Below are 115,343 nucleotides of genomic sequence, written 5' to 3' on the forward strand. Positions count from 1 at the left end.
GATTGCCCGTTTATTCTTGCTCTAAATGTTCGGCTAGGTCATCAAGTGCTTCGAGATAACGTTTCGTTGCGTCTTGAAGCAGATAACCCTTGTTAATGCTTAACTCCCGCTCGTCTATAGGCCCTCGAATAATCTTCTTCAATTCAATAACAAAGCCCGCGTCAATGTCTTCAACACGATAAGGAAAGGCATCATGCTGGTAATTTATATGCCGAAATAGCTCGCTCACCTGATGGGTCAATTGCGTACCGGAAAGACCAAAACGTATGTCTTCACGTACCCGCTGTAACAGCCAATTAAACTCGTCACTGCTTAAAGGTTTTATCCCATTAACAGCAGGCACAGTGCTGATGCGAAAGCGAATATCGCTAGGGTCTTCGGGTTTATGGCCAACAAGATGCTGCTTATCAGCCTGTACATAAATAAGGTATTCGCTCGGGTCAGATTGAGGATCGAACGCCATTTCATAGATATCGCGCTCACTTAGGTTAGGCATCTGTGAGGCCATCATTTTCAACTGCGGTGCATAATGCTCTGTCATAACCTGGTAGTTGGTTACAAAAACATGTTTAAGGTTGTGATCTATGACATAACGACCCGCCCACTTCTCGGTCATGTAAGAGCGGTTTTCACCCTCAAGCTGATAGTCTGTACGCAGCACTTTATCGCTGACTTTCAGTACTGCCTTACCTAGCTTTTCATTTTCATCCAGTGAATAAATATCATAATTAAGTATTAAATCAGCGCTAGCATTAAAAGATAAAAACAACATTGAAGTTAGGGATATGACTAGTTTATTCATACGTGTTAGCATTAAAATTAATATTAATATTAATAAAAATTATTCTATGGAAAAACAAAAACAAAATCTAGATTACTTTATTTTTGTATTTATGAGGGAACATAAATGAATATTAATGAAATAATAACAACAGTATATATTTTACTTTTTAGTCACACTACCCTGGCCGAAAGCGGCTCAAAATGTGATGGAAACATTAAGGGAATATTAGATATTGATACATCGAGTTCGGCATACGACTATGCGCAACAATACACGCCCATCGATATTAATTATGCGTTAAAAGAAAATAAGCGCCTAGCCGGTTATGCCAGGGTAGCGGGCGTAGAATTCGGCAGCGATATAACAAGAACCCGTGAGCTAAAGTCCGACGTTGCCCAAAAATTAGCATCTATGGGGTATGAACGCCTGTTTAGCTGTCGCGATACGGCCTGTGGCAACGCCAATAGCCTGCAGCGCAAATTGGGGATCAAGAACACTGTGGTCGACAAGGGTGAACAGTACCAAGAGCTCTGGGTAAAAGATAAGGAATACTACTCTCTTTACCTTGGCAAAATGACCTTCTTTGCCGACAACTACTTTGTTGCCCTACAGCACTTTGATTTAGTAGATATACCTTTAGAAACCTATGTACGCTTTGCTTTGGACAGCGCAACGCTCACTGAGCACACGACAACCGCTCTTGATCGATTTGTTGAGGTCATCAACGAGCACCCTAAGCTTAGCTTTAAAATTACTGGCGGCACAGATAACAGTGGCTCAGCGCCATATAATCATAAACTGGGGCTGGAACGTGCACGCTCGGTGTATGAGTATTTACTGGCACAAGGCGTTATGCCGCATGTATTAAGCTATGAATCGGTGGGAGAGCTGAGCCCAAGGTTTGCAAACGAGTCTGAGGCGGGAAAAGAGAAGAATCGCCGCGTCGACATTTCCCCCTTAATATCTAATTGAGCGAGTGGCTACGATGGCAAGCCCACCGTAGCCACGCCCTTTTACCTAAACAGCACTTTTTCTTGATTAAACCAACGCACACAAAAGGCTAACAGTCCTACCGCGAGCAGAATGCTCGAGCCGACGATCACCGCCAGTATGCCAATCTCGCTGGTACCCTTTAACAACTCCTTGATTGCTAGGGCCACATTGGTTACCGGAATAAACGCCGTTTTATAGGTCAGTTCCATATTCGGCATCACCGAGATCATCACCGGAATAAAGACCAGCATAGACAGCGGACCCATATAGTTTTGTGCTTCCTTAAAAGTGCGTGCATAGATAGAAATAGACAACACGATACTTGAGAACATCGCCGCCAAGGGGATCAGCAAGGACAGCATGGCGAGCAGCTCAACAAAGGTGATGTGCGATAGCGCGACGGTGAACTCACTGACATTAACAAAGGTGCGGGCCACAAACAGCCAGAGCCCCATGCTGAGTATACTCAAACTGGCCGTTGCCAGGGAGGCGGACAGCACGGTTAAGAACTTACCCAAAACTATGTTGGTTCTGGATATTGGGGTAAGTAGCAGGGTTTCCAGCGTACCACGCTCCTTTTCACCGGCACCCAGATCGATGGCTGGATAGACGGCCCCGGTCAGTACAATGGGGATCAACAAATAAGGCAGCAGCACGCCAATTTTTTCACCCCAGCTTTCACGCGCATCCGCCGTATCCACCTTCTCCAGTTTGATGGGGGATATCAAAAACTCCATCTCGCTCTCTTTAGTGACACCCAGCGCATTAAATGAGAGGGTCTGCACCTTGCTTTGGTATTGCTCTTTTAACTCTTCGATATACCTAAACAGGTAATTGATACGCGCAGAGTCATTGTAAATGACCTGCCAGGTGGTTTGCTCCCGACTTTCGGGTTGTGCCTTGGCTTGGATCACTATCCCCACATCCAGCTCTTCATTCTGGATTGCCTGGATAATGTCATTCTTATTTGCATAGTCGGCGCTGACCAGTTCAAAGTTCTTATGGTATTTGACGGCCTCGGTAAACTCAGGCGCCGCCTCGGCACCTATGATATACACCTTATGAACTTCCTGCTCCGCCTCTAGGTTAGCCATTGCCATCATGTAGCCGACCACGGCAAAAATAACCGGGAAGATCAAAAGCGGCAGAGCAACAATAAACATCAGGGTTTTTCTGTCACGTAACAGCTCTTTTATTTCCTTTAAAAATACTTCAAACATGACGATGTCCCTCAAGAATGTTCATAAACGCCTGGTTTAGCTCCTCGCTGCGCCCTTGTTCTTTAAAGGCCGCCAAGGTGCCATCAAAACAAGTGAGTCCCTGGTCAATCACGGATACGCGGTCGCACAACAATGCCACTTCGTCGAGATGGTGGGTTGAGAACACCACAGGCGTGCCCTGCTCCTTAAGGCCTTTAATAAAGTTGATCACCGTTTGTGTGGTCATGATGTCCAATCCCGTGGTCGGCTCATCAAGAATGACCACCTTAGGTCTGTGCACTACGGCGCGGGCAATATTGGTTTTTTGCTTCATCCCCGTGGAGAGATTGTCGGCGCGCTTATCCAAAAAGCTATGCATATCCAGCAAGGTGAACAGCTCATCGCAGCGCTGCTTGAGCTCGGCCCCCTTCATGCCATGTAATTTGGCAAAATATTCGACATTTTCTTTAGCGGTCAAACGACCATAGAGCCCGGTTGAACCAGATAAAAAGCCGATGGCCTTACGCCCGGCCAAAGGCTTTTTCACTAAATCAACGCCGCCGACCTCGATACTGCCTTCATCCGGTTTCAGCGCCGTAGAGAGCATGCGTAAGGTGGTGGTTTTACCGGCGCCGTTAGGCCCAAGCAGGCCCAAGACTTCACCCTGTTCACAGTGAAAATGCACATCACGGACGGAGTGGAAGTAGTCTTTTTCTTCACGCGGGTCTTGCTGCGCCTCGGAGACCCCCTTTTTATGATCCTTGGTGAGCTTGAACTTCTTCTTAAGCCCGTTCACGCTTATCATTTGTTATTCTTCCTTCGTTTTGGCCTAAAGTAGTCGGTATTGGCATAAAAAGCGGCGTTATTATTGTCTTCATACCAATGCGGCACCCCCAGTAATGGCAGTGGCGACATGGCCGAGTTATCCGCCAACACCCTATCTTTGCCTATCATCTCATAGAGGCGCTCATCTAGGTAGCTGTATTGGCTGGCTAAATCTTTACAAAATATATCAGCGCTTACCGGCACAAACAGCGCCTTACCGGTTAGGCCAATAAAGGGCTGAGTCAGCATTTCATAGTTCGCATGGCCAAAGGTATAGGCGCGGATTTCGCTTTGCCACCCTTCGCGGCGCGATACAAACACCTCATGCCATTGATGTTCACGAAATGCCTCTGTCCAACTTGAGTCAGTCACCGCCAAGATCACCGCACATTCGTCAAACAGGGTCAGGGCATTGCGCATTTTACTGCGCTGATTTCCTTGTTGCACAGCCATTTCGTCTATATGCAAACGGTTTAATAAGGCCTTGGTTTTGGGAAACAGATGCCACATATAGGCGCCAAAAAGGTCGTGCCAGTTATGCTGGCGCGTAGGTACCTTGCCGGTTTCAAATATAAACGACTCATAATAACGTCCGTCACGCTCAAACTCGGCGTTATCGATAAACTGCAGCGGTTGGTTATTAGCATTGACGATAGTGTGGCGGTTAAGCTCGGCCAGCGTTGGCCAATCCGAGTATTGGTTCAGTGCAAAAAGGGCATTTAAATGGGCAAAGGCGCCGCTTTGCAAGCAGCCTGTTTGCCAATGTTCAAAAGGGGTAAAACGTTTCATTACTGCGATTGCTAAGCGTAAATTTTGCGTAGTTTAGCGCAAAAACTGGTTTAATTTTACCGCTATCCTTATACTGGCTCGGTCTTATAGCAATGAAACTAATAATATTATGAAGCGCTATTTTCCTTTGACGCTAGTCAGCGCGGCGATTCTTGCCGGCTGTGCCAGCACACAGATCAGCAATCAAGACATGATGGCTGGTTGGAACAGTATCAATGCCGAGCAACTGGCAACGCATGTAAAAACCTTGGCCTCAGACGAATTTGGTGGCCGTGCCCCTTCTTCAAAAGGCGAAGAACTGACTTTGGCTTATTTAACCGAGCAGTTTAAAGCCCTGGGTTACCAACCCGGTAACGGCGATAGCTTTTTACAAAAGGTGCCTTTGGTGTCTATCGAGGCCGACGCCAACATGACCCTGAGCATTGGTGGTAAAGACTACCAATATAAAAAAGACATGGTGATGGGTACCAGCCGTATCAGTGCCAAAGAAAGCATTAAAGATTCCGAGCTAGTGTTTGTCGGTTATGGCGTAAATGCCCCTGAGTACAACTGGAACGACTACGAAGGCCTGGATGTGAAAGGCAAAACCGTGGTGATACTGGTGAACGATCCAGGCTTTGCCACCAAGAACCCTGAGCTCTTTACCGGCGATGCCATGACCTACTACGGCCGCTGGACCTACAAATATGAAGAAGCCAGCCGTCAAGGTGCCGCCGGCGCTATCATAGTGCATGAAACCGCACCGGCCTCCTACCCCTGGTCCGTGGTTGAAAACTCTTGGAGCGGCCCGCAGTTTGGCTTCCAAAAAGACAACAACAATATGGATCGCGTTGCCGTTGAAGGCTGGGTAACCTTGGATGTGGCTAAAGAGCTCTTCACCAAGGCTGGACTGAATTTTGATGAGGCCAAGCAACGTGCCGCCAAAGGTGCCTACCACGTGGATATGGGCGACCTGACTGCCAGCGTTGAGGTAAACAGCGAAATCAAAAAATCGGTATCGTACAACTTTATCGCCACCCTACCGGGCAGCAAAAAGCCAGATGAGCACATTATCTACTCGGCGCACTGGGATCACCTGGGTACGGATAAAAACCGTAAAGGCGACCAGATTTATAATGGTGCCCACGACAATGCCACCGGCACCGGCGGCATGATTGAAGTGGCTGAAGCCTTTACCACCTTGCCGCGTCATCCCGACCGCTCTATTACATTCTTGGCCGTGACCGCCGAAGAGCAAGGCCTGTTGGGTTCTAAATACTATGCCGCTAACCCTGTGATTGCTACAGATAAAACCGTGGCCAATATCAATATGGATAGCCTCAACCTGCTGGGCAAGGTTAAAGATGTGAGCGTAGTCGGCATGGGTAAGTCTGAGCTCGACGATATGCTAGGTGAAGCGGCGAAAATGCAGGAGCGCACCATCTCTGGCGATCCTAAGCCAAGTTCGGGTGGTTACTATCGCTCGGATCACTTCGCCTTTGCCAACATGGGTGTCCCGGCCATGTATGCAGGCGGCGGCAGTAAAGCTCGTGACGAAGAAACCGCACAATACCGTAAGCGCATGAGCTTGGTACTGCGCGGTTGTTATCACCAGCCTTGCGACCGTTACCGCGATGAATGGGATCTGTCCGGCGCGGTGCAAGACCTGCAATTGTTCTATAAGGTGGGCTTTGATATCTCGCAACAGGAACAATGGCCAAAATGGTATGCCAATTCAGAGTTCCAGCGCGCCAAATAGGTTAGCTGAAATACCAAAGACATAAAAAAGCCGGTTATTAAACCGGCTTTTTTACTGAGCTAAAACTGCTGCATTAAGCAACAGCGCCTTCTAGATCAGCTTCTTTTGGGTTAGGACCGTGGTCGTTGTCACCGTCTTGGCTGTCTTGAGCAAAGAAGATGATAAGCACGATAAAACCGATAAGCGGTAGGAAGTAAAGTAACTGCCACCAACCTGAACGGCCAGTATCGTGAAGACGACGAGCGCCCGCGGCTAAGCTTGGGATCAGTAGCACTAGCGAGTAAATTGTACCGATAAACGCGGTACCAAGAACCATGTCGATAACCGTGGCTACGATGCTAAAGATTAGGTTGAATAAAAAGAACATCCAGTATGCTTTGCGGCGGATACGGCCGTTGAAATCAGCAAAACGCTGGAGTGCTTCAATATAATAGTTCATCACTATTTCCTGTTCGTTATTGTAAATTCCATTGATCTGAACGAGTTACGCCAGAGCAAACCACCTTCGCTGGACGCAAAAGCTGGACAAATCATAATCCAAAAGACGCATAAAAAAAACCAGCAAGCGCTGGTTTTTTCAGTTTTTATTCAGGTTGTTAGCTAATTTTAGCTCATCGCCATCAACATTTTTGTGGGCTGCTCTAAGTAGTCTTTCCACAGGTTGTTGAAACGGGCAATGGTGCCGCCGTCGATGACGCGGTGATCGCCAGACCAGCTTACCTGCATAATGGCACGAGCCTCAACTTCACCCTTGGCATTAAAGCGCGGCAAATGCTGCAGCTTACCCAGGGCCACAATGGCCACCTCAGGTTTGTTGATAATAGGCGTCGCCGTGGTACCGCCGATAGCGCCGATATTCGAAATCGAAATGGTGCCAGACTTAAGGTCCGCCGGCGCTACACGACCTTCACGGGCGCTGTCCGTAAGACGCGTTACTTCGTTAGCCACATCTACAATAGACTTGTTCTGTACCTGCTTCACGTTTGGTACCAATAGACCCAGTTTAGAGTCAACGGCCATGCCGATGTTGTGATCGTCAAAATACGTCAACTCGGTGCAGTCATCATTCACCTGGGCATTGAGGATCGGGAATTCCTTCATCGCCAGTGACAGCGCCTTGATGAAGAATGGCATCATGGTGAGTTTCACACCTTGTTGCTTATACTCTTCTTTCATGCCACCGCGCAGGGCGATAAGGTCGGTCAAATCGATTTCATCGCTGTAGGTGAAATGCGGAATAGTCGACACCGAGCGCACCATCTGTTTGGCCATCGCCGCCTTCATGCCCTTAATAGGCTCGACGCGTGTACCACCGCTTACTGGAGCTGCTGGCGCCGCGCTTGTGCTGGTTGCTTGCTCCGCATGCTTAGCAGATGCACCACCGGCAATAAAGCGTTCGATATCTTCTTTAAACACACGACCATTCTTGCCTGAGCCAGGAACCGTGCTGATATCCACATCCAATTCACGAGCACGACGACGTACCGCAGGTGAAGCCAGGGCTTTACCTTGGGCCACAGGTTCGCTTGATGGCTTATCGGCATTGGCTGTTTGTGCTGGTGCAGCTTGAACAGCGGCAGCTGCATCAGTGTTTGCGGCATTAGCTGATGAACCGGCGATTTCCATCTGGAATAATGGACTGTGAACCTTGGCAATATCGCCCTTTTGGTAATACAGCTTCATCACCTTGCCATCGTACTTGGCGGGGATCTGTACCAGGGCCTTATCGGTCATTACGTCACAAACGGGCTGATCTTCTTTGATCTCATCGCCTTCGCTGATGAGCCACTCAACCACTTCACACTCAACAATCCCTTCACCGATATCCGGCAGGATAAAGTCTTCAAGGGCGCCACCTTGGGAACCACCTTGAGCCGCAGGTGCAGGCGCTGCTTGAGTCGCTTGTTCGGCAACCGGCGTTGCAGCTGCGCTGCTTTCCTCACCGGCCACATCCATGGCAAACAAAGGAGCATGCACCTTAGCGATATCGCCCTTGGCGTAGTACAGCTCGGTGATCACGCCATCGTGTACCGCAGGGATCTGAACCAGCGCCTTGTCCGTCATTACGTCACAAATCGGCTGGTCTTCTTTAACCTCATCGCCCACGGCAACTAGCCATTCAACCACTTCACACTCGACGATACCTTCGCCGATATCTGGTAGGATAAAATCTTTAGCCATGCCTGTCCCCTTAAAACTCAACCGCGTTTTTAATCGCCTCGAATACCTTTAAGGCATCTGGGATATATTCTTTTTCTAATGCCAACGGATATGGAGTATCAAGACCACATACACGAGCAATCGGCGACTCCAGGTGCAAGAAACACTCTTGCTGGATGGTGGCAACAATCTCGGCACCAAAACCATTGGTAATAGGCGCTTCGTGGCTAACCACCAAACGGCCGGTCTTCTTCACCGAGTTGGCAACGGTTTCTACGTCCCAAGGCAAGATGCTGCGAAGGTCAATCAGTTCAACGCTAATGCCCTGCTCTTTGGCTTTCTCGGCGGCGGCACTGATGATTTCCATCTGCGCACCCCAGGCCAATACGGTCACGTCTTTACCTTCTTGCACTACTTCGGCCTTGCCAAGCTCGATGCTGTAATCCTCTTCAGGTACTTCACCCACCGAGGCGCGGTATAGGCGCTTAGGCTCAAAGAAGATCACTGGGTTATCGTCTTTAATGGCCGCACGCAGTAGACCTTTAGCCTGATACGGGTCGCGTGGCACCACGATTTTCAGACCCGGGGTATGTGCAAAATACGCCTCCGGTGATTGCGAGTGATAAAGACCACCGGCGATACCACCACCGTACGGAGTACGAATGGTCAGGTTACCCACGTTAAATTCATTACCGCTGCGGTAGCGGAACTTAGCTGATTCGTTGACGATTTGGTCAAAGGCCGGGAAGATGTAATCGGCAAATTGAATTTCGGCAATGGCCGGCGCACCGAAGGCGGCCAAACCATTAGCAAAACCGGCAATACCTTGCTCGGTTAGCGGCGTGTTGAAAACACGGTGCTTACCGTATTTTTCCTGTAGGCCAGAAGTGGCGCGGAACACACCACCGAAATAACCCACGTCTTCACCAAAAATACAGGCATGGTCATTCTCGGCCATGGTGATATCCAGGGCTGAGTTAATGGCATGGAGCATATTCATTGTTTTCATTATTTGATTCTCCCTGCTGTAATTGGGTAAGCGTCCGGGTACTTCTTAATATGAGATTTTAATTGCTCATATTGCGCCTGTAGGCTTGGAATTGGCGTGTCATACACATCGCTGATCAAATCTTCAAGCGGCGGCTTGGCCACTTTCTCTGCCACTTTCAGGGCGTCAAGGATTTGCTCACGCACCTGCTCTTTGACCTGCTCGTCTTCTTGCTCGTCTAACCAACCTTGAGCCACAAGCCAGGTACGGAAACGCGCAACTGGGCAATTATCGCGGTAGTTTGCTTCTTCATCTTTCGAGCGGTAACCACTTGGGTCATCCGACGTTGAGTGAGCACCCAGGCGATACGCCAGAGATTCGATAAGCACAGGCTCACCGGTTTTGGTCGCATGGTCGCGCGCCGCTTTAGTCGCCGCGTATACGGCAAGGGCATCACCACCGTCAACACGAATGGTTTGAATACCATAACCCACACCGCGTGAGGCAATACCGTCACCGGCAAACTGCTCTTCCGCCGGGGTAGAAATCGCATAACCATTGTTACGAGCGAAGAAGATCACCGGCGCTTTGTGTACCGCTGCCATGTTCAAACCGGCGTGGAAGTCGCCCTCTGAGGCCGCACCTTCACCGAAGTAACAAATGGTGATGTTGTCGATTTCGCTATCAAGTTCGCCGCTTTGCTTGTTGATATGCTTAATTTTCTGGCCGTAAGCATAACCGCTCGCTTGCGGAATTTGTGTGCCCAGCGGCGAAGAGATGGTCATATAGTTCAGTTCATTTGAACCATAGTGGATCGGCATCTGACGGCCCTTACCCAGGTCCAGCTCGTTAGAGAACATCTGATTCATAAACTGTTCAAGGGTAAAACCACGGTAGCGCAGCGCCGCTTGCTCGCGGTATTGCGCCATAATCATGTCGTTATCATCCAATGCTGCAGCACTGGCTGTTACCGCCGCTTCTTCGCCTAGACATTGCATATAGAAGCTAACACGACCTTGTCGTTGTGCCGCTTGCATACGCTCATCCAAGGCACGGATAAAGCGCATGGTGTCATAAATTTTAAGTGCCGTGGCTTGATCGATTTCAGGCACGGTGGCGCCTTCGCTTACGGCACCTTGTTCATTAAGGACGCGGTAAGTGGGTATATTCAGCGCGTGGCTGTCAATGAACGCAAGTTCGTGACTGATATTCAACGAAACGTTATTGGGGTTAGTCATAACCTTCCCTTCTCTTGTTGTCATGTCACTAGGCACAGGTTTGTTATTGTGGCTTCTGCGTTAACGTTAAATCTGAAATAAACAATTCAACCGCAGTGGGTATGTAGAATAATATTTCTACACTTGGTGCCTAGTTTAAATTATGCTTCCGCCACTTTACGTCAACGTAAAGGCTTATTCAACTAATCATAGCCGAATAATTGCATCATTCATAACCTCGGGTTGGCAAGTTCGGTGTACGCCTCATAACACACTGAAATAACAAGATATTATGAGGCGCAGTGGTCTGATCAGATGAAGTCATCAGACAATTCGGTAGGTACAACGGTCAGCAATGCACGCTGGCCCAGGGCCACCTTGGCATTGGGGAAAATGATGGCTTCGCCGTCAACCTCGGCGCGTATTTCTTCGCCCCCGTCCTGACCTAGCAACTCGCCTTTGGCAAAGCCGGTGAAGTTAGGCACATCATCGGCAAAGGTGAAAGAGAAGTCTTCATGGTGACGATTAATGGTGCGATACACAGAGAACAGCTCAACGTCTTCTGCGCGCAGTGGCGGATAGCTCACCTCATTTTGGCTGATCAAGCTCGCTAAGGTCACCTTGGTCTTTTCAAAGCGGGCCATATCGTTCTCACCGAAGGGGCGCACCTTACCCAATTCAATGGTAAAGGCATCGGCACCAAAGTGGCGCGATGAGAAATAGCTAAAGGTAGATGCTGGCTCGGCCATGAGTAACACGGTTTGTACGCCACAGCTTAGCAAGAACTGCAGCTGTTCGCGCTTGTGCGGTTTGCCATGTAAGAAGGGGTAAACGGCAAACTTTTCATTTTTTGAATCGCGAATAGCAGTATGCAGGTCATAATGGGCGCGATAACGGCCCTCACCCGGCGCGGTAAAAAACGCTTCCACGTATTCTTCCAGCTTTTTCGCACGCTCACGCTCTGGGTTCGTTACCTCGCCGACGCTGTGTTTACCGCAAAACAAGCGATTAAGGTTTTCATCGACAAAGCGCTCGCCAATATTGATGGACTTGGGGTTGCCGAAAATAAACATCACGCGATGAGTCAACTCAAGGGTGCCTGCGATTATGGCTCGGATCAGCTGGTCGCAAATTTCAATGGGGGCAGTTTCATTGCCGTGTACGGCACTGGAGAAGATAAAATCCTTGCTGCCATAGTTCTTCGGCTCGAATTGGATCACCCCAGTGTCAAGGACCTTTACATGAGTGCCATTATCAAGTGTGAACTGCTCTGGCGCCAAGTTGAATTCATTTTCACGGGTAATACCGAGGAAGTCGCCACTTTGCTGAAGACGTTGTAAATACATAGTACACCTTTGTTCTACGTGTGCTGCCACCTTGGGTGGCAAAGTTTAGATAGCAAAAAGCCAGTCAAATGACTGGCTTTATAAAATAATTAGGCTTAAGCAATGCTGGCGTTAACCAGCTCAATGGCCGCTTGTTCTAATTGTGCCAAGTGTTGCTCGCCCTTAAAGGACTCAAAGTAAATCTTATAGATATCTTCGGTGCCCGAGGGGCGCGCCGCAAACCAACCGTTTTCGGTAACCACCTTAAGACCCCCGATAGCGGCTTGATTGCCCGGTGCCTCGGTGAGCTTGGCAACTATGCGTTCACCGGCTAGCTCGGTGGCACTGATATCATCACCACTAAGTTCTTTAAGTTTTTGTTTTTGCTCAGAATTTGCAGGTGCATCGATACGCTTGTAAAGCGGTTCACCAAATTTGGCGACCAGCTCGCGATAGTATTGCGACGGTGTTTTACCGGTCACCGCAAGGATCTCGGCGGCCAATAGGCCCATAATAAAACCGTCTTTATCTGTACACCACACCGAGCCGTCGATGCGTAAAAACGCCGCGCCGGCACTTTCTTCACCACCAAAGCACAGGGCACTGCTGTGCAGACCCTCAACAAACCATTTCATGCCTACCGGCACTTCGACCAGTTCTTTACCATGGCTGGCCACCACCTTGTCGATGATAGCGCTTGATACAAGAGTCTTACCTACCTTGACGTCCTCTGGCCACTCGCGATGGGTCAACAGGTAGTCGATGGCCACTGCCAGGAAGTGGTTAGGGTTCATCAAACCATCCTTGGTAACAATGCCATGACGGTCAAAGTCGGGATCATTACCTATGCCGATATCGAATCTGTCTTTAAGACCAATCAGGTTGGTCATGGCGTAAGGCGACGAGCAGTCCATACGGATTTTGCCGTCTTTGTCTTGCGGCATAAAGGCAAAACGTGGGTCGATGACATCGTTCACCACGGTCAGGTTTAAACCGTATTGCTTAGCGATAAGCGGCCAATAGTTGATGCCCGAACCACCAAGTGGGTCAATGCCCAGGCTGATACCGGATTTGGCAATGGCATGCATATCCACTACGTTGACAAGGTCTTCGACATACGGGGTTTTCAGGTCCACATACTTGATAAAACCGGAGCGCACCGCCTGCACATAAGGAAACAGCTCGACTTCAACCAGATCTTCCGCCAGCAGCTGGTTCGCTCTGTCCTCAATCCATTTGGTGATCTCTGTGTCCGCCGGGCCACCATTCGGTGGGTTGTATTTAAAACCCCCATCCTGTGGCGGATTATGTGACGGCGTCACCACGATGCCATCGGCCAGCTCGCCCGGGTGGGCTTGGTTATGACTCACCACCGCATGACTGATCACCGGCGTTGGTGTGTAGTCATCCCCTTCTTGGGTGATGATCTGCACCTCATTGGCAACCAAGACCTCAATGGCAGAATTAAACGCTGCCTCAGACAAGGCATGGGTGTCTTTACCCAGGAACAAGGGGCCAAAGATATTGTTTTGTTTGCGGTAATCGCAAATAGCCTGAGTAATGGCCAAAATATGCGATTCGTTAAACTGGGTATTCAAGGAGCAGCCACGATGGCCCGAGGTGCCAAATGCCACACGCTGTTCGGGGTTTTGCTCAACGTCAGGTTCATGCAAATAATACGCACTCATCAGCTTGGGCACATTAATCAGCTCTGACTGAGGGGCGGTTTTTCCAGCGTTAGGATGAACGGCCATACTTGGCTCCTTATAAATAGTCGCGAATGGTTTCAGCTTGTTCTTTGCTATAACCTAACTCCAGAGCCACCTCATGCAGCATCATTTTCTTGCGCGTGGTGTTGGAGTTAGTCATCACCCAATACGGGCTGTCGTCTATGTTCTTTGGATTTAGGCTGCTGCCGCTGGCCTGAAGCTCTTCTTTGCTGGTGGCAAAGTAGCGACGGTCACGACCTTTAATATTCAAGACACGTTCAAAGGTGGTTTTGTGGCTGCGGTGAAATGCCGCAAGAATAAATAAGAAGCGACCCACCACCCCTTTTTGCATCGCCAATTCTTCTTTATTAAGAATATCGAATACCGACCCTTGATTGCTGGCCTGTGCTTTAGCAGGTGCACTGGTTGCCACTGTAGCAGTCTCTGATTGTTCTAAGCCGGTTGCGTCAGCCGATGTTGCGGGTGCAGTTGTCACTGCAGGGGCAGGCGCGGCCGCAGGCACCGAATCGGCGCCCGTATTGTGCAGATTCAATAAACGACGCAGAATAGTGGAGGCACTCTCGCCAATACTTTGGGTGTTGCTGGCGATATATTGATATAGCTCGTCGTCTATTTCTATTTTTTTCATGATATTCCTGTCATTACTGCCATGTCTTTCACGCATGCCAGAATTATACCCAAGTTACCTGAATAAGCTAGGGTATACAGAGCATCATCTCGGTATAAATACGCCAGTTGATTTACCTTCAAGGTTGCAAATAGGCCCTTAGCTCGGGCACAATCCCTGCGTTTTCCTAACCCCAAATTGGCATATCTATGTTACTTAATTATGAACAAAGCGGATTAAGCATCGAACAGGCGCCGAGCGTTATCGTTATCCATGGCCTGTTTGGCTCACTCGACAACTTAAAAGTCGTCGCCCGTGCGTTGGCCGAGCACTTTCATGTGGTTAATGTGGATGTGCGTAACCATGGTCGTTCATTTCACAGCGAGCAGATGGATTATCCGGCGATGGCCGCTGACATCATCACCCTGCTCGCCCATTTAGGTATAGAAAAAGCACATTTGGTTGGCCATTCCATGGGCGGCAAAATCGCCATGCAGGTAGCGCTCAGTAAACCCGAATGCGTCGATAAGCTGGTGGTACTGGATATCGCCCCGGTCGCTTATCACTCGCGCCACGACGCCATCTTTAAAGCCTTGCACAAGGTGGCCAACAACGCCGTACAGTCACGCAGTGAAGCCGATGCGCTAATGAGTGAACATATCGACGCGCAGGGCGTACGCCAGTTTTTAGCTAAAAGCCTGAGTAAAACCGACTCGGGAGCGCTTGGCTGGCAATTTAACCTCCCGGTGCTGACCGCCCAGTATGAGCAAATTCTTTCTGCCCCAGTTGCAAATGATTCTTGTTTGTGTGATACACTATTTATCAAGGGTGCCGACTCGGATTACATCGACAGCCCTCACCGCGATGAGATTATGCGCTTGTTTCCCAAGGCCAAGGCCAAGGTGATTCAAGGGGCCGGGCACTGGCTGCACGCGGAAAAACCCGTGGCGGTCAATAAGTCCATTGTTGATTTTTTAACTCGTTAATCCATATCAATAAATTTATGCGCTAAGCGCACTATAATGATGTGGGTCGAAACGCGCATTATGGCCTAAATTATTCGTTTTTTATGTGCTACAATGCGCGCCGTTTTACTAATAGGTAGCAGTAAATGGTCGACCAATTAATAAATGGACTGGATACCCTTGGGTTGTATTTTGGCCTTGCTGGCATCTTTTTTTTCATCGGCATGGCAATTCAAGACGTGTTGAAAAAAGGCGATGTGCCTAAATTTGGCCGTTATGTTGTATGGCTTGTATTATTTTTAGGCTGTTCCGGCTTTATCGCTAAGGGCCTTATTCAGGTGTTTTGGCAAGGAGCAGGTGTGGGTTAACCATGGCCAAGTCAGAGCTAGATAGAACGACGCTCGATTTATTCGAGTACGAGCGACGCCCGGGTCGTCCAAAAACAAACCCGCTCCCACGGGAGTTACAATTAAAAGTTAATAAGCGAAACCAGCTTAAGCGCGATAAGGCGCGAGGCTTGAAACGCGTCGAATTTAAAGTTTCATCGGAGCTGTATCAGGCATTAAATGATATGGCGGATGCGCAAAATATTAGCCGCAGTGCGTTGATTGAAACCATTTTGCAAGAACGATTGGCTATAGATACATAAAAGGTTATTTATTCATGGCAAGTGTAGGTATATTTTTTGGTAGCGACACGGGTAACACTGAACACGTAGCAAAAATGATCCAAAAAGAGCTCGGCAAGAAACTCGTGGCCGTGCACGATATCGCAAAAAGTAGTAAAGAAGAGATCGCAGAGTTTGACTTGCTGCTATTTGGTATCCCTACTTGGTACTATGGTGAAGCTCAGTGTGACTGGGACGACTTTTTCCCTGAATTAGAAGAAATCGACTTCGAAGGTAAACTTTGCGCCATCTTCGGTTGTGGTGACCAGGAAGACTACGCCGAGTACTTCCTAGATGCCATGGGCATGGTTAACGACATCATCACCGAGCGTGGTGCCATCGTTGTGGGTCACTGGTCAACAGACGGTTACGACTTTGAAGCATCAAAAGGCATGGCCGATGACAACCACTTTGTTGGTCTTGGCATCGACGAAGACCGTCAGCCTGAGCTAACCGAGCAACGTGTGAAGCAGTGGTGTGCACAAATTCATGAAGAAATGTGTCTAGCCGAATTAGCCGACTAACGCATTGACGGGCAAGTTTAACTTGGCTTTACACTTGCCCCTTAAGCACGTTATTGTTAATTTTTAAAATGCGTCGCGCGCGCCAGGGCAAAATCTGCTTTAGGTGCACAAAAAGAATCATAATTGAGAACACGTTGAATGACTGATCATAACCTAGAGCTCAAAAAAGCAGGCCTCAAGGTCACGCTCCCGCGGATCAAAATCTTAGAGATCCTCCAATGCCCTGATAACCAACATATCAGCGCCGAGGATGTCTATAAAATCCTGCTCGATAACAGTGAAGAAATCGGTCTGGCAACTGTGTATCGCGTACTAAACCAATTCGATGATGCCGGCATCGTCACCCGCCACCATTTCGAAGGCGGTAAGTCGGTATTTGAACTTGCGGGCTCAACCCACCACGACCATCTGGTGTGCTTAAAGTGTGGCCGAGTGATCGAATTTGAAGACGAGATGATCGAACAGCGTCAGGTTGAAATTGCCACCAGCAATGGCATTAAACTGACTAACCATTCCCTGTACCTGTACGGTGAATGTGTGGACACGGAGGCGTGTAAGCAATACGCCTTAGAAAACGGCTAAACAGCCATTTTCGCTGACATTAAGCCTGCCCTAGCGCAGGCTTTTTTGTGCCTGTTTGTAAGGGTCCTCTCTAAGAAGCGGCATTAAGGTGGGTTGCCCTTATTTCCAACCTTGAAGCCATTTCTCTTGGCTTTTCAATTCAGTCCAGTCTATGAAGTACTCGTTCTTAGACAAAACCGCTTCCAATTTACAGGAAATGACAGAACCCTCCTCGTCGAACTCAATTTCTGATACTAAGAAATGCTTTTCTCGATTCATCGGCTTCACTGCTGTCCACTTACTATGGTGTAATTTAGCCGGGTTAATACGGTTCATGCCCACTCCAAAACGTTCTGACTGTATTTGCAAACAATGAGTTTTACGAAGCTTCTAAGACTCAAGTTCAGTAATTTTGAATGTTAACAGATAGCACCTAACGTTAAAGTTAAAAGCAAGACGTTTTTCAGGTCCTTTTTGAACGCCTCGTAAGCGCCAGAGGCAACACAAACAGCATCCGTTATCACCGTTCCAAACGGGTATGAAGAACTGCCATTGGTGACACACTCAAGGAGGTTTTGTACGTGCAGGCAAGCACCTCAAAAGAGCAAGCCCAGCCACTGCAGAGAAAACGGAGGCGAGGAAAATTCCCAGCTTAGCACTGTCAATCAGGGTCTTGTCGAAAGCTATGTTCGCAATGAACAACGCCATGGTGAAGCCGATTCCGGCGAGCAGGCTCCCCCCGGCCAATACCCTCCAGCTGAGTTCTGGTGGGCGAATGGCGATGTGCAAACGTATAACCAGCCAACAGAACAACAGGATACCAATAGGCTTACCAAGCACGAAACCTAAGAAAATCGCTACGGTGAGCAGGCTCTCCACTTCGCTGAACGTGAGTGGCAATCCAGAGTTCGCAAATGCAAACAGGGGCATGATGACAAAACCCACCCAGGGATGTAGCGCCATCTCCAGACGCTCCACTGGGGATAGCGTTTCACGCGCGGCAATTTCGGCCATTTTTAATGTTTGTCGGTCCTTGGTATCGCCGCTGCCTTCACTGCTTGCTGGGTGCGCAATAACCTGACCCAATATCGCGTATAGCCGCTCATCGCTGACCCATCGACGCGCCGGCGTCATCAGGCCGAGCATCACGCCTGTGATGGTAGCGTGGATCCCGGACGCATCCACTGCAAGCCAGATGACCACGCCCACCAGAAAGTACAGAGGAAAACCACGAAATCCGAGCCTTGCGATTGCGCGGATACTCACCAGGCCAAGCGCAGCCATCACCAAGGGCCACCAGGCAATATCATTGCTGTAGCCGATTGCGACGACCAGTATGGCGCCGATATCGTCAACAATCGCTAACGACAGCATAAACACCCTTAAGCTTTGAGGAACGCGTGAGCCAAGCAGGGCGAGGCAACCAATAACAAACGCTGTGTCAGTTGCCATGACAGTGCCCCATCCATGCTGGCCGGGTTGTCCTGATTGCAGTGCCAGATAGATCACAGCGGGAACGACCATACCGCCCAGGGCTGCCGCTATGGATAGCGCGGCCATGCGAGGCTTGCTTAACTCGCCGAGAACCAACTCCCGCTTAAGTTCCAATGCGACAAGAAAGAAAAACAGCGTCATCAGGCCATCATTGATCCATTCCCGCAGAGAACGGACAAACTCGAATGAACCAACCTGAAGACCTATTTGTGTCTCCCATGCGTGTTCGAACGAGTCAGCCCACGGTGAGTTGGATAGAATGAGCGCGGCAACAGTGAAAAATAGAAGAATGGCCCCACCCGCTGACTCAATGTGCAAGAAGCGCACAAAGGGGTTGGTCAGCCGATCAGCAAATTCCTTGGGTAATCGGGCGACTCCTGAATTGTCTTGCTTACCTGTACCCATAAGAAGTCGCTCCGACTGTCAAGCGCCAACGCCGTGGTTCAGGCGCGTTTGAGGCGATATGCCCTTGTGGAAGCAAGGGTGCGCAGCGGGTTAAACGCCGCCTGCAAGCACTTACTATGTTTCATTTTCTGCGATGCGCTCAAAGCGAAAATACGCAAATTTTTGCACCCTCTTGGCCGGAGTGAGGTGCTCCTCTATTCGTTCCTCGCGCAGCTTGAAGCCCGACCCAAGCTCGGCTATCAGCTTTGCAGCATCATATTGAACTATAGGCAATCCACTGCATTTTTCAGGGCCACCGATTGCAAAAGCAGCAATAATTAGATGACCGCCCAGGCGCAGCGCCTTTTTCAACGCCCCAACGTAACGCTGACGGTCTGCAGCGTCCGTTAAGAAGTGGAACACCGCCCGATCGTGCCAAAGTGCAACCTGACTATCTGGCGAGAAAGCGGTAACGTCAGACTCAAGCCAATTGACCGCGCCGGCTTTTTCTCCCAGTCGCTTTGCCGATTTAGCCAATGCCGCACCGGATATATCTAGGACGGTAAGATTTGTGTACCCCTGATCAAGCAGTTGGTCGACCAGCACCGACGCTCCCCCACCTACGTCTATGATCGGAGACACGGGTTGGAGATGACTGTTGGCTATGAGCTCAAGGGAGAGGACCGGCTTTGCTTGAAACCAGCTGACTTCAGTCACTTCTTTGTGCTCATAGACGTTTTGCCAATGAGCCTTTCTATCAAACTCTTGCACTTACCCCTCCAGAATGAAATTGGTCTTCCCCATCAAAAGTAGCACAGGCTCGCTGTTTGGCGTCCTTTGGTTTCGGCGCTTGTTATGTGCACTGTTAATATGACTTTGGTTCATATGAGTTAGGCTCGGGAAGCAAAGGGGGGGTTGAATCAACATAAGTTAAAAATGACTGCCACAAAACAGCCGTTCTTTGATGAGTTAATTCTAATTTGCAACCCAGTCCCATAGCCGTCCTTATGGTGCCATCACGCCAAGTGTCATAAACTGCTCCACAATGTGCTTCGCGATAACTCAACCAGGCGTCCTGGCCTTTTTGAATTGCAGTTGCTAAGACACTGTCTTGTGCATATCTCTCTAGGCTCTTCGCCAAGTACTTATCCATTACCTTCTCAGCCGCTACTAAATCTCTATGCATACACTGATTAATCGCGAGTGTCGTCCACGCTTTTTCACAGTCTACTGCTTCCTCAGCGAAAGCGAACAAAGGGATAAAAAGTAACAGGGGCACTAATTGTTTCATTGCTTCTCCATGTGCATATAACGCCTTGCTAAGAGGCAAATAATTGTTGGCTAAAATAGGCGACGAAGGAGCAAAAGCCAACTGTTATTTGTCCTTTTAAGCAACTTGTTAGCCGTCTTCTAGGTCACTCATATGGAAGATCACTTGACTAGACTCTTTACTTGTTTGAAAACTAAAACTGACCTTATCTGTATCGTAGTTCAAGCCATCTACATCAAAATCCTGACAGCTTAAATTGCCCCACATGTCTTCATAACAAACAGCAAAGACTTTAGGCTGATGTACGCCAGAATTTAATAAATATTGACCAAAGTTTCCTAAAGACAAGGAGTTAGAAATCCCTGAAAGTAATGATAGCTCCACTTCATTACTTTCAATTTCAATACCTATCCATTTATGGACTCTGAAGGTTACTTCATTATATTTAACACCGTTCACTGTTAATTCTTTATCGTCTACATTTGCTTTATGGTTATTGATCTGAATTACACCTTGAATAAGTTGAGCAAATTGTGAACGACTCATTTGAGATAATGCTTGATCATTTGTTAACGTATCTCTCATAGCCTCGACTACACCATCAAAATCAAGACCAGATGCTTCTTGGAAAAGCTTCATGAATTCAGAGTTACTTAAGTAGTCTTTAAGAAGGTGTTCTCTGACAGATTTAAAGTAATAACTTTTATTGGATGTGCAAATAACGCTAATAGCTGGATTTACGAAAAAGTTACTATCGTTGTTTTTTAACCTTTCAAGCTCACTTCCTTTAAGATCTGTAGAAAATGAAAACAATACTGTGGGTGAATATCCACCAATAGATTTGAATCTTTCAAATTTATTTATTGTTGTTTTTAGCTCAGTTGCATTTAAAGTACTCTTTACTTCAAAGTTATATTTTACAGCCTCTACAGGAACAAATGTTAGATCATTTCGCATGTACAGAGGAAGGATTTCATCATCATATATAAGAATGTCAGTCTCATTGGATTGCTCACCATCAGAGTTTTCAATAATCCCACTGGATATTTGATATTTTTTCGGTACAACCTCTTTGATTAGAGTGGATAATTCATTTTCATTAATCCCGCCTTTGACTCCTTGATGGACAATACCCTTATTAACTTCATACTCATTTTTTAGCGAAGTTATTTTGGCGTTAAATTTTTCTGAAATGACACTCATCTTTATTAATTTTCACTCCGTGGGAATATTTGGCATTGACGGCTAACAGCTTATTAGTGCGAATTCCCGGTTAAGGAAGTTATCCACAACCTCACCATTGCTCACCAATAAACTTTTTTATTCAATAATAGCAATAAGTTATCAGGTGTTTTGTTCACACGCAATCGCGAAACGAGCCAGAAAAAACGAGCCTTCACTTATTCGAGCCTTGCGTGGCTCGCTATGTAATCTATTTTTGCCACTTAATATCGGTAACCTATCTTTTATTACCACATAATCGCGCCGTTTTTGTGTATTGCATAGCGAGCCAAAACGACGTAATTGACGCGTTTTTACTTATCCATGTTTTTGATAATGTGGGGAGAAAGTCTTGTTCTGACACCGAGCCGAGCATATGTTCGCCCCGGTGTCAGAATCGGGAATAAAGGGTATGGCTGTGCAATACTAAAGCAAATTAATCTTCATAGAGCTCGCTTAAATAGGCCTTGGCGGCCTCATGCCAGCTAAAGCGACATTCTCTGGCATTTGCGCATAGCTCTTGCCAGCGCTGGGGCTGGTCTTTATGCATGTCCAGAGCGCGAGTAAGGCACGCCAGTAACTGCTCGCTCTGCTGTGCTGGGCTGTCGCCATTAAACACAAAGCCGTTGTCACCTTCTTTGACCGTATCCTTTAAGCCACCAACACCGTGCACCAGGCAAGGTGTGCCGCTGCGCAGGGCCAGCATCTGGCTGATACCACAGGGCTCAAACGAGCTGGGCATAAAGAAGAGTTCACACAACTCATAGATGGCATCACTAAGCGCCAGGGAAAAGCCGTTGATAAAGAGAAAGTTATCATGTCTGGCCATGGCTTGAGTCAAGAGCTGCTCATAATAAGAGTCGCCGGAGCCAAGCATAATAAAATGCTTTTGTTCTTTGGCCAGTTCATCGAGCACCGCATCGATAACCAGGGTTCCAGCCGACGGCGTTGCCGTGTGCTGTGCCAGTAGTGCCACCTTTTGCGACGTCACCCGCCCCACCGAACCCAGCCAAGGTTTGATTAGCAACTGCTGCCATTGTTGCATCCGCACATGGGCAATATAGTGGCCGCTGCTCAGCTGTGGCTGCTTGGCCATGGCCGAAAACAGCGCCTGCTGCGTCAATGGCCAAAGCGCCTTATGCGGATAACAAGCGGCCTCTTGTTCATAGTCACAACCGTTTAATATGCCAACCAAACGACCTTGCTGATGGGCCTTTTGTAATTCGCCCTCCAGACCTTCGCCGCCAATAAAGCCCCGCTCTGGGTCGCTCGGTTGCAATACTTCCTCGACATACGTTGGCGACACCAGATGAACCTTATCGCACAGGGCAATGGCCGTGCGCATCGGGTTATAGCAATGCTGATAGTGCGGATCGCAGATTTGCTGGCCATCGTAACCCAGCCAGGGGAACCAGGCCTGCAGCGATGAATCGTCGCCGCTAAATGGCCTTGTGCCCTGCAGCGCCAGGTTATGCACGGTATAAACCGTGCGCAATTCCTGTAGGCACTGATACTGAGGCGCAAACGCCCGCAGCACCGCCAAGGTGGCGCTGTGCCAGTCATGCAGATGCAGCACCTCAAGCTCCTCGCCAAAGGCGCCCTGTTTTATCGCCTCGGCCACACCTAAACAAAATAACGCGAACTTGCTGGCATCGGCTGCAAAGGGGCGGTTATCCGTGTCGTTGTGATATACCTCGGGGCTATTAAGCCAAGGGTGGCTGAGCACATAATGAGTGACGCCCTGCTCCACCAGCACCCGATATAAATTCAGGGTTAGCTGATTGCCAGCAAAGTTCACCGAATACTGACCACAAAGCGTACGCTCGGTCAGCGCCAGGCAGGCGTATTCGGGAAGCACCACTTGTACCCCATTACCGCTGGGACCTGTATTTACCTCGGCGATGGCCTTTGATACTTCGGCGACCACATCGGCAACGCCGCCTACCTTGGCGCCGCTAATCGCGGCGCTTTCGCTACTTACAAATAATACTGCACTCATAAGAACTAGGCCCTTTGCTGCTCGGCGCTGTTGGTCTTTGCCGCCAATGCCGCGAGCATATCGCGGGTCACCAGCACGATACCGTTTTTAGACACCCTAAAGCCGTTGGCGCGGTCCTGATCATGGTCGACGCCTATGTGCAGACCCGCCGGAATCTTACAGCTGCGGTCGATGATCGCCCGTTTTATACGGCAATTGCGGTTAACCACCACCCCGGGCAACACCACCGCCTCTTCTATTTCACAGTAGGAATGCACATAGACATTGGAGAACAACAGGGATTTACGCACCATTGAACCGGAAATAATACAGCCGCCGGATACCGTGGAGTCCACCGCCATGCCGCGACGGTCATCATCATCGAAAATAAACTTGGCCGGCGGCAGTTGCTCCTGATACGTCCAAATTGGCCAGCTTGGGTCATAAAGATCAAGCTTTGGCTCTGGCGATACCAGCTCCATGTTCGCCTCCCAGAACGAGTCCAGGGTGCCCACATCGCGCCAATAGGGTTGCCCCGACATATTCGGGTCGGTAAACGGAAAGGCAAACACCTTATGTTTATCGATCAGTGCAGGAATAATGTCGTGACCGAAATCACGGCCCGAGCAGGAATTTTGTGCATCCTTTTTTAATTGCTCGAACAAAAACTCGGTGTTGAACACATAGTTACCCATGGATGCCAGACAGCGGCCACTCTTGCCGGGAATTTCATTAGGCACCGGCGGCTTTTCATCGAAGCGGCGGATTTGATTATGTTCATCCACCGTCATCACCCCAAAGGTGTTCGCCGCGTCCTGACTATCCACCTCGATACAACACACCGTCATGTCGGCACCCGTTTCCACATGCTTGGCCAACAGAGCACCATAGTCCATGCGATAGACATGATCGCCGGATAAAATCATCACATAGCGCGGCAAGTCGTGGCGAATAATATCCATATTCTGGAACACCGCATCGGCGGTACCACAATACCAGTCATCACCGTAACGCTGCGACGCCGGTAGAATTTCCACCGACTCACCCAGCTCCTTTTTGAAATGACCCCAGGCGCGTTGCACATGGCGAATGAGCGAGTGCGACTTATACTGAGTGGCCACACCAACGCGACGAATGCCCGAGTTGATGCAATTAGACAGCGGAAAGTCGATGATCCTGTGTTTGCCGCCAAAATACACTGCCGGCTTAGCTCGCCAGTCGGTGAGCTCGTGCAGGCGCGAGCCTCGGCCACCGGCGAGGATCAAGGCATAGGTATCACGGGTCAGGTTACTAATATAGCGATTGGCATAACTGGGCATACTATTCTCCTTGGGGTGAAGCAATCGGGCTTAGGCGCCAAATCTCTTGACTGTATTGGGCAATGGTTCGGTCACTGGAAAACGGGCCGGATGCGGCGGTGTTCAACACACTCATTTGCGTCCAACGCTGTTTATCCTCGTAGGCTTTGCTGACGCGTTCCTGCGCTTGGCAATAGTCGGCAAAGTCGTAACAGGTCAGCCAGGGATCCGAGTCGCTATAGAGCGCCGCCAGGATGGAATCGAAGATCCCCGGCTCGCAGAGGTTGAATTGGCCACTTTTCAGCAGCGCTAATACCGCATTTAAATTCTCATCTCCGGCGATAATGTCGCGTGCATTGTAGTGACTGCGAATGGCGTCGACCTGATCAATCTCGGCACCAAACACAAAGAAATGCTCGCCACCCAAGGCTTCGCGCATTTCCACATTGGCGCCGTCCAAGGTGCCTATGGTAATGGCGCCATTCATCATAAACTTCATATTGCCGGTGCCCGACGCCTCTTTACCCGCGGTGGAGATTTGCTCGGACAGATCCGCCGCCGGACAAATGGTTTCCATAGCGGTGACATTGTAGTTGGGCAAAAACGCCACCCTGAGCCAGGGTCTGGCTTTGGCATCATTATTGACGGTCGCCGCCACGTTGCTGATCAGCTTGATGATCTGTTTGGCCATAAAATAGCCCGGCGCCGCTTTGCCGCCGATCAACACGCAGCGCGGCACCATGGTCTCGGTGTCGCCATCGCAAATGCGTCGATAAAGGTGAATAACGTGGAGGATATTCAGCAACTGGCGTTTGTATTCGTGAATGCGTTTAACCTGAACGTCAAATAGCATGTTGGCGTCAAATTCGACACCGCATTGCGACTGCACCAGGGCGCACAGGCGCTGCTTATTGGCCTGTTTTACCTGCTGCCACTGGGCCAGCAATTGCGGCTCGTCATAATAACGGCGCAGTTTGCTGATGTCGCTGAAGTCATCTTGCCAGTGCGATCCTATCTTGCTGGTGATCAACGCCGCCAGCCGGGGATTGCAATGCATCAGCCAGCGCCTTGGGGTCACCCCATTGGTCTTGTTATTGAATTTATGCGGCCATAACTCGTAAAAGTCTTTAAACAGGTTTTGGCGCAGTAACTGACTGTGCAGCGCTGCCACGCCATTGACCGAGTAACTGCCAACGATGGCCAGATACGCCATGCGCACCTGAGGCTCCGCGCCCTCCTCGATTAATGACATCGCTCTTTGCTTGTCACTGCACCCAGGCCATTGCTTGGCCACCTCGACGAGGAAACGGGCATTGATCTCATAGATGATCTCAAGCAAACGCGGTAGCAGCCTGGCAAACAAGGCCACCGACCATTTTTCCAAGGCTTCCGGCAACAGGGTGTGGTTGGTGTAAGCCATTGTGTTGGTGGTTATCTCCCAGGCCCCTTGCCAGTCGAGCGCGTGCTCATCAATCAGCAAACGCATCAACTCGGCCACGGCAATACTCGGGTGGGTGTCGTTAAGCTGAAACACGTGATAATCGGCAAACTCGGTAAAATCGTCGCCATGCTTTTCACACCAGATCTTCAGCCTGTCCTGCAAGGACGCACTGCATAAGAAGTATTGCTGGCGCAGGCGCAACTCTTTGCCGTTTTCCGAGGCATCGTTGGGATAGAGCACCATAGAGATCTGTTCTGCCAGGTTCTTCTTCGCTACCGCCTCGGCATAGCCCCCGGCATTGAATTCACTCAGGTCAAACTCATCGGTGGCTTCGCTTTTCCATAGTCTTAAGGTGTTGACCACGTCATTGCCACTGCCCGGTACAGGCACATCGTAGGGCACGGCAAACACATCATGGGTGTCGACCCACACGCGATGGCTGCGCCCGCTGGCGTCCTTATACACTTCCACATGGCCGAAAAATTTAACCCGCACCGTTTGGTCCGGCGCCGGGAGCTCCCAGGGGTGACCCTCATGCAACCAGTGATCCGGTTGCTCTACCTGATAGCCATTGTCCAGGCGCTGATTAAACATGCCATATTCATAGCGAATACCGTAACCGGTCACCGGCAGCCCCATGGCCGCACAGCTATCGAGAAAACACGCCGCCAGGCGCCCAAGGCCGCCATTACCCAGGCCGGCATCGTGCTCGGCATCGGCCACGTGCTCCAGCTCGGCGCAGTAGTTTGCCAATGCCGCCGTAACTTCATCGGCCAAATCGAGATTTAAAATGGCGTTATTCAGGCTGCGGCCAATTAAAAACTCCAAGGACAGATAGGAGACGCTGCGTTTGTCGGCATTGTCATTACGGGTATGACGCATGCGTGCCACCAAACGGTCGCGTATGGTCAGCGCCAGAGCCTGATAAAGATAATGCTGCGACTCCCCTACCTTGTCGCGACCCAGGGTGTAGTGAAAGTGCCGAGCCAGGTCGACGGCCAGGGTTTGGCTGTCGAGCAAGGGGGCTTCTTGCCAGTCGTAGGGTTGGCATTGTGGTGCAGGTTTTGTCATGCTGAAGGTCTCACTATTTGCGGCCAGGGAATATTGCTAAATACCGAGCTGGAACCCGGGCTCAGGGTCAGTTCGTCGCCCTCGTAGAGGTCCGGTGGCGTGCGCTTATCGCTCTCACCCAAGGCGTGACTATCACTGCTGAGTACGCAGTGCCAGCGCCCTGGTACGCACTCATCACCAGGTTCGGGCGCAACTAAGCTCAAGGCCAAAGGCGGCAAACGCAAGGTGCGTTCACTGCCACCTCGGTGTAACACTATGGCCAAACTCTGCTGACGCTCGTTATCGACCAGGGTGTAGATCAGGGTATGCAGGCTGGCATCGTGCCAATCCTGGGTTTGCATTTGTGTGCCATCGGGGCGATACCAGAGCAAACTAAAGCGGGGATCGTCCGGATGGACATGCCTGTCCAGGGTAAAAATGGCGAAGTAGCGGCGTAAGGTCAGCAGATCGCTGATAAAACTCGCCAAGGGATGGTGACTGTTGTAATCGTGCCAGGCCAGCCAGCTAATGGCGTTATCCTGACAATAGGCGTTATTATTGCCGCCCTGGGTATGACCGAGCTCACTGCCGGCACTGAGCATGGGTACCCCCTTAGAAAGCAGCAGGGTAAGCAGCAGATTCTTTTGTGCTTTTAGGCGACGCGCCTTGATTTGCGGGTCCTGGCTATGCCCTTCGACGCCATAATTACAGCTGTAGTTAGCACTGTGGCCATCGCGGTTATGCTCGCCATTGGCCTGATTATGCTTGTGCTCATAACTGACCAGATCGGTCAGGGTAAAACCATCGTGGCTGACAATAAAATTAATGCTGCTGCTCGGGGGGCGATTGACGAAGATATCGGCCGAGCCATGCAGACGTTTGGCCAGCAGCCCCAGCATATCGGCATCGCCGCGCCAAAAACGGCGCACCACATCGCGATACTGGTCGTTCCATTCCCGCCACGGCGGCGCAAAGGCACCCAGCTGGTAACCGCCCGGGCCTATGTCCCAGGGCTCGGCAATGACCTTGGCACGGCGCAATATGGGGTCTTGCGCCAGACATTGGAAGAAACTGTGGGCGGCGTCAAAGCCCCGTTTATTGCGACCGAGAATGGGCGCCAGATCAAAGCGAAAACCGTCTACGCCCAATACCTGGTACCAGTAGCGCAGGCTATCAAGCACCAATTGCAGGGTTTGCGGATGCTCCAGCGCCAGGGTATTACCGCAGCCGGTGTCGTTGATATACTGGCCTTGGCCATCAAGGCGATAATAGGCCCGGTTATCAAATCCGCGCAGGTGACAACAAGGCCCAAGCAAGGCGCCCTCACTGCTGTGGTTGTAGACTACATCGATGATCACCTCCAAACCCTCGCTGTGCAGTTTGCTGACCATCTCGGTAAACTCCTGCACTGGGTGATCCAGGGCATAGTCCCGATGCGGAGCAAAATAGCTCAGGGTGTTGTATCCCCAGTAATTACTAAGCCCTAACGGCGCCAAAAACGGCTCACTGATAAATTCGTGTACCGGCATCAGCTCGACACTGGTGATCCCTAAGGCCTTCACATGCTCAATAAAGGTGTCTTCGGCCAAGGCTAAAAAGGTACCGCGCTTGGCCGGGCTAATGCCGTTGTGGCGCGCCGACCAACCCTTAACATGGCACTCGTAAATCACCGTTTCCGACCAGGGGATGTCCGGGCGCTTGCCGGTATAAGGGGTCGCCTGACATACCTTGGATTTAGGCATAAGATGCGCATTGTCCAAGGGGCATAAAACGCCCTGCTCATCGATGGCGCGATGGCGCACGCTGGGCTGAAACTCCCCATGCAGGGCGTAGCTATAGGGGTCAATCAGAAGCTTATTGGCGTTGTAGAGCTGACCTTGTTGTGGGGCAAATGGGCCATGCACCCGATAGCCATAGAGCTGCCCCGCGTGAAGGCCATCGATTTGCACACTCCAAAGCCCGGCTTCGCCGCGATGCAAAGGCACTCGAGCCACTTCGCTATGGCCGGAGTGGTCATACAGGGACAGAGACACAGACTCAGCATGCTCGGCAAAAACACAAAAGTTCACGCCCTCGGCATTGACCGAAGCGCCCAAGGGGTCAGTTTTGCCGTTACGGGTTAGCCACTGCATCGACTTCGCGCTCCCACAGCAAATAAATACTGGCCAGTGGTCCCAGGCTTAGTTGCAGCGAGTAAGACTCCTGTAACCAAGGCACCGGCTCGGCGTCAATCCCAACCTCTTCATCGGCGATTACGGCCACCCCGCTGCCGCCATAGCCCTCGTCGTCACTGTTGAGCAACACCCGGTAGCGCCCCGACTCGGGTAAGGGGACGCGAAAATCATGGTGCACCTGAGGCGTAAAGTTATGCACGCAAACCACCTTCTGGGCACCATCGCGCGCTGTGCGCACAAAGCTGAAGATACTGTGCGCGCTGTTATCGCCATCCAGCCAGGTAAAGCCATTGGGGTCACGGTCGTTATCATGCAAGGCCCGGTATTGACGGTACACCTGGTTCAAGTCGCGTACCCAGCGCTGTATGCCCTGGTGACTGTCATGCACCAGCAAATCCCACTGCAAGGACATGTCGTGGTTCCATTCATGGTGCTGCGCAAATTCGCCACCCATAAACAGTAACTTTTTGCCCGGGTGAGCCCACATAAAACCGTAGTAGGCGCGCAGGTTAGCGAATTTCTGCCAAAGATCGCCGGGCATCTTATGTAACAAGGAGCCCTTACCGTGTACCACCTCGTCGTGGCTTAGCGGCAGGATAAAGTTTTCGCTAAAGGCATAGACTAATGAAAAAGTCATTTCATGGTGATGGTATTGACGATAGATGGGGTCAAGCTGCATGTATTTAAGCGAGTCATTCATCCAGCCCATATTCCATTTATAACCAAAGCCAAGGCCGCCATGCTCAACACTGTTGGTGACACCGGGCCAGGCGGTGGACTCTTCCGCCACCATCATGATCCCCTTATTGCGGGCATAGCACACACTGTTGATTTGCTGCAAACAGTCGATGGCGCCGAGGTTTTCGCGACCACCGTATTTATTCGCCAGCCATTGGCCGTTTTCGCGGCTGTAATCGAGATATAACATGGAAGCAACGGCATCGACTCGCAGACCATCGACCCCATACTGCTCCAGCCAATAGGTGGCGTTCGACACCAGGAAGCTGCGTACCTCTTGGCGCTCATAATTATAAATATAGGTGTGCCAATCCGGGTGGAAGCCTTGGCGAGTGTCGGCATGTTCGTACAAGTGGGTGCCATCGAAACGAGCCAGGCCATGGCTGTCACCCGGAAAGTGCCCGGGAACCCAATCGAGCAACAGGCCAATCCCCGCGGCGCGGCATCGTTCGCAAAAATAGGCAAAGTCCTCGGCACTGCCAAAACGTGAACTCGGCGCAAACAGACCTATGCCCTGATAACCCCAGGAACCGTCGAAGGGGTACTCGCTGACGGGCATCAATTGAATATGGGTAAAGCCCATGTCCTCAACATAAGGGAGCAATTGCTCCGCCAATTGGCGATAGGTTAAATACGCATTGTTGTCACCGCGCCGCCAGGAGCCTAGGTGTACCTCGTAAATGCTAATGGGCGCATCAATGGCATTGCGTTCGCTGCGCTGCTCATAATAGTCGGGACTCAGCGGGGTAAGCCTTGGCGCCGCGGTCACTATGGATGCAGTGGCCGGCGGTTTTTCCATCGCCAAGGCATACGGGTCGGCCTTAACCAGGTGCTCACCCAAGGCGCTGAAGATGGAGAACTTGTAACAGCTGCCCAGCGGCACAGCGGGAATAAAAATAGCCCAGACGCCGGTGTCATCGACGCGACTGAGGGGGTGCTGGCGCTGATCCCAATGGTTAAAGTCACCTATCACGCTGACCGCCTGGGCATTAGGTGCCCACACGCTAAAACGTACGCCCTGGATGCCGTCGATATCCATGGGGTGTGCGCCTAAATGGCGCTGCGCCTGCTGCTCTTGCCCCTGGCGAAAATAATAAAGATCGCCTGCGTTTAACCCCAAGGGCAGACTAAAGGGATCCGCCTCCTGACGCGTTAAATGCGGATAGCGTATTTGCAACTCGTAAGGCTCAAATTGGGATGTACAGGGCGCTAAAAACAACGCCGAGGCACCATAACGCTCAGCCTGGATAGTGCCCGTTGCAAGCACCACGGCCAGCGATTCGGCGCCGGGTTTAAAGGCAAGAATATACCAGGTCCCTTCGATACATTGATGCCCTAAAAGCTGACGGGGCTCACCCACTCGGGCCTGCTCAAGGGCTGCCAGGGCAGCATCTAAATTAACCGGGTACTCGAATTTACTTGCGCTACGTGCCATGTCTTGCTCTACCTAAATGCTGAAGAAGTGGCGCCTGACGCGCCAAGATGGCGGCACCCTGGGTGCTTAATTGCCGCCGCCAATTGGGATATTGAGTATGGGTGCCAGGAACATTAACCGCCACGCGCTGATTATCCAGGTCGTCCAGTTGCAGGGTTAGCATACGACTTGGCGCCCTTGCCAACACCCGGCACAGGGCCGCATAAATGTCCTCACTCGGGGTGTCCTGAGTGCACTGCTGGCCATGCTCGCCAAGCAGCCCTAGCAACTGCTCTCGCAAAACTTGACGCTCACCGCGTAAGGCCTCGGCTTGTTCGTTATCTATTAACTGTAATTCTAGTGCCTGGTCGATATCGCCCCCCTGCCACCAAGCGGCAAAGGGCGGCAGATCATGATTGCTGATCATCAAGAGCGTCTGCTCGGGCAGTTGCTCGGGTGCAAAAAAGCCCCGGTGATCATGACAAAAATAGAACACGGTATTGGTTAACACTCGGGATTCGGCCAACGCCGTTTTAACCTGGGGCGGTACCACCCCAAGATCTTCACCAATAATGGCGCAGCGCTCTTGATGACTGAGAATTTTTACCGCCGCTAACAAGGCCTCGAATGGATAATACACGTAACACCCCTGCTGATCGGCCAGGCACCACCACAGGCGGCGCAGCGCCATAACGTGGTCAATACGCAGCGCCCCCACATCGTGCATATTGGCGCTCAGCAGGCTTTTGAAATAAGCAAAATGCTCGCTTGCCAATCGCTTTGGATGCAGTGCCGGCATGCCCCAATTTTGCCCCTGACGGGCAAAGGGATCCGGGGGCGCGCCAATCTCGGCGCCTTGCGTAAAGTGCGACTGATATTGGCGATACTCGCCATCACTGCGCGTCACGCCAACGGCCAGGTCATTAATTAAACCAATGCGCATACCACTGGTAATGGCCAACTGCTGGCAGTGCTTACGTTGCAACCACGCCTGCCACTGCCAATATTCATCCTGCTCGGTACTGCCACTGGGCAAGGTATCCAGTGCATCGCGCTGAGCGAGCTGGAATTGAGCAAAGGCCCTGCGGCGCTCATCACTAGCAGAGGCGCAAAAATTGGCGTAAAGGCGCTGTAACAACGGCCATTTCAAGGCATACACCCGCTCGTAATCGAGCCAATGGCCGTCTGCCGAACTCAAATAGTGTACATGAGCCTCACTCACGTCCTGGCGCAGCCCATGATCGCAATCTTCGCTGAGCTCGATACTGATGTACAAGGGATGCAATAACAGCCGACTAACCGGGCTATAGGGACTGGCAGCCTGCACTTGCGTAGTGTCGAGCAGATGTAAGGGGTTCAATAACAGATAATCGATACCTTGCTCTGCCGCGGCAACGACCAGGGCGGCCAGGTCGGAAAAATCACCAATGCCCACGCCTCGCTCGCTGATCAGGGTATAGAGCCCGAAGGACAAGCCCAGCAGCTTTTGCGCCGGCACCTTAGCATGCGCTGTAAAACAAGGAGGCTGGTAGCTAAGCGCAGGCACCCACCATAACTGGGTTTTGCCAACCTGCTCACCCATGCTCACCTGAGCGTCATAAAACCCTGGGGCCAGCCAGTCTTCGGGCAAATTAAAGGCCAGCTGCAAATACACCTCGTGCTCAAGATGATAATCGCCAACAATCTCGCCCTGGGCCAGCGACCAATGCAATTGCTTATCGCCCTCAAGCAAGGTCAAATGGACGCCGGCGTTATTCTGCTGATAGCGCGAGCGTGCCACCCGCACCAGTAGACGCGGCTGCTGCTCATTCACCAGGGAGGTGTCATCCACCAACTGCTGCCAGGGCGCGGCATCCAGGCGATAATTAAGCTCACTTAACGCCGCCAAATCTGATCCATCTACGGCCATGGCCGCCAAGGCCTGGCTGCGCACCTCATCACTGAAGCGCAGCAGCTCGCCCTCGTAGCTATGATACTCATAGCCAACTCCCATGAGGTAACAGGCCTGAGCAAAGGTATCCATAGCGGACGCTAGCTCAGGTAGGTCGAAACAACACTGTTATCGGTGCCAAAGTCGTTGGCGACATAGGCATCGGCCTGGTGGTCATTGTCCCACTGCTCATCGTTGATCAAATAGCGAAAGTGAAACTCGCTGTTTTTTGGCAAGCGCAGCTTAGTGCGAAAGGTGTGGTCTTTTTTTGAATACTGCATAGTCAGTGGCTGCCACTGATTAAATTCGGCCACCAGCGCCACCGCTTCGGCATCCGGGTGCATATATTCAAAAGTCACTTCGGCTTCTTCTTTAGTTTTAAAAAAGCGTTTTTTTAACATAGCTGGGCTCCAAATAGGGTTGAATATTCGATCGCCACATCAATGTGCTATGGATACTGCTAAGCAAATCGGTGTGTTTTGCAAAGTTTTAATCAGGCTAACAGGCAATTATGGACGCTTTATTACAGTGCAGCCCACGCTCCAAAATAGTGCAATCTTGGTTGTTACCCCAACTTTTTAGTAAAAACCTCTGCCTCAGTAGATTCACAGCATGAACAATGCCAACTTCAAAAAGACCCCAAAGCCTATGTTAGGTAATTGTTCATAAAATGTGTTTTGGCCCGATTAATAGCGATTAAAAGTAAGGAGCGTAAAAAGCTAACACTATGGCTGTTAAGCAAAAATTCATTTAAACGGCAATTTCTCATCCTAAATCATGAGCCTGTGCTATGATTAAAGGTGAGTCAAAATGCGAGCACACACCATGGAAAGACCCTTTTCGTTCAAACTTAATGCCTTGAAAGTGTTTGTATTATTTGCCGTATTAGGGACAACATTTGCAGTTCAGGCGCAATCCACCATCTATCATTACTACAACCAACAAGGGATCGCGGTTTTTACCGATGCCAAGCCCAAGGTTAAGGGCTTTGAGGTTGTCGAATTGAAGTGTGCCCAGTGCGATCAGCAACTCGCCGCCTGGCACAGAACCCCACTGTATACCGAAAAATATCATCAGCATCTGGTCGACGCAGCTAAAGAGCACGGCATTGACCTGGCACTGCTTAAGGCCATCGTGCATGCCGAGTCGAACTTTAACCCCAAGGCCGAATCTCATAAGGGAGCGAAGGGTTTAATGCAACTCATGCCGCTGCTGGTAAAAGAGTTCAATATTAACGACCCCTTTGACCCCGCAGAAAACATTGCCGCCGGCAGCGCTTATTTTGCCCATTTGTTAAAACGTTTTAAGGGCAATGCCAAACTTGCGGCCGCAGCCTACAATGCCGGCCCAAGCAATGTGGTGCACTATGGGGGCGTGCCCCCGTTTAAGCAGACCCGCGCCTTTGTGCAGCGCATCGATATTTTGCGAAATCGCTATCGCCAACATTTTGAGGAGCAAAACTTGATAGCCTCGCAATTGATGGTGAATAATGACACACTGGAGCAATCTGCCACTTCACCTTAAATTCTATGATGTTAAATATCGTCCGTTGGTGCCGTAATTACTTACGTCTGTGCGTATTCTTTATCGCCGCGCTAGTTGGCCTTCAGGTACCTGGATTTAAAGACGATTATGGACATGCGCTACGTGCGGCCATGGTTGAGACCAACGCCGCGGTAGCGCCTTTTAAAGACGATGCCGAGCGGTTTTTTGATGGCTCCCTCACCAAGTTATTGGCCCATTATCAGCAAAGCGCCGACCCGGTGTATGCCAAAGGCGGCGATAATCTCGCCACGCTTTTGCAGCGCAGCAACACACTCGAAACTGCCCTTGAAGAATTTAGCCAACACCCTTACCTGCATTTGGTGCGCTCCCCCGTACCAAGCATTGGCACTCAGGTCTGGCACAATTACACGCCACAAATTCAGCTGAATCTTGAAGCCCTGGCCAGCGCGGTTATTTTTGCCCTGATCGTCAGCTGGACGATTGAGGCTTTGTTTGTCTTGCTAATTTTGTTACTGCTACGCGCTTTTAGTGCTGTATTCACAAAAAAAGCGCCTCAAAATTGAGGCGCTTTAGCTAAGTTGGGAATCTTGATTTATATCGACCGATAAGGCTTACTTTATGGATACTTGGCGACCATAGCCTAGTCGTTTACCACTGACCAAGGCCGCCAACAAGAGCAACCATATTGATACACTGCCACCACTATCAGACTCTCGCTCTGGCTGCGTAGGAGGTGTCGTTACTGGTGCCGCTTTAATTTCAAGCTTAAAGCTGGTTGATGTATTCAATTGTCCATCCGATGCACTCAATACCACGGTATAGCTCCCTGATTTATCGAAACTTCCTTTAATCACACCGTTTTCTATACTCAGTTGCTCAGCGCCGGAAACACTCAGCGTAAGCTCGTCCTGTTGTTCATCGATAAAGACGTTTGCGGTATCAATTTCTACATTCACTGGCGAATCATTTTGCAGTTGATACTCAACGTCAGGCAGCGCTGCGTTAACTATGGGGGCTGTATTAGGATCTTGAGGCTCCTTGCCCGTGATCTTGAGTAAGGTGGAACCAACATTCGTCTTTAAACTTGCGGCCGTTCCTACTTCCACTAGCCCATAGTAGCTTTGCCCCTCTTCCAATGCTGTCAGCACAGAGTCTTCAAGGTATCCGTCCACAGTCACTGCGATATCGAAGTACTCATTGGTATCCACTGTTTTCGGTGCTGTAATCATGAAAGACGGCTCTGAGGTATAGGCAATTTGCGCGTATTCAAGCGTTATTTCGTCTTCGACACCCGCGCTGGTTCCTTCATAGTTGTGTGCTGCCAACCAATAGTTTCCAGTTGGTGGATTCTCTAAAATACACTGCTCGTTTGAATCGGCATTACCGCTGATACACAGTAACGAATAGAACATTTCAGTGGCATCAGGAACACCATCGTTGTTTTCATCAATACCCACATACAGGTCAACATCCGGTGACGTGGTCTTAGCAACATTGACTATCAAACGCTTGGTATAGGGTTTAACGGTGATCGCGTGTGAGAACAGCGTATGTAAATTCGTGCCCGGGCTGTTTCTTTCTGAATCAAATTCCGAACCTTTGGCGCGGCCAGTGGCCTCCAAAACCCGAGTAAGACCATGCCCAATGACTTGCAGATCTGACGATCCTGACGTAAATACATCTTTTATAGCCAGTTTGTTATCAACATTGTTTAACGTTGCAGAAACCTCCTTAGCAATACGTCCCGCTTTAAAGCGCGTTGCAACTTGAAAGTGACTATCGCTTAGCGTTTCGTTATTCGACTTAAAGAGCACATAACCGTGAACCCATTCACTGGCAAGCTCCGCATTCGCAGAGGCGGTGAACGTCAACGTCTGTTTTTGGCCCTGTGTAAGTGAAAATGTTGATGGGCTTACAGATAGATCGAAGCCTGGATTGATATAGTCATAACTTGCTGTCCACGTACCATCAAGCGTTGCCTCGACCTCACGAGTCCAACTACATGAAGTGATGCATTGTTCTAACACGACGGAAGTACTATTAAGTTCCGTGGGAATGCCGCCCATACTTGGGTCCGCATCGAGATACGCTTGCTTATCCGTATGTAGAATGAGGCCTGCATTAACAGCCTTGTTAACTCTTAGGCTACCAGCACCCTGGTCAAAAAACGTAGAGCGCTCTTTTACGCCATCAAAGTCATCATCCTTATGGGTAACCTGATGTGCGGTAGACATGATGGCTGAGTGGGCCTGTGATGGTGTCCATGAAGGACGGGTAGCTTTAATAAGCGCCAACGCACCAGCAACATGTGGACTCGCCATGGATGTACCAGAAAGTGGTGCATAGGCGATTTGCGGTGCATCTTCTGTAAACGGTTTATCTTCAGCAAATGCCGCATGAATATCTACGCCAGGCGCTGCAATGTCAGGAGTCAGTACACCAGCGTATGGAATGTTCGGCCCTCGGGAAGAAAACACTCCGGCTATATCCCCAAGTTCAGGGCTACGAATCAGTTGTGAAGCACCAATTGTCGCATAATGATCACTTCCAGATGCGAGCCATTGTGTTAATTGCTCTCCATCTTGCGCAGACACATGGATAGCAGGGATAACATGTGGATCTGCTGCCAGGTTATCTGCGCCACCATCTAGGTTAATAAGTATCATACCACCGGCGCCTCCTGCGGCGACGTTTATGCCTTTGCTTACCCGGGCAATATCACCACGCTCACACACGACAATCTCACCCTTGTATGTACCGGCTTCTAATTGGGTTAAACATTGCTTATCTTCAGGAATAACCACATTGGCGGAATACCCACCTGTAGCCCCTTTGCCTATTATGGATGGTGGGGTTGATTCACCACCTGTAAACCCACTCAAGGTTTTATCAGAAAAATCGCCATCATGCGTATAGGCAGCGACAGTTGTTACCCAAGGTGCATTACCAGGAGAGCCAACGGTTTCTGCACTCGGGCCGGCGTTACCCGCTGCAACCGCGACGTGAATCCCTGCCTCTCGGGCATTCAAAAATGCTAATGAGTCTGCTGTACCCCAAGGATTTCTGGCTCCACCACCGACAGAGTAATTAAGCACATCAATATTATTCTCAATGGCGTGTTCGATGGCTTTGATGGCCAACTCAGGGAAACAGGCACCATCTTGATTACAGACCTGATACGAGACAATGTTGGCGTGTGGGGCAACGCCGCTGATGCTGTCAAAGGTAAAGGCACTGGGTTCGGAGATGGTTTGATTAGCATCTTCGACCAATAAGCGCATGTTGACGTTTTTAACGACGTTACCCGCCGCAGTTGAAGCCACATGAGTGCCATGCCCATTGAAGTCATAACCAACTCGTACCTTTTCTTGTATGTCTTCAAGGTCAGTGTTAACAATTTCGGGGTAGTTATCGATGATCTCCGGGTAACTCACTATCCCTATCAGTTTGTCATTACAAAACTTTGCATACTGCTTACAGTCGCCAAAGTAATTACCTTCACCCAAGGGGTTGATATGGTCATAGCCATCACCTCCCACATCTGCAAAAGACGGGTGAAAGGCATTGATGCCTGAGTCAATAATACCGACTACTACCCCTTCACCTCGTGAGCCAAGGCGCTCGCCTGAACCTTGCCACATGCTCTTGGCACCGACAAATTCAGGGCCGACCGCTGTTTGAATTTGATGTAGCCCTACTTTTTCAACACTCATAACCTCATCTGAGCGTTCAAGGAAAGAGACTTGCTCCGCACTCAAATGAACAGCAATCGCATTAACAGCCACCTGATAACTGTGCTTGGTTTGCACCTGCGTTCCCAAAACAGAGTTCATGTTTTTGACTAGTTGCTGCTGTGTGTGCGCCAACTGCTTTCGATACAGAACAGCCTGTGTTGAACGGGTATTAATATCCGATGATTTAGGCTGATTTGTCGATAGCAACGCATCTGCATTCCTTTGCGACAAATAGCTCACCAGTGATGGCTCCTTCATTACCACAAAATATAAGTTGTCTCCACGTTCCTTGTAAGACTTAGTATTAACGACGTATTGTTCTTTAGAAGTGGCCCTATTTGGCAACTCGGAAGTATAGATTGGCGCATTGGTAGCCGCACTTGCAGCCGCACTGAGGCACAACAATGGCAATAACGATTTATTTAATTTCATAAGCAAAAATTAGGAAGCCTGCAGTATGAGGCTCCCTAATACTCCTCTATCTGCGTCTATTGAAAACTAGGAAACTACTAAGCACTAAGATGAAGAAGCCAAAGCCGCCGCTGTTCTTATCTTTAGGTTGCTCTGCAACGTTAACCGAAATGGTATGACTCACCTCATTAACACCATCAGAAGCAAGGATGGTTACTGTATGTATACCCGCCTGGTCGATAACACCTGACAATTCGGTGCCTTCCACCATAAGGCCGCTCAAGCTTGAGTCCACGGAGTAAGAAAGCATATCGCCCTCGCTATCTGTGAACAGGCCATCGAACGCTAGCTGTAAGTGCGCCGTTCCCTCATTGCCCAGTTGAAGATTCAAGGTTGACAACTGAGCTGCAATCTCCTGTGAGACCGTAGGCGCAACATCGTTTTTATTAACCAGGTTAACCACTAACTGAGCGGTTTTACCTATGTTGTTACTCTGGCGTGTTACTGCCTTCACTGTCAGTTGGGTATTGTGTTCATAATCAAAGGCCTCAGGATTGGCAACGACCAGCTCGTAGTCGCTGTTAATGCCAAACGGCGAGTTTGGTGCAACACTCACCAAGTCCAGTTGTAACGGCTCCCGCTCACTGTTCGGGTAAGTAAAAAAGCCATAGGTATCGAACTCGATTTGACCGATCACGGTCCCGGTTTCGATGTTTTCCTCTATGGTAAATATCTGACCTTGTCTAACATCGGCAATGATACTGCCATCATTGTCCAGGTATCCCGCATAACCAAGTTGAGCGTAGTCATCGTTCTCACTCACCACTAAGAACTTTGGTAACGAGTCATCCGCTAGCGTTTCAGCTGAACCAATACCAAAGCCCATACTTGGCTTTTTAATGGCAGCAATATTGACCGCTTCACCCGGTTGGGCAACATAGCTTGAAACCCAAGCTGTTTCATTTACCGCTTCATCGGCAGATGAAAAGAAGATGTTGGCGCGGGTATCGGTTGTTAGCTCAGAGCACCACCCATAGTCATCACAGACTGTTTGTGTTTTAACAAAGCCACCCTTAACCGGGTTGATTTGCGCCATAGGCTCACCGTAGCCGCGGCCACTGTCGCGGTCGGTTTCAATATGAATGCCCAGGTTCTGGTCAAAGTCCTCTATACTGTCTATCTCGTGGTGGAAGCTATCTTCCAGACAGAACTGGGAGACAATATTGCGGCCATCACTGGTAAACAGTGTAGGAAGGCTTGATTTTACAATTCGCCCGCGCGGGTCATTCCAGTTATATTCCTTTTTGTAATCAATAAGGTAGGTTTGTGGTTGACCATACTCATTGATAGACACATAAGGCTGGTTAAAAAGCTGAGCTTCGTCCCAAATAAATGCACCTGTGAAGGACTCATTCCAGCCGTTTTCTTCGACCACAGACTCATGGAAAATATCATAGAAGAACAAGCGCTCTTGTACTTTATCCATAAAGTTTGCAAGCGTGGTATTTGCCGGCTTGTCAAGGCGAACCGCGAGTGCAAATTTTTTGCCAGTAACTTCACACAATGGCTCGTCTGTAACCGACACGCCCACGGTTTGAATGAAGTGGCCGTTAAGCGCCGCTTTATCCTCAGAGACATGATCTTTGTGGATCACCACCGGGTAGGCGTTGAGCTTTGACGGGGTTTTTGAATCATTTATAAAAGATGACACATAGGCGGTGTAGCCGATACCACCGTACTGATCGTCTGGGTACATATCTCTGGCGACATCCAGGTGCTCCCACTGAGTTTGATTGGTCTCTGGGTCGAAGCCCAGATATTTGGGGTACTCTGCCGTTGTTGGCTTTTTTGTCAGGCTTGTCGCCGGTCTTGCTCTAACCATCCAACCGAGCTTAACTTCCGGCTTGTCTTGCTGAGAGAGCATTATATAACCGTTGATTTCTGTAAACTTGAGGTTTTCATCGGTAAAGTCTGAGGCACTGGATAGTGGCCACTCATTGAGCACCTGCGCATCGATATCAACAACCACTGAAAACGTCACGCTTTGGTTTGCTGGTACGCTGATGGTCTCTGGTAAAGAGATGCTGACACCATTTAAGCGGTCAATGTCACCAAACGCATCGAAGCTTAGCTGATAGGTTTGTACCTTATCCGATAGGTTACGCACATTCACATTTTTAACAATGCGTTTGCTATTGAGTACCTCATGGGTGCCAAATTGGAGGTAGGGCTGATAGTTTTCCACATCCCACACAAAAATAGGTGTGGTGCTCGCGGCCTCGAGGTTTTCCATACCGTGACCAACGGAGTAAAGCTCAGCCTCTCGCTCACCTGCCGATTCACTAATACCCGGATTATGAGCAGTATTTGCTAGAATAGCCTTAATTTCAGCGGGACCGGCGCTTGGGTACTGGCTTTTAATAACTGCTGCAGCTGCCGCGATCCGTGCCGCCGCTAGCTGACCACCCGTTTCACTAATAAACTGGGTTTCTGTTGGGATCTCGCTGGAGCTCCCCAGAGGTTGTGTGATTAGCGCAACGGGTTGATTCTCGCCTAAACTAACCAGTTCTGGTTTAAGTGCTTGGCTTCCACGAACAGGGCCCTTTGGTGAAAACGCTGACACGCGATAAGCGCCCTCTTGCTCACTCACTGAGCCAACGGCAATGGTGCTTGTTACCGCCGCGTTAGAGGCGAGCCAGTATCTGTGTTTTTGCTCGGCCAGCGCATACATGGACCACTCGCCAAAGTCACCTGCATCAGCCACAATAGTCAAGCCTAATGCTGAGGCTTTATCGATAAGATGTTGGTCGAGTAAATACGATGCCGTGCCATCTGGATTATAAAAAGCCGCAGCACCTATACCATCTACCAAGGCAATATCCAGGTGATCACTGGTATCGCCATCTTGGTTTGGGTCCAGCGCGTGCTCTAGCGCCTGGACGATACGCTCTAATGTAGGGCCATAGCCATATCCTTCGTCAACGTTATACACCTTGTAGGCATGAATGGCCGCACCGGGAGCAAGTTGATGAACAATACTGGCCAATTTTGTCCCTAAGCCCGTGGGGTAGACCCAGCCATTCCAGCTCTCATACTGATAATACTGATCAATCGGGTTGGCATCGTTACCAAAGTTTTCGCTGGCAAAATCCCAACCGCCTTGCACAACGTCAGTAGGAAATCCTTGGTATTCGATAGCCCCATTCTCAAGAGCTTCGAGATAACTGCCACGGTCAGGTGGAGTGCTGACATCACCGTCATCTCCGAGTATGCCGCTACCGCCAAACAGTTTTAGGGTATAGTCTACGCCGGTTGAAATAATAGCAACACTTGCCCCCTCACCGGCTTTGGCGTCGCCTTTATAAGGCGTCAGTTGCTCAATCTTTTCTTCAGATACACTCAACGAGTTGGTTTGAAACGCTGACGATACCCGCCCGCTGCGCTGCATTATATTTTGTTCAGCATTTACTGCGTGTATAGATTTAACCGCATCATACCCAGCGAGCTTTTCTGTTAGATCTATGTTCGATGAAACACTAACAAAGTTACCCAAAATCTTTGCCTGGGCAAGAGTACGTGAGGACGGATCTAATACCTTGATAAATGCCAACAGCGCCTCTTGCTGTTCGGTCACGCTTTTTATGTGTGAATCACCTTTTCCCGTTTCTTTAAGGATTATCGTATATTGTTGCTGTTGGGTTGTTTTTTTATTTATCGATTCAACGTGTCGAATGTCATTTGAGTCAGGCGCAGACGCAATCGCACCACTCATACATAATGAACTTATTAAAAGCGCAATCGCTTTTTTCTTAAACATCATCATGCCTCCTGTTTTTAATTTATTAAATTTATGCCCGTAAAAAGTTAACGACTTTATTACAAACAGGAGTGTTATTACGGCGTGTTGAAATCTAAAGCAATCCAGTAAAAGTCAAATATTTCTCCAATTACATAGATACACATAAATCATCTATTCAGGCCCTCTAATAGATATCTAATCCTTTAAATTTCATAATCTTATATGAAGTTAAAAATCACCATATAAAAAACCATCGCAAGCATGGTTACAGGCTGATTACATTTTTTTTGCGTACTCTAATGTCGTCCGGTAGCAAATTGTAGGGACATATATTCGATTTCACACAATGTTGTTGGCGTATTAAAAACTCAGGACACGGGTTTGCTCAGGTACACAGCTAAATCAAGGCATGCGTTTGGCTGAAGATATAACTTGGTGAAAATGGCAGGTTTAGCTGGTGAGGAGCAATATTAAAACGCTTTGCACCACATTGCCGGTGACAACAACGACAACCTCTAGATGGGGACTTATTTTGACAAGGTATACCGGTAGATGTCCGCTTCGTTTGCAAGCTTCATGGTCAATATTGCCGAGCCGCTCTCACCTTTGGCGATACCGAAGAAGCGGCGAATAGAATTGGCCGGAAATTCACGCACCAACTGTATATCGGTTGAGGTGATTTTCATTATTTGATCGGCGAGCTTGGTTCTTTTTACGAAGTAGACATCGCCGTCTTGTATATAAAACGCACCAAAGTCGGCTTTATCTAACTGTTCAGAAAGTAGGGTAAATTGCTTGGTTTGCTTATCGAATATCCACAGCCCGTTAGCGCTCTGCTTAGTTACCACCAGGCGTGTATCATCAAGCTCCAATGCATACACTTCCCCGGTCTGCGTAAGCCTTTCTATCTGACCGCTCTCCATATGGTAGGCAAATATGCCTAACTTTTGCTTTTCGGAGGCGCTGAAATAGACCGTTTCCCCATCGTCAGACCACGAATAAAAGTTCGGCTCAATACCATCCAAATCAAGTACATGCTTTTCACCGTCCTGAAGAACAAATAACCTAGATGCACCTGTGTGTGGTTTTACACGGACAAGTATCTTCCCCGTTGGCTGGTGTACACGAGGAAGCGCTGCCTCTCCCAAACCAGCAGTAAGGTTGATACTCTCTGTCGCCGTTTTTTGCCATACTCCCCATGATTTATCGCGAGTAGACAAGAATACATAAGCCTGCTTGATAGGCATGTATTCACCATAAAGATCCCGTGAACTCGATACCACTTTAGCGCGTACCTGACCCGATGCAAGATCTATGTTGGCTATGTATTCGTTGGAATTGTGCTCAACTACAAAGACACTATTTCGCTGCTGAGAATAGTTGATATTACTCGATAAGCGGCCCTTACTAATAGTTCTTACTAGTTCGCCATCCATCGTCAGTGAAACCAGACGATGATCACTATCAACCATGGTGTTAACAAACAACATTTGTATGTCTTCAGCGAGGTCAAAATCGACGATACCCAACATTTCTTTACCTATGCGGGCCACCTTCCCTTCGCCATCCAGTACATTCAACTCGGTAATGTATTTACTTTGGGTATCGCGAACAAAATACACTTTGTCATCGAAAGACCGCGGTGCGAAGTCTATTTCACCCGCATTTGGAAAGGTTAATTGTATTTCTGCGTTACTTTTTAAATCAACTTTGAACAAGGCAACGCGATCGTCAAGCTGTTTAGCATAAACCAAGTGGTTGGGTGCGCTAATTGACCAATCGATTAGACGGCGATAAGGAATGTAGTAACATCCTGACGCTACCTTAACTTCGTTATTGAGCAACAGGTCTTTTGTGATCACCTCACATTTACCATCAGCAGCCACCCTGGCATAAGCAATATGATTATCATTAGGTGACCAGGTGGCAGATACTTCCTTAAAACGACTACCGGAAACCTGTTTAAGCGGCGCATCCCCATTTAACAGGTTTTTGATGTAAATTTGACTGAACTCGTTTTCGCGAATCCAAGTGAAAGCGAGGTATTGGCCATTGTGGGAGACACTTGGTAGCTCTTCAACCCCTTCAAAATTTGTGGTTTTATTGTAACTAACACCAGCGCTTTGATGCCAACTGTCAGATTTTAACAACAGATATGACGCTGCAAATGAGAGCACTAAAACTATTACCCCCCCCATTGCCATTAACCGCAACCTTTTAGTAAGGGGCTTTTTCACACTCGGCTCTGACTCCTTTTCGAGCGTCGTGATCTTTGCTACGAGTCGGTAGCCGACTTTAGGAATAGACTCCAGAACGTCATCTTCATAGCCTACATCCTTAAAGCCCTTGCGAAGCATCCACACCGCATTGGTAAAGCCCTTTCTGCCGACTTCCGCATTATCATCCCAAACATGGGTGACGGCGCTATCGAAATCAACAACGTTGTCGGGCGATGTAAGAAACAAGAGCAGCAGCTCTGCCGCCTTAGCGGTTAATTTCACTTCTGTGCCATTGTGCTCCAACAATGACTGACTTACCTTAAAACGTACGCCCGCTATAAGAAAATCACAATGTGCATAGGTACTGGTCAATTTCATAATGGCGGGATATTTACAACTTGGCGTTACATTAACAATAATTTCATTCTATACGAGATATAAATTTAATTCCTAGTAAGACCAATTAAAACGCCCTATCAACTGACTATTTAATAGCCGGTTAAAACACTATTTCACACTTAATAACAGAATGTTACTGCAAGTGATCAACCAGCCAGGCATTTTCCGAGCGTCCAAATTCGGTTTGCTGCTGTAATTGCTCCAAGGCCAAAGTGAGCTGACTTTGTGCCTGCTCGCTGATACGCTGTGCCTGCTTTTCCAAAATGCGGCAGTTGCCGACCTGAGGCAAGGCCTCTAATTGCTTATCAAGACGCTCGGCGGCGGCAATGATCATCATGCCCTGTTTACGCTGATACTCGGCCAGATGTGGATACCAACGAGACCAGAGTTGCTTCACTGCCTCGCTGTAGCTGTCGAGTTTGGGCAAGGTATACTCGATTTCCACCGTGGTGGTGAGTTTATTCACCTGACACTGACGGGCCCGACTATTAAACCAAAACTCCCAGCCGATCTGATGGTGAGTATGGCCATGCTCAACCCGAGCACCGCGTTTCACCGGAGAGGCAGAATCAACCGCAACCAGCAATTCACTCAGCACATCCGCATACACAGGATAATTCTGCGTACTCTGCCTAACATCGAGTTTGCCGTAGGCTGGCAGAGATAAAAACATAACTACAAGAATAAGACGCACACTACTTCCTAGGTCACGGTTACGGCCACTGCATACGACCGCAACACCATTCTTTATGCTAAATAATTACGGAAGCTTATATCATGGCTTCATAACAGAATAATGACAGTATTCAGTTAGTTGCTCTCTTTGGGCGGATATTCCTCATAACCCGGTAACAAGGCAATGTATTGCTGCCACCCCTGTTGGCGCGAAGTGAAAATATGGGCATTAGGCTGGGGCAGCTCACCATTATCGACACTACCGGCGGGCACCATCACCAACCCCTTCTCCTCCACTAACAAAGGCAAGGAGGAGCCACAAACGCTGCAAAAACACTTTTCATGACGGCTGTCGTCAACGCGATAGCGGCTTAATAGATGCTCACCGCGCAACCAGTCGAGCTGGGCTGCGTCCATAAATACAATGGCACCATGAGCAGAGCCCGTACTTTTTTGGCAGCGGTGACAATGGCAAAGATAAAAACCGCTCACCTCACCGCTGACACTGTAGCTGGCGCCACCACATAGGCAGCTTCCGTGTAGTTCCATAAGTATCTCCTGACTAATTATTATTCACGTCCTAGCAAAGTGTAGCCCAAGCTTTGTGAGTGTGAGAGGCTATGTAATAATGGCAGAAATGATAAGTAACATGCGGTTACGCGGTTACACGACAAGTTAGGCGAAAGGATCGACAATGGCGCATAACGGCGACGAGCAGAGCACAATCTACTGGCACGACTATGAGACTTGGGGGGCCAACCCGCAAAAAGACAGGCCGAGCCAGTTTGCCGGTATTCGTACCGATCTCGATCTGAATATTATCGGTGAGCCGCTGATTGAATACTGTCGTCCGGCGCCGGATTATTTGCCTCATCCCGAGGCCTGTTTAGTTACCGGCATTACCCCGCAACATGCGCTGCGCCACGGCCTCAGCGAGGCGGAGTTTATCGCCAAGATCCACGAAGAATTCAGCCAGCCCAACACCTGTGTGGCCGGCTATAACAGCATTCGTTTCGATGATGAAGTCAGCCGTTACACCCTGTATCGTAACTTTTATGACCCCTATGCAAGGGAGTGGCAAAACGGTAACAGTCGCTGGGACATTATCGACCTGGTGCGTGCCTGCTATGCGCTACGCCCTGAGGGTATCAACTGGCCGCGTAAGGAAGACGGCAGCGTCAGCTTTCGTTTGGAAGAGCTCACCAAGGCCAACGGCATAGAGCACGCCGATGCCCACGATGCCTTAAGTGATGTTAAGGCCACCATTGCCCTGGCCAAGCTGGTTAAAGAGCGCCAGCCCAAGCTATACAACTTCTTTTTCGGCCTGCGCCATAAAAAAGCGCAGTTGCAGCTGGTGGATGTGTACAATATGACGCCCCTGGTGCATACCTCGTCGCGCATTCCGGCAACGCAGGGCTGCACCACCTGGATTGCGCCCATGAGCTTTCATCCGAGCAACAAAAACGCCGTAGTCTGCTTTAATCTGACGCAAGACCCTCAGCCCCTGCTCGATTTATCCGTTGAGCAATTGCGCGAATACCTTTATACCCGCCACGACGAGCTGCCGGAGGGTCAGGCACCTATTGGCCTGAAACTGGTGCACGTAAACAAGTGCCCTATTCTCGCGCCGGCAAAAACCCTGTTGCCGGAAAACGCCGAACGTCTGGGCATAGACAGAGAGCAATGCCTGGCGCATTTGAAGTTTTTACAGGCGCATCCGGAGCTGCGTGAAAAGGTAGCCGAAGTCTTTAATGAAAGCCGTGAATTTGCCGCCACCACCAATGTGGATTATCAGCTCTACAGTGGTTTTATCAGCAACGGTGATAAGGCCAAGTTCGATGTGATCCGCAGCAGCTCACCGGTGGAACTGGCGAGCCTGGAACTGGATTTTGAAGACCCGAAATTCACCACCATACTGTTTCGTTATCGCGCCCGTAACTGGCCCGAGAGCCTCACGCCGGCGGAGCTGGATTCGTGGCGTAAATACTGCCAGAACAAATTGATGCACGGCGAGGACAACCCGTCTATTAATGCTCAGGACTTTATGCTCAGCCTAGAGAATCTGGTACATGAAAACGAGGGCAATGAGCGCAACATGGCGGTACTCAAGGCCCTGTATCATTACGCCCAAAGCCTTTAAAAAAAGCCTTGGGTTAATTGCACCTTAGTCGCTAGGGTTTAGCTTCTCTAGACGCGCAAGCAGGCTGGAGGTGTCGTAACGATTGCCACCGATGGCCTGCACATCACCATAGTATTGGTCAACCAAGGCCGTAAGCGCCAGGGTCGCGCCATTGTTGCGGGCCTCATCCAGGGCAATGCCCAAGTCTTTGCGCATCCAGTCAACGGCAAAACCGAACTCGTATTCGCCCTGCAACATGGTTTTATAGCGGTTTTCCATCTGCCACGAGCCGGCCGCGCCTTTAGAAATGGTCTCCACAACCTTTTCACCGTCTAACCCGGCTTTTTTGGCAAAATGTAAACCTTCCGCCAGACCCTGAACCACACCGGCGATACAGATCTGATTGACCATTTTACACAGCTGGCCACTGCCGATGGGGCCGAGCAATTCGCTAAAACGACTAAATGGCGCCATTACCGGCTGCACCGCTGCAAACGCATCGGCATCACCACCACACATTACGGTCAATACACCATTTTCGGCGCCCGCTTGGCCACCGGAAACTGGCGCATCGATAAAGGCCACCTGCTTTTCTTTAGCCGCTTCACCCAGTTCACGGGCCAATAGTGCAGAGGTGGTGGTGTGATCGACCAAATAGCTACCCGGCGCCATGGTTGCAAGGGCGCCGTCGTCGCCGTAAATCACGCTGCGCACATCGTCGTCATTGCCCACACACACGAATACAAACTCGGCGCCGCTGGCCGCCTGTGCGGGTGTTGCCGCACTGCGTCCGCCGTATTGCTCAACCCATTTTTGCGCTTTCTCTGCGCTGCGGTTATACACGCATACATCGTATCCCGCTTGTTGTAGGTGACCCGCCATGGGATAGCCCATAACCCCTAGACCGATAAAGGTACATTTTTTTGACATATTTCTGACCTATTTGCCTGCTAGCCTCGAAAAAACGCACACAGTATATCAAAGGCAAAGGCTAAAAACGTCTGGTTTTAGCAAGGGAGCACTCAATGGATAGCATTTACCATTTCAACGCCACACTTATCGACGGCCAACCCTATTCATTTAAACAATTACAAGGACGTGTGGTGCTGATCGTCAACACCGCCAGCAGCTGTAACTTCACCCACCAGTACGGCGCACTGGAGCGCGTTTATCAAGACTATCAACATCAGGGCCTGGTTATTCTGGGCTTTCCCTGTAACCAGTTTGGCCGCCATGAGAGTGCCGATAACGCCACCATAAAAGACTTTTGTGAAAGCACATTTAATGTTAGTTTTCCGTTGTTTAGCAAAGTCATGGTCAATGGTCCGGACGCCCATCCGCTGTTTAATTACCTCAAAGAGCATACCCGAGGCATTGCCCAAAATCGGGCAATAAAATGGAATTTCACTAAATTTCTCATAAACTCTCAAGGACAGCTGGTAAATCGTTACGCACCACGCACCAAACCCGACACCCTAAGGTCGGTGATAGAGAGTCAACTTGATGAAATTAGCCCTATTCAGCTCGCAAAGGTATGAACAAACGGTATTTGATGAACTCTGCCCCGCAGACGTAGATATCGAATATTTCGATGTCGGCCTCAATGTCCACACCTGCTCCCTTAGCAAAGGCTTTGACGCCGTTTGTGTTTTCGTAAATGACAACCTCAACGCCGAGGTCATAGCCAAATTGGCCGACCTTGGCATCGGTCTGATTCTGCTGCGCTGCGCCGGCTTTAATAATGTCGACCTGGCGGCGGCCAAAGCACATAACATAGCCGTGGCCAGAGTGCCGGCCTACAGCCCGGAGGCGGTGGCCGAGCACAGTATTGCCTTGATGCTGACCTTAGCGCGCAAAACCCATAAGGCCTACAACCGGGTGCGCGAGGATAATTTCGACCTCAACGGCCTGCTTGGCTTTAACCTGCACAATAAAACCGTGGGCCTGATCGGCTGCGGTAAAATTGGCCAGGCGCTAGTAAAAATACTCAACGGCTTTGGCACCAAGGTGCTGGTGTGCGACCCCGCCAGCCCTAAAGGTGCCTTTACCCTGGTGAAGCAAAGCGAACTGCTCGCCAACAGCGATATTATCAGCCTGCATTGCCCGCTTAACGAGCAAACCCATCACATCATTAACAAACCAGCCCTGGCGACGATGAAACGCGGCGTCATGCTCATTAACACCGGTCGCGGTGCCCTGCTCGATACCAAGGCCTGTATCGAGGCGCTTAAAAGCGGGCAGCTCGGCTATTTGGGCTTGGATGTATATGAGCAGGAATCCGAGTTATTCTTTAAAGATAGATCGGAAGAAATTCTCCAAGACGATGTGTTTGCCCGCCTACTCACCTTTAAGAATGTGTTGATCACCGGCCACCAGGGCTTTTTTACCCAAGAAGCGCTGGAACAGATTGTACAGACCACTTACCTTAATCTGCACCAATTTACCAAGGGCGATACCCTCACCAACCAGGTACTGGATGTGTAAGCATTAAGCTTATCGGCAGGCACAAAAAAAGGGGTATGACAGCATATCCCTTTTTTCGTTCTAGTTGGCTTTGTAGGATTATTTCATCGCTACATTGATAAACACGGCGGTCATCAAAATTGGGCACACCAAACGGATATACCACAACAGCGCTTTAATGCCCGGGTGGTTCGACTCGGCCAGTTTATTGCCACGATTCCACACCCAGCCCAGGGTAAGGAAGTAGAACAAGCCCATCAGCGGCAACTGGTACTGGGTAAAGACCTGGATCACCAAGCCAAACAGCCAGTCAAAGTTCATAATGATGGTGCCTGAGGCGATGGCCACCACTAAGGTCACCAAGGCAGTCGCACGCTTACGGTCCATTTGATGGTTTTCCACCAAAAAGGCCACCGGGATCTCGGTCGAAGAAATGGTCGAGGTCACGGAGGCGATAGACATCAGCACGAAAAACGCTAACGCGATCACCAGACCCATGGTGCCCATGGCTTCAAACAGTTGCGGCAAGACCGCAAAGATGAGCTGGCCCTCGCCGATCAGCTTGCCATTGGCAAACACTTCGACGCCGTTATGGCTGGCCACAAAAATGGCCGGCACGATCAGTAAACCGGCTAAAAACGCCACCGAGGTGTCGAGTGCGGCAACGCTTAAGGTCAATTTCCCCAGGTTAGCACCCGGCTTAAGGTAAGAGCCATAGATCATCATACAGCCTACCCCAAGCGACAGGGAGAAAAACGCCTGTCCCATGGCGGCGATAATCAAATCCGCATCCCACACCTTGTCAAAATCCGGCTTCAGATAATGGGCAAAGCCCTCTGCCGCCCCATCAAGTGAGCCAATATAGAAGATCAGCGCCACCAACAGAACTAAGAGCAAGGGCATTAGGCGTCGTGACCAGGCTTCGATACCCGACTTCACCCCTTGCAAAATAATGCTCGCGGTCAACACCAACATTAAGGGCGTAAATACCAGGTTGCGAGTCAAGGAATCATTGCTTAGGAACTCGGCCGCCGCTGGCATATCGAGCATTTGCGCAATCGGCGCCAACGCATGAGCCAGCATCCAGCCGGCCACGATGGAATAGAAGCTCAGCATTACCACCGCACCGCCCAGGCCCAGGTAACCGGCGCCAGCGCCAAGCTTGGGAGCCTTGTTCTGCCAGGCACGTTTAAGCGCCTGAACCGGGTTGGCCTGTGCCGCATAGCCCAGATATAACTCGGTAAAGAGCGCGGGCAGTGCCAAGGCAAAAATTACGATAAAGTAAACAAGTAGGAAGGCTCCGCCTCCGTGGTTTGCAGCTTGAGTTGGAAACCCCCATATATTTCCTAAACCCACTGCAGCGCCGGCAGCTGCCAGCACAAATCCTATGCGACTTTGAAAGCCGTCACGATTATTCGTCATTCTTATTGATATCTGTTATTGTTTTGCCGCTATTAAACCACACTTACCATTAACAAAGTAGTCGCCGCCAACCATATCGGACCATTCATCCCATGTTTAATGCAGCTTATCGCTTTCCCGCATTACCAAAGAGCACTCCATCTGTGCCGATATCGGAAAAAGTCTTACTGTGCCTTAGTGCCGCCATTGAGCTCAATGAAGCCCACCTGCACCCAGGCGAACTCAAGGTGCTCAACAGGCGTAAACAACCCCAGGCCAAACGCGAATACCTAAGTAGCCGCTATTGCATCAAGACCCTGGCGCAGCACCTATTTCCGCAATACGCGCACATCCCCCTTACACGTTGGCAGAGTGTGTTTAACGAGCAGGAAAGAGCCCTGCAGCTTTTTATCGACGGGCAGTTGTTGGACATCAACATAGTGATCAGTCACTCGCACGGCCATATTGCCGTGGCCATGACTCAGGACCAGCAATCTTTATTGGGCGTAGATATTGAAAAGCGAGATGCAAGCCGGCGCTTTGAAAAGCTGGCGGCGCATTTTTACCCCGAGGTGGAAGCCCGGGATATAGGCGACGATGTTGATACTTTTTTTCGGGTGTGGACGTTAAAAGAGGCCTATGCCAAGGCCGCCAAGCAAAGTATCAGCACGCTGTTAAGCCAGCCCATACTGCCCTTGCTTGACCGCTTCCCGGCCCAGGTTTATTGCCAGCCCTGGCGGCATTTCGATCTCAGTTTGATCACCGCCAAGACCGAGGTCGAACTTATCGACCTTGCTCTAACAACTGCTGGTGAATAGCCTGCACCACGGTATCCGATTGTGATTGCTCCACCAAGAAGCACAGGTTGTGCTTTGACGCCCCATGACAAATCAGGCGAATATCAAAATCACTGAGCACCCGCATCAGGTTCAGTTCGCTTTGGCGTAACTGAATCTCGGAGCCGATCAGTGCTACCAAGGCAAGATTGGTTTCCACGCTCACATGACAAAATTCACCTAAACGCTCCAGGGCTTCCTGATCAAGCTCAGGGCGGCTGGCATTAGGCGCGTTATCCAGGGTCACGGCTACGCTTATCTCCGACGTGGTGACCAAATCTACGGAGATTTGATACTCGCTAAGAATGGTAAACACTCGGGCCAAGAAACCGCTGGCGAGCAGCATTTCAGGGCTCTTGAGCGTCAGCAACAGCTGATTTTTACGCTGGGTCACCGCGCGTACGCCAGCGATCAATTCACTGCTGGGCACTTTTTCAATCCAAGTGCCCCCCCCTTGAGGGTCTTGGCTGGAGCCAACGAATACACCAATGCCGCTGCGCGCTGCGGGTAGAATGGTCGCCGGGTGTAATACCTTGGCGCCAAATGTAGCCATTTCCGCAGCCTCGTCAAAGGTCAGATGGGCAATGGGCTTAGCCTTGTTACACAGACGCGGGTCCGTGCTGTAAATGCCAATCACATCGGTCCAAATATGGATGTTGTTGGCACCACAAGCCTCTGCCAACAAGGCGGCACTGTAGTCCGAGCCACCGCGACCTAGGGTAGTGGTATCGCCGTATTCATCAGAGCCGATAAAGCCCTGAGTCACCACCACCTGCTCGCTTAAAAGTGGTACTAGCTCGGCCTGAGCTCGCGCCTTGGTTTGGGTTATATCCGGCTGCGCCTTACCAAACTGGCCGTCGGTTTTTAGTACCGAACGCACGTCGAAGCGACTTGAGGCTACGCCTTTATCGCGCAGCACCTGGGTAAATAGATACGAAGATAAACGCTCGCCAAAGCTAAGCAATTCATCTCGGTGCGCATTGGTTTGTGCCGGGTGCTGGGCGGCGTGTTTAAAATCATTAAGGGTGCTATCGAAGCCATGGGCTAAATCCGCGTCCAGGCTCAGACATTCAATGATATTCAGTTGGATAGCGATAACACCATCGATATGTGCCTGGCGCTCCTCAATGCTAAGCCCGGTTTGACACAAGGCGACCAGATGATTAGTGACCCCGGCGCTGGCACTGACAACGACAATGCGTACTTGCGGGTCGCTGGCAATAATATCGGCGCAACGGTTCATTGCTGCATGATCGGCCACTGAGGTGCCGCCGAATTTGGCGACGGTAAATTCCTGATTCATTTTCTCTCCGAGATGAAAAATAGGTTATTTTTCAAATACAATCAGGAGAACTTGGCAAGACTAAAAAGAAAGGTATGTCCATTGCCAGAAGCCCTCCACCCAAACAGGTGACAGTTCCGAGGATTCAGCCTCAAGAACCGAAAGTCATTGTGACGAGCAATGTACTTCCTCGGCGATAGTCTCCCTCATAAACGGTCATGGGCCTACGTCTGCCTCACGTTTACTACCTAGCTATCGCACCTCTTCTGCTAAGGGTTTACGGTGTGAACCGCAAACCTAGGCAAGCAATTTAACGTTTGGATGGCTGGATGTCAATCACCCTTAGGTCGAGCATGGGCACTTTATTTTTGCTTGGCGGCCAGCAGCAAATCGGCAAGCTTAACAACACCGCCCCGCTCTAACTTTTCAATACAGGCAACAATGGCCGAGTTTACGGGAGTGGCTACCGCGTGCCGCTGACCAAGTGCGACCACGGCGCCGTTGAGATAGGCGATTTCCGTTTTGCGTCCCGCCTGAATATCTTCCCACATAGACGAGCGCGCCTTGGGATCAATGTCCAACATGGCCGATGCAACACGCTTAAATAGCCAGTTAGGTAAGCTCAAAATCACCGGCACCCAAGCCGGCTTGACCTTGGTAAACTGCGCCAGCTCGATGTTCATGGCCTTACAGACCCCAAGCCATTCGCGCATGGCCGCCGCCAACACGTGTCTTAATGCTTTATTTTCCAGCTCTTGCTTAATGGGCATATCGGCCACGGCATTAAGAGCATTATTGAGATTTAATAACAGCTTGCCGTAGATCACCGACTCCATCTGAGCCTCTAATTCACAGTTAACCCCATGTTCTCGCAGGGCCTTGGCTATTTGCTCTGTGCGGGCGGTTTTGGCAAATACAAATTCACCCTCGGTGCCCTTATGAAAGTGCGCGCCCTGCTGCAGCACATTGAATGGAGTAATACCAAACACACAGCTGCGCGCCCCGAACTGGTTCTTGATGGCCTCAAAACTGCCAAGGCCATTTTGCATAAACACCAGCTCGGAGTCCTCATCGGTGATGGCCAACAACTGTGGCAGCGCGGCTGGTAATTGATGACATTTTAGGGTGACAAAGACAATATCAAAGCGCTGCCCTTGAGGTTCGGTAAGCAGCTCTTCGGGCATCAGGGTTTTATCCAGCCCCTGGTAGTCGCTGATATGAATGCCGCCGTTGTTAACAATGGCGTCTTTAATTCGTGCCCGGCATATCAGGGACACCTTGAGCCCCGCCGCGCTCAGGAGCGCCCCTAAATAACAGCCCGTCGAGCCGGCACCAAAAACCGCAATACGCATAAGCCTCCTTTATTAATCTGGTCAATAAGTTACCTGATATGTTCATAGTGCTGTAAGTTTAAGTACGCGGCAATGGTTGAAAGGCTTTTAATTGTACCAAGCGGTATGTGGATGCGCTTAGAAGTGCGCCTTAAACAAAAAGACCACCTGGGTTTAAGCCCAGATGGCCTTTATAGAAAACGCAGATGCCGTCGCCGTTACACGAATGAACCCATGTAAAAAGCGCCCACATAACCCACCGAGTAGGCTATCAACAGATAGAAGCTGTTACGCAGGTAGCTGCCGAAGGTCAGATCGCGCACCTTGCTCATAGCGATAATACCCGCCGCCGAGCCAATCACCAGCATGGAGCCGCCTACCCCGGTAGCATAGGTAAATGCCAGCCAGTTCTGGGTATCCATATGAATATCGGCTTTAAGCAGGGCCGCAGTTAAAGGTACGTTATCGACCGCTGCCGACAGTAGGCCCATCAGGTAGTTGGCCTGACTTGGCGCTAACACCTCATACAGATGAGTAAACTGGGCCAGCACGCCCACTTCTTTTAGGGCACCAACCAGTAACAACACACCCACGAAGAACAACAAGGTGTCGTACTCAATCTCACGGATATAGTCGATGATCTGTTTGTTTACATCCTTTTTGCGCATCAAGAATTGCGCCGTTAGGAACATCAGGGATAAGCCGAATAAAAACGTCAACAAGGGCGTAATTTGAAACATCACACTCATGGTCAGGGTGCCGACGATTGTCGAAAGGAAAATTGCCGCTATAGTGATGTCGGTTTTTTCTATGGGTTTGCGCTCGCCCAGAGAAAAGGTCACCGTGCCGCGCATCTTCATCGATAACAAGGTCGCCAGCACCAGTACACTAAAGGCCGCAGGAGCAATCAATAACAACAGATTGCCTATGGTCACCTTATCGGCCAGGAAGATCATCAAGGTGGTTACGTCACCTGTGATCAGCGACACGCCGCCGGAGTTAACCGCAAAGATAATCAAGGTCGCGTATTTTACCAGCTTGCGGCCATCGAGTTTCAACGACATCACCACCGCCAACGAAACTAGAGTCGCGGTAATATTGTCGGAAATCGATGAGAATAAAAACGCAAAACCAGCGATAAGGAACATCAGCTTACGCTCGCTAATCTTACTTGGCAGTACCCGTTGCACCAAATTTTGAATAAACCCTTTGGAGTTGAGATAGGCTACAAAGGTCATGGCCGCCATTAAAAACAGCCACAAGGTCGCTATTTCTAAAATGTTCTCATTGAGTTCATGCTTAATATGGTCAAGGGAATGACCGTGAAGGGGCGAGATGAAGAGGATAATCCAGCACAAAGTGCCGAAAAACAGCGTGGTTTTAGCCTTATTTACATGGATGACGTCTTCCACAACAATAAGCACAAACGCCACGGCAATGAGCGTCAAGATGAGCGCACTGACCATTTTGGGTATTATTCCTTGCGACAAGCGATTTAAAAAAGTACGGCTAAGTTTATTGGTGGTACAAAAATACCCTGATGTACAAATAACAAACTTAGCGATACCATGAATTATTAACAGACGGTTACAGTCTGTAAGCGGCGCGAATTCTAACATTCATATGGCAAAGGAGCTATTACCAATTCGTGGTAAATGACAATTTCTTTACATAATTTTTGTCAACCTAAAACAACGCTTGCCGTAAACGTAAAGTAACAACGAAAAGCTATTTTCCCCTTTTGTACCTTTGGTTATAATCCCTGCCTATTGCCAAGCACAAAGATAAAACATAATGATAATAGCGAAACGCGTGCTCAACACGCTGACGGAGCTATGGCCGGTGCTTGAGACCCTGATGAAACGTTTCAAAATGGGTGACTTTAGCATCAAGGAAGTGCAAAGCATCATAAAACAGCACTTTCCCCATTATTCCGGCGCCCAAATTTACAAAGAAACGAACCGCCTGCTCAGCCAAGACATTCTTGTTCCCTTAGCAAAATCATCGCAATTGGAGATCAACCGTGCGGTCAGCGATTTTGCCGCCTATTTATTGCAAGATGAAAGCCTTGGCGTGGCCGCTGAAATTCATGTCTTGGTGGAAGACTTGGAGCGCTTGAGCACCAAACTCTCCAAGGCCGTGAGCGACGATGATTACGCGGATATCAGCCGCTACACCCGTATTATGGATGAACGGGTACGTAAAATCGTCAAACTCTATAAGCACAATGAAAACGCCATTTATAACCTGGTCGAGCAGGCCAAGGCCAACGGCTCGAGCATGTCCCTGAGTAAACGTTATAAGGCGGTGATCGAGGCCTTTGACGAATACATAGAGCCCATGCTGGAAATGCTCGATATCAGCGGTGCCTTTCAAATTTGCTTCGACGCCATTGAGTTAGGCCTCACCGAACACCTGTTACACCTAAAACAAAGTGGCCGCGACACCAACACCATTCGCATGTTGGAGCAACTGCGCACCCGTATTCTGGATATGCACCACATAGGCCGCGAAAGCCTGCGCCAAAGTGCCGACATGCTGATGCCACTGCGTGAAGAGTTAAGACAAAACACCCTAGTCACCCGCCAGGCCGCTAAGGTACTGGGGCTTATTCGTAAACGCGGTTTGGATAATGTGATGAGCGCTCATCAGCCATTTTTTGCCAGCGAGCCCATGCATCACCAACTCGGCAGCAATGCACAACTGGTGGCGTATATGGCCGGCTTAAGCGAGTATGAGGAGCATGACTTTGAAATGCCCGACGCCAGTGCCGCCGAGCCCTATCGCGCCCCAAATATTCCCAGCTTCAGAGATGTTCGCGCCCTGTTTAAACCCGCCAAGGGCAACAGCAAAGCCCGTAAGCAGCAGCTTATCGATGTGCTCGATACCCATTATCCTGAGCTGGAGTCCGACGAGCTGTTATACCTGTATCAAAAACTGATTAACGACCCATCGCTGACCCTGAGTCAAAGCGAACAGCTTGAAACTAAAACCATCGCCGGCAAGCGCTTTGCCTTGTATCCCTTTATCGATGCCAGTGATGCGACAACAACAAAGAGTAGCGAAGAATTATGACCACCATAGACTTAACCCAGCTTACGCAGCTGCACTACATCAATAAGAAACTGGTCAGCGGCTATCATATCAGCGAGCAGGACAACCTTGCCTGGCAGGAGCTCGACCAGCAACAAGCGCAATACGCCGCCCTCTTTAGTGCCCTAGGTCACACCCTGGTGCACGATGCCCGTGGTTTTTTCCATTTTGCCACCGATGAAGGCACCGCCAACATGGGAAAAATCTCCCGAGCCATTGCGCTGTTTATCTATACCCTGATTGAGCACTACGCCAACCAGGGGCAGGATCCTATGCGCGCGCTGTTCGACAAAGACGTCGACCTAGAGCTGTGTCAGGAGTTGGTGTTGCACAACAAGGTACTCTATGACCAGTTGGAGATCTTCTCCGGCACCGACTTACGCAAGGATGTGCTAATGCGCATGGTACGCCTGGGTATGGCCAAGGCCAAAGACAAGGAAAGCGTGTTTCGTTTACTCGCCCCCATTCACCGCTATCTCGATGCCCTGTTAGAAGTAAATGAAGACGCGCTTGAAAGCGCCGAGGAGCTATAAATGCAGCAATTACATGGTCTGAGTAAACTTGCCCTGTTAAACACCGCGGGCTATGCCAAATGCGTGATCCCGCTGGATAAGAGCAGTTCTATTTGCGCACCAAATAACACGGGTAAAAGCTCGGTGATCAACGCCCTGCAGTTTCCGCTTATCAATGACTTACGCCTGACCGAATGGGATGGCCATGACTTAGAAGAAACCCGCAAATTCTATTTTAATTCCGACCAGTCCTATATCTTGCTTGAGGCCGACCTGCCCCATGGCAAGGTGGTCATAGGTGTAGCGGGCCTTGGCAAAATAGCCGGCTTTGCCCATCAGTTCTTTTGTTATAACGGCACGCTGAACCTCGATGACTTTACCGACAACAAGCGCATCGTCAAATACACCCGCTTGTTCAATCACCTCAAGGACAAGGGTTTTAACCCCATCGAACTTAAGGCGCAGGAGCTCAATTCCCTATTAATAGGCGGTGCCACGCCCTTTGACGGCGACATCAACCTGCGCATGATCCCGCTCAACAATGTCAGCGATGCCGCCACCTATAAAGAAATCTTCCGTCGCATGCTCAACCTGCATAAGCTTGGCGCCAGCGATGTGAAACGCTTTATGATGCGTGTCTTTGAGCGCCATATGTCCAACGCTCATGTCGATTTTTACGAGGTTTGGCAGCGGGCATTCGACAAGGTTAATCGCGCCCGTCGTGAGCTCAATGCCCTGGAAACCATGCAAGAGCCCATTGCCGCACTGGAAAGTATGTTGGAACACCAAAGTGCACTCAAGGGCAAGCTTGGCGCCTATGCGCCAAAAATCGATCTCGCCCTAGCAGAATTCGATACCTTTTATGAGGACCAACACGCCACCTTGGCTGAGCAGCTTGAAGAAATCACGCAGGAGAAGGAAGAGTTCGAGCAAAAGCAGCGCCTCTACGTGCAACAGTCTCGGGATATCGAGCGCAAGCTCACCGAGCTGGCGGCCTGGTTTAACGATTTCGATGCCCTGCATGGCGAGTTTGAACTGACCAACAGCGCCACCTTGCAAAGTGACCTAAAAGCACTGAAACAAGAGTATGAAGCCCTGTCGCACTCGCTTAAAAGCGCCGAGGGCCAGAGCCTGCATACTCTGGATTTTCGCATCAAGGAAACGCAAAAGCAGATCAAGAGCCTGAAACTTCAGCTGAAGAACCTGGAGTACAACCTCTTTACCCGCATGCGCGAGGACTTGTCGCTCAAAGAAGTGGAAGAAATTTCGCGCATCCTTAACCCGGATCTGCTCTCTTTTGCCACCAGCAATGGCGGTGAGATCAATATTGACGATGAGGATGCCTTCGGTGCATTTCTAACCGAGCTGAGCCAGGCCGTGCGCGGCGGTGAGCTGGTTGTGCCTGGCGCGACCATCTCCCTGAAGAAGCTGCCTGTGGTGCAGATGCAAAGTGGCGCCGATAAAGCCCAACTAAGCGAGCAGCTGGCTTCCCTTGAACGTTCGTTGGACGATCTTAAGGCGCAGCGCGAGGTCGCCGCCGATGTCGCCGGTAAACAGGCCGAGCGCGATGCCCTGTATGAGCAACTAATGGCCCAGGAAGCGGCGTTAAAACGCTTTGAGCAATACCAGGTTATGCAACGCTCCTGTGATGCCCAACAGGCCTTGCAGGAAAGCCTTAATGGCGAGCAGGAAGAAGTGGATGCTCATCTGAGTGAAGTGCAGCAAAATGCCGCGGGCATTGCCGATCGCCGCGCCATTATTAACTCCAAAAAAGAGGCACTGGAGCGCCAAAAAGCCCGTTTGCAGCAGGTTAAGAGCGAACGTTTGGATCACACCCTGGACTTTATCAGCGGCAAGGTGACCCCTTACCTTATCGATATCACCTTTGATCTCGACGCCCTGGCCGACACCATTCACGGCTTTAACAAGGATTGTCAGGAGCTACGCAACTTCGATATCAATGTGCGCAACACCTATTTGCATATCTACAATGCCGGGATCACCAAGTTTGATAACGAAAGCGATGAGCTAAGCAAATATCAAAAGCTGATCAGCGCTTATCACAACCTGGATAACGAGCGCGAAGCGGTTAACCGTCAGGCCCGGGTGGCGCTGACCGATGTGGCCGCCACCATTAAGGGGCTGCGCCAGGACTTAAACCGCTTAACATCGGAAATGCGCCTGTTTAATCAGGGGATCAGCGAGCACCAGATCTCAAACCTCAAAGGGTTTAAGATTGAAGTGGTGCCAAGAAAAATGCTGGTGCAAAGCATAGATACCATACTTGCTACCTCAGATCTCTATGAGCAGGGGGACAGCCTGGATTTATTGGCGGAGCAGCATGTACACGAAAGTGAGGTGGACGAGGCCAAAGATCAATTGATCAAGCTGGCCTCCGACAAGGCGGGACTGACGCTGAGCGATCTCTTCGATATCCGCTTTGAGGTGGTTAACCGCGCCGGCGACACCGAGTATTTCGACAAAATCGACTCGGCCGGTTCAAACGGTACCCGTATTACCATCAAGCTGTTGTGTGGCATGTTGTTTATTCGCCATCTGCTTTCGGATAAAGAGAAAAGCCAGTACCGCGTCCCCTTGTATATTGATGAGGCGGCCGATATCGACCCGCAAAACCAACAGGCCATTATCGAAACCGCGTTAAGCTTCGGTTTTGTGCCCATCTTTGCCTCGGTTAAACCACAGATCAGCTGCGACTATATCGTGCCCATACGTACCCTGGGCGACGGCAAGCAAAACTGGGTGGATGAAAAAGACTGGATCCGGGTGGAAAACGAAGAGCTGGTTTCTTGATTTCACCAAAATAAAAAGGGGCACTGCCCCTTTTTATTAGCTGGATAACATCCCATTACTCATCAAGTAAGATCTCAAAACCACCGTAAATCATCCGCTTACCATCAAACGGCATGGGGTTAAGCTGCTCCTGGCAGCTGGGGTCCTGCATAAACTCCGCCCAGCCCTGATCACGCACTTCTTTTGACGGCCAGTGGATCCAGGAAAACACCACGGTTTCATCGTCTTTGCATTGCACCGCCATGGGGAAAGACGTCAGTTTGCCATCGGGTACATCACTGCCCCAATTTTCCACCACACGATCGGCACCATACTTTTTAAAAAACACCGCAGCCTTTGCCGCATGTTCACGATACTCTTCGCGTTTTTCCGTAGGCACAGCACAGACAAAACCATCTACATAACTCATGTTTATTCTCCTTGGTGCAGCTCGCACCTTTACATTTTTATTAGGATTAACCTATAGCGGACAAAGCCGACTGTTTCTAGCGGCCTTTTCAAGCGACATCTCCAAGCGGACGCATAAATTTCTCCCTTCATAGTATGTATGATGCTCGGCAAAACGCCGGAAAAGTTTCCTCCCCGACCGTAAAACTGATAATTCTCTACAACGAATTCAACCCCTTGCATATACTCACTCTACGATTGTGCACTAAGCCACGAAGGAGAATTAAATGATTGCCTATACCATGATAGGAGTAAGCGATTTACCTAGGGCGATAGATTTCTACAAGCCATTATTTGCGCAAATGGGCATGGAAATATGTTGGCAAGGCGATACCTGCGCCTCTTTTGGCATTGTCGATGATGAGTCGGTGCCACGCTTTTTTATCGGCTACCCATTCGATGGTGGTGCCGCCAGCGTCGGCAATGGCACCATGACGGCATTTAGGCTGCAATCACCGGAGCAGGTTGTGGCCCTGCACAAGATGGCCTTGGAAAATGGCGGCAGAGATGTTGGTGAGCCGGGTTATCGACCCCAATATGGCGAGGGCTTTTATGCCGCCTATGTGCGCGATAGCGATGGTAATAAACTCGCTTTTGTTGTCTATCCTTAGTCTTAAGCAACTTAACTAAGCGATCGGGGCTTTCCCTTCAGTGCTACAGCCACTTTTTTTACTCACCTTTTTTATTTGCACCTTTATTGGCTTTCGTTTTGTCCTGGCTTATCTACGGGTGAAAGACGAAGTCAATAAAAGGGCCATTGCACTGACGATCAGTTTTTTAGCCATTCAACTCGCCTGCGGCTGGGTGAGCAACCTGCTAAATTTTGTCGAGCCCACAACCCTTATCGCTTCGGTGATCCTCTTTGCCTTTGTATTAAGAAAAGTACTGATCCTAAAGCTATGGCAAGTTATCGCCATCCCCATTGTGGTATCTATGATCTCCACCCTATTTATGGCCATTACCTTTATGCTGGCCATTCGCTTGTTTGGGCCCATCGGCGTCAATTGAAACTCAACGCCTAGGAAAATATGATCCAGATCCTCTTTGCGTAAAATTCACACACATTTACGCTAAATGCTGTCGAAATTGACACAAATCTCACCCATACTGGATTTTAGTTTCGCTCAACCTGAGAATTAAATATGGATAATAAACTCTCGACCCCCACCATAGTATTGCATTGGCTTACCGGCTTGTTGTTTATCGGCGTATTGGCATTTGGCTTGTATGTTGAGGAGCTGCCCAAGGGGGATGAAAAGCTAGAGATGCTGGCACTGCATAAATCCTTTGGCATTACCGTCCTCTGTTTTGCCTTTGCGCGCTTGCTCTGGCGCCTTAAAGAGGGTGAAATTACCCATGTTGCCGAGCTTAGCAAAGTCCAGGAGTTAACCGCTAAGAGCGTGCATATGGTGTTGCTGATAGGCACCTTGTTAATGCCCATCTCCGGATTAATGATGAGTATCGGCGGTGGCCATGGTGCGGCCTTATTTGGCTTCGAGCTCTATCCAAAGAGTGAAAAAATCGAATGGATGGGAAGCCTTGGGCACGATATTCATGGCCCGGCGGCCTGGTTGTTGCTTGTGACCCTGTTGGTGCATATCGCCGCGGCCATCAAACACCATTTTATCGATAAAGATAGAACCTTAAGTCGTATGCTGGGGCGTGGCAGCGACTAACTCGAAAATAAAATGGGGAGCCTAGGCTCCCCTTTTTTATACCCGCTTAAGGCTCAGCCAATTGCCTTTTGACCTCTTCACTGTCCTTGTTCAGATAATTATCACTGCTTAACCCCAGGCTTTGCGGCAAGGTGGCACTGATAAATACCGACGACCAGGTACCCACCAGGACGCCAACAAACAAGGTGATGGCAAAGCCACGCAGCGGCGCCCCCGCCATCATCCAGATACTGATAATAGTGGTTAAGGTAGTTAACGAGGTGATCAGGGTGCGGCTCATGGAGGCAAAAATGGCCTCATTCACGCTTTTGGATACGTTTTGCTCGGGTTTAGCGCGCACTATCTCGCGCACCTTGTCGCCTATGACTATGGAGTCATTGAGGGAGTATCCGATGATCGCCAAAATAGCCGCCAGCACGGTTAAGGTAAATTCCACCTCAAACAAGGCTAACAGCGCCAGGGTGATAATCACATCATGGGCCAGCGCCAGGGTTGCCGCCACGCTTAAGCGCCATTCAAAACGACCAAGGAGGTAGAGCATCACCGCCAGGGTAGCAAATAACAAAGCCATCATTCCCTGCTCTATCAGTTCATCGCCGGCGGCGGCACCCAAGAAGCTGTTATCAAGCACGGTTGCACCGCTGTGCACCGACCAGCTCGCCAGCCAATCGCCGCTGGCGCGTCCCGCCTCGGGAGTTTGAAATACCGACCATTTCCCCGGACCACGCTCGGTTAAGCGAAATGGCCCATCAATATAGTTGCCGAGCTCTTGCTGTAACGGCTCTTGGGCGACCGACTGAGGCAGAGCAAATTCACTGACATAACCGCCGGTAAAATCCTGCCCCAAGGGTACGCCCTTAAGAGTGATGATCAACAGGCTCACTACCATAAGCACGACACTCAACCACAGGCCAAATTTGCGTACGGATTTAAAATTACTCACCATAATGGAACTCCTTGGTCGGGTGCTTAGCCGTCTCTTTCGCCCAGTTAAACAACAAATAAGAAAGGTATTTGGATACCAATACACCGCTAAAAACGCTGGTGGCTATGCCCAGCGCCAGGGTGATGGCAAAGCCTTTGACCGGACCATAACCTACCCCCACCAGCACCAAGGCGCTGATAAAGGTGGTGAGATTGGCATCGATAATACTGCTCATGGCGTGTTGATAACCTCGCTGCAGTGCCTGCAAACGAGTGCGCCCTAGGCGTAGCTCCTCCTTGATGCGCTCAAAGATGATGACATTGGTATCCACCGCCATGCCTATGGTTAGGACCAAGCCGGCGATCCCCGGCAGCGTTAACACCACCCCGGGCAACAGCGACATCAGCCCAAGTAAACTGACGACATTAACCATCAACGCCAGGTTCGCCACCACTCCTAGGCGGCGATACCAAAACAGCATAAAGCCCAGGGTCAACGCAAAGCCAAGCAATAAGGCATTAAGGCCATTACTGATATTTTGCTCGCCCAGGCTCGGACTCATGGTTTGTTCCTTGATGATGCGTATCGGCGCTTCCAAGGAGCCTGCACGCAGCACCAGGGCAAGATCCTGCGCCCGCTGCCAGGAACCCAGCCCGGTAATGCTAAAACGCGTTCCCAAGGCTTCATTGATGGTGGCAATTGAGATCACCTCCTCACGTTTATGCACATTTTCATCGGCGCCTTGCACATACTCGCTGTACAAGGTGGCCATGGGCTCGCCGATCTGGGCGCGCGAGAAACGATTAATTTTATCGCCGCCCTGGGATGAGAGCTGCAACTGCACCATGGGTTGGCCCCACTCATCGCGCCCGGCCTGCGCACCGGTAATATCATTGCCGGTAAATATGGCCTTGGCATCGATGGCCACTCGATCTCCCTCTTGGGTTAACACCCGCTTGCCACCTTGCTGCTGCAAGCCGTGAAACGACAGCTGGGCGGTAGCACCTATGATACGTTTGGCCTCGCCTGGGTCTTGGACGCCGGGCAACTCAATGCGAATGCCCTGCTCGCCCTGACGCTGCACCACCGCCTCGGTGATCCCCAGTTCCTCAATGCGCTTGCGCAAAGTGGCCAGGGCCTGAGCCATGTCCTCCCGGGCGAAAAGCTGCTGTTGGGCCGCAGGGTAATGCAATCTGTTATATACAAAATCCCCCTTTTGCTCGCGCGTAACATGCAATTGTGGATACAGCTGCTGCAGCTGATCTTGTAATTGCTCGCCCTGAGCCGCCGAACGCAGTGGGGAGCGCAGCACCAGGGCATGATCCCCAGTGTCTATGCTCACGCCTCGCAATCCATGGGTGCGCCGAAGAGTATTGGCATCCGCAGCAATGGATTCAATACGCTGCGCCATCGCTTGGTCGGTATCGACTTGCAAGACAAAAAGCACGCCGCCACCTAAGTCCAAACCCAGTTTCATCGGCGCTAAGCCTAGACTTTGCATCCAGCTCGGTGTGGTCGCTCGTGTTTGCACCTTGACGTCGGCGTCCATTAATTGTTGTCGCAACACCCCGGCCGCCGCGGCGCTGTTATTCGGTCTTTCCAGGGTCAGCAATAGCCTCTGTGCCTGGGGGTCAAAGTGGCCACCTTGTACAGGGAAACCTTGACTATCGAGCAAACGCTCGGTCTGAACCAAGGCCTGCGCTCCCTCGGGATTCTCGACTGCAATCACCTTGGTATTGGGGTATAAGTTGGGTAAGGCACTCAGTGCCAATATCACAATGAGGACAAGGGTGGTAAATACGCCCATGCCACGCTTGGCTCGCCATAACGAACCGTTTTTATTATTCATAATCTCTACCTTACGCTTGCCAAAACAAGCGTAAAAAGTTGCCATCCTTGTCAGCAGATACGGCCTAAAACCGGTCTGGGGACAAGAAATTAAACCTTTGCTGGATACTTGAGCCAGCAGCTAAATGGGTTGTGAAACGGGTCGTTAAACGAGCCGCTAACCAGGCAGAGAGTCGTACAGCAGACGGCTGCGATAGGTGAGATTGGCGGCCTTGCAGTTATCAAGCAGGCCACTGTTGGGCAGGCACGTATGCATATACCAGGGTAAGTCGGTCCTTGGCGTCACCCTTACCTTATCAAGGCGGCTGGGCTCGTCTTGTTGCGCCAGGGTGTAGGCGAGCAGATACAAGGGTTGCTGCTCGGGATGTAAAAAATAGCTTGGGTGCGAGCCCATGGCCCGCTGGGGCAGTTGTACCGGATGAGAGGTGGGCGCTTGATGCTGCTTGGCATTCATATCCATATCAAGCGTAAAGGTGAGACAGGGGGCAGTACTTTGCACTTGCTGCGTCGCACACAGCGCAGTTGGCACCGGCGGCGAACTCTGCTGCGAAAACTGCCCAGCATCGAGCGCACTCGCCAAAACGAATGTGATCGCCGCCACCCAGATTATCAAAAACGCACGCACAATAAGCTCACCCACAAATCATCATCTTGCCCCGCTAAGTTGTTATTTCGACATGGGGCAATCTACTCTTAGATATGGGCAAAAGACGATAAATCAAACCTCCATCTAAAAAATCGTTGTTTGGGAGATGCTATGCTAGGTCAGGTATTTAACGATGCGGTCGCGCGCTTAAAGCGCATTGGCGCACTCACCCAGTGCTCTAATCAGGTGATCAGTGCCCTAAGTCATGCCAATGCCATGTTGCACGTCAATGTGGAGGTGCGCATGGACAATGGCCATATTCACTACTTCCCCGGCTATCGCTGTCAACACAATAATGTGCTCGGCCCCACCAAGGGCGGGATACGTTTTCACCCTCAGGTCAACGCCGATGAAGTGCAGGCTTTGGCGCTGTGGATGACGCTAAAATGCGCGGTGGTGGGCATTCCCTTTGGCGGCGCCAAGGGCGGCGTCTGTGTCGACCCAAAAACCCTCTCCCCATTTGAACTGGAGCGCTTATCCCGCTCCTACGTGCGCGCCATGGCCGACTTTATTGGTCCTGAGCGCGATATTCCCGCTCCGGATGTCTATACCAACGCCCTGATCATGGGTTGGATGATGGATGAATACGAAAAAATAACCCGGGTAAAAAACCCCGCAGTGATCACCGGCAAGCCCATCGCCCTGGGCGGCAGTTTAGGACGAGACGATGCCACCGGCCGCGGCGCCTATTTGTGCATCAAGGAGTTGGAAAAACGCGACCAGCTTACGCCACAAGAAACCCGCGTTGCCGTCCAAGGCTTTGGCAGCGGCGGCTACCATGTGGCGCGCCTGCTCGCCAATGACGGCTATAAGGTGGTGGCGGTCAGTGACTCGCAAGGGGCTATTTATCGTCAGGAAGGTCTGAATATCGACAGTGTTTATCGGCAAAAGCAACAGCATAAGGAGCTCAAAGCCGTGTATTGCGAAGGCTCGGTGTGCGAGGCCCTAGAGCACCAACGCCTCAGTAATGCCGAACTCTTGGTCAGTGACGTCGATATCCTGATCCCCGCCGCTCTCGATGGGGTGATCACGGCTGCAAACGCCGCAGCCATTCAAGCCCGTTACATAGTGGAGATTGCTAACGGCCCGGTGACCAGTGACGCCGATGCCATTTTGAAAAATAAAGGGGTGATAGTAATCCCGGATATTCTTGCCAACGCCGGCGGTGTCACCGTCAGCTATTTTGAATGGACGCAAAATCGCTGTGGTCAACGCTGGGAAAGAGAAAAGGTCAGCGATGAGCTGAGCCAGGTAATGCAACGCGCCTTTAAGCGCGCCAATGATCTGGTAGACAAACACGGCATGGACTTTCGCGACGCCGTCTATGCCGTGGCTCTAGAGCGTCTCAGTGAAGGCATAGAAGCACACGGCACGCCCGATTATTTCAACGGCGGTTGAACAAACATCTTGCTACTAAGCTCGACCAGGGCGTCGAGCTTAGCTTTATCGACCGGAGGTTTCCAGGCGATTAATTGCTCCCAAAATGCCAACTCTTTGAGGCCACCAAAAAACACCACGGCGGCGGTATCGGGGGCAATATCCTTAAGCGCGCCCTTGCTTTGGGCTTCTTCGAACCATTCTTTAATGCCCTGCTCACAATGCTTAAAGCGCTCATCGAGCATGGCGGCGCGCTTTTTCGAGCGCAATGATTCGATCAAAATAATACGAGATAAGGTCAAGTAGTCCTTATCCTGAGTCAGCCTAAGTGCAACATCGGCTAACTTTTGCAACTGCTCTTTAATCGGCGTTTGCATGCAGAAAGGGTTGTCTTGTAGCGGGCGAATACGCTCAATCAACAAATCGACAACGCCATCAAAAAGTTGTTCCTTGTTGCTGTAGTATTTGTACAGCGTGCGCTTCGATACCTTGGCCTTGGTGGCCACCGCTTCCATGGTCGTGCCTGCGAGCCCGCGTTGGGCAAACAAGGCAATGGCTGCGCCGATCACTGCTTGTTGTTTTGTACTACTCATGTGCTGCCCCTTATGTCAACGCTCGGCAGTATAACTAAACTGCACTAAGAAGATAGTTGGTAAACGAAAAAGTATACCTAAATTAAAAAAAAGTATACACTTTCGTTTACTTGGTGACCATTGGGTTACAATAATTACATTTCGCAAAGTGGATTCATTCTTTCGAGAATTAACGCTACGCTTTATTTACTGCGGCTTTTTTGCCATGCGATATCAGCCTGAAGATGCCAAGTATTCCGCCTCGGCGGCTCGTAAATACCATATAACTTGCACAGGGAAACGCTTATCTTATGCGAACTAACCTAGTTAATTCTTTCGCCCGCTCCGCGTCTTTGGCGCTCACCGCCAGCTTACTATTAAGTGCCTGTGAGCAAGGCGCGCAACAGCAACAACAGGCCATGCCGCCAGCCCAGGTCGAAGTACTGGCCGTCACCCCCATCGATGCGCCCTTTGTGATCTCATTGCCGGCCACGGTATCGGGCTCTAAAGAGGTTGAAATTCGCGCCCGCGTCAGTGGCGTGCTTGAGTCTCGAAACTTTTCGGAAGGGCAAAAGGTCAGCGCCGGGCAGTCGCTCTTTACCATTGACTTAGCACCCTATCAGCTCGCCTACGAGCAGGCTCAGGCCGCACTCGCCGCCGCCGAAGCACGTTTAGAACAAGCACAAAAAGAAAGTAAACGTTTGGCCAAACTGCGCGAGGACAATTCGGTTTCCCAGCGCGACTATGATAACGCCCGCTCCAGCGTCGACATAGCCAAAGCGGATCTTAACGCCAGCGAGGTGCTCCTGCGCGAGGCCAAACTCAACCTCGACTATGCTCAGGTGAAGGCGCCGGTGAATGGCATCATGGGCCGTGAGCAGGTCTCAGAAGGCACCTATGTTTCCGGTCCCGAGGTATTACTGACGCAGATCACCGCCCTCGACCCGGTGCGGGTGCGCTTTGGCTTGTCCGAGCGTGAACAGCTGATGATGCGCCAGGCGCAAAAGCGTGGCGAGCTGACGCTACCCGCCGATGGCCAATGGCAAACCCAGTTAAAATTACAAGACGGCAGCCTGTATGAGCATATGGGCACGGTTAACTTTACCGATGTCCGCATTAATGCCAATACCGGCACCTCTGAATTTCAGGCCATTGTCGCCAACCCGGACTTTAGCCTGCGCCCAGGCCAGTTCGTCCAAGTTGAATTGCTAGGCGCGGAACACAAGGGCACCTTTGCCGTCCCGCAAAAGGCAGTGCTTGATAACGGCACCGGCAAATTCGTTTACCTTGCTGCCACCAATGAGCAAGGCGCCACCATAGCCCGCCCCGCTCCCGTTGAGGTCGGCGAATGGTATCGCCAACAAAAGGGGGAGCAAATAGAAAACCTGTGGATTATCCGCAGTGGCCTGAGCGCCGGCGATAAGGTCATCGTCGAGGGCATGGCTCGTATTTTCTTCCCGGGCATGCCGGTTAGCATCATCAACGAGCAAGGATAAGGGCATGATGTTTTCTCGATACTTTATCGACAGGCCGATCTTCGCCTTTGTGATCTCCATCGTCATCGTACTCGCGGGTCTGGCCGCCATGCGCGCCCTGCCCGTGGCCCAATACCCGGAAATCGCCCCGCCCGTGGTGCAGGTGACCGCCAGTTACCCCGGTGCCGCCGCCGAGGTGCTGGAGCAAACCGTGGCCGCTCCCATCGAAAACGCCATCACCGGCGTTGAGGGCATGATGTATATGGCATCGACGTCCACCAGTGCCGGCACCACCACCATAGAAGTGACCTTTGAAATCGGCACCGATGCCGATCAGGCCGCGGTGGACGTGAATAACCGCGTTAAACAAGTGGAAGCGCGTTTACCCGAGGAAACCCGTCGCCAGGGCGTGGTGGTACAAAAAGGTTCGTCCAGCTTTTTGCAGGTTCATGCCTTTTATTCCCCGGACGACAGTCGCTCCGCGCTGTGGACCTCTAACTATGTGACCTTGAATATACTGGATCGCATCAAGCGCATCCCCGGCACCACCAATGTGCAAATCTTCGGTGCCAAGGACTACGCGATGCGCATCTGGTTACGCCCGGATCTAATGAGTCAGCTTGGGGTGACGGTGAATGAGATCACCACCGCCATTCGTGAGCAAAACTCTCAATATGCCGCCGGTAACATAGGCGCAACGCCAACCCATGTGGCGCCGCAATCTTTGGTCTACAGCGTCACCGCACGTGGCCGTATGTCGGAGCCTAAAGAGTTTGAAAACATTATCTTGCGCGCCAACGCCGATGGCAGCTCGCTGCGTTTAAAAGACGTAGCCCGGGTTGAACTCGGTGCCAAGGACTATAACTTTGAAGGCAGCTTTAACGGCAAAGAAGCCGTGTTGATGGGGATATTCCTGCAACCCGGTGCCAATGCCCTGGAAGTCGCCGAAGAAGTCGGCGCCGTGATGGCGGAATTTAAGCCCCAGTTCCCGGCGGGCCTTGAGCATGTGGTCTCCTACGACACCACCCGCTTTGTTGAGGTGTCCATCCGCGAGGTATTAAAAACCCTGATAGAAGCCATGGTCCTGGTGTTCCTGGTGGTATATCTGTTCTTACAGAACTGGCGCGCCACCCTGATCCCCACCTTGGCTGTGCCCGTTTCTCTGCTTGGCACCTTTGCCGGCATGTATATGTTAGGTTATTCCATCAATACCTTGACCCTGTTCGGTATGGTGCTCTCCATCGGTATCGTCGTTGATGATGCCATCGTGGTGCTGGAAAACGTCGAGCGCATTATGCACGAAGAGCATGTCAGCGCCCGCGACGCCGCGATTAAAGCCATGGGCGAGGTGTCCGGCCCCGTGGTCGCCATCGTGCTGGTGTTGTGCTCGGTGTTTGTGCCCATCGCCTTCTTAGGTGGGCTCACCGGCGAGCTGTTCCGCCAGTTTGCCATTACCATCTCCATTGCAGTGAGCCTCTCGGGTGTGGTCGCCTTGACCATGACGCCGGCGCTGTGCGTGCTTATCCTAAAACATGAGCACAAGCAAACCGCAGGCTTCTTCGTCTGGTTTAATAAATTTTTTAGCGCTATTACTCATAAATACGTGGGTGCGGTGGGCTTTATGGTACGCCGTGGCCTGCTTGGGTTAGTGCTTATGGTTGCCATGGTCACCGCCACCATCAGTATCTGGCAAAAAACGCCGAGTTCACTGGTTCCCGATGAAGACCAAGGCTTTTACATCGTCGCGGTATTCTTACCGGATGGCGCCTCGTTAGAGCGCACCTCCGCCGTGGTGGATGAGGTGATAGCCGCGGTGCAATCAAACCCGGCGAACGAAAATATCGCCTCTTTTACCGGCTTTGACTTTATCGGCGGCGGTTTTAAAAACAATGCGGCCACCATGTTCGTCACCCAAACCCATTGGGATGACCGCGAGGTGGATACCAAGGCCCTGGTCGGCGAGCTGTTTGGTAAAACCGCCCATATCAATGAGGCTCTTGTTCTAGCGTTTAATCCACCGGCAATCTTCGGTCTGGGGTCCACCGGCGGCTTTGAATTTTATATTCAAAATAAGGGGGCCGGTGGTCCAGAGAAGCTGCAGCAGGCCATGCAACTGGTAATGAGTGAGGCGCAAAAAAGCCCCATTGTCGGCGGCGTGCAAACCCTGTGGCGCCCGGATGCACCGCAATTGAAGGTGGATATTGACCGCGAACAGGCCCGTGCCATGGGCGTCAATATCAATGAAGCCTTTAATACCCTGGCCGGAACGCTGGGCACCTACTATGTGAATGACTTCAACAAGTTTGGACGCGCCTGGCAGGTGCTGATGTCGGCGGAGGCGCAATATCGCATGCAGCCCCAGGACATTGGCCGTATTTATGTTAAAAGCAGCTCAGGTGAGATGGTGCCCATGTCGGCCTTTACCACCATGGAGTTTAGCCGCGGACCGGATAGCCTGAGCCGCTACAATAACCTGCCGGCGGTCAAGCTGCTGGGCGAAGCGGCGCCGGGATACAGTTCGGGCCAGGCCATCGCCGAAATCGAGCGTATCGCCGCCCAGGTTTTGCCTGCGGATATGAGTTATGACTGGACGGGTACCGCCTTCCAGGAAAAACGCAGCTCGGGTACCACGGGTATGGCACTGGGCCTGGCGGTGATCATGGTGTTTTTGATCCTTGCAGCTTTGTATGAACGTTGGTCTTTGCCCTTGTCCGTGATGCTGGCTCTGCCCTTTGGTACCTTTGGTGCGCTGATCTCCATCTGGATAGCGGGCCTGACCAATGACGTGTACTTTCAGATAGGTCTGGTTACCCTCTTGGGTCTGGCCGGTAAGAACGCCATTTTGATAGTCGAGTACGCTTTGCTTAAGCATCAGCAGGGCTGGAGTGCCGCCGCCGCGGCTTTAGAAGCGGCGCGACTGCGTTTTCGCCCCATTATCATGACCTCCATGGCCTTTATCCTTGGCGTTGTGCCCTTGGTATTGAGCTCGGGCGCCGGCGCCGGTGCCCGTCACAGTGTGGGGACCGGGGTGATGGGCGGCATGATGGCGGCCACCTTCCTGGCGGTATTCTTTGTACCCCTGTTTTTCTATTGGCTGACGCAGCGTCGCCTGGGAGAGCGTCGCTCTCGTCAGGAACTGGCGGAAGAAATCGCCAGCCAACATAAAAAGGAACAAGTGGATACCAAAGAAGGTTTAGTTTAACCCACTCACGAAAAGGCGCCGATGGCGCCTTTTCTCTGTGCTTGCACAAATCCCGCTTTTAAATTGACCTAATGCTCGCTACTATTGGGAAATCAGCGTGTTAAGAGATCTCTATGGCTACTAGTAAAGGCGATTTATTTGCCGAATTTTTTCAAGTCCAAGAAAGTATCGATGTGGTGGTTGAAGCCATAACGCCAGCGCAGCTGCCCGATGACAGCGACGCACTTGAACGTGATATTCCCCCCCTGTTTCGTTTGGCCAATGAGGTGAACACCTTAGAGCAAAGTGCTCTGCGGCCTTTGCGTCTGCTGGGCGAAACCGCCAGCGAGCTGGCCCAGTATTTATCCTTACAATCGCGCAAAATTGATCTCATCCTCAGTCATATTTTGATGCAGGAAAATGCCGACCACCCCAGTGAGCGCGCCCACAGTTATGGCGGCTCTGGCTTTACCCTGTGGCGCGAGTCTGCGCTTGAGCGCGGCCAGCCCCTGCGCTGCAAGCTGTTTCTAGAACATGAAGCGGCGGCCATCTATTGTTATGGCGAGGTGATCGATATCAGCAGCAGCGCGCAAGGCTTTGTTCATCAAATCCTTTTCACCCTGGTGCGTGAACAGGACCGGGAGTTACTGGTCAGAGCGAGTTTGCACGCGCAGACCCGGCAGCTAAAAAAGCGTAATCAGCAGCAACACTGAGCGCCTCAAGCCGACTTAATCACAGGCGGCGAAATTGCCGCCAATCCGCTATCCAAGCCGTATATTTAGCTGACATTCAAGCTATTAATGCTAAACTAGCGGCTTGTTTTTCAGTGATTGACAGCAATGACCTTTAGATTACTTCCCGAGTGGCATCGACAAGATGCGGTAATGCTCACCTGGCCCCATCAAGACACCGACTGGGCGGCCAACCTATCTGCCGTCGAGCAGGTTTATCTTGAATTAAGCAAGCATATCAGCGAGCGCCAGCGCCTGCTGATCGTCGCCGACAATGCCGAGCTTAAAGCGCATATCCGCAGCAAGCTGATTGAGCAGGGTGTAGACCTTTCACAGGTGTGCTTTGTTGATGCCCCCTGTAACGACACCTGGGCCCGGGATCATGGTCCGTTGACCCTCAGCGATGGGCAACAACTTAAGGCCATCGATTGTCAATTCACCGCCTGGGGCGGCAAGTATGAAGCCGACAAAGACAATGCCATCAATGGCCAGCTGTTTGCACAGGCACTCAATCAAGGCGTGCGCACCGAGCAGAGCGACTTTATCCTCGAGGGTGGCGCCATTGAAATCAATGAACAGGGCGTGTTGCTAAGCACCCGCGCCTGCGTGCACAATAAAAACCGCAATGCCAGCATGAGTGCAGAGCAAATCGACACTGCCCTAGCGCAGTTGCTTGGCGCCAAAAAGATTCTTTGGCTAGATCATGGTTACCTGGCGGGGGATGACACCGACTCTCATATCGACACCCTGGTGCGTTTTGCGCCAAATAATACCCTGGTGTATGTGCGCTGCGACGACCCGCAGGACGAGCATTATGACGAACTTGGCAAAATGGCCGAAGAACTGGTGGCCCTGCGTGGTCTTAACGATGACGCCTACGAATTAATTGCCCTGCCCTGGCCCAAAGCCGTCTATAACAGCGAGGGCGAGCGCCTGCCGGCCACCTACGCCAACTATCTGATTATTAATGATGCGGTCTTGGTACCAACCTACAATGACAGCCATGATCGGGTGGCACTGGCACAAATAGCCAAGGCCTATCCGGGGCGAGAAGTGATTGGCGTAGACTGCTGCGCCCTGATTGAACAATTTGGCAGCCTGCACTGTATTACCATGCAGTTGCCCCAAGGTTTTTTGGAGAATAAATAATGTCCTCTTCGAATTCAGCCGTGGCACCTTTAGCTGTGGCATTAGTACAGCAGCAAAACACTGCAGAGCGCGACTTTAACCTCACTAACTCCATCGCCGGCATACGCGAGGCCGCCGCCAAGGGCGCCAAGCTAGTGGTGTTGCAAGAGCTACACACCGGCTTATATTTTTGCCAAAGCGAAGACGTTAACCAGTTTGACTTAGCCGAAACCATTCCAGGTCCAAGTACGGATACCCTGGGTGCGCTGGCCAAAGAGCTGAACATAGTAATCGTCGCTTCTTTGTTCGAGCGCCGTGCCGCCGGCCTGTATCACAATACCGCCGTGGTGCTTGAGTGTGACGGCAGCATTGCCGGTAAATACCGCAAGATGCATATTCCTGACGACCCGGGCTTTTACGAGAAGTTTTACTTTACCCCGGGCGATCTGGGTTTTGAACCCATTAAAACCTCGGTGGGCACCTTGGGCGTGTTGGTGTGCTGGGATCAGTGGTTCCCGGAAGCGGCACGTTTAATGGCCACGAAAGGCGCTGAAATCCTGATTTACCCGACCGCCATAGGCTGGGATCCCAACGACGATGCCGCCGAGCAAAAACGCCAGCAAGACGCCTGGGTGATTTCGCAACGTGCCCACGCAGTGGCCAACGGTGTGTATGTGATCAGTGCCAACCGCACCGGTTTTGAGGCCGATCCCACGGGCCACAGCGCCGGTATCCAATTCTGGGGTCACTCTTTTATCGCCGGGCCTCAGGGGGAATTTTTAGCCACCGCCAGCGACGACAAGGCCGAAGTCCTGAGCGCCAACTTAGATCTTGCCCGTGGCGAGAATGTGCGCCGTATCTGGCCTTATCTACGTGACCGTCGTATCGATCATTACGGCGACCTAACTAAACTTTATCGCGACTAAAACGGAGATTTCCATGCAGTTAGCGCAGTTCATCGAATTGCCTTGGGTAAAAACGCAACAAGATAAAATCAAATGGGGTCAGTTAAGCGGCAGCGCTCTGACCCTGAGTGTCGGCGAAGCGGTCAAGCAGCACCCGCAACTGGTGGTGCTGATCACCCCGGATACACCCACGGCACTAAAACTTGAGCACGAACTCCATGCGCTACTGCCTCGCGATCAGGTCATGGTGTTTCCCGACTGGGAAACCCTGCCCTATGACCATTTCTCGCCGCATCAGGATATCGTCTCCACCCGCCTAAGCACATTAAGCCGCTTGCGCGACTCGCACCAGGGTGTGCTGATTGTGCCGGTGTCGACCCTGATGCTGCGCTCTGCGCCCAAACAATTTATCTATGGCAACGCCATCGTCTATCGCGTCGGTGACACCCTGAATATCGACAAGCTGCGCAAGCAACTGGACGACGCCGGCTATATACACACCCAACAGGTCATGGCGCACGGCGAATACGCGGTGCGCGGCTCGGTTGTCGATCTCTTTGCCATGGGCCAAAATGCGCCGGTGCGCTTTGATTTATTTGATGATGAAATCGACAGCATGAGTCACTTCGATGTCGATACCCAGCGCTCCAGCGAGCAGATCAAGGCCATCAACCTGCTCCCGGCTCACGAATTTGGCACCACGGATGCGGATATTGAGCGCTTTCGTATTCAATACCGTGAAGCCTTTGGTGCCAGCGCCGAACAAGACTCTGTGTATATGCAGGTCTCCAAAGGTGCATTGCCACCAGGGATTGAATACTATTTGCCCCTGTTCTTTGAGCAGCTCGATACCCTGTTCGATTACCTGCCCGAGCAGGCGGTGTTTATGCATATGGGGGATATCCAGCACAGTGCCGAACGTTTCTTAGCGGATGTCCACAGCCGTTATAACAGCCGTAAGGTTGACCCGCTGCGCCCCTTGTTGGAGCCGCAGCGTTTATATCTGCCCCTTGAAGAGCTCAACAGCCGCTTTAAACAGTATCCGCGTATCGAGCTCAGCCAAGCGAGCCTGCCGCTGCGCGCCGGGCATTTTAACCTGGGCACAGAGCCCTTACCCGAAGTACGCATCGACCATGCCAAGCAGCCTCCCTTTGGCGCGTTTGTGGACTATGCCCTGGCAGAGAAGCAAAATAAGGGTCGCATCGTTTTAAGTGTGGAGTCCGACGGTCGTCGTGAAGCACTCTTGACCTTATTAAAACCAAGCGGCTTAAAAATTACGCCCTGTGACAACCTCGATAAAGCGTTAGCCTGTGATGCGGATATCACCCTGATTGTGGCGCCCTTTGAGCAAAGCGTGGTGCTTAATCACAACGGCCGTGTCAGCCTGATCACAGAGCAGGAACTACTGGGTATTCGCGTCTCCCAGCGACGTCGCCGTAAACATAAGCATCAGGTCAGCAGTGATGCCCTTATCCGCAACCTCGCCGAGCTTAAAGAAGGTCAGTCCATCGTCCACCTGGATCATGGTGTAGGCCGCTACATCGGTCTGGAAACCCTGGATGCCGCGGGCGTGGCCACGGAATTTGTGACCATTATGTACGCCAACGACGCCAAGCTTTACGTGCCGGTGGCCGCCTTGCATATGCTCAGTCGTTATTCCGGCGGTGAAGAAGCCAGCGCACCTTTACATAAACTCGGCTCCGACGCCTGGGAAAAAGCGAAGAAACGCGCCGCCGAAAAGGTCCGAGATGTGGCCGCCGAGCTGCTCGATATTTATGCCAAGCGCCAGGCCAAGCCAGGATATAAGTTTGCCCTTGATGAGGCCGGCTATCGCCAATTCAGCGATAACTTTGTCTTTGAAGAAACCGAAGATCAGCAAAACGCCATCAGCGCGGTGCTCCATGATATGCAAAGCAAAAACGCCATGGATCGCCTGGTGTGCGGTGATGTGGGCTTTGGTAAAACCGAGGTCGCCATGCGCGCCGCCTATATCGCCGTGGCCGATGGTAAACAGGTGGCGGTGCTGGTGCCCACTACCTTGTTGGCACAACAGCATTTTGAGAATTTCCGCGACCGCTTTGCCGACTTCCCGGTGACGGTGGATATCCTCTCGCGCTTTAAATCCACCAAGGAGCAAAACGCGACCTTGGCCAAGATTAAAGAAGGCCAGGTAGATATTGTTATCGGCACTCATAAGCTGCTACAGGAAAACATCGACTTTGCCGATTTAGGCCTTTTGGTGGTGGATGAAGAACACCGCTTTGGCGTACGCCAGAAAGAGAAGATCAAGGCGCTGCGCGCCGATGTGGATATTCTCACCCTGACCGCCACGCCAATTCCAAGAACGCTTAATATGGCCATGAGCGGCATGCGTGATTTATCCATTATCGCCACCCCGCCGGCAAAACGTTTGGCGGTGAAAACCTTTGTTCGTCAACGCGACGATGAGATGATCCGCGAAGCCATTTTGCGGGAAATTAAGCGCGGTGGTCAGGTTTACTTCCTGCACAATAATGTCGAGACCATAGAGCGCACCGCCGAAGACATCCGCGCCATCGTTCCCGAAGCCACGGTAGCGGTGGCCCACGGGCAAATGCGCGAGCGCGAGCTGGAATCCCTGATGAGTGATTTCTATCATCAGCGTTTTAATGTGGTGGTCTGTACCACCATCATAGAAACCGGTATCGATATCCCCAGCGCCAACACCATTATTATGGACAGGGCCGACCGCCTTGGTCTGGCGCAATTGCATCAGTTGCGTGGCCGTGTGGGCCGCAGCCATCACCAGGCCTATGCCTACTTGTTAACGCCACCGCCCAAGGCCATGTCTAAAGATGCACAAAAGCGTCTTGAGGCCATCGCTTCGCTGGAAGACTTGGGCGCCGGCTTTACCCTGGCCACCCATGACCTGGAAATACGCGGCGCCGGTGAGCTCCTTGGCGATGAGCAGAGCGGACAAATTCAAACCATTGGCTTCAGCATGTATATGGAGATGCTGGAACAGGCCGTTGAAGCGCTTAAAAATGGCCAAGAGCCCACACTGGATAAGCTGATTAAGTCTCACACCGAAGTGGATTTAAAGCTGCCCGCCCTGCTTCCCAACGATTACATAGGCGATGTGAATCTGCGCTTGGGCCTGTACAAGCGCATCGCCAGTGCTGGTGATACGGAAACCCTGGACGAGCTTAAGGTGGAGCTTATCGACCGTTTTGGCCTGTTGCCCGATGCCACGAAACACTTATTCGCCCTCCAGGAGCTAAAACAACGAGCCGGCGCTTTGGGCATGACCAAGATAGAGGCCAACCCCAAAGGCGGTTACTTTGAATTCAGTCAGCAGACCAAGGTCAGCCCAACCTTTATTATCGGTTTAATTCAAGCAGATCCAAAACACTATAGAATGGAAGGCGCGAATCGGTTACGCTTTATGATCAGTGAAGCCAATGCCAAAGAGCGACTTAAGTTAATTACGGCGATGATCACCGAATTTGAAGCCAAGGTAGGAAGTTAATGATAAGAATAATGTTAATCACGTTGCTGGCGATGCTCAGTGTCCCGAGTTACGCCGATGGTCGTTGGTTTGAAATCGAAGTGCTGGTTTTTGAGCAAGGCCATACCCAGAGCACGGAAACGCTGCGTAATGAGGAGCTCGATCTCAGCCGCTACCAATACGACAACGACCTGCTGACCCCGGCTTACCTGTACACCCTCAATGGCCAATGTGAGAAAGGCGAGATAAGCCCGCCAACGCGAGCGAACGATGTGTTTGCGCTGCAAGGACAGACACAAAGCAGCATCTGCAACTACAACGCCGCCGATATGGTGAATCTGCAGCGCGTGTCTAAGGTGCCCAATGCCGAAGCACAAAACCACACCGCCAGCCCATACTTGCTTGCTCCAGAGCAGCTGCAGTTTGACGAACAGCGCCAGGCGCTTCGCCGCAAAGGAAAACAGGTGCTCTTGCACATCGGCTGGCGTTTTGCCGGTCAATCCAAACGCTCGGCACCGCGCTTTCGCCTCTTTGGCGGTGAGCAGGTTGCGACCTTGAGCGAACTGCCCGAGCAGATGACACAAGATAGTCTATTATTATCGCCAAGCACTCACTACGAGCCCCAGTGGCAATTAGACGGTTTTTTAAAGGTGCACCTAAACCATTATCTTTACATCACTTCTAACCTGGTGACCCGCGCCATAGGCGATACCGACACCTCGGTCAGTGGTGAATTTTCACAGTTTCGTCGCGTCATTTCGGGCGAAATTCATTACTTCGACCACCCGCAAATTGGCATGCTGGTGCAAATTAGACGTTTTAATCACTAGTCAGTGATAAGGAAAATAATATGAAAAAATCGCTTCTTTTAGCTATCGCCGCAGGTCTGACCCTAACTGCTTGTTCTAAAGTGACTCTGGAAAACTACGAACAAATTAAGGTAGGTATGGACCGTGCAGAAGTGGAAGCGCTTTTAGGCAGCCCGTCTGCGTGTGAAGACAAAGCCCTACACACCAACTGTATCTGGGGTTCAGAAAGCAAAAACATTCAGGTTACCCTAGTTTCGGATAAAGTAACTCTTTATTCTGAAAAAGGCCTGTAAGGTCTAAGGGGTGGCGTTGCCACCCTAAACATGCGGCATCAATTATGCTGCACTTCGCCTATGGGCTCTAAGGCCACTATCGCGGAGCGATTCAAGGTGATCTTATAGCGCTGGGCCTGTTTTTCGCCAGCGCTGTTATGGCTGACCAAGACCAGATTAATTTGATAACGGCGCTCAACCGCGTGTTTACGTATTTTCTTACCCGTATATTCATACAGCTTCCCTTCCCCCTTGCGTAAATAGCGCACCATGGGTGCCAGACTTATACTGGTAGTCTGGTTTAAGGCATCATATCCAGGCAAAAAGGCATTAACCAAAACCTGATTTTCAAATTGCATATATAGCCATTGAGCGGCTTGCTTATTTTGTTGACGACGTTTTGAGAATATAGCGGCAACGTCTTTAGGTATACGCTTAGGTCGAATATATTCCAACCACACCTTTTGTTTTCCTATGCGAGAGCGTGTGGTGCTGTTATAAAAAAGATTCAGCCATTTTGCGCGGCCGCGAATAATTCGACGCCATAGAAAATAGGTGACGTCTTCCTTAAAAATTTCCCTGAGACCATAGATGGTGCCCAATAAGGCCACCAAGCCTACGGTAACCTGGGTAAAGTTGGTACGGGCGTTAAGCACCAAGACCATAACAAAGGCCATGATCACCGCGGTCACCAAGCCCTTTACCATCCTTTTCAACATGGTATTCAGGTTTTTTATTTCTCTTTTTAAGACCACCCCATGCTCAATTAAGCGTTGTAATAACAGCATCTTATTGGCGAGGCGGTTGGGATCTTCCAAGGTCGGAGAAGAATTATAGCGGGCATTTTGGCGATGCTCGTTTTCATCTTGGCAATATTGTAATAATTGCGCGCGCTCCAGGCCAAAGTCGGTAGTTTTTGGCGCCTTATCGAGCAGCTTTAATAGCCCTTGCTCTATATACCAACTGAGAAAGTTATCGGCATTATGATAAAAAGATAATAGCTTTTTCTCTTTTGGCTTATAACGACGCAAACGCTTCAATAGCCGGTGAGCCTCCTGCTTTAATGCCAGGGCCCGAATATAAAATTCGTCAGCCTCGGTAATAGCAAGCGCCTCAGAAATATCCGTATCTACTGCCAGACGTACCTGATAGCAGTATAAATTTAAATTTTGCCTGTATTCCTGTTCATCACCGCGCACTTTACTTACGTAGCGGCTACGAACTAAGGGTAAATGTATGCCGCTGGCATTATAAGCCAAATGACTTTTAATATGGTTATAGTAGAAGCTTTCCTCACCCAGAGTGTTGGGGTTTATACCCATTTCATTGGGAATACAAAAATACAATTCGATACGGGTGTGAGATTTAGGTAGCAATGATTGCCCAAGCGCCAAACGCAAGCCTTCATCAAGTTTGAGTGTAGCGATTTCGTGCAAAGATTAACCCCCCTATTGTATTGATAATAAAAGTATAACCTATTTTTCACGGATAAAAAAAATGCCCATCAGCACGCTGATAGGCATTTTAATGCTAAGACTTAGAGCCAATTAGAACTTAACGTTCACACTCGCGAAGAAGCGACGACCTAGTACATCATAAGTGTACGGGTCAGTGTTAGAATCGTTGTTACCTGAGTAGTAAGGAGGCTGCTTATCAAACAAGTTATTTACACCACCCGTTAGTGACACAATGTCATTGATAACGTAGGAGCCGCTTAGGTCATGATAAACTACGCTTGGAGTTGTAGGAGCTAGACAGCTAGTTTTACCGATACAGTTGTAGCTATCCATACCAGCAATGTAACGCGCTTGGTATTGTGCATCCCAGTTATCGCCAGCTACATTTAGCGTGAAGTTAGACTTAATGTCAGCATAACCCCCGATACCTGCAGTGATAAGACCCGCGTAGTCAGTTGTGTTGTCTAGAACAGTTACTACATACTCGTCTAGGTAAGTAGTATCAAGACCCGTTCTCCAGTTGAGGCCAGCAGCTTCGAACGTGTAAGATAGGTTAATATCCACACCTGATGTTTGTTCTGCACCGATATTTTGAAGCTGGTTGTTGAACTTGATACGACCCGTTGTGTCCATGCTGATATTAGCTGATTGACACAGAACTGTGTTGTCGTTTGCTGAAGTAGCAAGACACTGGTCAACGATGTACTGCTCGTTTACAGAAGCAATCGCGTTCTCGATTTCGATGTCGTAGTAATCAACAGTCATGCTGAAGCCTTCGAACCACTCTGGCTCGTATACGATACCCGCTGTGAACGTGTCAGCTTCTTCTGGAGTAAGAAGTTGGTTACCACCAACAGTTACTTCTGCTTGGTCTTGTGCACCAGGGAAAGTAACTTGCTCGAATGATGGTGAGTTACCTGAGTAAAGCTCATCAACAGTTGGAGCACGGAACGCAGTTGAAACTACGCTACGGAACATTAGTTCGTCGTTTGCTTTCCAAGTAAGACCTAGTTTCCAAGTCTCGTCTGAACCGAATGTGCTGTAGTCAAATGCACGGATTGCAGCGCTTAGGTCTACGTTTTGTGCAAATGGCGCGTCAGCTAGTAGAGGAATTGCGAACTCTACATACGCTTCGTTTACGTCAAAGCCACCTGAAGTAGGTTCAACTTTAGGGTCGTTTGCAAGACCTTGAGCTGTTAGTGAATCAGGAATGTACCAAGCTTTTTCTTGACGACGTTCAACACCTACTGCGAAACCTGCGTAGCCAGCTGGCATTTCAAACATTTCACCAGAAAGTGAAGCGGCTAGGATGAATAGCTGGCTACCGCCTGAGTTTTGCTCAGTGTATAGGTACTCTTGCATGTTGTCGTACTGCCAAGAAGACTGAAGCACTGGATCAAAGTCACCTGCTGTGATCGCATCTTGAATTGAACCCATATTGTGTAGGTTCTCTAGACGGTCTACAGAGTCGTTACGACCAAAGTTAGCAGAAACGTCCCATGCGTAGTCGCCTACGAAACCTTCAACACCGATAACAGCACGCACTGTGTCTACAGTTTGTGAGAAGTTACGGTTGCCTGTGTCAGTCATACGACGACCGTATGAGATTGAATCACCGTAAGCGTAGTTTACAGTTTCAGTTTGTACGAAGTTACCATCAGCGTCTAAGTCGATGTAACCGTCGCCATCAACATCAACACCACGGTCATATGTTTGACCTAGTAGTGATGAGTCCATGCCGTCCGTATAAGTAAAATCAAACCATACTGGCTGTGGGGCCATTTGCTGCTCTGACCAACGCTTAGTGTATGTGAACTCAGAGAATAAACGCGTGTCGTCAGAAATTTCGAAGTTAGCTAGACCAGTTAGGTTTAAACGCTCCATTGGCGTGTAAAGGTAGCTTGTTTCAGAATAGTTATAACGATCAGCGTCTGTGAAACGGTGGTAATCGCCACCTAGACCTGAGATACCGCCATCTACAGCAAGGCCAATTGGCTGTTCTTCAAGACCTTCCTCGCCTTCAACTAAGATAGTGCCAGTATTAGCGTTCCAGATGTGGCCGCCTGCAGAATATGCAGAACCTGCACAATATAGGCCGTTAGCACCTTCAGCTAGAGGACATTTAGAGAAGTCACGGTCTGCTTGAGACGCGTCGCCACGGTCTGTGTATTGAAGGCCGATAACAACGTTACCACGGTCAAAAGAGCTACCTAGAGTGATATCGAAAGAGCTTTCTTCTGCATCACCTTCACCAGACATCGCGGTGTTAAGGTTCATGTCCAGGCCTTCGAAGTCATCTTTAAGAATGATGTTAACTACACCCGCTACAGCGTCTGTACCGTAAACAGCAGAAGCACCGTCTTTAAGTACTTCAACCTGCTTGATCATAGAAACAGGGATAGTGTTAAGGTCAACTGTTGCTGCAGCACCGGTACCAGAGTTGATCATTCGGCGGCCGTTTACTAGTACAAGCGTACGCTGAGCGCCAAGACCACGTAGATCGATACGTGCGTTACCGCCAGAACCGTTGTTGATACCAGGATTGGTCATCGCACCGCCAGTTGCAGTCATTTTCTGTAGTACGCTGTCGATACTTGTCGCGCCCATCGCTTTGATGTCGTCTGCACCAATCAAAGTCACTGGGCTTGCAGTTTCCATATCCGCACGCTTGATGCGAGAGCCCGTTACTTGAATCTTTTCAATTGCGTCGGCTGAAGAATCGGCAGCAATTGCTTGAACACTTGAGAACATAGGCAAAGCTGCAACAACAGCCAGCCCTAGTTGTGTCTTTTTCATATTAAACCCTACTTGTTGAATTTTTACCCGCTTTGGGTGGCTATGCAGTTCATATTTTTATGAATTTACTGCACAACGCCGAGCAACTTAGGTTTAATTAACTGAACGAAAACTGAATGAAAGAACAGATATAAAACAACACAAAATACCCCGAGTTTTCCCATAAAAGCATGTAACCACTTGTTATAAATGTTTACGTCTATAAGCCTTTAAAAGTGCGAACTAAGCGCCTTTACAAATACCAATTTTTGATACATGAAACTAAATACGGTGAATTTGTAATTCAATGTAACCCATGATGATGGGCTTTGCTTAATCGAAAATTTACAACTTATACACAGGCCGTTATTCATGCATTTAAAATATACGGGTTAAATTAATAGCTTAGCGGCACTCGTTTTTGACTTGCTTAAAAAGCAACAATGCAATGCGATTATAATCCACCCAATTAGCGGTGAATTTATATGCAAATAGGTAGTTCGAACGGGTTCGGCTAAACAGCCGTGAGAATGAAGTGTAAGCCGCAAAGTGGGCTATGGCGTTATCTTGCCCTGGAGGGACTGTACCGGAGGCTAGGCTCCAGGCTAGGCCGTGATTACGGATGGGTAACGTTAATGGGATAGGCCAGAGTTTGCACTTGCCCCCGGTGGCTGACCCGAACGTCCAGCTGCCAAAGCATGTTTGGTTCGGAGCAGGCACCAACCATGATGTCCGCCTGCCACACGCGCGCGTCGATTTGCTTAAAAAGCACCGGGATGGTGCCCATATACATGGTGATCCCCTGCATCTTCGCGCTCTCTATCAAGGCGTCGGCTGGCATCTGCAAAGACACAGAAAACGATGACTCGGGATGGACACGCTCGCCACTGAGGGCAAACCGGAATGAGTCGATGTTGAGCGGGTGATGGTCACAACAATGGGTGGGCGGCGCATCTTTGACTATACTCATGTCGGTGTCGTCACACGCGGTCAGTGACAGCAAGGTCGCCAACAGGGGATACAAAACAAGATAGTGACGGGAATGTAACGACAGCTTCATGGTTATTTATTGAACATTAATTTAGCGTCAATATTAACCAATGGGATCCGCGCTGACTAGGCATTAGTTAAAAAATCCCCAACTTCGCATGATAATTTGATTGAAGTCATTATTTTAGCCATTTGCGCTATCTTTTTGAGGTCAAAAATTTTATTATTTCGACCGCAAATAATAAGAGTGTTGCGAGTCTGCTTTCTGAAACGCTTAATAAAATGAGAGTTTTAGGTAGTCGGCTTTGACACCATCAGTAGGCCCTATTCGCAAGAGTAGGTATTTCATTTCTAATCGCATAATAATGCAGCGGAAACCTGACAATGAGCCAAACAGTAGCATCACAAACTGAGTACAACTATAAAGTTGTTCGCCAATTCGCTATTATGACAGTGATTTGGGGCATCGTTGGCATGAGTGTTGGTGTGTTAATTGCTGCCCAGCTTGCCTGGCCAGCATTGAACTTCGATACCCCATGGCTAACATACTCTCGACTACGTCCGTTACACACGAACGCAGTTATCTTCGCATTCGGCACCAGTGCCCTGTTCGCAACGTCGTACTACGTTGTGCAGCGTACCTGCCAAACGCGCCTTTTCTCCGATAAACTTGCAGCTTTCACCTTCTGGGGCTGGCAACTGGTTATCGTTTTAGCCGCCATTACCCTGCCTTTGGGTATTACCAGCTCGAAAGAATATGCCGAGCTTGAGTGGCCAATCGATATCCTAATCGCCATCGTCTGGATTTCTTACGCTGTTGTTTTCTTTGGCACCCTGATTAAGCGTAAAGTATCGCACATCTATGTTGCCAACTGGTTCTATGCCGGCTTCATTATCACGGTTGCGGTATTGCACATTGTTAACAGCATGGCCGTGCCGGTATCACTGACTAAGTCATACTCTATCTACGCCGGTGCCGTTGATGCCATGGTACAGTGGTGGTACGGTCACAATGCGGTAGGTTTCCTACTGACCGCTGGTTTCCTTGGTATGATGTACTACTTCGTACCTAAGCAAGCGGGTCGCCCTGTATATTCTTACCGTCTATCGGTTGTTCACTTCTGGGCACTTATCTCTCTATACATCTGGGCTGGTCCTCACCACCTACACTACACTGCCCTACCTGACTGGACTCAGTCACTGGGTATGGTGATGTCTGTGATTCTATTCGTTCCGTCTTGGGGTGGCATGATCAACGGTATCATGACGCTATCTGGCGCATGGCACAAACTACGTACCGACCCGGTACTTCGTTTCCTAGTTGTATCGCTTTCTTTCTACGGTATGTCGACGTTCGAAGGCCCAATGATGGCTATCAAGTCAGTAAACGCGCTTTCGCACTACACTGACTGGACCGTTGGTCACGTACACTCGGGTGCCCTAGGTTGGGTTGCGATGATTTCAATCGGTGCAACATACCACCTTATCCCTGCCCTATTCGGCCACAGCCGTATGTACAGCGTGAAACTGGTTAACACCCACTTCTGGCTACACACGGTCGGTGTTGTACTGTACATCGTTGCCATGTGGATCTCTGGCGTAATGCAAGGTCTAATGTGGCGTGCAGTAAACGAAGACGGTACGCTTATGTACAGCTTCGTACAATCGCTAGAAGCATCACATCCTTTCTACATCATGCGTTTCCTAGGCGGTGTATTCATCGTAGCGGGTATGCTGGTAATGGCCTACAACAGCTATCGCACTATTGCAGCTAAGAAAGGCTCAATTGCAGACGATGCGCAAGCACAAGTAGCTTAAGGGGTAGGATGATGAGCAATAATAACTCTAGCAACAAACACGAAATTGTTGAAAAGAACGTTGGCCTAATGGCCATTCTCACAGTGTTCGCTATCAGCTTTGGTGCCCTGGTGGAAATCACTCCGTTGATGTTCCAAAAAGACACCACTGAGCCGGTAGACGGTCTACGCCCACTAACGGCGCTAGAACTTGAAGGCCGCGACATCTATGTGCGTGAAGGTTGTTACAACTGTCACTCACAGATGATCCGTCCTTTCCGTGACGAAGTTGAACGCTACGGCCACTACTCTGTTGCCGGTGAAACCGTTTGGGACCACCCATTCCAGTGGGGTTCTAAGCGTACCGGTCCTGATCTGGCTCGTGTTGGTGAACGTTATTCTGACGATTGGCACTACGCTCACTTAATGGATCCACGCGCCGTGGTTCCTGAGTCAAACATGCCAGCTTTTCCTTGGTTAGATGAAAACGTACTTGATGGCGAGTTAACTGCAAAGAAAATGGAAGTCTTCCGCGACTTCGGCGTACCTTACACGGATGAACAAATCCAAGGTGCCCAAGAGTCGGTTAAAGGCAAGACTGAAATGCAAGCGCTTATCGCTTACTTGCAGCAACTTGGTACACACTTGAAGTAATTATTATGGATTACGGCACGTTCAGAGGCATTTTAACTCTGGTAATAATGGTACTTTTTATCGTGATTGTGTTGTGGGCCTTCAGCAAGCGCAGCAAAAAGCGCTTCGATGATGCAGCCAACGCCGTGTTTGAAGACGAAAAGAAACACCAAAGCACAATCACTAATGAGGAAAAGGAGTCTGAGAAATGACTAGCTTTTGGAGTATTTGGGTCATCGTTCTAACCTTGGCCTGTCTAGTTCTTATCTTCGGCCTACTAGTTTGGAACTTAAAGAACTTCGTAGGTGTTAAAGAAGGCGAGAGCTGTGGCCATGAATTTGATGGCATCGAAGAAATTAATAACCCGCTGCCTAAATGGTGGACCTACATGTTCTTCGCGACCTTCGTGTGGGCCGTGTACTACCTTGCGGCCTACCCTGGCCTAGGTAACTTTGAGGGTTTGTTAAAGTGGAAGAGCTCTAACCAGGGCGTAACATCACTTGAAGAGTCGAAAAAAGCGGTTGAAGACATGCACGCTAACGGCTACCGCATCCAGCTGGATGGCGAGTACCGTGCTGCAGATGAAAAATTCGGCCCTATTTTTGAATCTTTCGCTAAGCGTGACGTACTGGACCTGGCATCTGACGAGCAAGCACTGGAAATCGGCCAACGCCTGTTTCTACAAAACTGTGCTCAGTGTCACGGCTCTGACGCCCGTGGTGGTGACGGCTTCCCTAACCTAACCGACAAAGACTGGTTATACGGCGGTACGCCTGACAAGATCAAAGAAACGCTACTACACGGTCGTGTTGCTGCTATGCCTAGCTGGGAAGCAGCCCTTGGCGACCAAGGCATTAAAGAAATGACTGCCTATGTACTTAGCCTTTCTGGTCGTACGGTTAACCAACGTGATGCCGCCGCAGGTAAAACTAAGTTTGCCATGTGTGCTGCCTGTCACGGTGCCGACGGTAAAGGTTCAGTGGCTCACAACCTACCTTTCGGTGCACCTAACCTAACCGATAACACTTGGTTATACGGCAGCGGTTCAGCACGTTCGGTAGAAGAAACGCTACGTAACGGCCGTGCCGGTGTAATGCCAGCGTGGAAAGAGATTCTAGGCGAAGACAAGGTTCATCTGTTGACCGCCTACGTATACAGCCTGTCGCAAGACAAGTAAGCATACGAATTTAATCGAAATCAAAAAAGCCTCCTATTTGGAGGCTTTTTTTTAGGATTTTATTCACCAATGCCGTAAAATAGCCGTCACTTATCTGGCAACTAACTTGGTATTATGAACGCGACTCCCTGGTATAAGCAGTTTTGGCCTTGGTTTTTACTTTTCTTCCCTCTTGCAACCATTATTGCCTGTGTTGGCCTTATCACCCTGGCGGTGGGCAATGGCCCGGATATGGTGGTCGATGACTACTATAAAAAAGGCAAAGCCATCAACCTTGAGTTAACCAAGTTCGACAAGGCTAAGGCCTTGTATTTACACGGAGATTTGCAGATCACCGATGAGCGTATCAGCTTTGCCTTCACCAAGGGCGATGACTCTAAAGTAGCCGCGCTGAATATTGGTTTGTATCATCGCACCATTAGCGATAAAGACCTTACCTTCAGGCTGACCAAAAACGCTCGAGGCCAGTTCACCACACTGCTCGATACACCGGTTGAACAAGGTGCCTATACGGTGTTTATCACCCCGTTTGATGATACCTGGAAGCTAAAAGAAAACATTCAATTGCCGCAAGCGGGCGCCATTAAAGTGAGCCCCGAGTATAAATAAATGAGCATGCAGTCCTGCTTCCATTGCCTTGAGCCCATTCCCAAGGGTTTCAATGAATCGGTCGTTGTTAACGACACGCCAGAGCCCATGTGTTGCATTGGCTGTAAGGCGGTGGCCGAGACCATTATCGCTCAGGGCATGAGCGACTACTACAAATACCGCACCGAGTCCGCGGGCAAGGTGCAGCAGCTGGTGCCAGAGCAACTGGCGCTGATCCAAAGCTATGATAACGAATCTATCCAGCAGGAGTTTATCTCCCATCAGGGCAATGACAAAGAAGTGCTGCTGAGTGTGGAAGGCATAAGCTGCGCGGCCTGTGCCTGGCTGATTGAAAAGCAGCTGTTGGCTCATTCCGGGGTGAAACGCGTCGATGTAAACACCTCGACTCATCGCGCCATGATCGTATGGGACGACACTCAGGCCAAACTCAGCACCCTGATCACCAGCCTGGCGGAAATCGGCTACAAATCCTACCCCTTCCAGGCCGATAACGAAGCGGCACAAAAGCAGGCGCAGGCCAAGAGTTTTATCCGCCGCCTGGGTGTGGCCGGTTTGATGACCATGCAGGTGATGATGTTTGCCTTTGCCATGTACTTTGGCATGTTCTCCGGCATGGAAGATAACTTTGAACAGTATTTTCGCTGGATCAGCCTAAGCCTGGCCACACCGGTGATTTTCTACTCGGCATTGCCGTTTTTAAGTAACGCCATCACCGGCTTAAAAGCCAAACAATTAAATATGGATGTGCCCGTTTCCCTGGCCATTTTCGGCGCCTATTTTGCCAGTGGCTATGCCACCGTCAGCGGCACCGGCGAGGTGTATTTTGAGTCCATCTGTATGTTTACCTTCTTGCTGCTGCTGGGCAAATACTTAGAGTTTCGCGCCCGCCTTAAAGCCAGTGAGTTCACCGCTAATCTGCAGCAACTGCTGCCACTGACCGCCCGCGTGGTCGACGGCGATAACGAAGAGCTGTTGATCAGCGCCAAGTTGTTAAAGCTCGGCGATACGGTGCGGGTAAAACCCGGAGAAACCATAGCCGCCGATGGCCTGGTGGTGAGCGGACGCTCCAGCGTCGATGAGTCCATGATGACGGGTGAACATCACCCAGTGAACAAAACTCATGGCGATCAGGTTCATGCCGGCACGGTAAACCACGACGGGGTGTTAACCCTAGAAGTGAACAAGGTTGGCCAAAACACCCTGGTTAATCAGATTATTCGCCTGCAACACAGTGCCCTGAGTCAGCGCCCGAAAATAGCGCAAATCACCGACAAGGTAGCCCAGTGGTTTGTCGCCTGTCTGTTAGTGTTTGCCTCCATTACCGCCTTATCCTGGTATCAAATCGACCCGGAACACGCCTTTTGGATCACCATAGCCGTGTTGGTCGCCACCTGTCCCTGTGCCTTGAGTCTGGCAATTCCCACGGCGCTGACCTGTGCGGTGGCCAACCTCACCAAGCGTGGAGTCTTGATAAAGCAGGCCCATGTGCTGGAAACCGCCACCAAGTTAACCAAGGTGGGTTTTGATAAAACCGGCACCCTCACCTATGGCCGCTTTGCTATCGCCAAGATGGACATTCTCGATAGCGGCTACAGCGCACAGGAGTTAAAGTCCCTAGCCGCCAGTTTGGAGCGCTATTCCGAGCACCCGATTGCCAAGGCCTTTAGCGAGATCACCCCTATTCACCCGCAACCCGAGCAGGTGGAAGTGCATACCGGCTTTGGCGTTAGCGGCCTATGGCAAGCGCACCGGGTGCATATTGGCAAGGCCAACTGGTTCACCCACGACCTTGACCTCAATGCCCAGGCCGTGTTGTTTATCGACCAACAGCCGGTGGCCGCGTTTTATCTGGAGGATCAGGTACGCGACCATGCCGAAGCGCTGCAACGCGAGCTTAAAGAGCAAAATATCAGCCGTGTGATGCTCACCGGCGACCCTTCTACGGCCGGTAAGCTCTTGGCCGAAAAGCTGGAGCTCGATGCCTACCACGGCGCTCTGCTTCCCGAAGATAAGCTGGCACTGATGCAAAAATGGCATGGCGAAGGTCAGGTATGCGCCATGATTGGCGATGGCGTTAACGACAGCCCGGTATTTAATGCCGCCCATCTCTCCATTGCTATGGACAGCGGTGCCGATATTTCGAAAAACACCGCCGATGTGGTGCTGCTTAACAGCGATTTACGCTCGGTGGCACAACTGATCCGCGTGGCCAAACAAACGCGTCGTATTATTAGGCAAAACTTAACCCTGTCTTTGTGTTATAACGGGGCTATTCTGCCCCTTGCCGCTTTGGGCTGGGTTGCCCCCTGGATGGCGGTGATCGGCATGTCGGCAAGCTCTATTATTGTTATAACCAATTCACTACGGCTACTGCGCTTATGAGCATCATCTACGTACTTATTCCCATTGCCATTTTGTTTGTGCTTATCGCCATAGGTATTTTTTTCTGGGCGGTCAGAAGTGAGCAATTTTCCGATCTGGAGAAACAAGGTCACAGCATTCTCTTTGAAGACGACAAAGAGGAACACGACAAGAGCAATGAACGAGATTAACTTTGCCGCTGCCCTACTGATGGGTTTAGCCGGTAGCGGTCATTGCGTCGCCATGTGCGGTGGCATCGCCGGCAGTTTTCAACTGGCCAGTCGTGAGCTTCCACCGCTGGGCGCAACCCTTGCCTATAATGTCGGGCGCTTAAGCAGCTATGCCCTGGCCGGCGCCCTGGTGGGCGGCTTTAGCGCCGCCTTTGCCAGTCAGAATAATCATATCAGCCTGGCACTTAGCCTACTCAGCGCCATCTTTATGGTGCTTGTTGGCTTATACGTTATGCGCCTGTTTAACCCCCTGGGCGGCATAGAAAAACTCGGAAACTGGGCCATTTGGCGCCATATCGTCAAGCTTAATCGTTACCTGATGCCGGTCAATAGTTACCCCAAGGCACTTTTATATGGCGCGCTGTGGGGCTGGTTGCCCTGTGGTTTAGTTTACAGCGCCCTCACCTGGGCTATTTTCAGCCAAAGTGCAACCGACGGTGCCTTATTTATGGCTTTGTTTGCCCTGGGGACTTTACCCGCGCTGCTCGCCTTGGGCTTGGGCGCCAACGCCATAAAGGGTATACTTAACCAAACGTGGGTGCGCCTGGTTCTGGGTAATCTATTACTTTGGTATGGGCTCTATAGCTTGGTTATTGCAAGTGCCTCGCTAGTCACGTAGATTTAACTTCATCTCTTGCTTACCTTGGAATGTAAAATGGACGTAAAAACACAACTTTCTGGTAAATTCGCCGGTAAATCGAATTGCACCATTAGCTGTAACAACTGCTCAATCTCACAGTTGTGCCTTCCTTTTAGCTTAAATGGCGAAGAAATGGACCGCCTCGATGAAATCATTGAGCGCAAAAAGCCATTGCATAAGGGCGACTACCTGTTCGAATCCGGCACTAAGCTAAAGTCCATTTTCGCAGTACGCAGTGGCTCGTTTAAGTCCTTCACCCTGTCTGAGCAAGGCGAAGAGCAAATCACTGGCTTTCACCTGGCGGGAGATCTAGTGGGGTTCGATGGCATTCATACCTTCACCCACCAAAGCTTTGCTCAGGCCTTGGAAACGTCCATGGTATGTGAAATTCCTTTTGAAACCCTCGATGATTTGGCCGGACGCTTACCTAAATTGCGCCAGCAAATCATGCGCCTGATGAGCAACGAGATTAATTACGATCAGGAAATGCTGCTGCTACTGAATAAAAAGACTGCGGAGCAACGCCTAGCGTCGTTTTTGCATACCCTTTCTCGCCGCTTTAGCGAGCGTGGTTTCTCGGCCCGTGAATTTCGCCTCACCATGACCCGTGGCGAAATTGGCAATTACCTGGGTTTAACCGTTGAAACCATCAGCCGTTTACTCAGCCGTTTCCAAAAAAGTGGCTTTATTAGCGTCGACGGTAAATTTATTACCATCAACGATCATCAGCAACTTGCTCAGGCCGCAGCTATTTCTGCGCCAAGCAGTTGATCTGACTCAAACTAAGTCCATTAGCGCCTTTAAATATCAGAGATTTCGATTACACTCAAAGATGTATTGAAATACTCTTAAAATTAGGTATCAAGGAGGCGCATAATGGACAAAATTAAACGAATACTCGCAGTTGTCGACCCTTCCGTCGAGCTACAACAGAGCTTATCTCGAGCCGCTGAAATAGCGCGCAACACCGGCGCAAAAATCACCGCCTTCTTATCCATCTACGATTTCTCTTATGAAATGACCACCATGCTTAGCGGCGATGAGCGTGAAGCCATGCGCAGAGCGGTGATCGCAGATAAACAGCAGTGGCTACAATCGTTATCGGCACAGCATGAGGACATCAGCTTCGATACCAAGGTGGTGTGGCATAATCGTCCTTTTGAAGCCATTATTCGAGAGGTGTTAGAGCATGAATATGACTTGGTGATCAAGGGCACCCATCAGCATCATGCCCTTAAATCGGTGATTTTCACCCCGACCGACTGGCACCTTATTCGTAAATGCCCCACTCCGTTGTTGTTGGTGAAAGACCATAAGTGGCTGGTTGGCGGTGCTATTTTGGCGGCCGTCAATGCATCCAGTGATGATGAAGAGCATCAAGCACTGAGCCATCGCATTATTAAGGATGCCCAGTTTATTAGCAAAATCGCTCAGGGCGATCTGCACCTGGTCAATGCCTACCCGGCAACTCCGGTCAATATTGCCATCGAAATCCCAGAGTTTAACCCGTCTCAATATAATGAAACGGTGAAAGAGCACCACCTTAATTCTACCCGGGAGCTGGGGAAGCAATTTGATATTGCCGAACATCATCAACATGTGGAAGAAGGCCTACCCGAAGACGTACTGCCTCGCTTGGCGAAGAAACTCGACAGCGAATTAGTGGTCATTGGTACCGTGGGTCGTACCGGGTTTAGTGCTGCACTCGTGGGTAACACCGCCGAGCATGTGATCGATAGCCTTGATTGCGATGTACTGGCACTTAAGCCGGACGGCTATCGCAGCCCCCTAGAAGATTAACGTTTTTCAACACCCAAAGGCAGCATCAGCTGCCTTTTTCTTGATGCCTTGAGAGCCTCAGCCTATAATACGCGCCTTTGATTTTAGCCGTAACGAGGGTGCCCAGGTGTCGCATTCAGCACAAGCCAAAGCGCAATACAATTTCAACAAACTGCAAAAGCGCTTACGCCGCCATACCGGTCAGGCCATTGCCGACTTTAATATGATTGAAGAAGGCGATCGCATCATGGTGTGCTTGTCCGGTGGCAAAGACAGCTACACCCTGCTGGATATCCTGCAGAACCTGCAACGTTCGGCGCCGATCAGTTTCGAACTCTTCGCCGTCAACCTGGATCAAAAGCAACCGGGCTTTCCTGAGCATATTTTGCCGCAGTACCTAAACGAGTTGGGTATCGAGTACAAGATAGTCGAGGAAGACACCTACGCCATAGTCAAGGATAAGATCCCCGAAGGCAAAACCACCTGCTCGCTGTGCTCACGCCTGCGTCGCGGCATTTTATATCGCACCGCCAAAGAAATGGGCGCGACTAAGATAGCCCTGGGCCATCACCGCGACGATATGATCGAAACCATGTTCTTGAACATGTTCCATGGTGGCAAGTTAAAAGGTATGCCGGCGAAACTCATGAGCGATGACGGCCAGCATATGGTTATTCGTCCACTGGCCTATTGTAAAGAAGCGGATATCGCTGAGTATGCCGAGCATAAGCAGTTCCCGATTATCCCCTGTAACCTGTGTGGCTCGCAGGAAAACCTGCAACGACAAAACGTCAAAGCCATGTTGCAGCAATGGCATAAGCAACACCCGGGGCGCATCGAAAGTATCTTTACCGCGATGCAAAACGTGGTGCCATCGCACCTAGCCGACACCAATTTATTTGCCTTTAGCGACTTGCAAACCGGCGAGGTGATCGACGGCGGCGACTTGGCCATGGATAAGGTGGAGTTTAACGAAGCGGTTCGCGAAGATGCCCCCGCTGAAGGCGTGGTTAAAGTTCAAGCCATTGAGCTAAGTTAAAAAAAGCGCCGAACGGCGCTTTTTTTATTGGTGTAAAACCTAAGCTCGGATTATTTAGCAATCCAGGGGGTAATACGTGCCAATTTGCTACCATCTACCAATACCGTCTCACTGTCTTGCCACTTATTTTTGATAGTGACCTTACAGCGGGTGTCGACGCACTGCCAATCGGTGGGCACATTGGTCGGTACCGAGCCGTTAAAGTGCAGCTGAATGCCCTGCTGCTCCGGTAACAAGAAAGACATCAGGGTCCCTACGAAGAAACCGGAAAGATCCGCTAATAGCTCCTCAAATTCTTCATTTACCTGATAGAGCTGCCCAGCGGTGATCCCCTGTTGCGGCATTTTCGCTTCAATTTGCATGCTTAACTGACAGCCACCGGCATCAGCGGGCGTTACCACGACCATGGCCTTGTGAGTATCAAGCTCTTTATCAAAGGGTAAAAACAACTGACCTTTGTCGTTATAGGTCAAGGAGTAGCTTTGTTTTTCCGTTAAAATTTCACCCTCGGTAATATCGCACGGCTTGGCATCGGCATAGGTTTTTAAATAGAAACCCACCTGCGCATACTGATATTCGCCCTCATTCACCACTTCCATGCGGTCATAAAACCCGTCGTAAGACATGACTACGGGCTCGGCGGCCGCGCCAAACGACAAAATTAATAAGGGGGATATCCAGGAAGACAATTTATTCATCAAAATACGCCTCATTGTGATCTATCATCGCGTGCAGCTCTTCGATATAGGCTTCACCGCGTTCGGAGTAGGACATTAACCCATAGGCCAGCGCTTTCGCGCTCAACGGTTGTTGCGCCTGGCGCAATTCGGCGCGAATATCACGCAGCTCGCGATAGGCATTATGAGTATTAATGTTATAGAAATACGCATCAACCGCCTCTTGCACCGACTGATACACGGCCACTTCATGCTTAGCCCCCTGATTACGGCGCTTGGGTACCAGGCCACAGCCTTCGCTAAAACACCATTGACCAAAAAAGTTTAAGCCAATACGGGCAAAACGCGAGGTGCCCCAGGCCGACTCATTGGCCGCCTGCATCATCACCAACTCTTTAGGGATCACATCCACTCGACGTAATGACTGTTGCAATGACAGTTCGCCGATTTCTTCATCCTCAAGGCCATATTCGGCAAAGATGTCTGCCACCTTTTGCTCTTGTGTGGTGGATAAGGCCTGCTGATACTGCACCATCATCAGGGCAATTTCTAAGGTCGCACGCTGCTCCCTTACTCGGCTGTTAGCTTTTTCCACCGGTCCACGAATAAAGTCAAAAAACAGGGATTTTTTCTTTTTGATATCGGTAACCTGTGCAAAGTTCGGCAACTTCACATTATGCCGTGGTTTCTCTACCACCGGCTTTTTAGCCGCCTGCTCAGAAGTCGCGTCTGTGACTTGTGCCCCTTGTTCTTGCTGCCCCCAAATAAAAGGGTACAAAATACCGGTAATGGATACGATGGCGAATAAAACGAGTCCCAGTTTTTTGATCATGACACCTCTAGAATTCATCTGTCTGGATAAACAAACGGCGCATTATATCCTAACAGAGGCAAATACGAAATAATCACTACTTAAGCGCTAACATCATACAAGACAATGAGTTATTTATTGTTTACACTGAGTATATAAGACTCAGGGTGACGAGTATTGCATGGCCGATATTTGGCAACAAAGACGTACAGGTGAAGATAAGCACCGCCCCAACGATAATCGCTCTTCGTGGCAGGTGGACCGCTCACGTATCATTCATGCCGCTGCATTTCGTCGCTTACAGGCAAAAACGCAGATCATGGGCATTGGTCTCAACGACTTTCACCGTACCCGCCTCACCCACTCTTTGGAAGTGGCCCAAATTGGCAGCGGTCTGCTGCGCCATTTGGGCCGACAGCACCCCGAGGTCAAATGCCTACCCGATGACTCCTTATTGGAAACCTTGTGTTTAGCACACGATATCGGTCATCCGCCTTTCGGCCACGGCGGGGAAATTGCCCTTAATTATATGATGCGTGAACACGGTGGCTTCGAAGGCAATGCCCAGACCCTGCGGATTGTCGCCAAGCTCGAGCCCTATACCCAGGGCTATGGCATGAATCTCACCCGTCGTACCCTGCTGGGTTTTATCAAATACCCGGCAATGCTCGATACCTTATGGCATAGCAAGCCATCGGAACCGGCGCAGCAGCGCTATATTAAAGCCAATGAGTGGCGCCCCGCCAAAGGCCTGTATGGCGACGACATTGATTTGGTGGACTGGATCTTCGCCCCTTTCAGTAACGCCGATCGTGCCTTGTTCCAAAGCCATCAGCCACTGGATAGTTTCCGTGCCAAAACCTTATATAAGTCGGTCGATGCCTCCCTCATGGAGCTGGCCGATGACATCGCCTACGCGGTTCATGATTTGGAGGATGCCATTGCCACCGAGCAGATCACCATTCACGATTGGCAATCTCATGCCGAGCCCGTTCTGGCTGGCCTCGACTGCCCCTGGTTAAGCGATGCCAATATGGCGCAACGATTATTTTTCCAATGCGAGGCACAGCGCAAGGACATTATCGGTGAATTGGTTAATTTGTTTATTACCCAGGCCAGGCTGTTGCCCACCGAGGGGGGCTTTAGTTGCGATATTCTCAGCTACCAGGTGGCTTTGCCACCGAGTTATCAGGCCCTGCTGGATTGCCTTAAAGGCTTTATCTATAAGCGCCTTATTCGCGCCCCGCATATGCAGCAGATCGAGTTTAACGGTCAGAAGCTGATCATCGAGTTGTTTGAAGCCTTTGCCAGCGACCCGCTTCGCCTGTTACCGGAAACAACCGCAATCGCTTATCGCCAAGCGGAACAACGCGGTACCAGCACCTATCGGGTGTTGTGCGATTATCTCAGCGGTATGACCGATGAATATGCCTATAAAACCCACCAGCGTCTATTTAGCAGCGGCGCTTATTAACCTAACAGGCTTTCCTCCCAAGATACCCAGCATTGCGCTGCGCCCGTTTGTACCCTCGGCAGATTGACCTATTATTAATAGGCAATTACTTGCGTTTATTCATTCATGTTGGAAACCGAGTTGCAAAGGAAGTCGCGATGCCATTTTTCGCCCTGTTGATTGTTATTTTTTCTCTGTTATTAGCGCCTGGGGTTTACGCTCAACAGCCTTCGTTATTTATTGAAGAACGCCAAGCCATTGTCAAAGACATAGATAAATATGACTGGATACGCCTGAGCTCGGGGGAGTGGCTAAAGGGCGAGTTCAAGGCCATGTACGACAAACAAATCGAGTTTGACAGCGACATACTCGACACCCTGTTTATCGACCGCGAAGACGTGCACATGGTGATATCCGGCAGAGCCCATAGTGTGCGTTTTAATGATGGCTCGGTTAGCGAAGGACCCTTGCTGATAGGCCCAAACTATGTCCAAGTGGGCGAACGACAACTTACCTATTTGCCCAAAGACCTGGTCTCCATCGCCGCCAGCGCAGACAATGTCGGCGGTGCCTGGTATGCCAAGGTCGGTATTGGCGCCAATCTCAGCCGCGGTAATACGGAACAAACCGAGCTCTCCGCCAGTGTCGACATTAAGCGGCGCACCGCCACTAACCGACTGTTGATCAATGCCCTGGCGGCACGCACCAGTAACGACGAAGAAGTCACAGAAAACAATGTTCGCGCCAACGGCACCTTTGATTGGTTTTATACCAAGGCGCTGTATTTTCGTCCGGTATTTTTCGAATACTATCGTGACCCATTTCAAAATATCGATCATAAGTACACCCTGGGCGCCGGGGTGGGTTATTACGTGGTTGATAATCAACGCTGGGAGTGGGATATCGGTCTGGGTCCGGCCTATCAACGTACACAGTTTGCCAATGTCGGCGTCGATGCCGCCAGCAGCAACTCCTCGACCTCAGTTTATTTTGCATCAAATATGGATTATGAGCTGACGTCTGACATAGATTTAAACTTTGACTACCGCTTTACCTTTGCCGAGCAGGCCGCCGGTGGCAATGCCCAACATGCCCTGGCCGGTGCCTCCATCGACATTACCAAGGATATCGATTTCGATATATCACTGCTTTGGGACCACCTGCAATCCCCCATTGCCAACGCCGATGGCAGTGTGCCGAAGAAGGACGACTACAAGATGATTGTCAACTTTGCCGTCGAATTATAGGAGTGACTATGGCTGAGATACATCCTCAACGCCTCAACGGCGTCGCAGTACAAAGCCCCACCAAGGGCCCCGCCTTTGGCACGGCTCTTGGCTTGGCCCTAACTCTGATGATATTGGCCACGCCGGTACAAGGCGCCACGGTCGAAGAGCGCTTAGCCGCCCTGGAGCGTCGCATTGCAGAATTAGAGCAGCAACTAAAACAAAAGGATGCTGAGATTGAACGACAACTTAAGCTCAAGAACGCCGAAATAGCGGCGATAAAACGTCCTCTCACTACGGTCAAAACCCAAACCGAGGAGCCTAGAAGCAAGCTCAATGGCCGTCTCTATCACGAGTACGAACGCCCAAGCTACCGTTTCAAAACGCCACCAAAAAGCATTTTCCTAAGCGACTCGGAAACCACCCTGCAAATCGGCGGGCAAATCTGGCTCGACGCCATCTATAACGATGGTGAAATGGCCAACCGCGGCGCCTTCCAAACCTCGTCCATTCTCTTTGAAGGCAACGCCAGTGACGATGACACCCTGCTCAGCGCCGGGCAATCTAAACTTTCCTTTCGCAGTCATACCCCCACCGAGCATGGCGATATGACCACACGTTTTGAGTTTGATATGTTCGATGCCGATGGCAATGCCGATTTTAATCTCACTCACCTCTGGGGAGAGCTGGGTAGCTGGGGGGCCGGGCAGACCTTTAGCGGTTTTATGGACATCAACTCCTTTCCCAATATCCTCGACTATTGGGGTCCATCGGCCATGGTGTTTGCCCGCCATCCGCAAATTCGCTATCGCCGCAGTTTAGGCAACGGCAGCTCTTGGGCCCTGGGCATTGAGCGCTCAGATGCAGATCTTGCGTTACCGGTTTATATCGACCCGGCGTCCCTGAACTATAGCGAACAAAACGACTGGCCCGATGCCAGTGCCAGCTATACCTACCAATTTGACCAGGGGTATATTAAAACCGCACTGCTGCTGCGCTATTTGGGATATAAAACCACCCAGCAAGAAGACAAGGTATGGGGCTGGGGTATCAATGTCAGCGGCACCTATGATCTGGGCTACAGCCATAGCCTCAAATTCCAGCTGGCCAACGGCAAAGGCATTGGCCGCTACCTTAACGATCCCTGCTGCCATTATTACGCCGATATCACCGGCGGCAGCGACGCCGGCCTGGACGGCAATGGCGAATTGACCGCCATCGGGGCCACAGCCGGCTTTATCTATCTGGATAAACAGTGGAACGACAGCTACACCTCATCCATTGGCATCAGCTACGTGGATATCGATAACATCATTACCCAGCATCCCCTGTCCTTTAACAACAGTCTCTACAGTACGGTAAACCTGATTTACAACCCCACCATCATGTCGCGCCTCGGGATCGAGTTGCAATATGGTGAGCTGCAAAATTATCAGGGAGATAAGGGCGACAATATCCGCTTGCAGACTTCTTTTGGCTTTAAATATTAGAGCCGCATTTCCCATTGAGTGATAAGGACTCACACAAATGAAAAAGATACTTTATCCGCTGTTATTGGTGTTGGCCCTTGGGCCCTTTACACAACTCGATGCCAGGCCCTACGATGCCGCCAAGGTTGAGCAGGTATTAGCCCAGGCCCACGCCTTGTATAAAGACGATAAGAGTGGCGCCAATGCAGATTACATTCCTGCCCTAGCCAAGGTCGACAGCGAACTTTTTGCCATTGCCGTGGTCACCGTCGATGGTGCGGTTTTTAGCCGTGGCGATATCGACACTCTCTTTTCAATTCAGTCCATTTCCAAGGTGTTCACCCTGGCCCTGTCCATGGAACAAAAAGGAGCCGAGGCTATCCGGGATAAAATCGGTGTTAACGCCACCGGCCTGCCCTTTAATTCGGTGGCCGCCATTGAGTTGAATGAGGCCAGAGCTGTCAACCCCTTGGTAAACGCCGGAGCCATGGCCACGGTCAGCCTGATAGGCGGCGATAACGCCGAGCAAAAGTGGCAGGCCATTAGTGCTTGGTATGAGCAATTTGCCACCCGTAGACTCGGGGTCATTGAGGACGTCTATCGCTCCGAGTCCAACAGCAATGGTCATAACCTGGCCATTGCCGAGCTGCTTAAATCCTACCATCGTTTTTACGGCGATGTGGATATTAACCTGGATATCTATACCCGCCAGTGCTCTGTGGGAGTCACCACCAAAGACCTGGCCATGATGGCTTCTGTGCTGGCCAATGGCGGTAGCCACCCCATTAGTGGCGAGCGATTGATGAGTGCCGATAATGTTGAGCGGGTCTTGGCGGTTATGACCACCGCCGGTTTGTACGAAACCAGTGGTGAGTGGGCCTACACCGTTGGCCTACCAGCAAAAAGTGGCGTTGGCGGTGGCATTATCGCGATTATGCCGGGTAAGTTCGCCATTGCCGCCTTTTCACCACGCCTAGATGGTGCCGGCAACAGTGTACGTGCCCAAAAAGCCATTGATTACATTGCCGACAAAGCCAAGGCAAATATATTCAGCCACCAGGACTAACACAAGATGCGGGGCGGCGAAAAGCGCCCCCTGCGGTGTTGTGGCGATTCCTTCCAAGGGCACAAAATGCTACACTGGCGCGCTATTAATAATAACTTTCGTCATTAATCACCAATGAAAATAATTTCCTTCAACATTAATGGGTTACGCGCTCGCCTTCATCAGCTTCAAGCACTCATCGACAAACATCAACCGGATGTGATCGGCTTACAAGAAATTAAGGTGCATGATGAAATGTTTCCCATCGCCGATGTCGAAGCCATGGGTTATCACGTTTATTTTCATGGCCAAAAAGCCCATTACGGTGTGGCCATGCTGACCAAAAAGCCGGCCAAAATGGTGAAAAAAGGCTTTTCGACCGACACCGACGAGCACCAAAAACGCATGATTGCGGTGACCGTCGAAAATGCCCAAGGGGAAGATGTAACCGTGCTCAATGGCTACTTCCCACAAGGCGATAATATCAATCATGAGACCAAGTTCCCTTATAAACGTCAATTCTACAGCGACCTGATGGCCGAGCTAAGCAGCCAATACAGCGCCGACAGCAAGCTAGTGGTAATGGGCGATATCAATATTTCCCCGATCGATTTAGATATCGGCATCGGCGAAGCCAATAAGAAGCGCTGGCTAAAAACCGGTAAATGCTCATTCCAGCCTGAAGAAAGACAATGGTTGGCCACCCTCACCGATTGGGGCCTGGTGGACACCTTTAGACAGCTACACCCGGACGTTGACGACAGATATTCGTGGTTTGACTACCGCTCCAAGGGTTTCGACGACAACCGCGGTCTGCGTATCGACGTTATTCTAGCCACCCCCGCCTTGGCCGAATCATTAACCGACAGCGGTATCGACTATGAGCTACGGGGTATTGAAAAACCCTCGGATCACGCGCCGGTGTGGAGCACTTTCGAGGGCTAATTGGTTATGTTGGTAAGCACCTTGGCCCTGGCGATTATCCTAATGTTGACCCTGGATAAACCCAGCCTGCTTGGTCTATGGCACCGTCCGGCAAGACAAACCGGGCTCTTTGCTTGCGCCCTGGTGTTAGCGCTGTTGTGGCGAATTAAGGCCGGTATTGCCCCGGGGCTGGATATACATATTCTCGGTATTACAGCGATGACGTTGATCCTCGGTTGGCGTTTAGCCACTTTGGCCGCGATACTCGCCACCGCCTTGCTTGCCAGCTTTTCGACCATCGCCTGGGAAAACGCCGCTGTGTTTGTGATCACCACGGCACTTATCCCCATTTACTTTAGCTATGGTGTCTTTGTGTTGGTTTATAACCTGCTGCCACGCCATTTATTTATCTATCTATTCGTTTGTAGTTTTCTCTGTGCGGCGCTGGCCAATTGCCTGAAGATTTTAGTTGGTGCGCTGTATTACTGGGCCATTGGCACCTATGAATGGTCTATGCTGATGGACAACTACGTGATTCTAAGTGCGCTTATCTGGTTCCCGGAAGCCATGCTCACCGGGATGGCCATGACTCTGCTGGTGATCTATCGCCCCCATTGGGTGCGCACCTTTTATGATAAGGAATACCTTGCACCATGAGTGCTTATCGCTGCCCGTTATGCCAACAACCTTTAGCCCGCCAGGGCAACGGCCTAAGCTGTGAACAAGGACACCAGTTCGATTATGCCAAAGAGGGCTACATCAATTTATTGCCGGTGCAATACAAGAAATCAAAACAGCCCGGTGACAATCAAGACATGGTGCAGGCCAGACGCCGTTTTCTATCAGCGGGCCATTATCAGTTTTTACGCCAGGCACTGGCCGAACGCGTTAGCGCCTTGCATCAGGCGAACACGGCGGTCATCGACATGGGCTGTGGTGAGGGCTACTACACCAGCGAACTAGCAAACCAGCTACAGCACAAGGGTCAGGTCTACGGCATAGATATCGCCAAGCCGGCGGTGCGCTACGCCGCCAAACGCTATGACACCTGCGAATTTGCGGTGGCATCGAGCAAACAGATCCCCTTGAAGGCCGGTTCGGCGTCGGTCGTGACCAGTGTGTTTGCGCCCATCTTTGCCCAAGAAAGCGCTCGTTTGTTGGCGCCACAGGGACACCTGGTGGTGGCCTCCCCCGGGCCGCGACATTTGGCCGAGCTTAAAGAGATTATCTATCGTGAGGTGCGTGAGCATCAGCAGGTTGACATACCCACCGGCTTTACTCGCAGCGCCGAACAACTGCTTAGCCATACTCTGACTCTTACTGGCGAGCAGGCGAGAGATCTGGCCTTAATGACGCCCTTTGCCTGGAAGTTTAGTGTCGAACAATTGGCCGCACTTGAAGCACAGCCGGAATTTAAGGTGCAGGCCGAGTTTTACCTCAGCGAGTTTCAGAAGAGTTCCTGACGAAAGGTCTTATCCATTTTATCAAACACGTCCTTTAGCAGCAGGGCCAACTCTCGATAACGAGGCTTGGCCTTGGCCGGAGCACCTTGATAGCCTTGGGCCACCATTTTCGTATACAACTCCTTGTACCAATGGGCATGTGCTGGCGGCAGCGGCGATGACGCCCGCTTAGCAAGCCATAACAGCCCCTGTACCGGCAAAGACAAAATCAATAAGGCGCACGCCAGCGCTGGCCCGAGGTAATACTGACCCAATAATTGCAATTGCACCACCAAGCTGGTGAGCGCCAGCACCGGCATTACCTTAATGGCGAATAAGGTGGCACTGATAATACGGTTTTCCACAAACATGGGAGCCAGCTCTCGGCGCAGCGGCCAGAGTTTGGCGTAGCTATGCCCTTGTTGAATTTGTGCCATCATACTGTTTTGCATTTACGCCCCTTACAGCTAACGTTTAGTGGCAATATAAGGTAAAATAGCCGGTCCCACTGCAATAATACCTTAGTCTAAATGTAGCCTTTGGTCATAGCTATTATGACCAGGTTAAAAGCTATTACTTTAGGTAAACGTGGGGTTTAATTTCTGATATTCAACCACGGGTCTACCAAATGTCTGTACAACACGTCCTAGTTTTAAATTGCGGCAGCTCGAGCCTAAAATTTGCGGTTATCGACGCCAACAGCGGCGATGAGCTGTTAAGCGGCTTGGCCGAACGCCTCCATAACGACGACGCTACCTTAAAGTATAAATTCGCCGGCAACAAAGAGCAAAACGCATTAGCCAGCGGAGCCGATCACAAAATTGCCATCGACGCCCTTGTCGCACTTATTCACCAATATGATCTGGCCAAGAATTTGATTGCCGTCGGTCACCGTGTGGTTCACGGTGGTGAGCAGTTTACCGGCTCTCAGGTGATCACCCCGGACGTGCTTGACGCCATTACCCAGACTGCCCAATTAGCGCCACTGCATAACCCTGCCAACCTCACGGGTATTAAGGCAGCGCAAACGGCGTTTCCTAAGCTGGTCCAAGTGGCCGTATTCGACACCGCGTTCCATCAGAGCATGCCCAAGCACGCGTTTTTATATGCCTTGCCTTATTCCCTGTACAGAGAGCATGGTGTACGCCGTTATGGTTTCCATGGCACCAGTCATCATTATGTTTCCAACCAGGCCGTCGAGGACCTGGGGTTGGCCGCGGATAATCATCGCCTGATCACCGCCCACCTGGGTAATGGCTGCTCCGTCTGTGCCATTAAAAATGGTGCAAGTGTCGATACCAGCATGGGACTGACCCCGCTTGAAGGCGTGGTTATGGGTACTCGCAGCGGTGACATCGACCCGGGTTTATTCGATTACCTTACCAGTCAGCTTGGCTATTCGGTGGCCGAGGTCAATACCATGCTCAACCAGCAAAGTGGTTTACTCGGCATTAGCGAATTGTCTAATGACTGTCGCACCATAGAAGAGGCCTATCTAGAGGGACATGAGCAAGCCACTTTAGCGCTGGATATCTTTTGTTACCGCCTGGCCAAACAAATTGCCGCCTACCTGGTGCCGTTAAAGGGTTTGGACGCCCTAGTCTTTACCGGCGGTATAGGTGAGAACTCAGACATTATTCGCGCCAAGGTGCTTGAGCACCTTAGCTTCCTGGGCTGGCAACTCGATGAACAGCGTAACTTGGCCGCACGTTTTGGCAAAAGTGGCATCATTACCAGTGACACCAGCCCAATTACCGCCATGGTGGTGCCGACCAATGAAGAATGGATGATCTGCCAGGATGCGGCTCGTCTGGCCAAAGGAGCCTGATCATGTCTAGACGTATTATGCTTATTCCCGTATCCACCGGTGTTGGTCTGACTTCGGTGTCGGTGGGTTTGGTGCGGGCGCTGGAACAAAAAGCACTGAAGGTCAACTTTTTCAAACCCATAGCCCAGCCACGTCGGGGCGAATGTGGTCCGGAAAAGTCCACCGCCATAGTGAAAATTGGTTCGAGCATTAACCCGCCGGAGCCGATTTCACTGGCCTACGCTGAAAAGATGATCGGCGATGGTAAGGGCAATACCTTGCTCGAAGAAATCGTTGAGCGTTTTGAAAGCGGCATTAACGACGATGAAATCGCCATTATTGAGGGCATGGTACCGACCCGCAACCAACCCTATGCCGGGCGCGTCAACCGAGAAATCGCGCAAACCCTGGGCGCCGATATCGTCTTTGTGGTGACCCCGAGCAACGACACGGTGGAAGAGCTTGAGGACAAGTTGGAAATCGCCGCCGGCAACTATGGTGGCATCGCCCATCCAAGAGTGTTGGGCTGTATTTTCAACAAGGTCAATGCGCCGCTTGATGAGCAAGGCCGAGCCCGTGCTGATTTGGTCGAGCAGTTCAACCCGGATTTACTGGATAACGAAATTAACCGCCTGGCGTCCATGCCTCTGTTTCGCAAGCACCCGTTCCAACTCTTGGGCACCATTCCCTGGGACTTTGAACTGGTGGCCCCGCGTGGCATCGATCTGGCCAATTATTTAGATGCCCGCATTATTCACCAAGGCGACCTGCTGCACCGTCGTCTGCGCCGGGTAACCTTCTGTGCCCGCACTGTGTCTAACCTGCTGAACCACATTTCTCCCGGGGTCCTGCTGGTCACGCCGGGCGATCGTTCCGATGTCCTGGTTGCCGGTTGTTTATCGGCCATGAACGGCACCAAGATAGGCGCCATCTTACTCACCGGTGGTATTGAACCGGAACCCCGCATTATGGAGTTGTGCCATCAGGCGATGGAGCAAACCGGATTGCCGATCCTGGCCACCGAGCACGATACGTGGCGCACCTCCTTGCTGCTGCACAACTTCAATTTAGAAGTGCCCTGCGATGATGAGCAGCGCGTCGACAAGGTGAAATCGCATCAGGCCACCTTTATCGATTCCGACTGGCTCGATAGTCTCGCACAGCAGTCGCAAAAAACCCGTAAGTTGTCGCCACCGGCATTCCGCTATCTATTAACGGATAAGGCCCGTCGCGCCAATAAAACCATTGTGCTGCCCGAAGGCGAAGAGCCCCGCACCATAAAAGCGGCGGCTATTTGTGGCGAGCGTGGCATTGCCAATACGGTGTTACTGGGCGACCCTATGGAGATCACCCGCATTGCCGAACAACAAGGGGTTGAACTCAACGAGCGCATGCAACTGCTCGACCCAGAGCAGATCCGTCGTGACTATGTGGCGCCCATGGTGGAGCTGCGTAAGAGCAAGGGGCTGACCGAGGTCGTGGCCGAAGAAATGCTGCAAGACAACGTGGTGCTTGGTACCATGATGTTGGCCCAGGGCCAGGTGGATGGCCTAGTCTCCGGCGCCGTGAACACCACAGCCAATACCATACGCCCGCCGCTGCAACTGATCAAAACCGCACCGGGGTCGTCTCTGGTCTCGTCGGTGTTCTTTATGCTGCTGCCGGATCAGGTGTTGGTATACGGCGACTGCGCCATTAACCCGGATCCGACCGCTGCCCAATTGGCGGACATCGCCATTCAATCCGCCGACTCTGCCAGCGCCTTTGGTATCGAACCGAGGGTGGCGATGATCAGCTACAGTACCGGTAGCTCAGGGGCCGGCGCCGACGTTGAAAAGGTGCGCGAGGCCACCGAATTAGCGAAACAAAAGCGTCCCGACTTAATCATCGACGGTCCACTGCAATACGATGCCGCTATCATGGAAAATGTGGCCCGTAAAAAGGCGCCTAACAGCCCGGTCGCGGGACAGGCGACTGTGTTTATCTTCCCCGACCTGAACACCGGTAACACCACCTACAAAGCGGTACAACGAAGCGCCGAGCTGGTCAGTATCGGCCCTATGCTGCAGGGGATGCGCAAGCCGGTCAACGATCTGAGCCGCGGTGCCTTGGTGGATGACATCGTCTACACCATCGCCCTGACCGCCATTCAAGCGGATCAGAGCCAAGCCTAATTCCTCGCTTATGTTAGGCACATAATCACAAGGGTGCACCTTCGGGGGCACCCTTTTTATTTCGTTATTAGCAACAACCAACCGGGTGTTGATCAATAAACAGACAGAGCATTAAATTTATTATATTTCAATAAGATAAAAACTATCGACCACCCTACCCCCAAACTTATCCACAGCTATTGTGAGCAACTTCCGGTGGCATAAATTGCGCTTTTTAGGTATAACTTGTACTTATACCAATTCGCTCAAATAGCTAATCATTCTAGCGGGCTAAATCTGATCACATACTTAACAGAATTGGTATTAACCCAAGGGGATCTGTATGGCCAAACAAACGCTCCAATTACTCCCGCATGAATTCACCATTCACAGCTTCGACAGCACGGCTGCCATCCCGGGCATTATTTTTCAAAGCGAAGTCTACTTTGTAGGTAAAACCGCAGATGAACTGTCCATCGTCTGTAACAGTGATATTAAACTCGATAGCCTGGAGCAGGAACCCGGCTGGGTGGCGCTGGAGGTGTTGGGGCCACTGGGCTTTTCCCTTACCGGCATTTTGTCTAATATTTCCGGTGTCTTAGCTCGCGCTAACATCTCCATCTTTGCCATTTCCACCTTTGACACCGATTACATCTTGGTCAAACGCATACAAGTTAAAAACGCCATGAATTCATTAAAAAAAGAAGGATATAACGTACGTTCATGAACTACACAGCGCAACTAATCGCCGCACGTGAACTGTCGCAGAGCACCCTACCATCGACTGCAACTCTTTATGCCCCCCTTAGCGGCGCCGTTTTACCCTTGACCGAGGCACCCGATGCCCTGATGGCGCTGGGTTTATTAGGCCCCGGAGTTTGCATCCAGATGCGCGGCCATAAACTGCTAGCCCCCTGTGACGGCACCTTGGTGAAAGTCAGCGAAGGAGCAAAACAATGGCATTTTCGCAGCCAGCACGGGCTTGAGATTCTGCTCTATTTACACCTTGATGAACCCAGTATTTGCAACAAGGCAAAATTAAAATACTTAGACGGCGCCACCTTAACGCGCGGCGAAGAAATTGCCTATTTCGACCTGCGGCAGTTTAAATCTGCGCCCTTGGCCGCTATCATGATCACCAATCTCGCGCCGTCGACGCTGACCTATTACTGCCAGCAGCAGGTTGCGGCCAATGAACCCTTATTATTTATCGGCAACTAAAGCTACATACAGATTATGACCACAATTATGTACGGTATCAGTAACTGCGATACCATTAAAAAAGCAAAAAAACATTTAGAAAATAATAACGTAGAATACCAGTTCCACGACTATCGCAAACAAGGCCTGGACTTGGCGTTACTCACCGAGCTTGAAGCCTTGTTCGGCTGGGAAGCCATGGTCAATAAGCGCGGCACCACCTATCGCCAGCTTAGCGATGAACAAAAGCAGCAATTGGATAAAGACTTGGCCATGACCCTGATGCTGGAGTCTCCGGCCTTAATAAAGCGCCCCATACTGCGCACCGACGAGCATCATTTGATCGGTTTTAAGGCGGCGGACTACGACGCCATTTTTGCATAGGAAACGCCATGAGTGCTGTCATTGACCTGGCTAAAGAGTTAATCCGCCGTCCTTCGGTGACCCCTAAAGACGCCGGCTGCCAGCATGTTATCGCCGAGCGTTTAGCGAAGATCGGGTTTACCAATGAGCCGATGTTTTTCGTCGATACCCTTAACACTTGGTCGCGTAAGGGTCAGGGCAAGCCCAATGTATGCTTCGCCGGACATACCGATGTAGTGCCGGTGGGCGATGAAAACAAATGGCGCTTTGCGCCCTTTTCGGCCACAGAGCATGAAGGCTATTTGCATGGCCGCGGCGCCGCCGATATGAAGGGCTCTTTGGCCGCCATGGTGGTGGCTACCGAGCGCTTCATTGCCAACCACCCCGAACACAAGGGCTCAATTTCCTTTTTGATCACCTCGGATGAAGAAGGTCCCTTTATCAACGGTACCACAAGGGTGATTGACACCCTGGAAGCGCGTAATGAAAAAATCGATATGTGCATCGTTGGCGAGCCCTCCTCCACCGACAAGCTGGCCGATGTGGTCAAAAACGGTCGCCGTGGCTCGCTCACCGCGTATTTAACCGTTAAGGGCAAGCAGGGCCATGTGGCCTATCCCCATTTGGCCGAGAATCCGGTGCATCAGGCCACCGCCTTCTTACAGGCCTTGTGTCAGGAAAAATGGGATGATGGCAACGAGTTTTTCCCCGCCACCAGCATGCAGATCTCCAATATCAATGCGGGCACCGGTGCCGGCAATGTGATCCCCGGAGAGCTGGAGGTGCAATTTAACTTCCGTTACAGCACCGAGCTGAGTAAAGAGCAGATCCAGGCCCGTGTCTTAGCCCTGCTGGCAGAGCATAAGGTCAATTACGATATCGACTGGACTCACAACGGCCAGCCCTTTATCACCGAGCCGGGCGAGTTAACCACCGCGGTGCAAGGGGCGATTGAAGAGCAAATGGGCTATCAGGCTGAACTGCAAACCAGTGGCGGCACCTCGGACGGTCGCTTTATCGCCCCCACGGGCGCCAAGGTGATTGAGCTGGGACCTCGAAACGCCACCATTCATCAGGTCGATGAATGTGTCAGCTGTGATGATTTAGACAAGCTGGCACTGATTTACGAAGGGATCTTAAGGCGATTGCTAACATGACACTGGCATTATGCGCCACCGGGCGCAGCGAGTCCCATTTGTGTGACTGGCAAGGCCAGCGCCTAAACCATGAAGCGCTGGCGGACTTCCAGCGCTTGCAACGCCGTGCTCTGGCCGATGGTATCGACCTCCGTATTGCCTCGGCATATCGCTCCTTTTCCCGCCAGGCTATGATTTGGAACAACAAGTATCTGGGCGTGCGACCTGTTTTTGATGCCTCACAACAGGTGGTCGACCTCGCTGCCTTGTCGCCGTTAGAGCGCCTGCATGCCATCATGCTTTATTCGGCGTTGCCCGGAGCCAGTCGCCACCATTTCGGCAGTGACTTTGATGTGTGGGACCCAAGCGCGGTGGCTGAGGATTATCAACTGCAACTGAGCCCGGATGAATATGCTCCCAGCGGGCCTTTTGCTACGCTCAACGCCTGGTTAAGCGAACACCTGCATGAACTGGGTTTTTATCGCCCCTATCTAAAATACCAGGGCGGTGTTGCCGCTGAACCTTGGCATATCAGCCATATAAGCAGTGCCGAGACGTTACAAGGTTGGCAAACCCCAGCTAGCATAGCCGATGCCCTAATTGAATCTGAGGTGGCGGGAAAAGAAGAGATCCTCCCCCATCTTGATGAGCTCTATGCGCGCTACGTGCAAACCCTCTGCGCGCCGGAATGAAGACTCCATAAAAACCAAAAAGCAGCGCCAACGCGCTGCTTTTCTTTAATTAGGCCTTGGGCTAAACCCTATTCTTGTTTATAACGCTCAAAGAAGCGACCTAAACGTTGCATCGCCGGGGCCAGCTCATCCTTATGGGGTAAGAAGACAATACGGAAGTGATCCGGCTCCGGCCAGTTAAAGCCACGACCATGAACCAGCAGAATTTTTTCCTGTGTCAGCAGGTCCAACACCATGGTTTCATCGTTACTGATATTAAAACGCTTGGTGTCCACCTTGGCAAAACCATACAGGGCTCCTTTGGGTTTCACACAGCTTACCCCGTCAATGTCGTTAAGGCCCTGCCAGGCAATATTGCGCTGCTCGTATAAACGTCCACCGGGCTCGATCAAGGCATCGATGGATTGCACGCCACCCAGTGCCTGCTGCACCGCATATTGAGCCGGTACGTTGGCACATAAACGCATGGACGCCAACATGTCTAACCCCTGGATCAAATCGCTCATACGCTGCGTCGGACCGCTTAGCACCATCCAGCCGATGCGCAGGCCAGCGGCACGATAGGTTTTCGCCAAGCCATTAAAGGTGATCACAGGCACATCGTCACACAAGGAGGCGATGGAACTATGGGTGGTGCCATCATAGAGAATTTTTTCGTAAATCTCGTCGCTCAGTAATAGCAAGTTATGTTCACGAGCCAAGGTGATCAAGTCCAGCAACAGGTCGTTACTGTACACCGCCCCCGTGGGGTTGTTTGGATTGATTAGCACCAAGGCCTTGGTTCTGGAGGTGATTTTGCTGCGAATATCGTCGATATCGGGAAACCAGTCCTGCTGCTCATCACAACGATAATGCACCGCCTTACCGCCGGCCAGGGTCACACAGGCACTCCATAAGGGGTAATCCGGCGCCGGGATAAGAATTTCATCGTCATTGTTCACCAGGGCCTGGGTTACCATTTGGATAAGCTCACTGACGCCATTGCCGATAAAAATATTGTCGATACTGAGGTTATGCAAACCACGCTGTTGATAATGTTGATAGACGGCCACCCGCGCCGAATATAACCCCTTGGAATCACAATAGCCCTGAGCCGAGCTGAGGTTACGAATAATGTCTTTAAGCATGTCTTCGGGCATATCAAAGCCAAAGGCCGCCGGATTGCCGATGTTAAGCTTGAGCACCTTTTGCCCTTCATCTTCCATGGCCTTGGCGGCAGCCAACACGGGCCCACGAATATCGTAGCAAACACCGTGTAACTTCTGACTTTTTAAAATTTCTGACATGCTTTCCCCCTTCAAATTATTACCGTTAGATTATCGGCACAAGCGGGAAATAGCTATATGTGATATGCCCTTAGCTATGAATTAATTTCAACTTTGTTGTTGCCACTGCTTTATCAGCTCAATACTTTGCTCTATGGCATTAGGGAGTGCATCGATCTGCGCCTGCAGCGCCTGTTGCTGGCCTTCGGCCAGGCCATGCTCTATGGCTCTTGCCGTATCCGCCAGGGTGACGGCGCCAAATTGGGCGGCGTTGGACTTCAAGCTATGAATATTGCGAATGGCATCGCCTTGCTCCTTGCCCAAGGTTTGTTTAAAGGCACCATGTAAGCGACAGAATTCACTAAAGCAAAATGCGAGGGTGTCATCAAAGTGCTCACCGAGTAAGTCCTGCATTGCTAATAACGCAGATTCATCAATTTTTATCTCCATGTTCCCTTTTCCTTGTTTATCAGTGGCCCGGCAAAGGATAGCAAATGCGCAACTTGGAGCAAATAGCCAAAACCAGTACAATGGCGCCATAGACCCCTAATTCATACTTTTTGCCATGGCTCGTCCTCTTTGCTCCCGGTGTCACTACCCTCCCAGCAGTTGTGTGTGTCCCTTTGTTAATCAAATCGATAACCGCATTAAGCTTTGGGT

At 50.6% G+C, this 115,343-nt stretch carries 100 protein-coding genes and 1 riboswitch (1 of these 101 only partly in view); of the genes, 54 read left to right on the forward strand and 46 right to left on the reverse strand.

Translation table 11 applies throughout. The features are described from left to right. Positions 1-10 precede the first annotated feature (10 nt). On the reverse strand, positions 11-802 hold the full coding sequence (locus KD147_RS03645) for a hypothetical protein (protein ID WP_212546924.1): 792 nt from the start codon (positions 800-802) through the stop codon (positions 11-13). 105 nt (positions 803-907) lie between these two features. Between KD147_RS03645 and KD147_RS03650 the strand changes: the two genes are divergently transcribed. Further along, complete coding sequence (locus KD147_RS03650) at positions 908-1,756, forward strand: OmpA family protein (protein WP_212546925.1); 849 nt, start codon at positions 908-910, stop codon at positions 1,754-1,756. A gap of 41 nt (positions 1,757-1,797) precedes the next feature. Here the strand turns inward: KD147_RS03650 and KD147_RS03655 are convergent, their stop codons facing one another. Genes KD147_RS03655 through KD147_RS03665 form a run of 3 tightly spaced genes read right to left on the reverse strand, consistent with a single transcriptional unit; the run spans position 1,798 to position 4,590 of the window. Further along, positions 1,798-2,997, reverse strand: coding sequence for an ABC transporter permease (locus KD147_RS03655; RefSeq protein WP_212546926.1), 1,200 nt, complete (start codon positions 2,995-2,997; stop codon positions 1,798-1,800). Next, the gene (locus tag KD147_RS03660) at positions 2,990-3,781 is read right to left on the reverse strand and encodes an ABC transporter ATP-binding protein (RefSeq protein ID WP_212546927.1); all 792 of its coding nucleotides are present in this window, start codon (positions 3,779-3,781) and stop codon (positions 2,990-2,992) included. Before KD147_RS03660 ends, KD147_RS03655 begins: the two co-directional genes overlap by 8 nt. After that, positions 3,778-4,590 carry a DUF3025 domain-containing protein gene (locus tag KD147_RS03665; RefSeq protein WP_212546928.1) on the reverse strand — a complete coding sequence of 271 codons (813 nt, stop codon included), beginning with the start codon at positions 4,588-4,590 and terminating at the stop codon, positions 3,778-3,780. The genes KD147_RS03660 and KD147_RS03665 overlap by 4 nt, the downstream gene beginning before the upstream one ends. 109 nt (positions 4,591-4,699) lie before the next feature. On the opposite strand from KD147_RS03665, the gene KD147_RS03670 reads away from it, so the two are divergent. Beyond that, positions 4,700-6,328: a M28 family metallopeptidase gene (locus KD147_RS03670; protein ID WP_212546929.1), complete on the forward strand. Its 1,629-nt coding sequence runs from the start codon at positions 4,700-4,702 to the stop codon at positions 6,326-6,328. A gap of 73 nt (positions 6,329-6,401) precedes the next feature. Here KD147_RS03670 and KD147_RS03675 read toward each other — a convergent pair whose 3' ends face one another. The 7 genes from KD147_RS03675 to seqA form a co-directional block, all read right to left on the reverse strand. After that, a complete protein-coding gene (locus KD147_RS03675; RefSeq protein WP_105189633.1) occupies positions 6,402-6,767 on the reverse strand; it encodes a DUF805 domain-containing protein in 366 nt (121 codons plus the stop codon). A gap of 167 nt (positions 6,768-6,934) precedes the next feature. Beyond that, positions 6,935-8,509, reverse strand: coding sequence for a dihydrolipoyllysine-residue acetyltransferase (locus KD147_RS03680; RefSeq protein WP_212546930.1), 1,575 nt, complete (start codon positions 8,507-8,509; stop codon positions 6,935-6,937). 10 nt (positions 8,510-8,519) lie between these two features. Continuing rightward, positions 8,520-9,497 (reverse strand): alpha-ketoacid dehydrogenase subunit beta, encoded by a 978-nt coding sequence (locus KD147_RS03685; RefSeq protein WP_105189631.1) that lies wholly within the window; start codon positions 9,495-9,497, stop codon positions 8,520-8,522. Next, complete coding sequence (locus KD147_RS03690) at positions 9,497-10,714, reverse strand: thiamine pyrophosphate-dependent dehydrogenase E1 component subunit alpha (RefSeq protein ID WP_212546931.1); 1,218 nt, start codon at positions 10,712-10,714, stop codon at positions 9,497-9,499. The genes KD147_RS03685 and KD147_RS03690 overlap by 1 nt, the downstream gene beginning before the upstream one ends. Positions 10,715-11,004: 290 nt before the next feature. After that, positions 11,005-12,039 (reverse strand): succinylglutamate desuccinylase, encoded by a 1,035-nt coding sequence (astE, locus tag KD147_RS03695; RefSeq protein ID WP_212546932.1) that lies wholly within the window; start codon positions 12,037-12,039, stop codon positions 11,005-11,007. 95 nt (positions 12,040-12,134) lie between these two features. Beyond that, positions 12,135-13,772, reverse strand: coding sequence for a phosphoglucomutase (alpha-D-glucose-1,6-bisphosphate-dependent) (gene pgm, locus KD147_RS03700; RefSeq protein ID WP_212546933.1), 1,638 nt, complete (start codon positions 13,770-13,772; stop codon positions 12,135-12,137). Between the two features lie 10 nt (positions 13,773-13,782). Next, positions 13,783-14,376, reverse strand: a complete 594-nt coding sequence (seqA, locus tag KD147_RS03705; protein ID WP_105189627.1) for a replication initiation negative regulator SeqA — start codon at positions 14,374-14,376, stop codon at positions 13,783-13,785. Between the two features lie 188 nt (positions 14,377-14,564). On the opposite strand from seqA, the gene KD147_RS03710 reads away from it, so the two are divergent. From KD147_RS03710 to fur, 5 genes are all read left to right on the forward strand, one after another. Beyond that, a complete protein-coding gene (locus KD147_RS03710; protein WP_212546934.1) occupies positions 14,565-15,341 on the forward strand; it encodes an alpha/beta fold hydrolase in 777 nt (258 codons plus the stop codon). A 125-nt stretch (positions 15,342-15,466) separates the two neighbouring features. Continuing rightward, entirely contained in the window at positions 15,467-15,688 is a 222-nt protein-coding gene (locus tag KD147_RS03715) for a DUF2788 domain-containing protein (protein WP_105189625.1), read from the forward strand. Positions 15,689-15,690: 2 nt separating this feature from the next. After that, positions 15,691-15,969, forward strand: a complete 279-nt coding sequence (ybfE, locus tag KD147_RS03720; protein WP_022946544.1) for a LexA regulated protein — start codon at positions 15,691-15,693, stop codon at positions 15,967-15,969. 14 nt (positions 15,970-15,983) lie between these two features. Continuing rightward, positions 15,984-16,511 (forward strand): flavodoxin FldA, encoded by a 528-nt coding sequence (gene fldA, locus KD147_RS03725; protein ID WP_212546935.1) that lies wholly within the window; start codon positions 15,984-15,986, stop codon positions 16,509-16,511. Between the two features lie 138 nt (positions 16,512-16,649). After that, positions 16,650-17,093: a ferric iron uptake transcriptional regulator gene (gene fur, locus KD147_RS03730; protein WP_105189623.1), complete on the forward strand. Its 444-nt coding sequence runs from the start codon at positions 16,650-16,652 to the stop codon at positions 17,091-17,093. A gap of 99 nt (positions 17,094-17,192) precedes the next feature. Here fur and KD147_RS03735 read toward each other — a convergent pair whose 3' ends face one another. From KD147_RS03735 to KD147_RS03790, 12 genes are all read right to left on the reverse strand, one after another. After that, the gene (locus tag KD147_RS03735; protein WP_105189622.1) at positions 17,193-17,408 is read right to left on the reverse strand and encodes a TIGR02450 family Trp-rich protein; all 216 of its coding nucleotides are present in this window, start codon (positions 17,406-17,408) and stop codon (positions 17,193-17,195) included. A 228-nt stretch (positions 17,409-17,636) separates the two neighbouring features. Continuing rightward, the gene (nhaA, locus tag KD147_RS03740) at positions 17,637-18,971 is read right to left on the reverse strand and encodes a Na+/H+ antiporter NhaA (RefSeq protein ID WP_212546936.1); all 1,335 of its coding nucleotides are present in this window, start codon (positions 18,969-18,971) and stop codon (positions 17,637-17,639) included. 114 nt (positions 18,972-19,085) lie between these two features. Then, the gene (locus KD147_RS03745; protein WP_212546937.1) at positions 19,086-19,721 is read right to left on the reverse strand and encodes a class I SAM-dependent methyltransferase; all 636 of its coding nucleotides are present in this window, start codon (positions 19,719-19,721) and stop codon (positions 19,086-19,088) included. 94 nt (positions 19,722-19,815) lie between these two features. Continuing rightward, positions 19,816-20,241, reverse strand: a complete 426-nt coding sequence (locus tag KD147_RS03750; RefSeq protein ID WP_212546938.1) for a lysozyme inhibitor LprI family protein — start codon at positions 20,239-20,241, stop codon at positions 19,816-19,818. Between the two features lie 108 nt (positions 20,242-20,349). Continuing rightward, on the reverse strand, positions 20,350-21,423 hold the full coding sequence (locus KD147_RS03755) for a DUF6602 domain-containing protein (RefSeq protein WP_212546939.1): 1,074 nt from the start codon (positions 21,421-21,423) through the stop codon (positions 20,350-20,352). A 454-nt stretch (positions 21,424-21,877) separates the two neighbouring features. Continuing rightward, on the reverse strand, positions 21,878-23,440 hold the full coding sequence (locus KD147_RS03760) for a glycogen synthase (protein ID WP_212546940.1): 1,563 nt from the start codon (positions 23,438-23,440) through the stop codon (positions 21,878-21,880). A gap of 5 nt (positions 23,441-23,445) precedes the next feature. Continuing rightward, positions 23,446-24,738 carry a glucose-1-phosphate adenylyltransferase gene (gene glgC / locus KD147_RS03765; protein ID WP_212546941.1) on the reverse strand — a complete coding sequence of 431 codons (1,293 nt, stop codon included), beginning with the start codon at positions 24,736-24,738 and terminating at the stop codon, positions 23,446-23,448. Between the two features lies 1 nt (position 24,739). Beyond that, positions 24,740-27,229 carry a glycogen/starch/alpha-glucan phosphorylase gene (locus KD147_RS03770; RefSeq protein ID WP_212546942.1) on the reverse strand — a complete coding sequence of 830 codons (2,490 nt, stop codon included), beginning with the start codon at positions 27,227-27,229 and terminating at the stop codon, positions 24,740-24,742. Beyond that, positions 27,226-29,340, reverse strand: a complete 2,115-nt coding sequence (gene glgX, locus KD147_RS03775; protein ID WP_212546943.1) for a glycogen debranching protein GlgX — start codon at positions 29,338-29,340, stop codon at positions 27,226-27,228. The genes KD147_RS03770 and glgX overlap by 4 nt, the downstream gene beginning before the upstream one ends. Next, on the reverse strand, positions 29,321-31,555 hold the full coding sequence (gene glgB / locus KD147_RS03780) for a 1,4-alpha-glucan branching protein GlgB (RefSeq protein WP_212546944.1): 2,235 nt from the start codon (positions 31,553-31,555) through the stop codon (positions 29,321-29,323). Before glgB ends, glgX begins: the two co-directional genes overlap by 20 nt. Next, the gene (gene malQ / locus KD147_RS03785) at positions 31,545-33,557 is read right to left on the reverse strand and encodes a 4-alpha-glucanotransferase (protein WP_212546945.1); all 2,013 of its coding nucleotides are present in this window, start codon (positions 33,555-33,557) and stop codon (positions 31,545-31,547) included. Before malQ ends, glgB begins: the two co-directional genes overlap by 11 nt. An 8-nt stretch (positions 33,558-33,565) precedes the next feature. Further along, positions 33,566-33,865 carry an isoamylase early set domain-containing protein gene (locus KD147_RS03790; protein ID WP_212546946.1) on the reverse strand — a complete coding sequence of 100 codons (300 nt, stop codon included), beginning with the start codon at positions 33,863-33,865 and terminating at the stop codon, positions 33,566-33,568. Positions 33,866-34,289: 424 nt separating this feature from the next. Between KD147_RS03790 and KD147_RS03795 the strand changes: the two genes are divergently transcribed. Together KD147_RS03795 and KD147_RS03800 are read left to right on the forward strand one after the other, a co-directional pair. Then, entirely contained in the window at positions 34,290-34,988 is a 699-nt protein-coding gene (locus KD147_RS03795; RefSeq protein WP_212546947.1) for a lytic transglycosylase domain-containing protein, read from the forward strand. Positions 34,989-34,993: 5 nt separating this feature from the next. Next, positions 34,994-35,533, forward strand: coding sequence for a DUF2937 family protein (locus KD147_RS03800; RefSeq protein ID WP_212546948.1), 540 nt, complete (start codon positions 34,994-34,996; stop codon positions 35,531-35,533). Positions 35,534-35,581: 48 nt separating this feature from the next. Here the strand turns inward: KD147_RS03800 and KD147_RS03805 are convergent, their stop codons facing one another. From KD147_RS03805 to KD147_RS03825, 5 genes are all read right to left on the reverse strand, one after another. After that, the gene (locus KD147_RS03805; protein ID WP_212546949.1) at positions 35,582-39,136 is read right to left on the reverse strand and encodes a S8 family serine peptidase; all 3,555 of its coding nucleotides are present in this window, start codon (positions 39,134-39,136) and stop codon (positions 35,582-35,584) included. A 46-nt stretch (positions 39,137-39,182) separates the two neighbouring features. Then, positions 39,183-42,749 carry a S8 family serine peptidase gene (locus tag KD147_RS03810; protein ID WP_212546950.1) on the reverse strand — a complete coding sequence of 1,189 codons (3,567 nt, stop codon included), beginning with the start codon at positions 42,747-42,749 and terminating at the stop codon, positions 39,183-39,185. Between the two features lie 692 nt (positions 42,750-43,441). Further along, positions 43,442-45,511 carry a winged helix-turn-helix domain-containing protein gene (locus KD147_RS03815; protein WP_212546951.1) on the reverse strand — a complete coding sequence of 690 codons (2,070 nt, stop codon included), beginning with the start codon at positions 45,509-45,511 and terminating at the stop codon, positions 43,442-43,444. A 154-nt stretch (positions 45,512-45,665) separates the two neighbouring features. Continuing rightward, entirely contained in the window at positions 45,666-46,226 is a 561-nt protein-coding gene (locus KD147_RS03820) for a DUF922 domain-containing protein (protein WP_212546952.1), read from the reverse strand. A 116-nt stretch (positions 46,227-46,342) separates the two neighbouring features. Continuing rightward, the gene (locus KD147_RS03825) at positions 46,343-46,756 is read right to left on the reverse strand and encodes a GFA family protein (protein WP_212546953.1); all 414 of its coding nucleotides are present in this window, start codon (positions 46,754-46,756) and stop codon (positions 46,343-46,345) included. 145 nt (positions 46,757-46,901) lie between these two features. On the opposite strand from KD147_RS03825, the gene sbcB reads away from it, so the two are divergent. After that, on the forward strand, positions 46,902-48,347 hold the full coding sequence (gene sbcB, locus KD147_RS03830) for an exodeoxyribonuclease I (protein WP_212546954.1): 1,446 nt from the start codon (positions 46,902-46,904) through the stop codon (positions 48,345-48,347). 24 nt (positions 48,348-48,371) lie between these two features. Here the strand turns inward: sbcB and KD147_RS03835 are convergent, their stop codons facing one another. Then, on the reverse strand, positions 48,372-49,256 hold the full coding sequence (locus KD147_RS03835; protein ID WP_105255543.1) for an NAD(P)-dependent oxidoreductase: 885 nt from the start codon (positions 49,254-49,256) through the stop codon (positions 48,372-48,374). Between the two features lie 95 nt (positions 49,257-49,351). On the opposite strand from KD147_RS03835, the gene KD147_RS03840 reads away from it, so the two are divergent. Beyond that, the gene (locus tag KD147_RS03840) at positions 49,352-49,864 is read left to right on the forward strand and encodes a glutathione peroxidase (protein WP_212546955.1); all 513 of its coding nucleotides are present in this window, start codon (positions 49,352-49,354) and stop codon (positions 49,862-49,864) included. Continuing rightward, positions 49,830-50,810 (forward strand): 2-hydroxyacid dehydrogenase, encoded by a 981-nt coding sequence (locus KD147_RS03845; RefSeq protein ID WP_212546956.1) that lies wholly within the window; start codon positions 49,830-49,832, stop codon positions 50,808-50,810. Before KD147_RS03840 ends, KD147_RS03845 begins: the two co-directional genes overlap by 35 nt. A gap of 78 nt (positions 50,811-50,888) precedes the next feature. Here the strand turns inward: KD147_RS03845 and KD147_RS03850 are convergent, their stop codons facing one another. After that, complete coding sequence (locus KD147_RS03850) at positions 50,889-52,211, reverse strand: sodium-dependent transporter (RefSeq protein ID WP_105255545.1); 1,323 nt, start codon at positions 52,209-52,211, stop codon at positions 50,889-50,891. Between the two features lie 92 nt (positions 52,212-52,303). Here KD147_RS03850 and KD147_RS03855 point away from each other — a divergent pair, with 92 nt between their 5' ends. Beyond that, positions 52,304-53,008 carry a 4'-phosphopantetheinyl transferase family protein gene (locus tag KD147_RS03855; RefSeq protein ID WP_212546957.1) on the forward strand — a complete coding sequence of 235 codons (705 nt, stop codon included), beginning with the start codon at positions 52,304-52,306 and terminating at the stop codon, positions 53,006-53,008. Here KD147_RS03855 and lysC read toward each other — a convergent pair. The 3 genes from lysC to nhaD form a co-directional block, all read right to left on the reverse strand. Then, positions 52,974-54,329 (reverse strand): lysine-sensitive aspartokinase 3, encoded by a 1,356-nt coding sequence (lysC, locus tag KD147_RS03860; protein ID WP_212546958.1) that lies wholly within the window; start codon positions 54,327-54,329, stop codon positions 52,974-52,976. The genes KD147_RS03855 and lysC overlap by 35 nt on opposite strands. Positions 54,330-54,409: 80 nt before the next feature. Continuing rightward, positions 54,410-54,582: riboswitch (Lysine riboswitch) on the reverse strand. 88 nt (positions 54,583-54,670) lie between these two features. After that, positions 54,671-55,660, reverse strand: coding sequence for a 2-dehydropantoate 2-reductase (locus KD147_RS03865; protein WP_105255548.1), 990 nt, complete (start codon positions 55,658-55,660; stop codon positions 54,671-54,673). Between the two features lie 197 nt (positions 55,661-55,857). Continuing rightward, positions 55,858-57,105, reverse strand: a complete 1,248-nt coding sequence (gene nhaD / locus KD147_RS03870) for a sodium:proton antiporter NhaD (RefSeq protein ID WP_212546959.1) — start codon at positions 57,103-57,105, stop codon at positions 55,858-55,860. Between the two features lie 328 nt (positions 57,106-57,433). Here nhaD and KD147_RS03875 point away from each other — a divergent pair, with 328 nt between their 5' ends. The 3 genes from KD147_RS03875 to KD147_RS03885 are packed head-to-tail and all read left to right on the forward strand — an operon-like array spanning position 57,434 to position 62,055. Continuing rightward, positions 57,434-58,714: an MksB family condensin complex protein gene (locus tag KD147_RS03875; protein ID WP_212546960.1), complete on the forward strand. Its 1,281-nt coding sequence runs from the start codon at positions 57,434-57,436 to the stop codon at positions 58,712-58,714. After that, positions 58,711-59,265, forward strand: coding sequence for a condensin complex protein MksE (locus KD147_RS03880; RefSeq protein ID WP_105255551.1), 555 nt, complete (start codon positions 58,711-58,713; stop codon positions 59,263-59,265). Before KD147_RS03875 ends, KD147_RS03880 begins: the two co-directional genes overlap by 4 nt. Next, a complete protein-coding gene (locus tag KD147_RS03885; protein WP_212546961.1) occupies positions 59,266-62,055 on the forward strand; it encodes an Mks condensin complex protein MksF in 2,790 nt (929 codons plus the stop codon). A gap of 55 nt (positions 62,056-62,110) precedes the next feature. Here the strand turns inward: KD147_RS03885 and KD147_RS03890 are convergent, their stop codons facing one another. Beyond that, a complete protein-coding gene (locus KD147_RS03890; RefSeq protein ID WP_212546962.1) occupies positions 62,111-62,464 on the reverse strand; it encodes a DUF1428 domain-containing protein in 354 nt (117 codons plus the stop codon). A 265-nt stretch (positions 62,465-62,729) separates the two neighbouring features. On the opposite strand from KD147_RS03890, the gene KD147_RS03895 reads away from it, so the two are divergent. The 3 genes from KD147_RS03895 (at position 62,730) to KD147_RS03905 (ending at position 64,178) form a co-directional block, all read left to right on the forward strand. Next, positions 62,730-63,113 carry a VOC family protein gene (locus tag KD147_RS03895; protein ID WP_212546963.1) on the forward strand — a complete coding sequence of 128 codons (384 nt, stop codon included), beginning with the start codon at positions 62,730-62,732 and terminating at the stop codon, positions 63,111-63,113. 40 nt (positions 63,114-63,153) lie between these two features. Beyond that, positions 63,154-63,510: a hypothetical protein gene (locus KD147_RS03900; protein WP_212546964.1), complete on the forward strand. Its 357-nt coding sequence runs from the start codon at positions 63,154-63,156 to the stop codon at positions 63,508-63,510. A gap of 134 nt (positions 63,511-63,644) precedes the next feature. Then, the gene (locus KD147_RS03905; protein ID WP_212546965.1) at positions 63,645-64,178 is read left to right on the forward strand and encodes a cytochrome b; all 534 of its coding nucleotides are present in this window, start codon (positions 63,645-63,647) and stop codon (positions 64,176-64,178) included. Positions 64,179-64,224: 46 nt separating this feature from the next. Here KD147_RS03905 and secF read toward each other — a convergent pair whose 3' ends face one another. From secF to KD147_RS03920, 3 genes are all read right to left on the reverse strand, one after another. Beyond that, positions 64,225-65,124 carry a protein translocase subunit SecF gene (gene secF / locus KD147_RS03910; protein ID WP_212546966.1) on the reverse strand — a complete coding sequence of 300 codons (900 nt, stop codon included), beginning with the start codon at positions 65,122-65,124 and terminating at the stop codon, positions 64,225-64,227. After that, positions 65,114-66,952, reverse strand: a complete 1,839-nt coding sequence (gene secD / locus KD147_RS03915) for a protein translocase subunit SecD (protein ID WP_212546967.1) — start codon at positions 66,950-66,952, stop codon at positions 65,114-65,116. The genes secF and secD overlap by 11 nt, the downstream gene beginning before the upstream one ends. Before the next feature lie 156 nt (positions 66,953-67,108). Continuing rightward, the gene (locus KD147_RS03920) at positions 67,109-67,591 is read right to left on the reverse strand and encodes a hypothetical protein (RefSeq protein ID WP_212546968.1); all 483 of its coding nucleotides are present in this window, start codon (positions 67,589-67,591) and stop codon (positions 67,109-67,111) included. 117 nt (positions 67,592-67,708) lie between these two features. On the opposite strand from KD147_RS03920, the gene KD147_RS03925 reads away from it, so the two are divergent. Then, a complete protein-coding gene (locus tag KD147_RS03925; protein WP_105255559.1) occupies positions 67,709-68,995 on the forward strand; it encodes a Glu/Leu/Phe/Val family dehydrogenase in 1,287 nt (428 codons plus the stop codon). Here the strand turns inward: KD147_RS03925 and KD147_RS03930 are convergent. Next, a complete protein-coding gene (locus KD147_RS03930) occupies positions 68,977-69,567 on the reverse strand; it encodes a TetR/AcrR family transcriptional regulator (RefSeq protein WP_212546969.1) in 591 nt (196 codons plus the stop codon). The genes KD147_RS03925 and KD147_RS03930 overlap by 19 nt on opposite strands. Before the next feature lie 290 nt (positions 69,568-69,857). Between KD147_RS03930 and KD147_RS03935 the strand changes: the two genes are divergently transcribed. The 8 genes from KD147_RS03935 (at position 69,858) to bamE (ending at position 81,555) form a co-directional block, all read left to right on the forward strand. Then, positions 69,858-71,042, forward strand: coding sequence for an efflux RND transporter periplasmic adaptor subunit (locus KD147_RS03935; RefSeq protein ID WP_212546970.1), 1,185 nt, complete (start codon positions 69,858-69,860; stop codon positions 71,040-71,042). A 7-nt stretch (positions 71,043-71,049) separates the two neighbouring features. Then, positions 71,050-74,223, forward strand: a complete 3,174-nt coding sequence (locus tag KD147_RS03940; RefSeq protein WP_212547044.1) for an efflux RND transporter permease subunit — start codon at positions 71,050-71,052, stop codon at positions 74,221-74,223. 113 nt (positions 74,224-74,336) lie between these two features. Continuing rightward, positions 74,337-74,915, forward strand: coding sequence for a PilZ domain-containing protein (locus tag KD147_RS03945; RefSeq protein WP_212546971.1), 579 nt, complete (start codon positions 74,337-74,339; stop codon positions 74,913-74,915). A gap of 126 nt (positions 74,916-75,041) precedes the next feature. Then, a complete protein-coding gene (locus KD147_RS03950; RefSeq protein ID WP_212546972.1) occupies positions 75,042-76,082 on the forward strand; it encodes an agmatine deiminase family protein in 1,041 nt (346 codons plus the stop codon). Next, a complete protein-coding gene (locus KD147_RS03955; protein WP_212546973.1) occupies positions 76,082-76,987 on the forward strand; it encodes a carbon-nitrogen hydrolase in 906 nt (301 codons plus the stop codon). Before KD147_RS03950 ends, KD147_RS03955 begins: the two co-directional genes overlap by 1 nt. 13 nt (positions 76,988-77,000) lie before the next feature. Continuing rightward, positions 77,001-80,474, forward strand: coding sequence for a transcription-repair coupling factor (gene mfd / locus KD147_RS03960; protein ID WP_212546974.1), 3,474 nt, complete (start codon positions 77,001-77,003; stop codon positions 80,472-80,474). Positions 80,475-80,485: 11 nt separating this feature from the next. After that, positions 80,486-81,283 (forward strand): CsiV family protein, encoded by a 798-nt coding sequence (locus KD147_RS03965; protein WP_212546975.1) that lies wholly within the window; start codon positions 80,486-80,488, stop codon positions 81,281-81,283. 20 nt (positions 81,284-81,303) lie between these two features. After that, the gene (gene bamE, locus KD147_RS03970; protein WP_105189577.1) at positions 81,304-81,555 is read left to right on the forward strand and encodes an outer membrane protein assembly factor BamE domain-containing protein; all 252 of its coding nucleotides are present in this window, start codon (positions 81,304-81,306) and stop codon (positions 81,553-81,555) included. Between the two features lie 38 nt (positions 81,556-81,593). Here bamE and KD147_RS03975 read toward each other — a convergent pair whose 3' ends face one another. The 3 genes from KD147_RS03975 to KD147_RS03985 all read right to left on the reverse strand — a co-directional run bounded on the left by KD147_RS03975 (position 81,594) and on the right by KD147_RS03985 (position 86,826). After that, positions 81,594-82,970 (reverse strand): hypothetical protein, encoded by a 1,377-nt coding sequence (locus KD147_RS03975; protein WP_249318888.1) that lies wholly within the window; start codon positions 82,968-82,970, stop codon positions 81,594-81,596. A 111-nt stretch (positions 82,971-83,081) separates the two neighbouring features. Next, on the reverse strand, positions 83,082-85,787 hold the full coding sequence (locus KD147_RS03980) for a TonB-dependent receptor (RefSeq protein WP_212546976.1): 2,706 nt from the start codon (positions 85,785-85,787) through the stop codon (positions 83,082-83,084). Between the two features lie 595 nt (positions 85,788-86,382). Beyond that, the gene (locus tag KD147_RS03985; protein WP_212546977.1) at positions 86,383-86,826 is read right to left on the reverse strand and encodes a ubiquitin family protein; all 444 of its coding nucleotides are present in this window, start codon (positions 86,824-86,826) and stop codon (positions 86,383-86,385) included. A 314-nt stretch (positions 86,827-87,140) separates the two neighbouring features. On the opposite strand from KD147_RS03985, the gene ccoN reads away from it, so the two are divergent. From ccoN to ttcA, 11 genes are all read left to right on the forward strand, one after another. Next, a complete protein-coding gene (gene ccoN, locus KD147_RS03990) occupies positions 87,141-88,574 on the forward strand; it encodes a cytochrome-c oxidase, cbb3-type subunit I (protein ID WP_105189574.1) in 1,434 nt (477 codons plus the stop codon). Between the two features lie 11 nt (positions 88,575-88,585). Further along, positions 88,586-89,206: a cytochrome-c oxidase, cbb3-type subunit II gene (gene ccoO / locus KD147_RS03995; RefSeq protein WP_212546978.1), complete on the forward strand. Its 621-nt coding sequence runs from the start codon at positions 88,586-88,588 to the stop codon at positions 89,204-89,206. 5 nt (positions 89,207-89,211) lie between these two features. Further along, positions 89,212-89,397, forward strand: coding sequence for a cbb3-type cytochrome oxidase subunit 3 (locus KD147_RS04000; protein ID WP_105189573.1), 186 nt, complete (start codon positions 89,212-89,214; stop codon positions 89,395-89,397). Continuing rightward, complete coding sequence (gene ccoP / locus KD147_RS04005; protein ID WP_212546979.1) at positions 89,394-90,362, forward strand: cytochrome-c oxidase, cbb3-type subunit III; 969 nt, start codon at positions 89,394-89,396, stop codon at positions 90,360-90,362. Before KD147_RS04000 ends, ccoP begins: the two co-directional genes overlap by 4 nt. 114 nt (positions 90,363-90,476) lie before the next feature. After that, positions 90,477-90,971: a FixH family protein gene (locus tag KD147_RS04010; protein ID WP_212546980.1), complete on the forward strand. Its 495-nt coding sequence runs from the start codon at positions 90,477-90,479 to the stop codon at positions 90,969-90,971. 6 nt (positions 90,972-90,977) lie between these two features. Beyond that, positions 90,978-93,353 carry a heavy metal translocating P-type ATPase gene (locus tag KD147_RS04015; RefSeq protein WP_502710216.1) on the forward strand — a complete coding sequence of 792 codons (2,376 nt, stop codon included), beginning with the start codon at positions 90,978-90,980 and terminating at the stop codon, positions 93,351-93,353. Continuing rightward, complete coding sequence (gene ccoS, locus KD147_RS04020; protein ID WP_105189569.1) at positions 93,350-93,523, forward strand: cbb3-type cytochrome oxidase assembly protein CcoS; 174 nt, start codon at positions 93,350-93,352, stop codon at positions 93,521-93,523. Before KD147_RS04015 ends, ccoS begins: the two co-directional genes overlap by 4 nt. Next, a complete protein-coding gene (locus KD147_RS04025; RefSeq protein WP_212546982.1) occupies positions 93,510-94,181 on the forward strand; it encodes a sulfite exporter TauE/SafE family protein in 672 nt (223 codons plus the stop codon). Before ccoS ends, KD147_RS04025 begins: the two co-directional genes overlap by 14 nt. A gap of 36 nt (positions 94,182-94,217) precedes the next feature. Further along, a complete protein-coding gene (locus tag KD147_RS04030; RefSeq protein WP_212546983.1) occupies positions 94,218-94,973 on the forward strand; it encodes an FNR family transcription factor in 756 nt (251 codons plus the stop codon). A 105-nt stretch (positions 94,974-95,078) separates the two neighbouring features. After that, on the forward strand, positions 95,079-96,002 hold the full coding sequence (gene uspE, locus KD147_RS04035; protein ID WP_212546984.1) for a universal stress protein UspE: 924 nt from the start codon (positions 95,079-95,081) through the stop codon (positions 96,000-96,002). A 106-nt stretch (positions 96,003-96,108) separates the two neighbouring features. Beyond that, complete coding sequence (gene ttcA / locus KD147_RS04040; protein ID WP_212546985.1) at positions 96,109-97,020, forward strand: tRNA 2-thiocytidine(32) synthetase TtcA; 912 nt, start codon at positions 96,109-96,111, stop codon at positions 97,018-97,020. A gap of 50 nt (positions 97,021-97,070) precedes the next feature. Here the strand turns inward: ttcA and KD147_RS04045 are convergent, their stop codons facing one another. Next, entirely contained in the window at positions 97,071-97,718 is a 648-nt protein-coding gene (locus KD147_RS04045; RefSeq protein WP_212546986.1) for a DUF2987 domain-containing protein, read from the reverse strand. Next, positions 97,711-98,529 carry a glucosaminidase domain-containing protein gene (locus tag KD147_RS04050; protein WP_212546987.1) on the reverse strand — a complete coding sequence of 273 codons (819 nt, stop codon included), beginning with the start codon at positions 98,527-98,529 and terminating at the stop codon, positions 97,711-97,713. The genes KD147_RS04045 and KD147_RS04050 overlap by 8 nt, the downstream gene beginning before the upstream one ends. Before the next feature lie 160 nt (positions 98,530-98,689). On the opposite strand from KD147_RS04050, the gene KD147_RS04055 reads away from it, so the two are divergent. The 7 genes from KD147_RS04055 (at position 98,690) to rlmA (ending at position 106,088) form a co-directional block, all read left to right on the forward strand. Further along, a complete protein-coding gene (locus tag KD147_RS04055) occupies positions 98,690-99,982 on the forward strand; it encodes an anti-phage deoxyguanosine triphosphatase (protein WP_212546988.1) in 1,293 nt (430 codons plus the stop codon). Between the two features lie 137 nt (positions 99,983-100,119). After that, the gene (locus KD147_RS04060) at positions 100,120-101,208 is read left to right on the forward strand and encodes a DUF481 domain-containing protein (RefSeq protein ID WP_212546989.1); all 1,089 of its coding nucleotides are present in this window, start codon (positions 100,120-100,122) and stop codon (positions 101,206-101,208) included. Positions 101,209-101,216: 8 nt separating this feature from the next. Then, complete coding sequence (locus KD147_RS04065; RefSeq protein WP_212546990.1) at positions 101,217-102,677, forward strand: DcaP family trimeric outer membrane transporter; 1,461 nt, start codon at positions 101,217-101,219, stop codon at positions 102,675-102,677. A gap of 37 nt (positions 102,678-102,714) precedes the next feature. Beyond that, positions 102,715-103,722 (forward strand): glutaminase A, encoded by a 1,008-nt coding sequence (gene glsA, locus KD147_RS04070; protein ID WP_212546991.1) that lies wholly within the window; start codon positions 102,715-102,717, stop codon positions 103,720-103,722. Between the two features lie 114 nt (positions 103,723-103,836). Further along, a complete protein-coding gene (gene xthA, locus KD147_RS04075; protein WP_212546992.1) occupies positions 103,837-104,646 on the forward strand; it encodes an exodeoxyribonuclease III in 810 nt (269 codons plus the stop codon). Positions 104,647-104,652: 6 nt separating this feature from the next. Further along, positions 104,653-105,282 (forward strand): energy-coupling factor ABC transporter permease, encoded by a 630-nt coding sequence (locus KD147_RS04080; protein ID WP_212546993.1) that lies wholly within the window; start codon positions 104,653-104,655, stop codon positions 105,280-105,282. Then, positions 105,279-106,088: a 23S rRNA (guanine(745)-N(1))-methyltransferase gene (rlmA, locus tag KD147_RS04085; RefSeq protein ID WP_212546994.1), complete on the forward strand. Its 810-nt coding sequence runs from the start codon at positions 105,279-105,281 to the stop codon at positions 106,086-106,088. Before KD147_RS04080 ends, rlmA begins: the two co-directional genes overlap by 4 nt. On the opposite strand, the gene yfbV is transcribed toward rlmA, so the two are convergent. Then, complete coding sequence (gene yfbV, locus KD147_RS04090; protein ID WP_212546995.1) at positions 106,073-106,519, reverse strand: terminus macrodomain insulation protein YfbV; 447 nt, start codon at positions 106,517-106,519, stop codon at positions 106,073-106,075. The two genes, rlmA and yfbV, sit on opposite strands and share 16 nt — an antisense overlap. 176 nt (positions 106,520-106,695) lie before the next feature. On the opposite strand from yfbV, the gene KD147_RS04095 reads away from it, so the two are divergent. The 7 genes from KD147_RS04095 to KD147_RS04125 all read left to right on the forward strand — a co-directional run bounded on the left by KD147_RS04095 (position 106,696) and on the right by KD147_RS04125 (position 113,418). Next, complete coding sequence (locus tag KD147_RS04095; RefSeq protein ID WP_212546996.1) at positions 106,696-107,895, forward strand: acetate kinase; 1,200 nt, start codon at positions 106,696-106,698, stop codon at positions 107,893-107,895. 2 nt (positions 107,896-107,897) lie between these two features. After that, complete coding sequence (pta, locus tag KD147_RS04100) at positions 107,898-110,048, forward strand: phosphate acetyltransferase (protein ID WP_105255588.1); 2,151 nt, start codon at positions 107,898-107,900, stop codon at positions 110,046-110,048. A gap of 322 nt (positions 110,049-110,370) precedes the next feature. Next, positions 110,371-110,754, forward strand: coding sequence for an ACT domain-containing protein (locus KD147_RS04105; RefSeq protein ID WP_105255589.1), 384 nt, complete (start codon positions 110,371-110,373; stop codon positions 110,752-110,754). Beyond that, positions 110,751-111,248, forward strand: a complete 498-nt coding sequence (locus KD147_RS04110; RefSeq protein ID WP_105255590.1) for a PTS glucose transporter subunit IIA — start codon at positions 110,751-110,753, stop codon at positions 111,246-111,248. The genes KD147_RS04105 and KD147_RS04110 overlap by 4 nt, the downstream gene beginning before the upstream one ends. Before the next feature lie 15 nt (positions 111,249-111,263). Then, positions 111,264-111,611: an ArsC family reductase gene (locus KD147_RS04115; RefSeq protein ID WP_105189550.1), complete on the forward strand. Its 348-nt coding sequence runs from the start codon at positions 111,264-111,266 to the stop codon at positions 111,609-111,611. 8 nt (positions 111,612-111,619) lie between these two features. After that, positions 111,620-112,747, forward strand: a complete 1,128-nt coding sequence (dapE, locus tag KD147_RS04120) for a succinyl-diaminopimelate desuccinylase (RefSeq protein WP_212546997.1) — start codon at positions 111,620-111,622, stop codon at positions 112,745-112,747. Further along, entirely contained in the window at positions 112,744-113,418 is a 675-nt protein-coding gene (locus tag KD147_RS04125; protein ID WP_212546998.1) for a M15 family metallopeptidase, read from the forward strand. The genes dapE and KD147_RS04125 overlap by 4 nt, the downstream gene beginning before the upstream one ends. A gap of 68 nt (positions 113,419-113,486) precedes the next feature. Here KD147_RS04125 and KD147_RS04130 read toward each other — a convergent pair whose 3' ends face one another. Together KD147_RS04130 and KD147_RS04135 are read right to left on the reverse strand one after the other, a co-directional pair. Next, complete coding sequence (locus KD147_RS04130; protein WP_105255593.1) at positions 113,487-114,704, reverse strand: pyridoxal phosphate-dependent aminotransferase; 1,218 nt, start codon at positions 114,702-114,704, stop codon at positions 113,487-113,489. Between the two features lie 87 nt (positions 114,705-114,791). Further along, entirely contained in the window at positions 114,792-115,133 is a 342-nt protein-coding gene (locus tag KD147_RS04135) for an Hpt domain-containing protein (RefSeq protein ID WP_212546999.1), read from the reverse strand. A 115-nt stretch (positions 115,134-115,248) separates the two neighbouring features. Between KD147_RS04135 and KD147_RS04140 the strand changes: the two genes are divergently transcribed. Further along, positions 115,249-115,343 carry the 5' end (the start) of a tRNA-uridine aminocarboxypropyltransferase gene (locus KD147_RS04140; protein ID WP_212547000.1) on the forward strand. Its footprint extends 487 nt past the window's final position, so the window shows 95 of its 582 coding nt (coding positions 1-95); the start codon lies at positions 115,249-115,251; its stop codon lies off the right edge, out of view.

Origin of the sequence: Pseudoalteromonas sp. BDTF-M6 (genome assembly GCF_018334135.1) — a bacterium.
Taxonomy (GTDB): domain Bacteria; phylum Pseudomonadota; class Gammaproteobacteria; order Enterobacterales; family Alteromonadaceae; genus Pseudoalteromonas.

Excerpts from the sequence above, each read along its gene's own strand:
- KD147_RS03770 (WP_212546942.1), bottom strand. The coding sequence starts at position 27,229 with ATGACAAAACCTGCACCACAATGCCAACCCTACGACTGGCAAGAAGCC.
- KD147_RS03665 (WP_212546928.1), bottom strand. The coding sequence starts at position 4,590 with ATGAAACGTTTTACCCCTTTTGAACATTGGCAAACAGGCTGCTTGCAA.
- KD147_RS03940 (WP_212547044.1), top strand. The coding sequence starts at position 71,050 with ATGTTTTCTCGATACTTTATCGACAGGCCGATCTTCGCCTTTGTGATC.
- astE (WP_212546932.1), bottom strand. The coding sequence starts at position 12,039 with ATGTATTTACAACGTCTTCAGCAAAGTGGCGACTTCCTCGGTATTACC.
- sbcB (WP_212546954.1), top strand. The coding sequence starts at position 46,902 with ATGGCGCATAACGGCGACGAGCAGAGCACAATCTACTGGCACGACTAT.
- KD147_RS03850 (WP_105255545.1), bottom strand. The coding sequence starts at position 52,211 with ATGACGAATAATCGTGACGGCTTTCAAAGTCGCATAGGATTTGTGCTG.
- KD147_RS04115 (WP_105189550.1), top strand. The coding sequence starts at position 111,264 with ATGACCACAATTATGTACGGTATCAGTAACTGCGATACCATTAAAAAA.
- glgX (WP_212546943.1), bottom strand. The coding sequence starts at position 29,340 with ATGCAGTGGCTAACCCGTAACGGCAAAACTGACCCCTTGGGCGCTTCG.
- malQ (WP_212546945.1), bottom strand. The coding sequence starts at position 33,557 with ATGGATACCTTTGCTCAGGCCTGTTACCTCATGGGAGTTGGCTATGAG.
- KD147_RS03645 (WP_212546924.1), bottom strand. The coding sequence starts at position 802 with ATGAATAAACTAGTCATATCCCTAACTTCAATGTTGTTTTTATCTTTT.
- KD147_RS04080 (WP_212546993.1), top strand. The coding sequence starts at position 104,653 with ATGTTGGTAAGCACCTTGGCCCTGGCGATTATCCTAATGTTGACCCTG.
- KD147_RS03650 (WP_212546925.1), top strand. The coding sequence starts at position 908 with ATGAATATTAATGAAATAATAACAACAGTATATATTTTACTTTTTAGT.
- ccoO (WP_212546978.1), top strand. The coding sequence starts at position 88,586 with ATGAGCAATAATAACTCTAGCAACAAACACGAAATTGTTGAAAAGAAC.
- glsA (WP_212546991.1), top strand. The coding sequence starts at position 102,715 with ATGAAAAAGATACTTTATCCGCTGTTATTGGTGTTGGCCCTTGGGCCC.
- glgB (WP_212546944.1), bottom strand. The coding sequence starts at position 31,555 with ATGGCACGTAGCGCAAGTAAATTCGAGTACCCGGTTAATTTAGATGCT.
- KD147_RS03655 (WP_212546926.1), bottom strand. The coding sequence starts at position 2,997 with ATGTTTGAAGTATTTTTAAAGGAAATAAAAGAGCTGTTACGTGACAGA.
- KD147_RS03835 (WP_105255543.1), bottom strand. The coding sequence starts at position 49,256 with ATGTCAAAAAAATGTACCTTTATCGGTCTAGGGGTTATGGGCTATCCC.
- lysC (WP_212546958.1), bottom strand. The coding sequence starts at position 54,329 with ATGAATCAGGAATTTACCGTCGCCAAATTCGGCGGCACCTCAGTGGCC.
- KD147_RS04045 (WP_212546986.1), bottom strand. The coding sequence starts at position 97,718 with ATGAATAAATTGTCTTCCTGGATATCCCCCTTATTAATTTTGTCGTTT.
- ccoS (WP_105189569.1), top strand. The coding sequence starts at position 93,350 with ATGAGCATCATCTACGTACTTATTCCCATTGCCATTTTGTTTGTGCTT.
- KD147_RS03875 (WP_212546960.1), top strand. The coding sequence starts at position 57,434 with ATGATAATAGCGAAACGCGTGCTCAACACGCTGACGGAGCTATGGCCG.
- KD147_RS03865 (WP_105255548.1), bottom strand. The coding sequence starts at position 55,660 with ATGCGTATTGCGGTTTTTGGTGCCGGCTCGACGGGCTGTTATTTAGGG.
- KD147_RS03840 (WP_212546955.1), top strand. The coding sequence starts at position 49,352 with ATGGATAGCATTTACCATTTCAACGCCACACTTATCGACGGCCAACCC.
- KD147_RS03930 (WP_212546969.1), bottom strand. The coding sequence starts at position 69,567 with ATGAGTAGTACAAAACAACAAGCAGTGATCGGCGCAGCCATTGCCTTG.
- KD147_RS03885 (WP_212546961.1), top strand. The coding sequence starts at position 59,266 with ATGCAGCAATTACATGGTCTGAGTAAACTTGCCCTGTTAAACACCGCG.
- KD147_RS04065 (WP_212546990.1), top strand. The coding sequence starts at position 101,217 with ATGGCTGAGATACATCCTCAACGCCTCAACGGCGTCGCAGTACAAAGC.
- rlmA (WP_212546994.1), top strand. The coding sequence starts at position 105,279 with ATGAGTGCTTATCGCTGCCCGTTATGCCAACAACCTTTAGCCCGCCAG.
- KD147_RS03945 (WP_212546971.1), top strand. The coding sequence starts at position 74,337 with ATGGCTACTAGTAAAGGCGATTTATTTGCCGAATTTTTTCAAGTCCAA.
- KD147_RS04130 (WP_105255593.1), bottom strand. The coding sequence starts at position 114,704 with ATGTCAGAAATTTTAAAAAGTCAGAAGTTACACGGTGTTTGCTACGAT.
- KD147_RS04095 (WP_212546996.1), top strand. The coding sequence starts at position 106,696 with ATGTCTGTACAACACGTCCTAGTTTTAAATTGCGGCAGCTCGAGCCTA.
- KD147_RS04060 (WP_212546989.1), top strand. The coding sequence starts at position 100,120 with ATGCCATTTTTCGCCCTGTTGATTGTTATTTTTTCTCTGTTATTAGCG.
- KD147_RS03935 (WP_212546970.1), top strand. The coding sequence starts at position 69,858 with ATGCGAACTAACCTAGTTAATTCTTTCGCCCGCTCCGCGTCTTTGGCG.
- KD147_RS03710 (WP_212546934.1), top strand. The coding sequence starts at position 14,565 with ATGTTACTTAATTATGAACAAAGCGGATTAAGCATCGAACAGGCGCCG.
- KD147_RS03760 (WP_212546940.1), bottom strand. The coding sequence starts at position 23,440 with ATGAGTGCAGTATTATTTGTAAGTAGCGAAAGCGCCGCGATTAGCGGC.
- glgC (WP_212546941.1), bottom strand. The coding sequence starts at position 24,738 with ATGCCCAGTTATGCCAATCGCTATATTAGTAACCTGACCCGTGATACC.
- KD147_RS04010 (WP_212546980.1), top strand. The coding sequence starts at position 90,477 with ATGAACGCGACTCCCTGGTATAAGCAGTTTTGGCCTTGGTTTTTACTT.
- KD147_RS04105 (WP_105255589.1), top strand. The coding sequence starts at position 110,371 with ATGGCCAAACAAACGCTCCAATTACTCCCGCATGAATTCACCATTCAC.
- secD (WP_212546967.1), bottom strand. The coding sequence starts at position 66,952 with ATGAATAATAAAAACGGTTCGTTATGGCGAGCCAAGCGTGGCATGGGC.
- KD147_RS03790 (WP_212546946.1), bottom strand. The coding sequence starts at position 33,865 with ATGTTAAAAAAACGCTTTTTTAAAACTAAAGAAGAAGCCGAAGTGACT.
- nhaA (WP_212546936.1), bottom strand. The coding sequence starts at position 18,971 with ATGGGTACAGGTAAGCAAGACAATTCAGGAGTCGCCCGATTACCCAAG.
- mfd (WP_212546974.1), top strand. The coding sequence starts at position 77,001 with ATGCAGTTAGCGCAGTTCATCGAATTGCCTTGGGTAAAAACGCAACAA.
- KD147_RS03690 (WP_212546931.1), bottom strand. The coding sequence starts at position 10,714 with ATGACTAACCCCAATAACGTTTCGTTGAATATCAGTCACGAACTTGCG.
- KD147_RS04015 (WP_502710216.1), top strand. The coding sequence starts at position 90,978 with ATGCAGTCCTGCTTCCATTGCCTTGAGCCCATTCCCAAGGGTTTCAAT.
- KD147_RS03985 (WP_212546977.1), bottom strand. The coding sequence starts at position 86,826 with ATGAAGCTGTCGTTACATTCCCGTCACTATCTTGTTTTGTATCCCCTG.
- nhaD (WP_212546959.1), bottom strand. The coding sequence starts at position 57,105 with ATGGTCAGTGCGCTCATCTTGACGCTCATTGCCGTGGCGTTTGTGCTT.
- KD147_RS03680 (WP_212546930.1), bottom strand. The coding sequence starts at position 8,509 with ATGGCTAAAGATTTTATCCTACCAGATATCGGCGAAGGTATCGTCGAG.
- ybfE (WP_022946544.1), top strand. The coding sequence starts at position 15,691 with ATGGCCAAGTCAGAGCTAGATAGAACGACGCTCGATTTATTCGAGTAC.
- KD147_RS04110 (WP_105255590.1), top strand. The coding sequence starts at position 110,751 with ATGAACTACACAGCGCAACTAATCGCCGCACGTGAACTGTCGCAGAGC.
- KD147_RS03815 (WP_212546951.1), bottom strand. The coding sequence starts at position 45,511 with ATGAAATTGACCAGTACCTATGCACATTGTGATTTTCTTATAGCGGGC.
- KD147_RS03825 (WP_212546953.1), bottom strand. The coding sequence starts at position 46,756 with ATGGAACTACACGGAAGCTGCCTATGTGGTGGCGCCAGCTACAGTGTC.
- KD147_RS03880 (WP_105255551.1), top strand. The coding sequence starts at position 58,711 with ATGACCACCATAGACTTAACCCAGCTTACGCAGCTGCACTACATCAAT.
- seqA (WP_105189627.1), bottom strand. The coding sequence starts at position 14,376 with ATGAAAAAAATAGAAATAGACGACGAGCTATATCAATATATCGCCAGC.
- KD147_RS03675 (WP_105189633.1), bottom strand. The coding sequence starts at position 6,767 with ATGAACTATTATATTGAAGCACTCCAGCGTTTTGCTGATTTCAACGGC.
- KD147_RS03715 (WP_105189625.1), top strand. The coding sequence starts at position 15,467 with ATGGTCGACCAATTAATAAATGGACTGGATACCCTTGGGTTGTATTTT.
- KD147_RS03905 (WP_212546965.1), top strand. The coding sequence starts at position 63,645 with ATGGATAATAAACTCTCGACCCCCACCATAGTATTGCATTGGCTTACC.
- KD147_RS04025 (WP_212546982.1), top strand. The coding sequence starts at position 93,510 with ATGAACGAGATTAACTTTGCCGCTGCCCTACTGATGGGTTTAGCCGGT.
- bamE (WP_105189577.1), top strand. The coding sequence starts at position 81,304 with ATGAAAAAATCGCTTCTTTTAGCTATCGCCGCAGGTCTGACCCTAACT.
- uspE (WP_212546984.1), top strand. The coding sequence starts at position 95,079 with ATGGACAAAATTAAACGAATACTCGCAGTTGTCGACCCTTCCGTCGAG.
- KD147_RS04135 (WP_212546999.1), bottom strand. The coding sequence starts at position 115,133 with ATGGAGATAAAAATTGATGAATCTGCGTTATTAGCAATGCAGGACTTA.
- KD147_RS03855 (WP_212546957.1), top strand. The coding sequence starts at position 52,304 with ATGTTTAATGCAGCTTATCGCTTTCCCGCATTACCAAAGAGCACTCCA.
- KD147_RS03750 (WP_212546938.1), bottom strand. The coding sequence starts at position 20,241 with ATGAAACAATTAGTGCCCCTGTTACTTTTTATCCCTTTGTTCGCTTTC.
- secF (WP_212546966.1), bottom strand. The coding sequence starts at position 65,124 with ATGGTGAGTAATTTTAAATCCGTACGCAAATTTGGCCTGTGGTTGAGT.
- KD147_RS04000 (WP_105189573.1), top strand. The coding sequence starts at position 89,212 with ATGGATTACGGCACGTTCAGAGGCATTTTAACTCTGGTAATAATGGTA.
- ccoP (WP_212546979.1), top strand. The coding sequence starts at position 89,394 with ATGACTAGCTTTTGGAGTATTTGGGTCATCGTTCTAACCTTGGCCTGT.
- KD147_RS03980 (WP_212546976.1), bottom strand. The coding sequence starts at position 85,787 with ATGAAAAAGACACAACTAGGGCTGGCTGTTGTTGCAGCTTTGCCTATG.
- KD147_RS04030 (WP_212546983.1), top strand. The coding sequence starts at position 94,218 with ATGGACGTAAAAACACAACTTTCTGGTAAATTCGCCGGTAAATCGAAT.
- yfbV (WP_212546995.1), bottom strand. The coding sequence starts at position 106,519 with ATGCAAAACAGTATGATGGCACAAATTCAACAAGGGCATAGCTACGCC.
- KD147_RS03955 (WP_212546973.1), top strand. The coding sequence starts at position 76,082 with ATGTCCTCTTCGAATTCAGCCGTGGCACCTTTAGCTGTGGCATTAGTA.
- KD147_RS03895 (WP_212546963.1), top strand. The coding sequence starts at position 62,730 with ATGATTGCCTATACCATGATAGGAGTAAGCGATTTACCTAGGGCGATA.
- KD147_RS04125 (WP_212546998.1), top strand. The coding sequence starts at position 112,744 with ATGACACTGGCATTATGCGCCACCGGGCGCAGCGAGTCCCATTTGTGT.
- KD147_RS04055 (WP_212546988.1), top strand. The coding sequence starts at position 98,690 with ATGGCCGATATTTGGCAACAAAGACGTACAGGTGAAGATAAGCACCGC.
- pgm (WP_212546933.1), bottom strand. The coding sequence starts at position 13,772 with ATGGCCGTTCATCCTAACGCTGGAAAAACCGCCCCTCAGTCAGAGCTG.
- KD147_RS03685 (WP_105189631.1), bottom strand. The coding sequence starts at position 9,497 with ATGAAAACAATGAATATGCTCCATGCCATTAACTCAGCCCTGGATATC.
- KD147_RS04050 (WP_212546987.1), bottom strand. The coding sequence starts at position 98,529 with ATGATCAAAAAACTGGGACTCGTTTTATTCGCCATCGTATCCATTACC.
- KD147_RS03925 (WP_105255559.1), top strand. The coding sequence starts at position 67,709 with ATGCTAGGTCAGGTATTTAACGATGCGGTCGCGCGCTTAAAGCGCATT.
- KD147_RS03845 (WP_212546956.1), top strand. The coding sequence starts at position 49,830 with ATGAAATTAGCCCTATTCAGCTCGCAAAGGTATGAACAAACGGTATTT.
- xthA (WP_212546992.1), top strand. The coding sequence starts at position 103,837 with ATGAAAATAATTTCCTTCAACATTAATGGGTTACGCGCTCGCCTTCAT.
- KD147_RS03660 (WP_212546927.1), bottom strand. The coding sequence starts at position 3,781 with ATGATAAGCGTGAACGGGCTTAAGAAGAAGTTCAAGCTCACCAAGGAT.
- KD147_RS03795 (WP_212546947.1), top strand. The coding sequence starts at position 34,290 with ATGGAAAGACCCTTTTCGTTCAAACTTAATGCCTTGAAAGTGTTTGTA.
- KD147_RS03670 (WP_212546929.1), top strand. The coding sequence starts at position 4,700 with ATGAAGCGCTATTTTCCTTTGACGCTAGTCAGCGCGGCGATTCTTGCC.
- KD147_RS03890 (WP_212546962.1), bottom strand. The coding sequence starts at position 62,464 with ATGAGTTATGTAGATGGTTTTGTCTGTGCTGTGCCTACGGAAAAACGC.
- fldA (WP_212546935.1), top strand. The coding sequence starts at position 15,984 with ATGGCAAGTGTAGGTATATTTTTTGGTAGCGACACGGGTAACACTGAA.
- KD147_RS03950 (WP_212546972.1), top strand. The coding sequence starts at position 75,042 with ATGACCTTTAGATTACTTCCCGAGTGGCATCGACAAGATGCGGTAATG.
- pta (WP_105255588.1), top strand. The coding sequence starts at position 107,898 with ATGTCTAGACGTATTATGCTTATTCCCGTATCCACCGGTGTTGGTCTG.
- KD147_RS03755 (WP_212546939.1), bottom strand. The coding sequence starts at position 21,423 with ATGAGTGTCATTTCAGAAAAATTTAACGCCAAAATAACTTCGCTAAAA.
- KD147_RS03800 (WP_212546948.1), top strand. The coding sequence starts at position 34,994 with ATGATGTTAAATATCGTCCGTTGGTGCCGTAATTACTTACGTCTGTGC.
- dapE (WP_212546997.1), top strand. The coding sequence starts at position 111,620 with ATGAGTGCTGTCATTGACCTGGCTAAAGAGTTAATCCGCCGTCCTTCG.
- ccoN (WP_105189574.1), top strand. The coding sequence starts at position 87,141 with ATGAGCCAAACAGTAGCATCACAAACTGAGTACAACTATAAAGTTGTT.
- KD147_RS03965 (WP_212546975.1), top strand. The coding sequence starts at position 80,486 with ATGTTAATCACGTTGCTGGCGATGCTCAGTGTCCCGAGTTACGCCGAT.
- KD147_RS03735 (WP_105189622.1), bottom strand. The coding sequence starts at position 17,408 with ATGAACCGTATTAACCCGGCTAAATTACACCATAGTAAGTGGACAGCA.
- KD147_RS03805 (WP_212546949.1), bottom strand. The coding sequence starts at position 39,136 with ATGAAATTAAATAAATCGTTATTGCCATTGTTGTGCCTCAGTGCGGCT.
- fur (WP_105189623.1), top strand. The coding sequence starts at position 16,650 with ATGACTGATCATAACCTAGAGCTCAAAAAAGCAGGCCTCAAGGTCACG.